This is a genomic window from Vagococcus sp. 211, from assembly GCF_056322705.1.
On the sequence record NZ_CM150475.1, the window covers coordinates 1670402 to 1785744 of the forward strand.

At 37.5% G+C, this 115343-nt stretch carries 98 protein-coding genes, 1 tRNA gene, 3 pseudogenes and 2 riboswitches (2 of these 104 running past the window's edge); of the genes and pseudogenes, 23 read left to right on the top strand and 79 right to left on the bottom strand.

The annotated features are described in order from the left end of the window. Positions 1–12, top strand: partial view of a YxeA family protein gene (locus ACVWM0_RS08080; protein ID WP_476472131.1) — the final stretch only. It extends 360 nt beyond the left edge of the window; the window shows 12 of its 372 coding nt (coding positions 361–372); its start codon lies off the left edge, out of view; it ends in the stop codon at positions 10–12. A gap of 154 nt (positions 13–166) precedes the next feature. Here the strand turns inward: ACVWM0_RS08080 and ACVWM0_RS08085 are convergent, their stop codons facing one another. The 11 genes and pseudogenes from ACVWM0_RS08085 to rpoN all read right to left on the bottom strand — a co-directional run bounded on the left by ACVWM0_RS08085 (position 167) and on the right by rpoN (position 12191). Next, on the bottom strand, positions 167–1063 hold the full coding sequence (locus tag ACVWM0_RS08085; RefSeq protein WP_476472132.1) for a Gfo/Idh/MocA family protein: 897 nt from the start codon (positions 1061–1063) through the stop codon (positions 167–169). Positions 1064–1211: 148 nt separating this feature from the next. Further along, a pseudogene (locus ACVWM0_RS08090) lies at positions 1212–1310 on the bottom strand (hypothetical protein); the annotation flags it as partial. 69 nt (positions 1311–1379) lie between these two features. Next, positions 1380–1772, bottom strand: coding sequence for a hypothetical protein (locus ACVWM0_RS08095; RefSeq protein ID WP_476472133.1), 393 nt, complete (start codon positions 1770–1772; stop codon positions 1380–1382). A 171-nt stretch (positions 1773–1943) separates the two neighbouring features. Then, positions 1944–3206 (bottom strand): hypothetical protein, encoded by a 1263-nt coding sequence (locus ACVWM0_RS08100; RefSeq protein WP_476472134.1) that lies wholly within the window; start codon positions 3204–3206, stop codon positions 1944–1946. A gap of 411 nt (positions 3207–3617) precedes the next feature. Continuing rightward, positions 3618–4913, bottom strand: a complete 1296-nt coding sequence (gene eno / locus ACVWM0_RS08105) for a phosphopyruvate hydratase (protein ID WP_476472135.1) — start codon at positions 4911–4913, stop codon at positions 3618–3620. 106 nt (positions 4914–5019) lie between these two features. Next, entirely contained in the window at positions 5020–6546 is a 1527-nt protein-coding gene (gpmI, locus tag ACVWM0_RS08110) for a 2,3-bisphosphoglycerate-independent phosphoglycerate mutase (RefSeq protein WP_476472136.1), read from the bottom strand. A gap of 2 nt (positions 6547–6548) precedes the next feature. Beyond that, positions 6549–7304 carry a triose-phosphate isomerase gene (gene tpiA / locus ACVWM0_RS08115; RefSeq protein ID WP_476472137.1) on the bottom strand — a complete coding sequence of 252 codons (756 nt, stop codon included), beginning with the start codon at positions 7302–7304 and terminating at the stop codon, positions 6549–6551. Between the two features lie 27 nt (positions 7305–7331). Continuing rightward, positions 7332–8519 (bottom strand): phosphoglycerate kinase, encoded by a 1188-nt coding sequence (locus ACVWM0_RS08120; protein ID WP_476472138.1) that lies wholly within the window; start codon positions 8517–8519, stop codon positions 7332–7334. Between the two features lie 94 nt (positions 8520–8613). Beyond that, positions 8614–9618 (bottom strand): type I glyceraldehyde-3-phosphate dehydrogenase, encoded by a 1005-nt coding sequence (gene gap, locus ACVWM0_RS08125; RefSeq protein ID WP_476472139.1) that lies wholly within the window; start codon positions 9616–9618, stop codon positions 8614–8616. Positions 9619–9662: 44 nt separating this feature from the next. Continuing rightward, entirely contained in the window at positions 9663–10700 is a 1038-nt protein-coding gene (locus ACVWM0_RS08130; protein WP_476472140.1) for a sugar-binding transcriptional regulator, read from the bottom strand. A gap of 165 nt (positions 10701–10865) precedes the next feature. Next, on the bottom strand, positions 10866–12191 hold the full coding sequence (gene rpoN, locus ACVWM0_RS08135) for an RNA polymerase factor sigma-54 (protein ID WP_476472141.1): 1326 nt from the start codon (positions 12189–12191) through the stop codon (positions 10866–10868). A gap of 65 nt (positions 12192–12256) precedes the next feature. On the opposite strand from rpoN, the gene ACVWM0_RS08140 reads away from it, so the two are divergent. Next, positions 12257–12328 (top strand) — tRNA-Arg (locus ACVWM0_RS08140). 227 nt (positions 12329–12555) lie between these two features. Here the strand turns inward: ACVWM0_RS08140 and ACVWM0_RS08145 are convergent. From ACVWM0_RS08145 to ACVWM0_RS08200, 12 genes are all read right to left on the bottom strand, one after another. Further along, positions 12556–13557 carry an ABC transporter permease gene (locus ACVWM0_RS08145; protein ID WP_476472142.1) on the bottom strand — a complete coding sequence of 334 codons (1002 nt, stop codon included), beginning with the start codon at positions 13555–13557 and terminating at the stop codon, positions 12556–12558. Between the two features lie 23 nt (positions 13558–13580). Further along, positions 13581–15092 (bottom strand): sugar ABC transporter ATP-binding protein, encoded by a 1512-nt coding sequence (locus ACVWM0_RS08150; RefSeq protein ID WP_476472143.1) that lies wholly within the window; start codon positions 15090–15092, stop codon positions 13581–13583. 30 nt (positions 15093–15122) lie between these two features. After that, positions 15123–16082 (bottom strand): substrate-binding domain-containing protein, encoded by a 960-nt coding sequence (locus ACVWM0_RS08155; RefSeq protein WP_476472144.1) that lies wholly within the window; start codon positions 16080–16082, stop codon positions 15123–15125. 1078 nt (positions 16083–17160) lie between these two features. Then, positions 17161–18585, bottom strand: coding sequence for a GntP family permease (locus ACVWM0_RS08160; RefSeq protein WP_476472145.1), 1425 nt, complete (start codon positions 18583–18585; stop codon positions 17161–17163). A gap of 22 nt (positions 18586–18607) precedes the next feature. Then, positions 18608–20053: a CoA-acylating methylmalonate-semialdehyde dehydrogenase gene (locus ACVWM0_RS08165; RefSeq protein ID WP_476472146.1), complete on the bottom strand. Its 1446-nt coding sequence runs from the start codon at positions 20051–20053 to the stop codon at positions 18608–18610. A 52-nt stretch (positions 20054–20105) separates the two neighbouring features. Next, positions 20106–21290 carry an iron-containing alcohol dehydrogenase gene (locus ACVWM0_RS08170; protein ID WP_476472147.1) on the bottom strand — a complete coding sequence of 395 codons (1185 nt, stop codon included), beginning with the start codon at positions 21288–21290 and terminating at the stop codon, positions 20106–20108. Between the two features lie 154 nt (positions 21291–21444). Continuing rightward, positions 21445–23199, bottom strand: a complete 1755-nt coding sequence (locus ACVWM0_RS08175; protein WP_476472148.1) for a sigma 54-interacting transcriptional regulator — start codon at positions 23197–23199, stop codon at positions 21445–21447. 207 nt (positions 23200–23406) lie between these two features. Further along, entirely contained in the window at positions 23407–24180 is a 774-nt protein-coding gene (locus tag ACVWM0_RS08180) for an ABC transporter ATP-binding protein (RefSeq protein WP_476472149.1), read from the bottom strand. 15 nt (positions 24181–24195) lie between these two features. Further along, positions 24196–25248 (bottom strand): taurine ABC transporter substrate-binding protein, encoded by a 1053-nt coding sequence (locus ACVWM0_RS08185; RefSeq protein ID WP_476472150.1) that lies wholly within the window; start codon positions 25246–25248, stop codon positions 24196–24198. Further along, entirely contained in the window at positions 25245–26030 is a 786-nt protein-coding gene (locus ACVWM0_RS08190; protein ID WP_476472151.1) for an ABC transporter permease, read from the bottom strand. The genes ACVWM0_RS08185 and ACVWM0_RS08190 overlap by 4 nt, the downstream gene beginning before the upstream one ends. Positions 26031–26098: 68 nt before the next feature. Further along, the gene (locus tag ACVWM0_RS08195) at positions 26099–27802 is read right to left on the bottom strand and encodes an FAD-dependent oxidoreductase (RefSeq protein WP_476472152.1); all 1704 of its coding nucleotides are present in this window, start codon (positions 27800–27802) and stop codon (positions 26099–26101) included. A 25-nt stretch (positions 27803–27827) separates the two neighbouring features. After that, positions 27828–29141: a YeeE/YedE family protein gene (locus ACVWM0_RS08200; RefSeq protein ID WP_476472153.1), complete on the bottom strand. Its 1314-nt coding sequence runs from the start codon at positions 29139–29141 to the stop codon at positions 27828–27830. A 155-nt stretch (positions 29142–29296) separates the two neighbouring features. Between ACVWM0_RS08200 and ACVWM0_RS08205 the strand changes: the two genes are divergently transcribed. The 6 genes from ACVWM0_RS08205 to ACVWM0_RS08230 all read left to right on the top strand — a co-directional run bounded on the left by ACVWM0_RS08205 (position 29297) and on the right by ACVWM0_RS08230 (position 34434). Next, positions 29297–30160, top strand: a complete 864-nt coding sequence (locus tag ACVWM0_RS08205) for a LysR family transcriptional regulator (protein WP_476472154.1) — start codon at positions 29297–29299, stop codon at positions 30158–30160. 99 nt (positions 30161–30259) lie between these two features. Beyond that, positions 30260–31264, top strand: coding sequence for an aspartate--ammonia ligase (gene asnA / locus ACVWM0_RS08210; RefSeq protein ID WP_476473695.1), 1005 nt, complete (start codon positions 30260–30262; stop codon positions 31262–31264). Positions 31265–31418: 154 nt separating this feature from the next. After that, a complete protein-coding gene (locus ACVWM0_RS08215) occupies positions 31419–31787 on the top strand; it encodes a GntR family transcriptional regulator (RefSeq protein ID WP_476472155.1) in 369 nt (122 codons plus the stop codon). After that, the gene (locus ACVWM0_RS08220; protein ID WP_476472156.1) at positions 31784–32638 is read left to right on the top strand and encodes an ATP-binding cassette domain-containing protein; all 855 of its coding nucleotides are present in this window, start codon (positions 31784–31786) and stop codon (positions 32636–32638) included. Before ACVWM0_RS08215 ends, ACVWM0_RS08220 begins: the two co-directional genes overlap by 4 nt. Positions 32639–32641: 3 nt before the next feature. Next, positions 32642–33373 (top strand): hypothetical protein, encoded by a 732-nt coding sequence (locus ACVWM0_RS08225; protein ID WP_476472157.1) that lies wholly within the window; start codon positions 32642–32644, stop codon positions 33371–33373. A gap of 104 nt (positions 33374–33477) precedes the next feature. Further along, complete coding sequence (locus ACVWM0_RS08230; RefSeq protein ID WP_476472158.1) at positions 33478–34434, top strand: dipeptidase; 957 nt, start codon at positions 33478–33480, stop codon at positions 34432–34434. A 36-nt stretch (positions 34435–34470) separates the two neighbouring features. On the opposite strand, the gene ACVWM0_RS08235 is transcribed toward ACVWM0_RS08230, so the two are convergent. Beyond that, the gene (locus ACVWM0_RS08235) at positions 34471–35853 is read right to left on the bottom strand and encodes a phospholipase D-like domain-containing protein (protein WP_476472159.1); all 1383 of its coding nucleotides are present in this window, start codon (positions 35851–35853) and stop codon (positions 34471–34473) included. Between the two features lie 221 nt (positions 35854–36074). Between ACVWM0_RS08235 and ACVWM0_RS08240 the strand changes: the two genes are divergently transcribed. Next, the gene (locus tag ACVWM0_RS08240) at positions 36075–37406 is read left to right on the top strand and encodes a M20 family metallopeptidase (protein ID WP_476472160.1); all 1332 of its coding nucleotides are present in this window, start codon (positions 36075–36077) and stop codon (positions 37404–37406) included. Between the two features lie 42 nt (positions 37407–37448). Here ACVWM0_RS08240 and rbsU read toward each other — a convergent pair whose 3' ends face one another. From rbsU to ACVWM0_RS08270, 6 genes are all read right to left on the bottom strand, one after another. After that, entirely contained in the window at positions 37449–38330 is an 882-nt protein-coding gene (rbsU, locus tag ACVWM0_RS08245) for a ribose/proton symporter RbsU (RefSeq protein WP_476472161.1), read from the bottom strand. A gap of 38 nt (positions 38331–38368) precedes the next feature. After that, complete coding sequence (gene rbsK, locus ACVWM0_RS08250) at positions 38369–39274, bottom strand: ribokinase (RefSeq protein ID WP_476472162.1); 906 nt, start codon at positions 39272–39274, stop codon at positions 38369–38371. Between the two features lie 83 nt (positions 39275–39357). Continuing rightward, the gene (rbsR, locus tag ACVWM0_RS08255; RefSeq protein WP_476472163.1) at positions 39358–40338 is read right to left on the bottom strand and encodes a ribose utilization transcriptional repressor RbsR; all 981 of its coding nucleotides are present in this window, start codon (positions 40336–40338) and stop codon (positions 39358–39360) included. 71 nt (positions 40339–40409) lie between these two features. Continuing rightward, on the bottom strand, positions 40410–41126 hold the full coding sequence (locus ACVWM0_RS08260; RefSeq protein ID WP_476472164.1) for a DNA alkylation repair protein: 717 nt from the start codon (positions 41124–41126) through the stop codon (positions 40410–40412). A gap of 192 nt (positions 41127–41318) precedes the next feature. Continuing rightward, the gene (locus ACVWM0_RS08265) at positions 41319–42827 is read right to left on the bottom strand and encodes a CAP domain-containing protein (protein ID WP_476472165.1); all 1509 of its coding nucleotides are present in this window, start codon (positions 42825–42827) and stop codon (positions 41319–41321) included. A gap of 504 nt (positions 42828–43331) precedes the next feature. Then, positions 43332–44024 (bottom strand): MgtC/SapB family protein, encoded by a 693-nt coding sequence (locus ACVWM0_RS08270; RefSeq protein ID WP_476472166.1) that lies wholly within the window; start codon positions 44022–44024, stop codon positions 43332–43334. 246 nt (positions 44025–44270) lie between these two features. Here ACVWM0_RS08270 and ACVWM0_RS08275 point away from each other — a divergent pair, with 246 nt between their 5' ends. Genes ACVWM0_RS08275 through ACVWM0_RS08295 form a run of 5 tightly spaced genes read left to right on the top strand, consistent with a single transcriptional unit; the run spans position 44271 to position 49041 of the window. Continuing rightward, positions 44271–45539 carry an ABC transporter substrate-binding protein gene (locus ACVWM0_RS08275; protein ID WP_476472167.1) on the top strand — a complete coding sequence of 423 codons (1269 nt, stop codon included), beginning with the start codon at positions 44271–44273 and terminating at the stop codon, positions 45537–45539. Continuing rightward, positions 45478–46413 carry a carbohydrate ABC transporter permease gene (locus tag ACVWM0_RS08280; RefSeq protein WP_476472168.1) on the top strand — a complete coding sequence of 312 codons (936 nt, stop codon included), beginning with the start codon at positions 45478–45480 and terminating at the stop codon, positions 46411–46413. The genes ACVWM0_RS08275 and ACVWM0_RS08280 overlap by 62 nt, the downstream gene beginning before the upstream one ends. Continuing rightward, the gene (locus ACVWM0_RS08285; protein ID WP_476472169.1) at positions 46413–47237 is read left to right on the top strand and encodes a carbohydrate ABC transporter permease; all 825 of its coding nucleotides are present in this window, start codon (positions 46413–46415) and stop codon (positions 47235–47237) included. Before ACVWM0_RS08280 ends, ACVWM0_RS08285 begins: the two co-directional genes overlap by 1 nt. After that, a complete protein-coding gene (locus tag ACVWM0_RS08290) occupies positions 47237–48178 on the top strand; it encodes a prenyltransferase (RefSeq protein WP_476472170.1) in 942 nt (313 codons plus the stop codon). Before ACVWM0_RS08285 ends, ACVWM0_RS08290 begins: the two co-directional genes overlap by 1 nt. 29 nt (positions 48179–48207) lie before the next feature. Then, positions 48208–49041 (top strand): ABC transporter substrate-binding protein, encoded by an 834-nt coding sequence (locus ACVWM0_RS08295; RefSeq protein WP_476472171.1) that lies wholly within the window; start codon positions 48208–48210, stop codon positions 49039–49041. 44 nt (positions 49042–49085) lie between these two features. On the opposite strand, the gene ACVWM0_RS08300 is transcribed toward ACVWM0_RS08295, so the two are convergent. Next, a complete protein-coding gene (locus ACVWM0_RS08300) occupies positions 49086–49820 on the bottom strand; it encodes an SDR family NAD(P)-dependent oxidoreductase (protein WP_476472172.1) in 735 nt (244 codons plus the stop codon). A gap of 332 nt (positions 49821–50152) precedes the next feature. Between ACVWM0_RS08300 and ACVWM0_RS08305 the strand changes: the two genes are divergently transcribed. Then, positions 50153–50620, top strand: a complete 468-nt coding sequence (locus ACVWM0_RS08305) for an MGMT family protein (RefSeq protein ID WP_476472173.1) — start codon at positions 50153–50155, stop codon at positions 50618–50620. 256 nt (positions 50621–50876) lie between these two features. Beyond that, positions 50877–51713 carry a bifunctional 5,10-methylenetetrahydrofolate dehydrogenase/5,10-methenyltetrahydrofolate cyclohydrolase gene (locus ACVWM0_RS08310; RefSeq protein WP_476472174.1) on the top strand — a complete coding sequence of 279 codons (837 nt, stop codon included), beginning with the start codon at positions 50877–50879 and terminating at the stop codon, positions 51711–51713. A gap of 55 nt (positions 51714–51768) precedes the next feature. Here the strand turns inward: ACVWM0_RS08310 and ACVWM0_RS08315 are convergent, their stop codons facing one another. After that, the gene (locus ACVWM0_RS08315; RefSeq protein WP_476472175.1) at positions 51769–56058 is read right to left on the bottom strand and encodes a 5'-nucleotidase C-terminal domain-containing protein; all 4290 of its coding nucleotides are present in this window, start codon (positions 56056–56058) and stop codon (positions 51769–51771) included. A 228-nt stretch (positions 56059–56286) separates the two neighbouring features. Between ACVWM0_RS08315 and ACVWM0_RS08320 the strand changes: the two genes are divergently transcribed. Continuing rightward, positions 56287–56925 carry a sugar O-acetyltransferase gene (locus ACVWM0_RS08320; protein WP_476472176.1) on the top strand — a complete coding sequence of 213 codons (639 nt, stop codon included), beginning with the start codon at positions 56287–56289 and terminating at the stop codon, positions 56923–56925. A 40-nt stretch (positions 56926–56965) separates the two neighbouring features. Here the strand turns inward: ACVWM0_RS08320 and ACVWM0_RS08325 are convergent, their stop codons facing one another. The 3 genes from ACVWM0_RS08325 to ACVWM0_RS08335 form a co-directional block, all read right to left on the bottom strand. Beyond that, positions 56966–57421 (bottom strand): nucleoside deaminase, encoded by a 456-nt coding sequence (locus ACVWM0_RS08325; protein ID WP_476472177.1) that lies wholly within the window; start codon positions 57419–57421, stop codon positions 56966–56968. Beyond that, a complete protein-coding gene (locus tag ACVWM0_RS08330) occupies positions 57422–58450 on the bottom strand; it encodes an ankyrin repeat domain-containing protein (RefSeq protein WP_476472178.1) in 1029 nt (342 codons plus the stop codon). It abuts the gene before it with no gap. 152 nt (positions 58451–58602) lie between these two features. Next, positions 58603–59544 (bottom strand): 2-dehydropantoate 2-reductase, encoded by a 942-nt coding sequence (locus ACVWM0_RS08335; protein ID WP_476472179.1) that lies wholly within the window; start codon positions 59542–59544, stop codon positions 58603–58605. A gap of 231 nt (positions 59545–59775) precedes the next feature. Here ACVWM0_RS08335 and ACVWM0_RS08340 point away from each other — a divergent pair, with 231 nt between their 5' ends. Then, positions 59776–60666 (top strand): LysR family transcriptional regulator, encoded by an 891-nt coding sequence (locus tag ACVWM0_RS08340; RefSeq protein ID WP_476472180.1) that lies wholly within the window; start codon positions 59776–59778, stop codon positions 60664–60666. A 6-nt stretch (positions 60667–60672) separates the two neighbouring features. On the opposite strand, the gene ACVWM0_RS08345 is transcribed toward ACVWM0_RS08340, so the two are convergent. The 14 genes and pseudogenes from ACVWM0_RS08345 to ACVWM0_RS08410 form a co-directional block, all read right to left on the bottom strand. Next, positions 60673–61716, bottom strand: coding sequence for a PTS sugar transporter subunit IIC (locus ACVWM0_RS08345; RefSeq protein ID WP_476472181.1), 1044 nt, complete (start codon positions 61714–61716; stop codon positions 60673–60675). 166 nt (positions 61717–61882) lie between these two features. Beyond that, positions 61883–62824: pseudogene (locus tag ACVWM0_RS08350) on the bottom strand (dihydrolipoamide acetyltransferase family protein); the annotation flags it as partial. Between the two features lie 192 nt (positions 62825–63016). After that, positions 63017–63187 (bottom strand): annotated as a pseudogene (locus ACVWM0_RS08355) (biotin/lipoyl-containing protein); the annotation flags it as partial. A 26-nt stretch (positions 63188–63213) separates the two neighbouring features. Then, on the bottom strand, positions 63214–64200 hold the full coding sequence (locus ACVWM0_RS08360) for an alpha-ketoacid dehydrogenase subunit beta (protein WP_476472182.1): 987 nt from the start codon (positions 64198–64200) through the stop codon (positions 63214–63216). 34 nt (positions 64201–64234) lie between these two features. Further along, entirely contained in the window at positions 64235–65227 is a 993-nt protein-coding gene (locus ACVWM0_RS08365) for a thiamine pyrophosphate-dependent dehydrogenase E1 component subunit alpha (protein ID WP_476472183.1), read from the bottom strand. An 11-nt stretch (positions 65228–65238) separates the two neighbouring features. Beyond that, entirely contained in the window at positions 65239–66651 is a 1413-nt protein-coding gene (lpdA, locus tag ACVWM0_RS08370; protein WP_476472184.1) for a dihydrolipoyl dehydrogenase, read from the bottom strand. Positions 66652–66664: 13 nt separating this feature from the next. Then, a complete protein-coding gene (gene buk / locus ACVWM0_RS08375) occupies positions 66665–67747 on the bottom strand; it encodes a butyrate kinase (RefSeq protein WP_476472185.1) in 1083 nt (360 codons plus the stop codon). A 16-nt stretch (positions 67748–67763) separates the two neighbouring features. Beyond that, the gene (locus ACVWM0_RS08380) at positions 67764–68588 is read right to left on the bottom strand and encodes a phosphate acyltransferase (RefSeq protein ID WP_476472186.1); all 825 of its coding nucleotides are present in this window, start codon (positions 68586–68588) and stop codon (positions 67764–67766) included. A 705-nt stretch (positions 68589–69293) separates the two neighbouring features. After that, positions 69294–69494: a cold-shock protein gene (locus ACVWM0_RS08385; RefSeq protein WP_476472187.1), complete on the bottom strand. Its 201-nt coding sequence runs from the start codon at positions 69492–69494 to the stop codon at positions 69294–69296. A gap of 279 nt (positions 69495–69773) precedes the next feature. Continuing rightward, positions 69774–71252 carry a DEAD/DEAH box helicase gene (locus tag ACVWM0_RS08390; protein WP_476472188.1) on the bottom strand — a complete coding sequence of 493 codons (1479 nt, stop codon included), beginning with the start codon at positions 71250–71252 and terminating at the stop codon, positions 69774–69776. A 219-nt stretch (positions 71253–71471) separates the two neighbouring features. Further along, a complete protein-coding gene (locus tag ACVWM0_RS08395) occupies positions 71472–72902 on the bottom strand; it encodes a glycoside hydrolase family 32 protein (RefSeq protein WP_476472189.1) in 1431 nt (476 codons plus the stop codon). A 29-nt stretch (positions 72903–72931) separates the two neighbouring features. Continuing rightward, complete coding sequence (locus tag ACVWM0_RS08400) at positions 72932–74305, bottom strand: PTS transporter subunit EIIC (protein ID WP_476472190.1); 1374 nt, start codon at positions 74303–74305, stop codon at positions 72932–72934. 118 nt (positions 74306–74423) lie between these two features. Then, on the bottom strand, positions 74424–75410 hold the full coding sequence (locus ACVWM0_RS08405; RefSeq protein ID WP_476472191.1) for a LacI family DNA-binding transcriptional regulator: 987 nt from the start codon (positions 75408–75410) through the stop codon (positions 74424–74426). Positions 75411–75499: 89 nt separating this feature from the next. Further along, on the bottom strand, positions 75500–75970 hold the full coding sequence (locus ACVWM0_RS08410; protein ID WP_476472192.1) for a GNAT family N-acetyltransferase: 471 nt from the start codon (positions 75968–75970) through the stop codon (positions 75500–75502). Between the two features lie 278 nt (positions 75971–76248). Here ACVWM0_RS08410 and ACVWM0_RS08415 point away from each other — a divergent pair, with 278 nt between their 5' ends. Then, positions 76249–77583 (top strand): FAD-dependent oxidoreductase, encoded by a 1335-nt coding sequence (locus ACVWM0_RS08415; RefSeq protein ID WP_476472193.1) that lies wholly within the window; start codon positions 76249–76251, stop codon positions 77581–77583. Between the two features lie 136 nt (positions 77584–77719). Here the strand turns inward: ACVWM0_RS08415 and ACVWM0_RS08420 are convergent, their stop codons facing one another. From ACVWM0_RS08420 to ACVWM0_RS08475, 12 genes are all read right to left on the bottom strand, one after another. Beyond that, on the bottom strand, positions 77720–80944 hold the full coding sequence (locus ACVWM0_RS08420) for a MucBP domain-containing protein (protein WP_476472194.1): 3225 nt from the start codon (positions 80942–80944) through the stop codon (positions 77720–77722). A gap of 192 nt (positions 80945–81136) precedes the next feature. Further along, the gene (gene thiD / locus ACVWM0_RS08425; RefSeq protein ID WP_476472195.1) at positions 81137–81967 is read right to left on the bottom strand and encodes a bifunctional hydroxymethylpyrimidine kinase/phosphomethylpyrimidine kinase; all 831 of its coding nucleotides are present in this window, start codon (positions 81965–81967) and stop codon (positions 81137–81139) included. Then, positions 81957–82604: a thiamine phosphate synthase gene (thiE, locus tag ACVWM0_RS08430; RefSeq protein WP_476473696.1), complete on the bottom strand. Its 648-nt coding sequence runs from the start codon at positions 82602–82604 to the stop codon at positions 81957–81959. The genes thiD and thiE overlap by 11 nt, the downstream gene beginning before the upstream one ends. After that, positions 82604–83446, bottom strand: a complete 843-nt coding sequence (thiM, locus tag ACVWM0_RS08435; RefSeq protein ID WP_476472196.1) for a hydroxyethylthiazole kinase — start codon at positions 83444–83446, stop codon at positions 82604–82606. Before thiM ends, thiE begins: the two co-directional genes overlap by 1 nt. Further along, complete coding sequence (thiW, locus tag ACVWM0_RS08440; protein WP_476472197.1) at positions 83400–83966, bottom strand: energy coupling factor transporter S component ThiW; 567 nt, start codon at positions 83964–83966, stop codon at positions 83400–83402. The genes thiM and thiW overlap by 47 nt, the downstream gene beginning before the upstream one ends. Further along, positions 83947–84633, bottom strand: a complete 687-nt coding sequence (gene tenA / locus ACVWM0_RS08445) for a thiaminase II (protein ID WP_476472198.1) — start codon at positions 84631–84633, stop codon at positions 83947–83949. The genes thiW and tenA overlap by 20 nt, the downstream gene beginning before the upstream one ends. Before the next feature lie 11 nt (positions 84634–84644). Further along, complete coding sequence (locus tag ACVWM0_RS08450) at positions 84645–85301, bottom strand: CbiQ family ECF transporter T component (protein WP_476472199.1); 657 nt, start codon at positions 85299–85301, stop codon at positions 84645–84647. Further along, on the bottom strand, positions 85273–86670 hold the full coding sequence (locus ACVWM0_RS08455) for an ABC transporter ATP-binding protein (protein ID WP_476472200.1): 1398 nt from the start codon (positions 86668–86670) through the stop codon (positions 85273–85275). Before ACVWM0_RS08455 ends, ACVWM0_RS08450 begins: the two co-directional genes overlap by 29 nt. Next, positions 86670–87239, bottom strand: a complete 570-nt coding sequence (locus ACVWM0_RS08460) for an ECF transporter S component (RefSeq protein WP_476472201.1) — start codon at positions 87237–87239, stop codon at positions 86670–86672. Before ACVWM0_RS08460 ends, ACVWM0_RS08455 begins: the two co-directional genes overlap by 1 nt. Positions 87240–87408: 169 nt before the next feature. Continuing rightward, positions 87409–87498: riboswitch (TPP riboswitch) on the bottom strand. Positions 87499–87821: 323 nt separating this feature from the next. After that, on the bottom strand, positions 87822–88670 hold the full coding sequence (locus tag ACVWM0_RS08465) for a DUF4767 domain-containing protein (protein ID WP_476472202.1): 849 nt from the start codon (positions 88668–88670) through the stop codon (positions 87822–87824). Positions 88671–88761: 91 nt separating this feature from the next. Beyond that, on the bottom strand, positions 88762–90039 hold the full coding sequence (locus ACVWM0_RS08470; RefSeq protein WP_476472203.1) for an acetylornithine deacetylase: 1278 nt from the start codon (positions 90037–90039) through the stop codon (positions 88762–88764). A gap of 92 nt (positions 90040–90131) precedes the next feature. Beyond that, a riboswitch (TPP riboswitch) is annotated at positions 90132–90236 on the bottom strand. 60 nt (positions 90237–90296) lie between these two features. Next, on the bottom strand, positions 90297–91466 hold the full coding sequence (locus ACVWM0_RS08475; RefSeq protein ID WP_476472204.1) for an HNH endonuclease: 1170 nt from the start codon (positions 91464–91466) through the stop codon (positions 90297–90299). A gap of 310 nt (positions 91467–91776) precedes the next feature. Here ACVWM0_RS08475 and guaD point away from each other — a divergent pair, with 310 nt between their 5' ends. After that, complete coding sequence (gene guaD, locus ACVWM0_RS08480) at positions 91777–93105, top strand: guanine deaminase (RefSeq protein WP_476472205.1); 1329 nt, start codon at positions 91777–91779, stop codon at positions 93103–93105. 2 nt (positions 93106–93107) lie between these two features. Then, the gene (locus ACVWM0_RS08485; protein WP_476472206.1) at positions 93108–94424 is read left to right on the top strand and encodes a uracil-xanthine permease family protein; all 1317 of its coding nucleotides are present in this window, start codon (positions 93108–93110) and stop codon (positions 94422–94424) included. 41 nt (positions 94425–94465) lie between these two features. On the opposite strand, the gene ACVWM0_RS08490 is transcribed toward ACVWM0_RS08485, so the two are convergent. From ACVWM0_RS08490 to ACVWM0_RS08565, 16 genes are all read right to left on the bottom strand, one after another. Then, positions 94466–95164, bottom strand: coding sequence for a DUF5105 domain-containing protein (locus ACVWM0_RS08490; protein ID WP_476472207.1), 699 nt, complete (start codon positions 95162–95164; stop codon positions 94466–94468). Between the two features lie 103 nt (positions 95165–95267). Beyond that, positions 95268–96929, bottom strand: coding sequence for an ABC transporter permease (locus tag ACVWM0_RS08495; RefSeq protein WP_476472208.1), 1662 nt, complete (start codon positions 96927–96929; stop codon positions 95268–95270). Between the two features lie 3 nt (positions 96930–96932). Then, positions 96933–98012, bottom strand: coding sequence for an ABC transporter ATP-binding protein (locus ACVWM0_RS08500; RefSeq protein WP_476472209.1), 1080 nt, complete (start codon positions 98010–98012; stop codon positions 96933–96935). Between the two features lie 11 nt (positions 98013–98023). Continuing rightward, a complete protein-coding gene (locus tag ACVWM0_RS08505) occupies positions 98024–99070 on the bottom strand; it encodes an ABC transporter substrate-binding protein (RefSeq protein ID WP_476472210.1) in 1047 nt (348 codons plus the stop codon). Between the two features lie 95 nt (positions 99071–99165). Further along, on the bottom strand, positions 99166–99924 hold the full coding sequence (locus ACVWM0_RS08510; RefSeq protein ID WP_476472211.1) for a response regulator transcription factor: 759 nt from the start codon (positions 99922–99924) through the stop codon (positions 99166–99168). Continuing rightward, a complete protein-coding gene (locus tag ACVWM0_RS08515) occupies positions 99917–101542 on the bottom strand; it encodes a sensor histidine kinase (protein ID WP_476472212.1) in 1626 nt (541 codons plus the stop codon). Before ACVWM0_RS08515 ends, ACVWM0_RS08510 begins: the two co-directional genes overlap by 8 nt. Positions 101543–101664: 122 nt before the next feature. Then, positions 101665–102468 (bottom strand): ABC transporter ATP-binding protein, encoded by an 804-nt coding sequence (locus ACVWM0_RS08520; protein ID WP_476472213.1) that lies wholly within the window; start codon positions 102466–102468, stop codon positions 101665–101667. A 1-nt stretch (position 102469) separates the two neighbouring features. Continuing rightward, positions 102470–103369 (bottom strand): ABC transporter permease, encoded by a 900-nt coding sequence (locus ACVWM0_RS08525; protein WP_476472214.1) that lies wholly within the window; start codon positions 103367–103369, stop codon positions 102470–102472. A gap of 25 nt (positions 103370–103394) precedes the next feature. Beyond that, on the bottom strand, positions 103395–104369 hold the full coding sequence (locus ACVWM0_RS08530) for an ABC transporter substrate binding protein (RefSeq protein WP_476472215.1): 975 nt from the start codon (positions 104367–104369) through the stop codon (positions 103395–103397). Positions 104370–104913: 544 nt separating this feature from the next. After that, entirely contained in the window at positions 104914–105897 is a 984-nt protein-coding gene (locus tag ACVWM0_RS08535; protein ID WP_476472216.1) for an ornithine cyclodeaminase family protein, read from the bottom strand. A 12-nt stretch (positions 105898–105909) separates the two neighbouring features. Further along, positions 105910–106788, bottom strand: a complete 879-nt coding sequence (locus tag ACVWM0_RS08540) for a sulfite exporter TauE/SafE family protein (RefSeq protein ID WP_476472217.1) — start codon at positions 106786–106788, stop codon at positions 105910–105912. Then, positions 106788–107600: a TrmB family transcriptional regulator gene (locus ACVWM0_RS08545; protein WP_476472218.1), complete on the bottom strand. Its 813-nt coding sequence runs from the start codon at positions 107598–107600 to the stop codon at positions 106788–106790. The genes ACVWM0_RS08540 and ACVWM0_RS08545 overlap by 1 nt, the downstream gene beginning before the upstream one ends. Before the next feature lie 442 nt (positions 107601–108042). Next, a complete protein-coding gene (gene deoD / locus ACVWM0_RS08550) occupies positions 108043–108753 on the bottom strand; it encodes a purine-nucleoside phosphorylase (protein WP_476472219.1) in 711 nt (236 codons plus the stop codon). 15 nt (positions 108754–108768) lie between these two features. Then, on the bottom strand, positions 108769–109809 hold the full coding sequence (locus tag ACVWM0_RS08555) for a BMP family lipoprotein (protein ID WP_476472220.1): 1041 nt from the start codon (positions 109807–109809) through the stop codon (positions 108769–108771). A gap of 236 nt (positions 109810–110045) precedes the next feature. Next, on the bottom strand, positions 110046–110579 hold the full coding sequence (locus ACVWM0_RS08560) for a GNAT family N-acetyltransferase (protein WP_476472221.1): 534 nt from the start codon (positions 110577–110579) through the stop codon (positions 110046–110048). Between the two features lie 15 nt (positions 110580–110594). Next, entirely contained in the window at positions 110595–111617 is a 1023-nt protein-coding gene (locus tag ACVWM0_RS08565; RefSeq protein WP_476472222.1) for a choloylglycine hydrolase family protein, read from the bottom strand. 172 nt (positions 111618–111789) lie between these two features. Between ACVWM0_RS08565 and ACVWM0_RS08570 the strand changes: the two genes are divergently transcribed. Continuing rightward, positions 111790–112674 carry a MucBP domain-containing protein gene (locus ACVWM0_RS08570; RefSeq protein ID WP_476472223.1) on the top strand — a complete coding sequence of 295 codons (885 nt, stop codon included), beginning with the start codon at positions 111790–111792 and terminating at the stop codon, positions 112672–112674. Positions 112675–112753: 79 nt separating this feature from the next. Here ACVWM0_RS08570 and ACVWM0_RS08575 read toward each other — a convergent pair whose 3' ends face one another. Continuing rightward, a complete protein-coding gene (locus tag ACVWM0_RS08575; protein WP_476472224.1) occupies positions 112754–113461 on the bottom strand; it encodes a pseudouridine synthase in 708 nt (235 codons plus the stop codon). A gap of 266 nt (positions 113462–113727) precedes the next feature. Between ACVWM0_RS08575 and ACVWM0_RS08580 the strand changes: the two genes are divergently transcribed. After that, positions 113728–114819 (top strand): hypothetical protein, encoded by a 1092-nt coding sequence (locus ACVWM0_RS08580; protein WP_476472225.1) that lies wholly within the window; start codon positions 113728–113730, stop codon positions 114817–114819. A 39-nt stretch (positions 114820–114858) separates the two neighbouring features. On the opposite strand, the gene ACVWM0_RS08585 is transcribed toward ACVWM0_RS08580, so the two are convergent. After that, positions 114859–115343: the 3' portion of an RluA family pseudouridine synthase gene (locus tag ACVWM0_RS08585; RefSeq protein ID WP_476472226.1), read on the bottom strand. It continues 466 nt past the right edge of the window; the window shows 485 of its 951 coding nt (coding positions 467–951); the start codon falls outside the window, past its right edge; the stop codon is at positions 114859–114861.

Here is a 115343-nt window from a genome sequence, read left to right on the forward strand (position 1 = left end):
TCCCTTAATTAGAATAAAAACACCCCAGAAAGAAGCTCTATGCTTCGTTCTGGGGTGTTTTGTTAGTTCTTTCAAATCATTATGACATTCCTAAAAATGAGTAACTATCACCTATTGTCCTATAACCTATGATTTATCACACGTCTCTTTGTCATTTTCATTTATTTTAACTCATCAATACCTGTCGACACAATTCATGACTCAGTAACACATTCTCTTGACGAAGTGCCGTTTTATCTCCTGTTTCTAAGAAGCTTAAAAAGGCGGTTATCATTGGATCAAACCCTCGTGTCACTAGAGTCGGTGTCCAATCAGATGTGTTAATTGACATGACTCCTTCTGGTGTTTCTTCTGTGGTATCAGATAAGTTTGTCACCGTTATAATCCCGGACCTACTGGTACTGCGGAACATTTCCGTATGCGCCCCACTCTTCATGTCCATAGAAATAATAGCTGTCACACCTTCTGCTTCCAATTGTAACGTGGCATACTCTAATACCTCATCTCCTACACATTTAGAAGAAACCACTGAAACGGTGGGACTATCTAATAAATACACCGCTGTATCCACTAAATGTAAAAACATATCATTAATCGCAAACTTCGGTGTAAAATCCGCAAAAGCTCTGTTTTTCTCTAAGTAGATAATACGTTTGTCTTTCTGCTCTTTGATTCTCTCCACACTCGGAACAAATCGGCGATTAAAGCCTGTCATCAACACCAGATCCTGTTTCGCTGCTAGAGATAATAAGGCTTCTGTTTCCTCGTATTCTTCACTCAAAGGCTTATCCATGAACACATGAATCCCTGCATCTAAACATTGCTTCGCCAACTTAAAGTGAGCCTTAGTAGCAGAATGAATGAAGCACGCGTCAATCCCTAAATCTAACAACTCTTCCAACGTCTCACAAAAATGTTGAAACCCATACTCATCTCTTAGTAACGTCTTTGTTGCCTTGTTTGTACTGGCGAAATAGAAATCAACCTTCCCTCTATTTGCAGCATACACAGGTAAATAAGCTTTCTTAAAAATACCACCCAAACCGATTACGCCAACCTTCATATTATCTTCCTTTCCTAGTAACAACTTGATACCTTTATTTTATCATAGTTATTGGGAGAACTAAAAAAACACCCTCCAGCAAGTGCTAGAGGGTGTTACGTCCGAATAGTTTTAAAACAGTTATAATAAGCGTTAGTTAAACGTGTTATTATTTGTCGTTTAAGTTGTAGAATGAAGCAAGACCTTTGTATTCAGCCATTTCGCCTAATTGGTCTTCAATACGTAATAATTGGTTGTATTTAGCAATATTTTACTTATAGAAAATTAAAGATTATTTAATTATTTTCTTTTAAACAAACAATATACATAGTTAAACTTAATCTTCATTTATATAGAAATAGTCTCCTCTTTTTTCAAAGTCTATCTTTTGATTAGATAAATAATAAGTATCTATTTGTCGAGTTTCTTTATTCAACGTTTCTACACATGTACCCCAAACTCCTAATTTTACACGTCCTTCTCCAATTTTAGTGTAAATCGTTTCTCCCAATTCGTTACTTTTCAAATCATAAAAAAATATATAATCATGCTCATAAATTTTATTACCCTTAAAATCTATAAACCCGGTGTTTTGACTGAGCATATATGTTTGACCTTGAAATTGTCTAATTACATCGTATAGAGTTCCAGTAATTTCTGGTGTTTCATTACTTTCGATTACTTTACCATTAAATAAATCTATCACTCTAAAATCAGCATTTATAGTCATTGTGTTCCTCCTAAAATTAAAACATTTATATTTTTGTTATTTTTATTTGAAAACTATTTGTATATATATATATCAAAAATCGGAAAATCTCTTTCTATTTTTATAAATTTTATTTCATAAATATGAATTAGCAACACTCTCGACAAATATAATTAATGGTGTTATAAAATACTAATCTAACGCTATATAACTTTTATCATTTTCACTATTATAGATGATCCTAACTTTTTCAGGTTTCGTTATCTGCACCGGGTCCTCTAGAGATAACTTTAAGTGGTTAGTTATAATTTGAGAAAAATTAGTTTCTAAGTAATCATATTTTTTACTCTCATCTCGAATGGCTTGAACAGTGCTAACTGTTTTTCGTACACCTTTTTTAGGTCTGCGTTTATTTTCTAAATCAATTTCATAAACAACACCATTATCACTATGCCATGATTTAATAACTTCAAATAAAGATAGGACTTTCTTTTCTTCAATATTATATCGATTAAAAACTAGTTCTTTCGATCTCTCTCCTTTTGCTAAAACTAATTCAATATTTCCAAGTTCTTGAAGAGACAACATTAAACTAATCAAAAATTTTATTTGCTTATCTAAACCTTTACTTTTTTCTTCATATTCCATGATTTTTTTCTTATTCAACTCTACTAATTCTTGTTCAATTTGAAGTATAAGTTGTTCAATCAATTGAGCTATTTCACCTTTTAAGTTTTCAATTCGATTTAATTTATTTAACCTTAATTCATTACTTCTAACAATTTCATCACTAAATTTTGATAACTCCATAACATCAACTATTTTTGTAATAACATTACTTTCAAACTCATTTTTTTGAAAGCTACTTATACTTTTTATGTCATTTTCAATAGTTTGCAATCTCGAATTAATCTCTGACATATAATATTGTCCTACCATAATCGACGCTATGTTCATTACAGATGATACAGTCCCCATAACATTACCTAACTTAGAACCTAGTTCTACAGAAACTAAATTCGCATGTCCTGAAACGCCTGTAGCATCTCTAAAAAAACCTCTAGAAGCACCAACCATATCTTTTGAGTTTACTAGAGTTGCTCCATTCGGCATAATTACTTCATACAGCTTTCCTTTAGGCCTATTAAGTTGGTTTAACAAACTAGCAGACTCATTAACAATCACTGGTATCAATGAACTTACATATGAAAGTACAGATGGATCAATAACCTCAATCATTTTAGTTTCATCAAACTCACTTTTAGTAATTTCACCTAATAATATATCTATTTTTTCATTGAAAGGATTATCACAGGATTGTCCCTTGATTGTATTTGACACATTATCTAAGTTTATATCATTGATTGTATTTTCTTTTTTATCATGCTTCTTTTTGTAATACAACCATATACTAACAATTAATGCTATAACTATAATTCCGATTATATATTTCATAAATACCTCCTAGTAAATATTATTTATTAATATTATATCAATAATAGATCCATAAACCTATATACAATTAACTTATCCGCTTCGTTATATAAAAAGAATATATAAATAACATCCCCTTGTAACCCATTCGTTGACTCCTTTAAGTCGCAATCATAACTTGTCTCTTATGGCATGCTAAGCCTCAAATCGAATGCTCATCTCCCTAGAATTTAAATAACAAAACAAACTATACCAATTATTTTTGTACTGCTATCTAGGAACGCTTTTTCTACTCAAAACAACTAAAATTAAGCAAATAAGGAAATTAGTCTACCTCCACCCAAACAAAAAAACACCCTCCAGCAAGTGCTAGAGGGTGTTACGTCCGAATAGTTTTAATTCCCGTAGAATAAGCTTTATTTAAACGTGTTATTATTTGTCGTTTAAGTTGTAGAATGAAGCAAGACCTTTGTATTCAGCCATTTCGCCTAATTGGTCTTCAATACGTAATAATTGGTTATATTTAGCGATACGGTCAGTACGGCTAGCAGAACCTGTTTTGATTTGACCAGCGTTCGTTGCAACAGCGATGTCAGCAATTGTTGCATCTTCTGTTTCACCAGAACGGTGAGAGATAACAGCAGTGTAACCAGCTTGTTTCGCCATTTCTACAGCTTCAAATGTTTCTGTTAATGTACCAATTTGGTTCACTTTGATTAGGATTGAGTTAGCGATACCTTCTTCGATACCACGAGCTAATTTTTCAGTGTTTGTTACGAATAAATCGTCACCAACTAATTGAACTTTTTTACCTAATTTTTCTGTTAAGTGTTTGAATCCTTCCCAGTCGTTTTCATCTAAGCCGTCTTCGATTGAGATGATTGGGTATTTAGCACATAATTCTTCGTATAATGCTACCATTTCTTGAGATGTTAATGAGCGTCCTTCTGATGTTAAGTCGTACATACCAGTTTCTTTGTTGTAGAATTCTGATGATGCAACGTCCATTGCAAGACGGATGTCTTTGCCTGGAACATAACCAGCAGCTTCAATCGCTTCAATGATAACTTCTAATGCTTCTTCGTTTGATGCTAAGTCTGGTGCGAATCCACCTTCATCACCAACAGCAGTATTTAAGCCTTTTGCTTTTAATACTTTTTGTAAGTTATGGAATACTTCAGCACCCATACGGATAGCTTCTTTAAATGTTGGAGCACCTACAGGCATGATCATGAATTCTTGGAAGTCAACACTGTTGTCAGCATGAGAACCACCGTTAATGATGTTCATCATTGGTGTTGGTAATACTTTAGTGTTAAATCCGCCTAAGTAGTGGTATAAAGGAATTTCTAAGTAGTCTGCAGCAGCGCGAGCAGCAGCAATTGACACACCTAAAATAGCGTTAGCTCCTAATTTACCTTTGTTTGGTGTACCATCTAATTCGATCATACGTTTGTCAATAGCCATTTGATCTCTAACGTCATAGCCGATTAATTCTTCAGCAATAATGTTGTTCACATTGTCAACAGCTTTTAAAACACCTTTTCCTAAATAACGAGATTTATCACCATCACGTAATTCAACCGCTTCGTATTCACCAGTTGACGCGCCTGAAGGCACCATTCCGCGACCAAAAGCACCGCTTTCTGTATAAACTTCTACCTCGATTGTTGGGTTACCACGTGAGTCTAAGACTTCGCGAGCATAAATATCAGTAATAATTGACATTGTTTTTTTCTCTCCTTTAGGATAATTGTTTTATAGCTAAGGAAAAATAGCTTCCATAGTTTATTTTAACGATTTTTTGTCTAACATGCAATTAAAAGCACGTTTTCTATTTAATTAATGATGTTCCTGTCATTTCGTCAGGTTTTTCAACACCAAGTAAATCTAACATAGTTGGAGCGATATCTGCTAAACGACCACCGTCTCTTAATGTCACACCTGATTTAGTCACAATCACAGGTACAGGCACAGTTGTGTGTGCTGTATGTGGGTTACCTTCTGGTGTTGTCATTGTTTCTGAGTTACCATGATCTGCAAAGATAATCGCGTGTCCACCTTTAGCGTGAATCGCGTCAACGACACGGCCCAAACACTCATCAACGGCTTCAATCGCTTGGATTGCTGCTTCTAAAATACCTGAATGCCCCACCATATCTGGGTTAGCAAAGTTTAATAGAATCGCGTCATGTTTGTCTGCTTCAATATCTGCTACTAAAGCATCAGTGACTTCGTAAGCACTCATTTCTGGTTGTAAATCATAGGTTTCAACCTTAGGTGAGTTGATTAAAATACGGCTTTCTCCTTCAAATTCCTCATTACGGCCACCATTCATAAAGAAGGTAACGTGTGGGTATTTTTCAGTTTCAGCAATACGTAATTGTTTTAGACCTTTGTTTGATAAGACTTCACCAATCACGTTTTTCATTTCAATCGGTGGGAAAGCAATTTCCGCTACAATGCTTGGATTGTATAAGGTCATCGTCACAAGCTTAATGTTGTTTGGATGATTGTGACGGTCAAAATGTTCCCATTCAGTATCTGTGAACGCATTAGATAATTGAATCGCGCGGTCAGGACGGAAATTAAAGAAGATGATAGCATCATTGTCTTTAACAGCTCCAACCGGTTGACCCTCTTTGTCAATAACCGTTGGTACTACAAACTCATCGTTTACACTGTTAGCATAAGATGCTTTAACCGCTTCAATTGGGTCAGTGGCATGATTGCCTTCACCATTAACAATAATGTTGTAAGCTTTCTCTACTCTTTCCCAACGTTTGTCACGGTCCATCGCGTAAAAACGACCTGAGACTGTCGCAACTTCTCCGTAACCAAGTTCTTTGATGAAAGCCACTAGTTCTTCCATATACTGTAAACCTGATGTAGGCGCCACGTCACGTCCATCTAAGAAGGCGTGAATATAAGTGTTCTTAACCCCTTTTGCTTTTGCCATTTCTAACAAAGCATACAGGTGTTTTTGATGACTATGAACCCCACCATCTGATAATAAACCAAATAAGTGTAAGTTAGAGTCATTGTCTAACGCATGTTGGATACCATTGTTTAAGGCTTCGTTTGTTTGAAACTCTCCATCAAGGATTGCTTTGTCCACACGAGTTAAACTTTGATATACAATACGTCCAGCTCCAATATTAGTATGGCCGACTTCTGAGTTACCCATTTGCCCCTCAGGTAAACCAACGTCTAAACCAGATGCTTTTAATGTGTTGTGAGGGAAATGATTCCAATAACGATCAAAATTTGGTTTTTTTGCTTGAGCAACGGCATTTCCCATTACTTCGTCACGTTGACCAAAACCGTCTAAGATAATCATTGCGATAGGTGCTTTACTCATAATTATTTAACAGCCTCCAATAAAGCTAAGAATGATTCAGCTTCTAAACTAGCGCCTCCAACTAATGCGCCATCTACGTTTTCTTTTGCCATATATTCTTTGATGTTTTCAGGTTTTACTGAACCACCGTATTGAATACGTACTTTACCAGCTACGTCATCGTTGTAAAGTTTTGCAACCGTTTGACGTACCACGCCACAGATGTCATCCGCAATGTTAGCATCTGCTGATTTACCTGTTCCGATTGCCCAGATTGGTTCATAAGCAATCACTAAGTTAGACACTTGTTCGTCTGTTAAGTCAGCTAAGCCTGCTGTAATTTGTCCTTCAATCCACTCAGCTGTTTTATTCGCTTCGTATGTTTCTAAAGACTCACCACAACAAAGAATAGGTGTCATACCATTGGCAATAATTGCTTTGGCTTTTTTGTTGATCATTTCGTCTGTTTCACCGAAATATTCACGACGTTCAGAGTGTCCAATAATTACATAGTCCACACCCAAGTCTGCTAAAGCGTAAGGTGAGTTTTCACCTGTAAAAGCACCACTGTTTTCGTAGTAGCTATTTTGTGCAGATACTTTTAAATCAGTTCCTTTAGCTGCTTCTACTAAGCTTGCTAAGAATAAGGTTGGTGCTCCAACCACTGAATCCACTGTATCATTTGATGGTACTTTATTTTTAACAGCTTCTGCAAAAGCTGCTGCTTCTGAAGCTGTTTTATTCATTTTCCAGTTACCTGCAATAATTGGTTTACGCATGTTAACGTCTCCTTCAAATTGTTTGTTTTATTTATCAGAAATAGCTTCTACACCTGGTAATTTTTTGCCTTCTAGGTATTCTAGAGACGCGCCACCACCTGTTGAAATATGTGTAAATTGGTCTGCATAGCCTAATTGAATCGCTGCGGCTGCAGAGTCACCACCACCGATAATGGTTGTTGCGTCTTCTAATTCAGCAATTGCTTCACAGACACCGATTGTGCCTTTAGCAAATGTTGGTAATTCAAAAACACCCATTGGTCCGTTCCATACAACGGTTTTAGCACCTTGTAATTCATTAGTGAATAACTCGATTGTTTTTGGTCCAATGTCTAGACCTTCTAATCCATCAGGAATATTACCTTCAAGAATCTCTGTTTTAGCATCATTACTAAACTCTGCTGCACATACAGTGTCCACAGGTAAGATCAGTTTATCCCCAGCTTTTTCTAGTAATTCTTTCGCTAGTTCCACTTTATCTAACTCAACAATAGAATCGCCAATCGTCATTCCACGAGCCACGTTAAACGTATAAGTCATACCGCCACCGATTAGAATTTTATCTGCTTTATCGATTAAGTTTTCAATCACGCCGATTTTATCTGATACTTTTGCCCCTCCTAAGATCGCCACGAATGGACGTTTAGGCTCGTCAACAGCGCCACCAATGAATGTGATTTCTTTATCCATTAAGTAACCAGCTGCTGATGGTAAGTTAGAAGCTATTCCAACGTTTGATGCATGTGCTCTATGAGCCGTACCAAACGCATCATTGATAAACACATCACCTAATGATGCCCAGTATTTACCTAATTCTGGATCGTTTTTGCTTTCTTTCTTGCCATCAATATCTTCAAAACGAGTGTTTTCAACAACCACAATATCTCCAGCTGCCATGTTATCAATCGCTTTTTCTAACTCAGCTCCACGTGTTTCAGCAATAAACGTTACCGGTCTTTCTAATAACTCTGATAAGCGTTTTGCCACAGGTTTTAATGATTTTCCGGCTTTATCTTCTTCTGTTTTAACACGTCCTAAATGAGAGAAAAGAATGGCTTTTCCACCATTGTTTACGATGTAATTAATTGTTGGTAAAGCTGCTACAATACGATTGTCGTTAGTAATTTCTCCATCTTTTAAAGGAACGTTAAAGTCCACACGTACTAATACTTTTTTGTCAGTTAGATTTAAATCTTCTATGATTTTTTTTGCCAAAATGAGTCATCCTCTCCAGTGGTTTAAAAAAAAGCGGGGAAGCGCGATTGCTTCCCCGCTCCTATCCATACTTCAAATTTAGTTAATGATAAAATTAAGCTAAGTTTGCGAAGTATTCTAATGTACGAACTAATTGAGCTGTGTATGACATTTCGTTATCATACCAAGCAACTGTTTTAACTAATTGTTTGTCGCCTACAGTCATAACTTTCGTTAAAGTAGCATCAAATAATGAACCGTAAGTCATACCTACGATATCTGATGATACAATTTCGTCTGTTGTGTAACCGTAAGATTCGTTAGCAGCTTTTTCCATTACAGCGTTGATTTCTTCAACTGTTACTGTTTTTTCTAAAACTGTTACTAATTCTGTTAATGAACCAGTTGCAACAGGAACACGTTGAGCAGCTCCGTCTAATTTTCCATTTAAGTCAGGAATTACTAAGCCGATAGCTTTAGCAGCACCTGTTGTATTTGGAATAATGTTTTCAGCAGCAGCACGGGCACGGCGGAAATCTCCACCACGGTGTGGTCCGTCTAAAGTCATTTGGTCACCTGTGTAAGCGTGGATTGTTGTCATTAATCCTTCAACAACACCAAAGTTTTTGTTTAATTCGTCTGCCATAGGTGCTAGACAGTTAGTAGTACATGACGCGCCTGAGATAACAGTTTCTTTACCAGTTAAGATTTCATGGTTAGTGTTGTAAACGATAGTTGGTACATCATTACCACCTGGTGCAGAAATAACAACACGTTTTGCTCCACCTTGTAAATGTAATTCAGCTTTTTCTTTAGATGTAAAGAATCCAGTACATTCTAAAACGATATCTACGCCTAATTCTCCCCAAGGTAATTCTGCTGGGTTAGAGTTAGCTAATACTTTAACTTCTTTACCGTTAACATTGAAGAAGCCATCGTGAACTTCTACATCACCATTGAAACGTCCTTGTGTAGTATCATATTTTAATAAATGAGCTAACATGTTTGCATCTGTTAAGTCATTAATTGCAACAACTTCTAATCCTTCAACTTCCTGAATACGACGGAATGCTAAGCGTCCGATACGTCCAAAACCATTAATTCCTACTTTAACTGTCATGTAAGATTTCCTCCTTTAGAAAATCGAAAAAAATTTATTTATTTTTAAAGAGTTTCCTCTTTTAAAATCTGATTAGCTAGTCCCTCATCTGTGACTAAGCACGTTTGATAAGGAGCGTTTTTACAATATGCTTCGATGGCTTTGGCTTTACTTTTGCCTCCAGCAACAGCGATAACATAAGGTATTTTTTCAAGGTCTTTTAATTGAAGACCAATCCGTGGTATTTTATGGACCACTTTGCCATGTTTGTCGAAGAAGTAACCAAAGGATTCAGCCACAGCGCCTCTGTTTGTCAGAGTTGCTAATTGCTCTTGAGTCATTCCTCTTCGTTTAGCCATATGTAGCGCTCGTCCAATACTGTGGATCACACAGTTGGCATTAGAGATAAGTCCTAATACTTTTTGGACTGTCGGTTCTTGGAGTAAATTCTCATACGTTTCAGGGCTTACTTGCTCTGGTACATATAATACTTTGAAATCTCCACCTGTTTTTTCAGCCATCATACCACTAATCGAATTTGCTTGAATATTAATTGTTTCGCCAACGCCACCTCGAGCTGGTACAAAGATATTGTGCCTCTTAGGTGTGTCTAACTTATGCATGTTGTTTGCGACTGTTTCCATTGTCGTTCCACCCATAACGGCGATAACATTCTCTCCGTTTGGTAGTTGACTGTCTAACATGTCCGATACAATACTACCGAAGTTATTTAATACTTTTGGTTCTTGATCGCTATCTCCTGTCACAATGACGCATTGCTCAATGTTTAGAGCTTTTGCTAACTGACGCCCTTTTACTTGGGTTTCAGAATATTGTTCCATAAACTCTTCTAATCCTTGATGGACCTCAAGTCCTTCATCTGTTAGAGTCATGCCACTTTTAGAGACATTAATCAAGTTCAATTGTTTTAAATACTCTGTCTCAGTTCGTAAACTGCGCTCAGTAATATCCATCTTCATTGCCAACGTTCGTCGGCCAACTGGTTGCATCCAGTAAATGGTTCTTAATATTCTAAAGCGTTGTTCTACGGTTTGCATCACATCAGGAGCGATTCGTTCTATCACTGCAATATCATGATCCATCGCGCTTGCTCCTTTTTGATGGTCGTTTATCGTCCCTTGTAGACATATAACGCCCCATCTCGTTTAAAAAAAGTAGGTTGATCAAAATAAAGTAGCTTTAATCTGTTTCAACCTTACGAATTCATTCTAACAAGAAAGTTTGTGTATTTCAAGTAAGATACTCAATTATTTTTTATCATAACGCTTTCTTTTCGCCGAAGAAGGAATATTCAACGCTTCACGATACTTTGCTACAGTCCGGCGTGACAACTCAAATTTTTGCGCCTTTAAAGCCTCTAGAATCTTCTGATCTGATAGAGGTTTCTCTTTATTTTCCTGATCAACAATCCCTTGTATTGCTTGCTTTATCGTACTTGTTGATACATCTTCTTCTCCTGTGACTTCCATCCCTGTCGTAAAAAAAGAGCGCAGTTCAAACACACCAAAAGTCGTTTCAAGAAACTTACCATTAATGCTACGACTCACTGTGGATTCATGAATATTTAAAGAACTTGAAATTTCTTTTAATCGCATTGGTTTTAGAGGTCTTGCGTCGTCTAAAAAGAAAGCTTGCTGCTTATGGACAATTTCTGTGGCAACTCTTAGGATAGTATCTCCTCTTTGTTCTACCCCTTTTTTTATCCAATCAAATTCTTGTTTCTTTTCTTTAAGGTACGCTTCAACTTCCTTATCTCCCGTTTGATTCATTTTATCAAAATAATGCTGCTGAAAACTTATTTTAGGTTGTGTTCGTTTAGTACTTAGTACTTCTATTGTGTCTCCTACAACTTTTACAATAATTTCCGGGTGGATGTATTGTTCTTCGTTCGAGCCAAATCTAGCACCAGGACTAGGGCTAAGGGTTTTAAGGTAATCAAATATTTCTTGTACTTCATATAAAGGAATGTCGTATTTTTTTTCGATGATTGCCCATTTTCTTTCAGCAAGTTCCTCAAACATCTCTTCTAATAACAAATAAGCTAAATTCGGTGCCTGTTCGTCTCTTTCTGTTTGAAGCATTAAGCACTCCCTTAAATCTCTCGCACCAACTCCTGCAGGTTCTAACATTTGAAGCAACGTCAACGCATCTAACATATCGATAGCTGTTGCACCAGTTAAACGAGCCGCTTCAGTTAAATCCAAGGTTAGGTAACCATTAATATCAATGTATTCTGTTAAAAATAAGACCCATTGTCTTAATTGCGTGTCTCTGTAATTCAGATGAATTTGATCAATCAAATATTCAAACAATGACTCTTCTTCATCTGGTATTTGGCTCATCCAATCCGTTTCAGACACATCATAACGTTGACTTTTTGAAGCTTCATAAGGTGCCTCATATTCTCCTGGTTCAATAGCCAATAAAGGATTTTCTAAACTTTTATTTTCTAAAAATGAGAGTAGGTCTTCTGCATTATATTGAAGCATTTGAATCGATTGCGTTAATTGTTGTGTCATAGCAAGCTTTTGCGTTTGTTTTTGTTGTTGACTCATTCTATGTTCAAAGCGCATAAAATCACCTTTCAATTCATCTTGATATTTCCGTATTTTTTGGTACACTAGTAAAGGAATACTTTGCGCCCTTAGTGTAGTGGATATCACACAAGATTCCGGTTCTTGAGACAGGGGTTCGATTCCCTTAGGGCGCGTTAGATAAACAAATTATATCATATCTTTTCTAGGTTGTAACACCTCTACCCGTCTAGTATCGGCACCACAACCTACTTATTTTAACTAATTGTAAAAAAAGCAACGTCACTAATGACCTTGCTTTTTTTATTTGTCTGTCAGAAGTTGTGAATAATCTGGCTCATGCTTTATTTCTAAAACAAAAAAATCTTCGCAAGCTGTTAATAGCTTACAAAGATTTTTTATTTTAAGCGCGTTTGTTTTTTCTCATGTCTAGTACAACGGCACCAATGATAATTAACCCTTGGATAATTTGTTGCACATAAGCATCGATTCCTAATAAAGTGAAACCGTTCGCTAATGTTCCTAAGATAAGAGCCCCTACAACAACGCCCCATACTTTACCAATACCACCACCGTGACTTGTACCACCAATCGTCGCTGCAGCAATAGCTGTTGTTTCAAACATTGTTCCTGCTGCTGGCTGGATAGAACCACCCGTTCTACCAATATAAATTAATGACGATAGACCAGCAAAGATACCTGAAATCATGTAGACTAATACAATGTTACGTTTTACTTTGATTCCTGAAATTTCAGCCGCTTCGACGTTACCACCGATAGCGTAAATACTTTTACCAAATGACGTGTAATTCATCAGCACCACCATAAAGGCGATAACAACCATATAAATCAACACTGGTACAGGTAAGAAACCAAATAAGCGGTCCCCGAAAATGTTCATCTCTGGGTTAATGTTACTAACAGGTTTTCCTTTTGAGACAAGTAACGCTGCCCCACGAATGGCAATCTGTGTACCTAAAGTTGCGATAAACGGCGGAATCCCTGTATACGCAATCAGTGAACCATTAATAATACCGATGATCCCACCAATAATTAAAGCTAATAAAATAGAAACCAAAATTGGTGCTTTCCCTACAGACGGGAAGATTTTATCTACCGCATCTTTTGTCTGACTAATTGTTCCTACCATAATACCTGAGAAAGCTAAAGTTGAACCAACAGACAAGTCAATCCCTTTTGATACTAATACAATGAATAATCCCAATGCCAAAATACCATAAATAGATGTTTGCGTTAATAAGTTCAAAATATTATTAAACGTTAAGAAGTTACTATTCAAACCTGATAAAACAATGAACATACCAATTAAGATAAATACAATTAAATATTCTTGTATAAATTTCTTCTTATCCATACCTGCAATTCCTGTTTTTTTATTTTCCATAATCGTCTCGTCTCCAATTACCTTTATTTAAAATCATTTTTTGTGCCGCTTGCGTAAGCCATCACTTCTTCTTGTGTTAGACCTTTGTTTTCTAAAATACCTGTTATTTCCCCTTCGTGCATAACAACAATTCGATCACTCATACCTAACACCTCTGGCAATTCAGAAGAAACCATTATGATACTTTTCCCTGTATAAGCCATTGTCGATATGTTTCTATGAATTTCAGCTTTTGCACCGACATCAATCCCTCGGGTAGGTTCGTCCAGTATTAATACTTCCGGCTTAGTTAATAACCATTTAGCAATCAATACTTTCTGTTGATTCCCACCACTTAAATTCATAATAGGTGTTTTAGATGACGCTGTTTTGACTTTTAATGTTTCAATGTAATTTTTTGACTCATCGTGTAATTGCTTGTTACTCACAAAACCAAATTTATTTTCAAATTGGTCCATTGAGCTAGATACGATGTTATATTCAACAGATAACATCGGGAAGATCCCTGTCTTACGACGATCTTCTGTTAAGAAGGCTAGTTTATTATTAACGGCATCATACGCATGTCTGTTGTGGATAAGTTCTCCGTTTAAGAAAACTTCTCCAGCGGTTTTATGACGAATACCAAAAATAGTTTCCATTAATTCAGATCGTCCAGCCCCAACAAGTCCAGCAAAGCCTAAGATTTCTCCTTCACGAACATCAAAAGAAATATCTTTAAAGTACTTACCATCAGATAACCCTTTTACTTGCAACTTAATGTCGCCAATATCCGTTTCGATTTTCGGGAACAATTGATCTAAGTCACGACCTACCATTAGGTTAATCATGTCTTCTTCTGTACAATCAGAAACTGATTTCTCTGTGACGTATTGCCCATCTCTGAAGACCGTTAACGTATCACACACAGCTTTAATCTCATCTAGTTTATGAGAGATATAGACAATACTTCTGTTTTCTGATTTTAATTGTTCGATAATTTTGTATAATTGTTTGATTTCTTTTTCTGTTAATGATGACGTTGGCTCATCCATGATGATAATTTTAGCATCATATGAAATAGCTTTAGCAATCTCAATCATTTGAATGGTAGCTACAGTTAAATCTTTCATTAACGTTTTAGGGTTCACATCTAAATTAATTCTTACTAATAAGTCTTTAGTCATTTGAGCCATTTTTTTATGATCAATCAAACCAAATTTATTTTTAGGCTCACGACCTAACCAAATATTTTCCATCACGCTTTTTTCCATAACAGGACTAAGCTCTTGGTGAATCATTGAAATCCCCATGTTTAGTGCTTGGATAACCGTGTAGTTTTCAATATACTTTCCATCAAACCAAACTTTACCAGATGTTGGTGTGTACATCCCGATGATACATTTCATCAAAGTAGATTTCCCCGCACCGTTTTCTCCAAGTAAGGCGTGGGCTTCCCCATACCTTACTTTTAGTTGAACGTTATCCAAAGCCTTCACACCAGGAAACTCTTTAGACATATCTTCAAGTCTTAATAAATACTCTTTATTATCCATAGGTACCCCTCTTCTACTTAGTTGTTATCCTTATTTTTTGAAATCAGCCACGTTTTCTTTCGTTACTAATTGGAATGGTACATACGTTACGTTTTCTTTTGGTTTTTCACCATCTAAGACTGTTTTAATAATTGATACAGCACCTTCACCTTGTCCAACACCATCTTGGAAAACTGTCGCTGATAATTCTTCTTTTTCTACAGCATCTAATGCATCAGGAATCGCATCTACACCAGTAACAATTAAGTCATTACGTTTGCTTTTCTTCGCTGCTTGTACGGCACCTAAAGCCATTTCGTCATTGTTTGCTACGATTGCTTTCAAATCATCACCATAAGTTGAAATCCAGTTTTCAGCGATAGTTAACGCTTTATCTCTTTGCCATTCAGCTGTTTCTTTGTTTAAAATTTCCATGTTAGGGTATTTTTCTTTCATGACTTGTTCCACACCAGCTGTTCTCTTCATTGCGCCTTCGTTTCCTAAGATACCCATTAATACAGCAATTTTACCTTCGCCGTCTAATTTCTCACCAATAAATTCCATTTGCATGATACCAGCTGTAATTTCTTCTGATCCAACGTAGTAAACATTTTCTGGCATTGTATCTTCTTTACCAGCGTATGGGTTTCTGTTCACGTAAACTAATGGAATGTTGGCATTTTGAGCCGCTTTAGTGATTGGCTCCATAGCACTTGTGTCCACAGGTACAACGATTAAGGCTTTCACGCCATTTTGAATTAATGTATTTACTTGATCTTGTTGAGAAATCAAATCTTCTTTAGCATTCTCAACTCTTACCTTAAATCCATTTTCTTTAGCAGCCTCTTGAGCACTCTCTAAAATGTATGTTTGGAATGTGTCATTTAAGTTGTTAATAGCGTAACCAATTTTTACATCTGAGCTATCTTTTTCTCCGCCACCACATGCAGCTAAACCAACTACTAATACAAGACCAAATGCCATCATAAGTGCTTTTTTAAATCGTTTCATGAAATTTTACCATCCTTTTTTATGTTTTTTTATCATTTCAAACTCTTTAATGCCTTGAACAACTGTGACGTCTTTTCATCTAAAACGGGCTTCCTTGCTTAATTAATAAGTCCTATCATTCTTTTTTGTTTTGTCTTCTATAGAATGAGTTACCTTAGACGTCTGGACGATACTTGACGCCTACTCATGGGTTTGTTTTTTTAATAACTAAGAATCATATAATAGCCACATGACTGTATTCATTCTTACTACTTTCATAAACCTGAGCTAAAATCGATGCCTTTAATGCTTTTGTTCTAAAAAGCATTAAATGAAATCGCTTTTATTTTTTTACTAACAAATACGTTTGCTACATCATCAGATCCACATGGTCGCTTTTCTCTATAATAGAAGATACGCCAACATGCTAAATCTGTTACTCTTAATATTTCCATCCTCCTCATCTCTTTTAACCAGTTTTAACCAAGATGTAGCTACTTTTTTGGTTAAGTTACTTACTTTTGTACTATAACATTACTTTATATACTCATTTTTGTCAACTTATAATTAGATTGTGATAAACTTATCTAACTTTTATTCACAAGTAATAGCTATGTAACATTTGTTCTTTTTACGAACGAACAAGTTATTATCTTTTTTCACAAAACAAACTGTAACCGTTGATATAATAACATATAGATTTTTAAAAATAGATACCCCTCTTCTATTTTCCATGAGGTAAAAAAACAAACCACAGTGTCCTGTTTGTTCATACTGCTCTTTTTCTCTAAAAAAATAAACCTATTATTTCTTTCTTTTTTTATCAATATGCTAAAAAAAGAGGGAGTTTAAGTCTTAAAAACCTTATTATTAACAACTAATCTATCCAAGTCATCCCTTTTTTTCACAACCAACAGCTAAACTTACTCAACAATACACCTAACTTACCCATTTTTAGGTAACTTACTCATTTTAAATCGTTTTAACTAAGAGAAGTTCCCATTCTCTCTATAAACCCAACAGTAGTTTTAAGCACATTTACTCTTTTTGTTCACTTATATAAACAAAAAAAGAAGAGCTTTCGCTCTCCTTACTGTATCTATACCCATCCTGTTAGATAATACACACCAATCACAACAATCACTCCTGTTGTTTTCAGTAATGTAATACCAAAGATGTCTTTGTATGCTTGTTTATGTGTTAATCCTGTCACTGATAACAAAGTAATAATAGCTCCGTTGTGTGGTAATGTATCCATTCCACCTGAAGCCATAGAAACAACTCTATGCACTACCGGTAACGGAATATTCGCTTCATTGGCCATTAAGATAAACTTATCACCCATCGCACTCAACGCAATACTCATACCACCTGAGGCAGATCCTGTGATACCTGCTAATACGTTAGTACTAACAGCTGCATTGGCAAGAGGGTTGGAAAAAGTATTTCCTAATCCGGTTTGAATAATCGCAAACCCTGGTAATGCTGCAATCACTCCGCCAAATCCATACTCTGATCCTGTATTCATTGAAGCAAGCAGAGCTCCTCCAACACTTGAATTAACGCCATCTTTGATTTCTGATAAAATGCTCGGGTTATAAAGAATTGTTGCAATAATACCTAATAATAACGCTAAAATAACCGACCAAACACCTAAAACCGTTTGGATTTCAATCACACCAAATTGGGCTAAACCAATATCTCCAAAATCAAAACCTGTTGGGTACCACTTAGGAATAAACGTTGTAAACAATTTATTCGATACACCTACTAACACAAGAGGAGCAAAGGCCATTACCTTTCTCATCGTGCTTTCTTCTTCTAATAATTCTTCTTGCTTCAATTGTTCAAAGGCAGCACGCTCAGCTTCTGATTTTTCACTATCAAAATACCCTTCACCTTGGGCTTTGTATTTTCTCGCCCGATTTTCTAAATAAAGCATTCCCACAACCAAGACATAAACAGAACCAATCAAACCTAAAATTGGGGCTGCATATAACGTTGTCCCAAAATAAGTAGTTGGAATAACGTTCTGGATTTGTGGTGTCCCTGGTAAGGCATCCATTGTAAAAGAAATCGCACCTAATGTGATCGTTGCTGGAATCAATCGTTTCGGAATGTCTGCAACCATGAATAATTTTTTAGCAAAAGGATAGACCGCAAAAGAAACCACAAACAAACTAACCCCGCTATAAGTTAAGATGGCACATAACAATACGATAGACAACATGGTTCTTTTTTCACCAATCAATTTAATGATTGTATTAGCAATAGACTCCGCCACGCCTGACATTTCTACTAATTTACCAAAAATTGCTCCCAGTAAAAATACTGGGAAGTAATTTTTGACAAATTCAACCATCTTCACCATAAAGATGTTGGAGTAAAAGGGTAAGATTTGACTCGGTGCAATAAACGCGACTGCTAAAAGGGCACAAAGTGGAGCAAATATAATCACAGAATGCCCCTTATAAGCGGTGTACATCAGTAAACCTAAAGCAATAAATATAATTAAGATATCCATAACTCCTTCACTCCTCTATGAATTAATACATTGCTGTAACCATTTTCTTTCTAGTATAGAAGTTAACCCCATCTTTACCATTCGCATGTAGATCTCCATAGAATGATTTTTTGTATCCTGAGAATGGGAAGAAGGCCATTGGAGCTGGAACACCTAAGTTAATACCTAACATACCTGAATCCATTGTGGTTCTAAAGATTCTCACTGCTTTAGCGCTGTCTGTATATAGACATGCCCCATTAGCAAAGTCTGATTGATTAGCTACAGCAATCCCTTCTTCAAGAGTCTCCACTCGAACAATCGATAAAACTGGGGCGAAAATTTCTTCTGCCCAAATCTTCATTCCTGGTTTAACATTGTCAAAGATCGTTGCTCCTAAGAAGTAGCCCTCTGAATCTGCCGCTTTGTCTTCTCGTCCGTCACGAATCAGTGTTGCCCCTTCAGAGATACCTGATTCAATGTACGATACTGTTTTGTCTTTATGTGTGTCTCTAATAACAGGTCCAAGGAACACATTGTCTTCTAAACCATTACCAATTACAATGTCATCTGCCGCAACTTTCAAACGTTCTACTAGCTCGTCTGCCACATCACCAACAACCACTACAACAGCTGCTGCCATACATCTTTCTCCAGCTGAACCAAATGCAGCTGCTGTAATGTTTTTGACGGTTAAATCTAAATCTGCATCCGGCATAACAATGGAATGGTTTTTTGCCCCTGCTAAAGCTTGTACCCGTTTGTCATGAGCCGCTGCTGTTCGGTACACATACTCCGCCACAGGTTGAGACCCTACAAAAGAGACCGCTTTTACTTTTTCATGGGTTAAAATACCATTTACCACATCATGCGCCCCGTGCACAATATTGAAGACACCATCTGGAAAACCAGCTTCTTTGGTTAACTCAGCTAAGCGATTCGCTAAAAGAGGGGTTCTTTCTGAAGGTTTCAAGATAAACGTATTCCCTGTTGCTAATGCCATTGGGAACATCCAACATGGTACCATCATCGGGAAGTTAAACGGCGTAATACCACCCACTACACCGATTGGGTAACGGTACATTCCTGATTCTACTCCTGTTGCGATATCTGGTAAATGTTCACCCATCATTAACGTTGGGGCACCTGCGGCAAATTCAACGTTCTCAATGCCTCGCTGCACTTCCCCTCTTGCTTCTGCTAAACTTTTTCCATTTTCAATGGTAATAATTTCAGCTAACTCTTCCCAGTGATCCACTAATAATTGTTGATACTTAAACATAATACGGGCACGACGAGGAACCGCTGTATTGCTCCAATCAACAAAAGCTTTGTCTGCTACTTCTACAGCTTTTTCAAAATCTGCTGAGTTAGAAATCGGCACTTGCGCTAATATCTCACCTGTCGCAGGATTTGGTACGTCCAAATACTCTGTTGATGTCGCTTCTACCCATTCACCGTTAATATAATTTTTTAATTTTTCTACCATGTTTAGTCAATCTCCTTTTAGTGTTTTTTTATGTTGTGTCACGCTATTTTTATTATTTTGTGGAAAAATCATAGTCATAACAAACTTTGTATAAGTCCATAATTTCTGCATGAGTTGGGACTTTCGGGTTATTTCCTGGGCTACCACTTGCTAAAGCATCCGTTGCCATTTTATCTACCATATTATTAAATTCTTCTTCGTTAATGCCCCAACCTTTCATGTTAGGAATGTCAAGGTTTAAGCATAAGGCTTTAATGGTTTCGATTAACTCATCTGTTAATTCTTCATCGGATTTACCTGCTGTGTTAACCACAATCAAGCGAGCCAATTCAGCAAGTTCAGTCGTTGCTTCTTCTCTCGTAAATTCCAATACAGCTGGAAGTAACATAGCATTGGATACACCATGTGGTACATGGAACAACGCGCCTATCGGACGACTCATCCCGTGAACCAATGTCACTGAAGCGTTTGAAAAGGCAATCCCTGCTTCCATCGCTGCAATTGATAGTTTTTCACGGGCAACCATGTCATCCCCATTTGTGTAAACTTGTTCGATATTTTGAATAATGCCTTGTACGGCACTTTTAGAAAAAATACGGGTCATTGGTTGTGCTTTTTTAGAAATATAAGCTTCCATCGCATGACATAAAGCATCAATCCCTGTTGCTGCTGTGACATGTTTTGGTGCTGATACAGTTAGTAAAGGATCAACAATCGCTACTTTAGGTAAGAATGCGTGTTGTTTAATCATCATCTTAATGTCTTCTTTAGTATTCGTAATCACCGTTACGTCTGTTGCTTCTGATCCTGTTCCTGCCGTTGTTGGAATAGCAATTAGCGGGATTGGCGTTTCTTTTACTAAGGTTTTACCACCCATGTAATCACCAACGTACCCACCATTTGTGGCTACTACTGATACTGCCTTAGCCGTATCAATACAACTACCTCCACCAATCGTGACAATCACATCTGCTTCAAATGAACGACAGATAGCTAACGCTTCATCCACAAACAGGTCTGTGGGTTCTGTATTACAATCTAGGTAATAATCCACTGAAAGACCAGCATCTTTCAATAGTTTTGTACAAGTATCAACATTTCCAATCTTCTCCATAATGCGGTCACTTATAATTAAAGCTTTGCTACCTTCTTTACTCGCGATATCACCAAGTTGTTGCAGGGCATCTGCTCCGTAAACAATATGGTTTGGCATTTCGAATTTGTAAACATTAGTCATTCTTGTTTCCTCCTTAGTTTGTTTTACACTTCTCTATAAAGCAATTACCGTGCCAAAAAGAAAAACGCTTGGTATGTAAGCGTTTTAGTTTTCGTTATTAAAAAATGTGTTCAGTTTGTGTACAACTGACTACACAACTTTGTGTAATTTGTGATCACTCTGCTAATTGATATTTTTTGATTTTATCGTATAAGGTATTACGAGTCACATTAAGTTCTCTGGCGACTGCACTTTTATTGTAATGATATTTCACTAACAATTCTTCAATCAACACCATTTCTTGCTCTTCTACCAAGGTGAGTTGTTGTTCTCTGTTAGCTAATTTTCGTTCTCTATCACTGCACCGAATCTCCTCAGGCAAATGGTGGTATGTGATGACAGGTTCATCAACTAACGCAACAAGAGCTTCACAAACATTCAATAATTGTCTGATATTACCTGGCCAGTGGTACTCAGACATGGCTGTCATTGCTTTGGCGTCTACCATTTTAATTGGCGTATTGAAATTTTCACAAAAACGCTCCACGAAGGTCTTGATAAACAAAGGTAAATCCTCTTCTCGGTCTTTCAAATCAGGTAAATGGAGCGGAATAACGTTGATTCTGTAATACAAATCCTCTCTAAAATTGCCGTCTTTAATCATTTGTTTCAAGTTCCTGTGAGTGGCACTAATGATTCGAACATTGATTTTCTTCTGTTCAGTGGACCCTACTTTTTCGATCGTCCGCTCTTGTAGCACCCGCAATAGTTTTGCTTGCAAATGAAGAGGCATATCCCCAATCTCATCCAAAAAGACGGTTCCTCCTTCAGCCACTTCAAATTTACCAATTTTTCCACCCATGCGAGCATCCGTAAAGGCCCCTTCTTCGTACCCGAATAATTCAGACTCCAGTAGGTTTTCTGGTATAGCTGAGCAATTCACACAAACAAATTTCCCCTGGTCATAAGAACTCATGTTATGAATCGCTTGGGCAAATACTTCTTTCCCAGTACCACTGCTGCCTGATATAAACACATTGGACGGACAAGCTGCCGCTTTTCGCGCTCGTTCTTTGGCCTGATTGATAAGGGGGGAACGCCCTAATATACTATCTAAAATCCGATTTTCTTTGTAATTTTTTCCATTGTCTTTGTCATTGTTATTCAGATTCACTCGAGAATAAATTTCTTGCATCTCTGATATGTTCTTAAAGACCAACATCCCAATAGCACCGACAGCCTTATTATTCTTCATAATAGGAATCCGGTGAACAATTAAATCCATCCCAGATATCCGCTGAACATGTCCTCTTTCTTCCACCCCTGTTCTGGCAATTTCATCTAATTTGGTGTTTTCAATCACATCCACGACTTTAAGCCCCATCACATCGTCTCGTTTACGATTAATAATCTGGCAATAAGCTTCGTTAATCTCTTGAATATATCCTTCACCATCTACCACAACAATGCCTTCATAAGCTGTATCTAAAACTTGCTTCAACGTTTCTGCAGAATCAATTTTCCTTTCTGCTTTTTCTAATAAAGAAGCATTGGCTCTGATAATATCTGTTCGTGTCATAATGCCAACAAGATACCCCTCATTATCTACAACAGGTAGACAGCCACCTTTTAATTTGGCTGCATCACTCACTGTTTCTAGCGGATGAATCGTTTCGCAGTCACGCATCATGATGTCTTGTACTGCCATATTAAACACTGAAGGATTGGAGATATAATTCATGATTACCGTTTTAGAAATCAACCCTAAAAAATGGTGGCAGTCGTCCACAACTGGAATACCAAAAATAGTATTGTTATCTAATATTTCAATCGCTTCTCTGACAGAAGCAGTATTCCTAACAAAAATAACTTGTTGTGTCATCCAATTAGACACGGGATCCTTATTAATTTTTGGCATCATTTCTAGCATATTAATAACCTCCACATTCACTTACCTATTTTTGTACCGTCATTCTCATCTTACTGCCTTCAATTATATTTATAAAGCGCTTACTAATCAACGGTTATTTTTAATAAGATGTTTATTTAGTACAACATAGGCTCAAGGCATTTTTGGATAAAAAAAGAAACCTATCTTTTACTGGACATTCTCTCGGTAAAAAATAGGCTTCTAAAATTAGACAATATAGTTTAATAAGGTTAATTTATCTTCTTGGAATTGTGGGTCTTCTTCTGGGAAATACGTCGGGTCTTGATACATCTTGTCACTATAGCTCGTTTGATGTTCATAAATAATCTTGCCGGGATTTTTTGACATAACCAAGACACGTGTCCCTAGTTTCAATGCTTCTTCAATGTCGTGAGTGATTAAGAAAATGGTTCGTTTACCGTCTTTCCAAATCCTGCGTAACATTGTTTGCATGCTGGTTCTTGTAATCGCATCTAAAGCACTAAAGGGTTCATCCATTAAAATCACTTCTGGCTGATTAATTAAAACTCGGGCAATTGATACACGTTGCTTCATTCCTCCAGATAACTCGAAAGGATACGAATTTTCAAATTCTAGAAGTCCGACTTCTTTTAAATACTGTTTGGTTAGTTTTTCTATCTCAGGTTTTGGTATCTTCTGGACAGTTGGGCCGTAAGCGATATTTTTCTTCACTGTTAACCAAGGATATAAAAGAGAGGATTGGAACACAACCCCTCGACTCTTATCTGGTCCTTTAATGGGTTCTCCATCCATTAAACATTCTCCATAAGTTGGGGATAAATAACCCGCAATCATTTTTAGCAGGGTACTTTTTCCACAACCAGAAGGCCCTACAATACAGACAAATTCATTATGATTAATGGTTAAGTTAACATCTTCAATCACCTGAAGTGATTCATTAGGTGTTTTGAAAACTTGAGAAATTTGATTCATTGTGATGATTGGTTGCGTTGTTGTCATTGTCAGGCACTCCTTTTACTCATTCTTTTTAATGGCACCCTCAATAAATTTAGGTTGAATGAACGACTGAATCTCTTCTTTACTTGGTACATGTTGAATAGCGCCTTGCTCATTCAAGAAGACACCGGTATCATAGAACACTTGATTAAAATGACCAGGTGCACTCTCCGTTCCTAAATAATCTTTAGAGATTTCCTCTTCCAAACTTAACCAGGTTGTCCCTTGCATTTGTCTCAGTGCTTCTTCTTTTGTAATACCTAATTCTTTCGCCGCAGCTTCTGCAGCTTTGTCAGGTTCTGTGTGGTACATGGTAACGCCTTTATTTAGCGCCAACAAATAATCTTCCACAAGCTCCGGATATTTCTCTGCAAACTCTTCGTGAACCAAATCAATGTTCACTGTCATGTAACCTTTTTCTGCAAGTTCTTTACTATTTATTAAAACATCCCCTGTTTCTTGTAAAGTAGACAATGTCGGTTCCCAAGTATAGGCCGCGTCAATATCTCCTCGCTCCCAGGCTGCGACAATTTCACTGGTTTGCATGTCTAACAAGGTCACATCTTTATCAATTCCCGCTTCTTTTAGTACTTGCAATAAACTAAAATGTGACGTGGAACTAAATGGCGTTGCAATTTTTTTTCCTTTTAACTCTTTGACTTCTTTAATGTTTAATGATTTTTGGGCCACGAGCGCTTCATTATCCCCTAATACTTCATGGATCCAAATCAACTTAACAGGAAGTTCTGTGGCTAAAGCCACTACCCCGTTAGTATAACCCATCTCTGCAAAATCAATCCCTCCTGAAGACAAGGCTTGATTCGCCGACACTCCTGAATCAAAGAACATAAATTTTGTTTTGATGCCTTTATCCGCAAAATACGTATCAAAATAGTTTTCTGCAATGGCTACTTGTTTATCATTAGGTACTCGTATAATACCAATTCGCACCTCTTTCGGTAAATCTGTGTCACTGGTTTTTTTGTCCCCACAACTGACTAACAAAAGACATACTCCCAGTAACATCAACCATCCCATTAGACTAGTCTTACTTGTTTTTCTCTTTATCATAGCATCTCTTTCCCCTTCCAAAAGACCACTTTTTCTTCGAGTTTTCTTAGGCCAAAATCAATAAGTAAGCCTGTTATTCCCATAATAATAATACCCACAAACATCACATCACTCTTCAAGTAACGAGAGGCATCAATTACCATCCAACCGATACCACTTGTGGCAGCAATCATTTCAGCTGAAACAAGAGTGGTATAAGCCACACCTACCGCTGTTCTTAAACCGACAAATAAATCAGGCAAACAACTTGGTAACACCACTGTAAAAAAGATATCTTTCTTAGTAGCACCCAAAGATTGGGCATTATGAATATAATCCGGATTAATTTTTCCAACCGCAGACACACAAGATAAGTATATGGGTGCAAAAGCTGCTAGAAATAATAAAGTTATTTTTGACGACTCATCAATTCCTAGCCATAAAATAAGCAAGGTATAGTAAGCAAGGGGTGGTAACGGTCGATAAAATTGGACAATTGAATCTATAATAGCTCTAAAACGATCGAAATACCCACTCAACAAACCTAATGGAATTGCTGTTAGTAATGCTAATAAGGAAGATATCGTTAATCGATACATACTAATACCGATGTGTTCCCAGAAACTAATGCCATTGTAACCATCTGTTAAAATTGATAGAAACGTTTTGACAACTTGTACTGGAGATGGAACAAGGCGAGATGAGACAATCCCTGTTTCAGTCGTAATAAACCATACGGCTATGATGGTAATCCATGTACCGTACGTATAGATTGATAGTCGTTTATTTTTTTCTTTATCCATGGTTTTCCAACTCCATTTTATTTTTAGAAAAAGGGCACAAGCGTTATGCCGATGCCCTTTTCATTTTTTTATAGTAAATCGAAACGGTATTTTGTCACTAATGGTTCACGTTTTAAGTTTTGGTCGTTGTAATATTCGTACATACATAGACCTAAGAACGATCCCATTAAGTTTGATACGTTGTTAAAGCCACGCATTTGTAACGCTTTAACCATGTTGTAACTACGTTGACTTGATAAACAGTGAACGTAAACTGGTTTATCTGTTGGTATCTCATCCAAACGCTCTCTGAATTCACTGAATGGAATGCTTACAGCGTTTCTGATATGTCCTTCTGCAAACTCGTGTGGTTCTCGTGCATCAATAATGAAAGCATCGTTTTCTACTAAGTCACGAATTTCTGTGACTGGCACTTGTTTGTATTCACCATTTAATACGTTAAGTCCAACTAAAGCTGCCATGTTCACCACATCTTTGGCTGTACCAAACATTGGTGAGTATGATAATTCTAACTCTTTCAAATCTTCTAAATTAGCATGGTTCATAATCATTGTAGCGATAACGTCAATGCGTTTGTCCACATTTCCTTCACCCATTGCTTGTGCTCCTAAAATTTGCCCAGAAGGATCAGCAAAAATCAGTTTGAAGAATAATGGGCGTGCATTTGGCATTAAACCTACTTTGTCTTTTGGAATCACATAAGCTGTTTGATAAGCAATGCCTTCTCTTTGACAATCTTTTTCGTTTAAACCAGTTGAAGCAGCGTTCATTTCGAAACATTGAATAACTGATGAGCCAATAACCCCTGTGTTACGGTATGTTTTACCATACATATGATCTGCTGCAGCACGTGCTTGACGTTGTGCTGGTCCAGCTAAGGTTAAACGAGTTGGTTTTTGTGTGATGAAATGTGTCACTTCAATCGCATCTCCGACTGCATACACGTGAGGTGCTGATGTTTGGTAATGATGATTCACTTTAATACCACCTGTTACACCAATTTCAAGTCCAGCTGATTTAGCCAATGAAATTTCTGGTGTCACACCAATGGCCATAATAACTGCTTTAGCCGGTACTTCACGACCTGATGCTAAAACAACGCGGTCTGAAAAGATTTCTTGAACCCCATCTTCTAACACTAAATTCACATTATTATCAATGATTTCTTTGTGTAAAATTTGAGCCATATCGTAGTCAAATGGTGCCATTACTTGGTCAGCCGCTTCAACAATCGTAACGTTTTTGCCAGCCATTTGTAAGTTTTCTGCTACTTCGATACCAATAAATCCAGCACCTACAACAACAACGTCATTAATGTTGTTTGTATCAATGTATTTTTTGATGCTATCAATATCTGGTACATTACGTACAGTAAAGACATGATCTGATCCAATGCCCTTAATGCTCTTAGGTAGGATTGGGTTAGCTCCTGGTGATAACATTAACTCATCATAAGCTTCCACTTTTTCTTCACCTGTTAAAACGTTCTTAACCGTGATTGTTTTATCTTCTGGGTGAATTTCTGTGACTTCATGGTTCACACGAGCGTCAATATTATATTGTTTGTGGAATACTTGTGGTGTCATTAGAACTAAATCGTCCGCTTCTTTCACCGCACCGCTTAAATGGAAAGGTAATGCACAGTTTGAGAATGACACGAAAGGCCCTCTTTCAAACATGATAATTTCTGCAAACTCATCAATTCTTCTTACTCTTGCCGCCGTTGACGCTCCACCAGCTACGCCACCAACAATTAATATACGTTTACTCATTTACATCATTCCTCCTAAGATTTTTTTATTTTTTTCTAGCTGCAGGAATTAAAGACATTTTTCCAGCAAATAGTTTCAAACTAATTAAACCACCAATTACCATCGCTGCCGCGAAAATCCAGCCTGAGATTGAGAAGGTTGAAATCGCTGAGTACATTGCTCCAGCGTTACATCCTTTGGCAAAACGAGCACCAAATCCCATTAACAAACCACCTGCTACAAAGTAAGGAATATCTCCTTTGTTTAACTTCATCGCAAACTTAAAGCGTCCTGCAAATAGGAAGGCTAAAGCTGCTCCGGCAACAATACCTAAGTTACGAATCGTTCCACCATTATTCAGTAGACCGCCATTCACGTCTTCTACAATTTTAGTAAAAGCAGGTGAACTAAATTTAACACCTAGTGGTTGTAATAACGCCACATTCAGTGTAGAGAAAGCACTGGTAACACCCCATGCTTTATGTGTGGTAATTAAGATGAACGTACAAACAACAGAGACTAGGATAGCTCCCATATTGAAAGTGAATCGTTCAATAAACAATTTGTGGTAGGTACTAAAACTGAATAAAGAGAATTCTTTTGCTTCTGTTGTTTCAAGAGGTTTTTCAAAATCCTCCCAATCTCCTTTTGGATCCATGTAGGTTCCTTCAGCCTTACGTTTTGATTCGTACTTCAATGTCATCCAGTAGATGACTGCCATAATGGCAATAGATACCACTAACGCTCCGAAGTAACCGACACTATCTGGTAAATAAGATTGAATCCCTACTTTACCTAGTGCTCCGTTATCAAACGTGTATCTCGCTAACTCACCTGGTGCTGATCCTAGAATAAAGAAGATAAAGACAAACATCGCACGCCCTTCCCCTTCACCCATATCCGTTAGCGTTCCTGATGCACACCCTCCAGCAAAAATCATCCCAATCCCGAATAAAATACCTCCGACAATGGTCGCTAGATTGGCAAATTGGACATTTTGTGTTCCTGGAATAATAACATCTCCTTCTAAGGCTCTAAAAGCTGGTACTGCACCATTAGCAGCTGCCATCCATTGAATACCAAAGAATAAGAACATCGTCACTAACAACATAACCAACAATGCTTTGGTTAAGCTTCCTTCGCCTCGGACATAAATTCGTTTAATCCCTCCGGCAAAGCCAAATCTTGTTCTTGTTAACACATACCCTAACAAAACACCTGAAAGCAATTGAATAGACAAAACGGCTTTTTGTGAACCTAGATAAGAGCTAAAGAATATTAATAATATCACAAGTACAAGTGCAATGAGCGGTTGCTTCTTATCAAAAGTCCCTACTTTACTAAAACTAGTCTGTTCCAAAATGATTTCCTCCTTTGTTATACTTTACACAACTTATTCTAGTGCAAAATATCACAAACGTAAAATCACAAAATATTATACATTTATAACATTTAGTAATAACAACTATAATTTTATGATATATTAGGTATACTAAGGTCGGGAGGCGTTATAAAATGTTGGATTATCGTTATGAAACTTTTTTATCCTTGGTTGAAACAAAGAGTTACACCAAAACAGCAAAACAGATTAACTTTACTCAACCAGCTGTCACAAAACATATTCAGTACATCGAAAAAGAACTCGGAACAACATTAGTCATCTTTAAAGATCGTCAATTAATTATTACCAATGAAGGCCAATATCTCTACGAAAAAATCAAATTTTTACAACAAGAAATTGTTGGGATCAAACAAGAAATGCTCAATCAAATCTCTTTAAAAATCGGAGCAAGTAAAACCATTGGAGAATATTACCTTCCAAAACGCTTGGAAAGTTTTAATCAAACCTTTGAAAAAGCTGAGGTCTCTCTAATGGTAGATAACACTTCTACTCTATTGAAACAACTGGATCGTCGGAAAATAGACTTAGCATTGGTCTCCGGTCCTGTCCAACAACCAGGGTTTGTTAAGGATGTATTTTACACAGATGACATTGTTTTATTTTGTTCAAACAATCACCATCTAGCAGGTAAAACCATCAAATTAGCTGACCTATTTTCTGAAACCATGGTCGCTCGGGAAAGCGAGTCTGGCTTATCGGAATCTCTTAATAAACAACTGCATCAACTTAATTACCGGTTATCTGATTTTCAACATGTTCAACGCGTCGGGAACATTAACCTTATTAAGCATTTGGTCAAACAAAATGAAGGTCTTTCCTTCTCTTATCGAACCTCTATTCAACAAGATTTAACCGAGGGGCGTTTTTCAACCGTCACCATGACAGACTTTTCTCCACAACAAGATTTTTATGTGGTCAGACAAAACGAGCAAGAGCTCAACCAAGCCACTCGCTATTTTATAGACCGTTTAAAATAATTATTGCTTTAAAATCAGTTATTTAGTCATTCCACCTTTAAAAAATAACAATCTATGTTAAAATAGATTAAAAATTAATTAGAAAGCAGTGGATGACTTATTACTAAAACAATTATTCCGACAGATTACGAATCCGTATTATCTGTTTACGACACACAAACAGCCATCGGTTTTATTAAACGATGTTTCGAAGAAGCTCTAACAGGAAGCTTAAAATTAAAACGTGTTTCAGCACCACTTTTTGTGGATGATGCTTCAGGCTTAAACGACAACCTTAGCGGAAGTGAGCGTCCGGTGACTTTCGATGTTCCTGCTCTTAATACTAATGGTGAGGTCGTTCATTCTTTAGCTAAATGGAAACGCGTGGCTTTAAAACAATACGATTTCCATGATGGGAATGGTTTATATGCAGATATGAACGCCATCCGAAGAGATGAGACCCTAGACAATCTTCATTCTATTTATGTGGATCAATGGGACTGGGAACGTGTGATTACAAGAGAACAACGCAGCATAGAGTACTTAAAACAGACCGTTCAAGGCTTGGTCAATGCCATGGTTGAAACCGCAAGTCGCCTTAAAACAAAATACCCAAGTCTTGATGTGCACATTGATCCTAACGTTTCCTTTATTACAAGTCAGGAATTATTAGATTTATACCCTGATTTATCTTCAAAAGACAGAGAACATGCCTATGTTAAAGAGCATCCGACGACCTTTATTATTCAAATCGGGAACACGTTAAGCCACGGGGAACCTCATGATCACCGAGCACCCGATTATGACGATTGGTTGCTGAACGGAGACCTGCTTTTCTGGCATGCTCCTTTAGCCTGTGCCATGGAACTTTCAAGCATGGGGATCCGAGTAGATAGCGATTCCCTACAACGTCAATTAATCGAAGCCAAAGCAACAGACCGTTTAGCCTTCACATACCACCAACACGTTGTGAACGATGAACTACCTTTAACCATTGGTGGCGGAATTGGGCAAAGTCGCATGTGTATGCTGTTACTACAAAAAGCACACATCGGGGAAGTACAAGTTTCTTTGTGGGATGAAGAAACCGTTACATCTTGTCAAAATAAAATCATCCTACTATAAAATGACCACACAAATACCCCTTAAGAACACGATGTTCTTAAGGGGTATTTTTTTGTTTCTTTCTTTAACAACAACTAAATAACTGTTGACATTTAATCTCGACGGATATATAGTTAGTTACACAACCAACTAACCAGTTAACTGAGGTGATAATATGAATTTTAACGATGCTAGCGACAAACCGCTCTTTCAACAAGTGGCTGAACAAATCAGGGAAGGCATTCTTAACGGTACCTTTAAAGAAGAGGAACAAATCCCTTCTACCACAGAGATTTCAAAGGCTTACCACATTAACCCTGCCACTGTATTAAAGGGGATGAACTTACTTGTTGAACAAGAATTAATAGAGAAAAAAAGAGGGATTGGCATGTTTGTACGACAAGGAGCCCAAAAGAAAATCATGGCTCACAAAAAGGAAGAATTTTTAACTAAAGACGTTTTATTACTTATTCAAGAAGCAAAAAAATTAGGCATTACATCTCAAGAATTACTAGACTTAATAGAAAGAGGGTATCATTCATGACACTAAGCATTCAGCATTTAACTAAAACGTACCGTGATAAAGCGGCTCTAAATGACGTTACTCTGACTATAAAACCCCATACTATTTATGGCCTATTAGGACGTAACGGAGCTGGAAAAAGTACTTTACTTAACATGATTAATAACCGTAGTTTACCCACTAAAGGTAAAATTGAATTGAACCAACAAAATGTGATAGACAACGAAAAAGCCCTTCGTCACCTTTATCTCATGAGTGAGGATAACTTATATCCTTCTACCATGAAGATCAAAGACATGTTCAAGATAAGCGAGGCTTTTTATGGCTCTTTTGATTGGGAGCTTGCAGAAAAAATGAGAACCGACTTTGATTTACCTATCAAAAAACAAGTCAGAAAATTATCAACAGGCTATCGCAGCATTGCTAAATTAATTGTAGCTTTATGTGTTCCTTGTGATTATATTTTTCTAGATGAACCCGTTTTAGGACTCGATGCCAATCACCGAGAGCTGTTCTATTCATTCTTATTAGAGTCTTACGAAGTACGACCTCGCACCTTTGTCATTTCCACTCACCTCATCGAAGAAATTAGTCATTTACTAGAAGAGGTTATTATTGTGGATAGAGGACGGATCAAACAACAAGCAAGCATCGATGCTATTCTGACCTCTGCTAAGATCATCTCTGGTCCTAAGGAAGACTTATTACCATTTATCGGCACGCTTCCTGTCATAGGTAAAGAAGAATTAGGCAACTTACTCACACTTTATACACAAGGAACGTTGGCTGATAATCTACCCGATACTATCACCGTAAAACCTTTACCACTGCAACAATACTTTATTCAATTAACTCAGAAAGGAAGACGATAAACCATGACTTTCATAACCGCTGTTAAATACCGATTAACTTATCAATTAAAATCACTTCTGTACTTTTTTGGGTACCTTGCCTTCTTTAGCGTTCTATTTCCTGTCATAGGTATTCTTGCTTCTGGGTCTGCAGAGTCCATTCATTCAGATATTCTATTTGCATCTGTCATTTATTTTTGGGTGATAGCCTTTGTTGGAGCCGCTTCAGACTTCAAATTATTTATCCAAAACAGTGTCTCACGCTTTACTATTTTTTGGTCCAATATCATCAGTTCTTTCATTATCTCTGCTATCACTTCCATTATCTTAATTCTGATTGTTAAGCTCCTTGACGGATTGGTACTAAAAAATCTCTCCGTTAGCTTAAAACTCGTGGATATTTACGCTAACGGACATATGGGGATTGGCTTGTCTTTCCTACTTGTCCTTCTCATGTTCGCTAGCACATTAGGTACTTTAGCCGGAACATTTAATGACCGATTTTCTAAGACGACTAAACTATTGGTGATATTAGGGATCATTATGATTCCTTCTATTCTTGGTATTTCCTTAAATTTACTAGGTGCAGAAGTCAGAGCACATCTCTTAGATGTCTTAAGTCTTCTTGTTGGCTATTCAAAAGATGGCATGAAAGTCATTCCTATTATATTAACTCTGTTAGTGATGACAGGTATAAGCGCACTCCTCACCTTCCTCTTCAATCGCAACAGAGAAATCAAGCGTATCAACGCGTAAAAAGAGCCTTCACGGGCTCTTTTTTAATCTTATTTTAATTTTATCATTGGATTTTAACCTTTTATCTGATAGCATAGAACCAATACAACTTTGGAGGTTATCTAATGAAAATAATTGATATGCATTGTGATACTATTACACGGCTCGACAAGGAAACACGGTTAAGAAGCAATGAGCTACAATTAGATTTACTTAGAATGTCAGAGCACAACGTGGCGTTACAAAATTTTGCTATTTTTTTAGACAAAGAAAATGAAACAACGCCTTATGAAACATGCCATCATTTCATTGATATCTATCAGCAAGAATTAACAGATAACAGTGATTTAATCGCTCCTGTCCTGACGTTCCAAGATTACTTAGAGAATCAAAAAGCAGGGAAAATGAGCGGTTTATTAACAATGGAGGAAGGCGCGCCTATTGGAGACACTCTCCACACTCTCCACGAATTCTACGAACAAGGGGTCAGAATGCTGACTCTTACTTGGAACTATGAAAACGCCATTGGTTTTCCTAACATGATGTTTGCTGATAATAAAAAAGAACGCATCACATCTCGTCAAAAAGGCCTCACCTCTTTTGGTACGGATGTAGTTAAAGCCATGAATGAAATGGGAATGATTATTGATGTGTCTCACGGCTCCGATCAATTGGTAAAAGATGTGTTAACCCACACCTCAGCCCCCTTTGTGGCGAGTCACTCCAACGTACGAGAGGAGTGTTTCCATTCACGTAATTTACCCAATGATTTAATCAAAGAGATTGCCAATCGTGGAGGTGTCATGGGGATTAATTTTTCAAGAGACTTCTTAACAAAACAGCCTCAAGAATCATTGATTGATGCCATTGTCAGACATATTACTGCGTTTAAAAAGATTGGTGGTATTGAGTGTGTGGGCCTAGGCTCCGACTTTGATGGTATCCCAATTGATCCTGAATTAGCAGATATCTCTAAAGTCGAGTTGATCCACACAGCCCTCACTAAAGCTGGTTTCTCACAAAACGAATGCGAAAAAATCTTTTTTGGTAACGTGGAACGCTTGTATCAGGAGATTCTATAAAAGCAAAAGAAAAAACCTCCTAAACAGGGGGTTTTTTTATAAGAACAGGCGTATCACAGGACTAATAAGACTAAATAGAAGCAACAACATTTGTTTAAAGAAACTAACTTTGCTCTCTTCTACCTTATCTGATTCAGCATAAGAGAACAAGCCAGTAGCTTTTAGACTTTGATTTTCGTAATCTTTCATAATACTTTGTAACTGATCTGCTCCCCCTTTACTCTTCACGATAACCATGTTTTCATGACTTAGAAAAGCAGAGCGTGAATCCGTATTAAGCGAACCAATACCAAAGACAGTATCATCAACGGCAAAAGCTTTTTGATGAATGGAATCTTTGGATTGAAATTCCCAAATGTTTCCCATTTTCTGTAATGTTTTTTTCTGTGTAAGATACCCTCCAAAAGCAAAAATATTAGGCGATGTCCCTCCTGAATTCGTATAGACAGTGAATTCTCTCTCTTTTGGTATATGGACAAAAGACCACATCGGGTTTGTCATAACAACATAAGGACTCATTAATTCCACGTGTTTTTCTGACTGATTCATCAAGTGCGTCATTTGTTGCCAGACCACTGGTACTTTGACAAGTTGATCCGTGGGATTATGTACGAGATACCCTTTATCTACCTCGAATAAAGCCATGTTATCCAACACCTTGTGCTGAAGCAACACCTTATTTCGCTCCCGTGATTGCTCTATTCCCGCTTGGTATTCTCTTTCTTTTTTTCTTTTTTTAGAGGAATCTGGATAATCTTTCACCACTTTCCCAGACTGACTCATCCATAGCTCATTAAAATAGGTCTTTCCTTGAAACAAGACGCCCTCTTTTGATCTATCACCATCCGATTGGATGACCACATCCATATCTCTTGTTACCCCTTTGGTTTCTGAGGGAATCATAAAGCGATCTGAGATATTACGTCCGGAAGATAATAAGTAGCTATCATCCACAATCAACAACTTATCATGCACCACATTGTTCATTTCCCAAGGCTTTAATAAATTAATACCACCAATTTGTTTTATTTCCACATTATCATACCCAGTCAATAGTTGAAGTGAAGAACTCTCTCTTGTGTTATTAGACAACCCGTTAACAATCAGTTGAATCTTAACACCACGTTTGGCTGCTGATGCTAAGTGATCAATGACGAGTAGACCTGCATCATCAGGACTAATCGTGTATTGTGCGAGCAACAGTTGCTCTTGCGCCTTATCAATCAATTCTAACCTTAAAGGCAACGCATCTTCTATAAGATGTGTCATTCCTACATATTCTTTCGCTGTGCTTTGTTCTTGAAAAGACGCTAAATCATAAGGAGAAATGTTGGACGCTTCTTTTGTTGCTTGATTAATCCTAACGTACGTGAATCCTATGACACTTAAAACAGCATATAACACGTATACTATCAGCACCCAACCCACTCCTTTCTTTATTCTTTTTACTGACAACATCAGACACCTTCTTTATTTCATCTCTGTTTCTAATAAAACATAACAAGCTTCCTCTTCTTTTTCAAGCCATTCGATTATCCTACTAATTTTTTAATAAAAATAAAAGAGTTAGTCTCATAGTAATAACATGCTATACTAATCACTATATCATTTAAACCACCTAACGAAAGGACGTGTGTCTTATGACCTCATTTATTCAACCGCACCATCAAACAAGCGCGATTCATACCTTACAACGCTTAATTCGTATTCCTTCGTATTTACAAGATAGTGAACCAGGTGCTCCCTTTGGCCAAGATGTGCTTCATTGTCTGAAAGAATGCCTTACTATTTTTGAAGAAGAAGGGTTCAAAACCTTTATTGACCCAGAAGGCTATTATGGCTATGCCGATATCGGAACAGGAGAAGAAATTTTTGGTATTCTTTGTCATTTAGACGTCGTCCCTGCCGGAGATGAACAATTATGGCACTCTCCCCCTTTTGAAGGAACCATTATAGAGGATAGTATTGTCGGACGTGGCACACAAGATGATAAAGGGCCCACAGTTGCGGCTCTTTATGCTGTTAAAGGGATTTTAGATAGCGGTGCTACATTCAATAAAACCATTCGTTTCATTTTTGGAACCGATGAAGAGAACTTGTGGCGCTGTATGGCACAATACCACAAAAAAGAGCAACCCATCACATTAGGTATTGCTCCTGATGCTGGTTTCCCTTTAACCTATGCTGAAAAAGGACTACTCCAGGCCTATTTAGTGGGGGAAGGGAGTACAGCGTTTCATGTTTCAAGTGGCAACGCCCTGAACGTTGTCCCTGAACAGGCTTGCTACAAAGGTCCTCATTCTAAGGAAATAGCTGAAGAATTGACTCGTTTAGGCTATGACTATGAGACAACAAATGAGGCGATCCTTGTTAAAGGGCACTCCATTCATTCAAAAGATGCCCCTCTTGGTGTCAACGCTGGGATACGCTTAGCAGAAGGAATGATACCCCATCATCAACACGAGGCCCTTAGCTTCTTAGCCAATTGTGTCCAACATGACGGTCACGGATACACTGTTATTGGTGACATAAAGGACGAGGCGTCAGGTAGCTTAACGTTCAACGCAGCCACACTTTCTATTGATGAAAAAGAAACACGTATCGGACTAGACATTCGTATCCCTGTGACTGTAGACAAAGACACCGTCGTTGCGGCTCTTAAAGAAACAGCTTCTAAGTACCAGTTAACTTACGAAGAATATGACTTTTTGGACTCCTTGTATGTCCCACTCGAGTCTGAACTGGTGACAACCCTACTTAGCGCTTACCGCGATGTCACTGGGGACATGAGTGAACCAAAAGTATCTGGCGGTGCCACATTTGCCAGAACCATGCCCAATTGCGTGGCATTTGGTGCTACCTTTAAACACACAATAGACACCATGCACCAACCAAACGAAACATGGCAACTAGCCGAAATGAACCAAACCATGGCCATCTATGCAGAAGCCATCTACCGCTTATGCTGTTAACAAAAAAGACGTTACCGACTTCCTGTCGATAACGTCTTTTGTTTATATTAATACAGTCATAGTAGCGGCAATTAAAATCAGTGCCAAACCTACCAATGTCACTCGCATTTCTTTTTTGCTCTTCTTCTGACCTAGGAACCAAATACCTGTCAATGTAGCCAAGACAACAGATGTTTGAGATAGAATAAAGCCTGTTGCTAACCCGTTCATATCTGGTTGAGCAGAAATAAGATACGTCAACGCGGCAAAAGCAAAGAAAAAACCTGAGATAATGTGTTGATAAGATACCGCTTCTTTAAACGCCCAGGTTTCTTTAGGCGACTTAACAAAACTGTATCCTGTGGCAATAATCATCATCCCAATCGCTTGAGGTAAAAAGGCATCCATGCCTGTTAAACGACTGGCTTGTGGTGCTGCAGAATAGGTAAGATAACCAATTTCTCCCACAGCTAAAAGAAGCACCGCTTTTTTCAACTTCGACGCATTTCCAACGTCTTTTTTTTCCGACCAAACCGTCATGGTTGCCCCCACAATAATCAAGACTAAGGCCAACGTACCAATCAATTTAGCTGTCACTCCTGGCCAATTGCCAAGCACTAACACGCCCCATAAAGAAGCTGCCACTAACTGAAACGCCGTTGTTATCGGCATTGCCCGTGATGACCCCACTAATCCAAAAGATTTGAAGGTAAAAATCTGGGCACTCGCCCAACCTGCACCCGATAATATGCCTAACAATAAATCTGTTCCCATTGGTAAACTTAATCCTTTTACTTGAACCAAAATTAATGCGAATATCAATGTCCCAAGACAAGATCCTAACAATTGATTCACAGGTTTTCCGCCAATTTTAGTCGCAATAGTTGGGTACAGCCCCCACCCAATAAGTGGTCCTAACCCAATTAATAATGCCGTCATGTTCATGCTGCCACTCAGCCTTTCTTATGGTGTTCTATAGTATATTACTTCACTAAATCCTTCGTATAAGGTATAGAGGGTTGTGCGCCGTGACCTTGCACTGTCACAGAAGAGGCTAGATTCCCAAACATAACCGCCTCCTCTATGTTACTCAAGTCGTTTGACAACACACTAGTCAACGCGCCAATAAACGTGTCCCCAGCCGCTGTCGTATCCACAGGTGTCACCTTTAAAGCGGGCACTTTTTTTTGTTGACCACGTGCTGAATAAAAGGCTCCCTTACTTCCAAGAGTGATGATTACCCCACCTATTCCCAGTTCATGGAAATACCTCGCTGCCTCTTGTAAGTCTGCGTCATTTTTTATCTCAATCCCAGTTAAAATATGCGTTTCTGTTTCATTTGGTATAATCACATCTGTTAAAGCTAGTAACTCTAACGGTACTTCCTTACGTCCTGGAGCCGGATTTAAAACCGTCATCACTTGAGCTTCACGACCTAACCCAAAGGCTTCCACTGTGCTATCTATACTACTTTCAAATTGAGCAATGACGGTGTCACTCTCTTGAATTAATGCTCTATGCTCAAAAACATCTGCAGGGGTGATACTCCCATTAGCTCCCGAATGAATCACAATACTATTCTCACCCTGATCATCTACAGTAATAAATGCTTGACCTGTGCTACCTTCTAACACAGCAATTCCTGCTGTATTTAAGCCCTCTTCACGGAGTAAGTCCATCATTTGATTGCCTGCCGCGTCTTTTCCAACCGCACCAATAAAAGCCACTTCTGCCCCTAATCGTTTAGCGGCGACCCCTTGATTGGCACCCTTGCCTCCCCCAGCTAAAGCCAACCCTGTACTATGGCATGTTTCTCCTGGTTTAGCTAAGGTATTGACTCTTAACGTTGTGTCTAAGTTAATGCTTCCCACAATGGTAATTTTTTTCATTTTATTGCCTCCTAATGATATAACAGACTTTATTAAAACGTTTTAATTATTCAGATAAAATATAGCATACGCCCCTTCATATTTCAAGCGTATGCTGTAGAATCTCGTATCACAAGATGTACGGGCAATGTTTCAATAACTTTGGCTCGGTCTGGTTCCTCAATACGTTGGAGTAACACTTCTGCTGTCCTTTGCCCTAATTCAAAAGTAGGTTGAGCAATTGTTGTGAGTTGCGGCGTCACTACTTCACACATATCAATGTTATCGTACCCTATCACGCTATAATCCTCAGGGATTCTTTTATTCCCTTGCATCATTCCCAAGTAAACCCCAAAAGCAATTTCATCATTGATAGCAAAAATACCTGTCACCTCTGATGCTACAATCAAAGGAACCGCCTGTTTTCCCCCTTCTTTTGTCAAGTCTGAAGACAGACGAACAATGTGCGACATGCCAAACTCATTAATAAATCCGTCATAACGTTGTTGAATGTTTGTCGGTGGATTATCTGGCAGTAGTACCGCCACTTTTTTATGGTTTAATTCCTTCAGATGTTTCGCAGCTAAGGAACCGCCTTCATAATCATCCGTCATAATGGCATCACTGTTGCCTTCATGCTTCTTTTGATCCAATACAATAAAAGGTGTGGTCATCGTGTCCACAATTACATCCGTTGCAATATCTGGGCTAGCGATGATATAACCATCGACCCCTCGTCTACTGAGCTCAATTAGAGGATCCACCTCGTTGGAGTAACTATGTGCTGTATGACACAACATGGTCATAAAATTCTGTTTATATAACACATCCTCAATCCCTTTAACTAAAAAGGCAAAAAAAGGATCACTGATATCAGGAACTAAGACACCAATAGTCTTACTCTTTTTCATGATCATGCGCTGGGCAAAATAATCTGGCTGATAATTCAGTTGTTGCTTCACCTCTAGTACTTTTTTTACTGTTTTAGGACTAAAACTTGCCTCTTTACCATTCAGAATTTGTGACACCGTAGAAATGGACACACCTGATTCCTTAGCCACATCTTTAATCGTCACTTTTTTCATTCTGCTGGCCCCCTTTATCTCGTTCTATTCCTTGTCATTGTACCCCATCCTGTGAGGGTTTACTATCCTATTTATTCCTTAATACTATCTAAAAAATGCTTCATATTATCCATATCAACCTTTTGACTGCTGGTTAGATGTTTCGATTCCTTAATTTTTTGGACTGTTTTTTTCTTCGTCCAAGTATTAAGCGTGGCATATTTAAGTAATAATATGACTTTGTCTGGACGAATAAAATAAATCACAGAAAGGTACCAAGCAACGGACATTTTAGCGTAATAATCCTCTAAGGGTAATTCCTGAATAAAACCAATCCCCGTATCAAGGTACTCTGGTGAGGCAAAATGTTCTAACAACATCACCGCCACAAATCGTTGCGTAAACTCATCCCGTGATTGCGTGCATTCTTTTAATAAGGGAAGATACGTGGCGTCCACATCTTTAATATATTTACAAAACGTATCACAATGGCTCCAATTATTAATCTCTGGTAAAAAATCTCTAATCAGCTCATATTTTTCATCCATGGGCCAATTTCCTTGACCAATTAGTAACCCCTTAACCATAGTCTCTTCAAAGGATTCCCCCTTAAATTGACGTAACCAATCGATAGATAGAGGGTCTTTTAATAAGTGTTTGACTAAACGGTGCAATTTTGGCAATCTTACTCCTTCAATATCTGCAACACCCGGTAATAATCGCATGGAAAATAACCGGTAAGACGCTTCCTTCTCTTGCTCAATGTACTCTCTAATTAAAGAGGTTGGATTCATCATATGATCATCCATCCCTATCAACTCCCTGTCCTTAGTCACCCTCATCATACGCTAGTTTTTTCATCCTCTCAACCGTTCTTTATAAATAAAAAAACACACCCTTGCGTTAGATGTTGTCGTGCACCCTTAAATCTTAGCTTTTAAAGGTACTCTGTTTCTTTCTAACGTATTAGGTGTGTCTTTGCTCTTTTTTACTCTAGGCTATTAGCCTTCTTTTGAAAAAATTTGAGCCCCAAATATTTCTCCATTGGCTTCATAAAAACCATAGCCTACAGTGTTAAATCCACTTGTTAACATATTGTCTCTATGTCCAGGTGACTTCATCCATTGATTGAATAGACGATTGGCAATATCTTTACCATCTGTATAGCTATAGGTGTTACTTGCGATATTTTCCCCAACACTCCATAGATCAAAGTTAGGTTTCACTTCATTAATGACGCGATACCATTTATAACCATCTGGACGAGTGTGTGAGAAATAAACTTCTGTCTCATAAGCTCTAATACTTGCAGATTCAGTTAAGTAATCTCTTTGAACTAAAGGTTGAAGTCCATGTTTTCTTCGTTCTTGGTTCACTAAACGATGCATTTCTTCTTGTGCTAATTGTTCATCACGAGAACTTAAAATATGTGTCGCTTTAGGTTGTCTTCCAGCGCTTGTGGCACTAGCATTCAGATACCCACGCCAAATACCATGTTGATCATATAGTGAATAATAGGTTGCCCCGTTACTATGTTCATAGCGACCTCTTGCTTCGTACGTTTGACCATGCATATTAGTTGTATTCCCTTTGGTTTTCCAATTAAAATTTTGGTAAAGAGAATAATTTTTCTTTGAGATGGTGACATAACGGCCATCTGCTATATAATTTCCTTGAGGTTTATTTGATACAACCACGTTTGATACAGCTTTCGAATTCACATATCCTTGCCATTGGTCCTTTGCATCATATATAGAATAGTAAGAACTACCGTTAAAATGGTCGTATCGTCCCTTTGCAGTGAACGTTTGACCATATAAATTACGACTCATATTTTTAACTTTCCAATTGAAATTACTAAAAATTTTAAAATTATTACTTGTCATTTTAATTTTTCGACCATCTGAAATATATGGTCCTTGTATATTGGTTATTTTAGTTGCCTTTGCATTTAGGTATCCCACCCATTGAGAGTTATTATTATACAAAGAATAGTAAACGTTCCCATTGTTATGGTGGTACCTACCTTTAGCTAATAATATTTGACCATAATATGAATCAGTTGTATTTTTTCTTTTCCAACTAAAGTTTTGCCAAATAGCATTTCCTTTTTTAGTGATCTGAACATAGCTCCCATCTGAAATATAAGGACCTTGTGGAACGGATGCTGACGCAGCTTTCGCTTTAGGTACAACAGCTCTCACCTTAGGCGTTGCTACTGTTTGTTTTGACGCGGCCTTCGTACGCGGTTGTGCTGCTGGTTTTACTGGCACATCTCTTACTGTTTGTGACTCTTTCGTTTTAGAGAGACTACTTTCTTCAGAAACCGCTGTCGTCTCTTCCTCTTCAGCAGATTGATTAGAAAAAGGTACTTCTTCGCTGGAATTCTGTACACTCTCAACAATAATCACATCTTGACTCACTTCTGTTTCTTCCATAGCGTCAACGTTGGTTACCGAACAACCCAAAGACACCAATAAACTTAAGTATAAAAATGTTCTCTTTTTCATGTTACCTCTCCTTTAATCAATGTATTTGTATATACATATAGTATAACCTTTTTCAGCGAGATTGTGAAAGTTTTTATTACTTTTATTAAACTTTCACTCTCTAAAAAATTAATTAACTACAACTATAAAGATGTTATACCATCTTTATACACTTAAATGTCAATAAAATATACAACTCATTCTATTTCACAAGTCTAATTACTCTTGATTTTTATATTTTTAAAGAGAAATAAAACAAAAAACACCTTATTACATTTAATATAACAACACTTATTTAATTTTATAGTTAATTAAATAGTTATAAAAGACATTAACAATCATCTTCGCCTCTAAAAATAATGATCATTGCTTGTATTTTAATATCAACAAACTCTTATTATTATCTATATAAAGATAATTTATTACACAACTACTATGTTTTATGAACAAAATAGGGACATTTTTGTTTTTTTAGACAAAAAAACAGCGAACTCGGCTATGAGTGCGCTGTAGCAGTTATCTTTGCTAAATACTTAACAATCTAACCCTCATCATGTTTTGATGCATAGACAAGTCTTCCACAATTCTAGCAAAAGACAAGCCTCTAGGTGTCTCAATCGTATAAACATTGGTATAAATACGTCGATCATCTTTGATTTCCACATCAAAGTTAACATCTCTGATTAAAATACGTTGTTCTGAAAAATAATCTGCAATAAATTCTTTGCTTTCTTGCTTATGCACGTAACTTACTTCAATTTTTTTCAACGTAGGAATATTAATCCATTTATTCAAAAAAGTTAACACGATCATGATTAAAAAGGTCCCTATCAATGATATTTTATAAAAACCCATGCCTGTACTAATTCCTAAACAGGCCACAGCCCATAAAGACGCTGCTGTCGTTAGACCTTTAATTGAATGATTGGTGACAATAATCGTTCCTGCTCCCAAAAAACCAATCCCACTGATAACCTGAGCGACTAACCGAGCTTCATCTGTTTTAACTACATGAGACAATGCTGGGTTATTCGTTGCGAACATAATGGCTTCGTGAGATATTTCTTTTTGAACCATAGCAACCAGTGTCGCTCCTAAACAAACAAGGATATGTGTTCTTAAACCCGCTGGTCTGTTCTTATACTCCCTATCAAACCCCACCAGACCTGAAATTAAAACGGATACAATAAGACGAATCCATATTTCTGCTGTTGTCATATGACATCCCCCTACCTCTTCTCCAATTGCCCTCTTCCCTATATCAAGAATATCACAAAGAAGCCTCTTCTGGTAGGCTACAGCCTTAACTTTGTTATCCTATCCCTCTTTTTATAGAAATAATTCTGTTATTTTTCTACTTATTATTACTCTCAATAAAATTATTTGAAAAGTCATATCTTTTTTGAAACTTTTCGTTATAATAGAAGTTAGTGATTTAACACACAGAAAGAAGGATTTGTTAATATGAAACTGAAAAAAATGATGGTCACAACATTGTTCATGAGTGGATTGCTTGTTGGTTGTGGCACAAAAGACACGCCACAAGAAGACGCAAGTATTTCAGGTGAAATTACAGTCATTACAAATAGAACGGATAATGACAAACAATTCAAAGAGATGGAAACAAACTTCATCAAAGAATACCCTGAGGTAACAAAAGTAACCTTTGAAAACATTGCAGATTACGACGCTACCATGATGACTCGTATGAACAGTGGGGATTACGGAGATGTGTTGTTCATTCCCTTTTCTATGGCAGGTAATCGTTCTGACTACCCTAATTATTTTGAAGCACTAGGAACCACGGCTGATATGGAAGCTAACTACCTTGATGTGTATGAAGCGGATTATGATGGTCAGGTGTACGGTCTTCCTGCTGCTCTTAACTCTCTAGGTTTCATCTATAATGAAAGAGTATTAAAAGAAGCCGGTATCACAGAAGCCCCTACAACACTGGATGCCTTTATTAAAGACCTAGAAAGCATCAAAGAAAAAACAGATGCAACGCCTTTCGCTACGAACTACCATGCGGTTGCTATGTGGGCTGGCGCCTTAACTTCCTTTGGCGGTGAACAATTCAAATCAGCAACACTTGAAAAAGGCGATGCTTTTGCAGAAGGCCAACCGATCAGAGAAGTCATGGATTTATTTTATACCCTTTCTTCTAAAGGTCTGATTGAAACAGATCCTATGACAACAGACCCTCAAACAGCCTTTAAAGAGCTAGCTGATGGGAATGTGGCTATGTTGATGCACGGCTCTCAGGAAGTAAGTACGGTTCAAAGCATGACTGAAGATCCTATTGCCATCATGAATTTCCCGGTTCAAACAGAAGGTAAAACTAACTTAGCGATTGGCGCACCTGATGTGATTGGTATTAACAAACACTCTAAAAACATTGAAACAAGTAAAGCCTTTGTGACTTTCTTTTTATCTGACAAAAGTGGTTATGTGAAAGAATTAAACGGAATGCCTAACTTAAAATCAGACCTATCTGACGACCAAAAGAAAACAATTGATACAAGTAACGTTATCCTAACCGTTGCAAAAGAGACGCCTGAAGTTAATGCGACTTACTCTGCTATCGCGGATGAGGTCGGTGTGGCACGTCTCACAGATGTCTTACAACAAGTCATCAATATCGGCTTGTACCCTGATAAAAACACTTCTTATGAAGACTACGTTAAACAATTATCTGAACAATGGCAAACAGCTGCCAAGAACCATGAATAGAGTGGTCTTACCAAAGAAAGAGAAACAGCGCCTATTGTTTCTCTTTCTTTGTATCCCTATTTCTTTATTGCTTGTTTTTGGCTTATTTCCTATTTTTCAATTAATACTGCTTAGTTTTACTGATTGGAATGGCATTGGTTGGAACTACCATTGGATTGGATGGGACAATTACAAAAAAATCATGACTGATCCCGTTTACCTCCAGACTCTAAAAACGAATCTTTACTACTTACTAACCGGGCTAATTCAAATGGTGTTGGCTTATTATTTTGCGGTTATCTTATCAGAGAAAACCTTTGGAAAAAACTTTTTCAAAAGTCTCTTTATCTTTCCCTCACTAATAAGCAGTGTTGCCGTAGCTATGATGTTCAAACTGTTCTTGAGTCCTGATGGGGCTTTTGACCAACTAATGGCCTTCTTACATTTAGGGCATGTCAAACATTTTTGGCTAGGCGATCCTGATCAAGTTAACTGGACACTGGCAAGTATTTCTCTTTGGCGACATCTTGGGATTAGCTTTTTACTCTATTACGGGGCCATTCAAAGCATCCCTCGTCATTATTACGATGTATGCCAACTAGAAGGGGCAACTTTGTGGCAGCAAACAAAAAACGTTACCATTCCTTTAACTCGAAAAATCATTCAATTGAATGCCTTGTTATTAACCATCGGGGTCGTTTCGGTTTTTGATATTCCTTTCATTGTGACCAATGGCTCTAACGGCTCTAGCACTATTGTGGTTAAAGCCATGAAATTAGCCTTTGAACAAAAAAAATATGGTTTAGCTTCTAGTCTTTCAGTCGTTATTACGTTACTCATTGTTTTAATCAGTGGCATCCAACGTCACATTCAACATAAAGGAGAACATGCTTAATGGTTACTATCAAAAAAATATTCAAATACCTTAGTCTCCTTTTATGGGCACTGATTATTCTTTTCCCCATTACGATTCTCTTTTTTGGTTCTTTTATGACAAGGGATGAATTCTATACAAAAAAAGGCATCGGTCTACCAGATAGTTTTAGCTATTTAGCTAACTACAGTACAGCGATTAAAGAGGGGCATCTCTTAAGAGGCTTCGTTGTGACCTTTACGATTATGCTGATTAGTATTTTTTTCAGCGTTATTTTAGGCTCTATGGTGGCTTACGTCATTCACCGATTTACTTTTAAAGGTCGAACGTTACTCTTATTTCTTTATTTTTTAATTTCTTCTGTTCCTATGGTTATTACACAAGTAGGGACCTTTAAGCTGATGACCTCTTTACACTTATATAATACGATGTGGGCTCCTATTATTCTTTATATAGGGGCTGATGTCACCATGATTTATTTGTATTTACAAAACATGGAACAAATACCTGACGCTCTTGATCAAGCGGCTATTATGGATGGGGCTAGTTTTTTTCAAATCTATCGCTATATTATTCTACCACTGCTCACCCCAGCTACTATGACGGTCATTACCATTAAGTCTTTAAGCATCTATAATGATTTTTATATTCCTTATCTCTATATGCCGCGACAAGATCTCCCCACAATATCTACTGCTATTTTTAGATTTGTCGGGCCTTTTCAAACCCAATGGGAAATCATCTCAGCTTGTATTATTCTGAGTATGCTTCCTTTGGTTGTCCTTTATTTATGGTTACAACGCTACATTGATCAAGAAACACTTCAAGGAGGAATGAAAGGATAATGATTAAGACTCTCTGGCACTGGGGAATTGGTTTTCCACGACGAGCCTATACCGTAATGGAGCTTAGAACAGGATTTGCGACAGGATTGCCTATCTTAAGTACGAGCCTCTTCGCTTCCTACCTTGTGGGACACATCAATTGGTTACCCTTGATTCTCTTTTTTATCTGCGGGTTTTCCTTTAATATTGTGGCCAATGTGGCTAACGAAATCAGGGCTTACCTAAAAAATGAAGAAGACGATACTACCTTTACAGGACACCTGGGCAGTGAAGGCCTTGTCCGAGGAGATGCTACGTTTCTAGATGCTATTCTTGTCCTACTCGCTTGGTTAGGTTTAGCTGGGTTAACAGGACTTCTTCTTGTCTATGTGACAAAAAGTCTCGGCTTATTTTTACTGGGATGCCTAGGTCTAGTTGGAGCAATTGGCTATTCACTAGGACCAAAACCCTATATCACTTACCCAGTGAGCGAGATTGCCTCAGGCTTACTCGTTGGCTTGACAAGTTCCTTGGTTGCTTTTTGGCTACAAACAGGCACGGTCACACTCCCTGCTTTTTTATATGCATTTATTTGCATGGTTCTAACTATTTTTCTTATGTCTACGAATAATACGGGTGATTACAATAAAGATTTAGTGGTTAGGAAAACACTGCCTCACGTCATTGGTTTTCGGGCGTCTATTCTTATTATTATCCCAGAGTTTATCGCCGTCCTCCTAGCTTGGGTTTCTTTATGGCTTCTAGGTATGCCTTCCCTTGTTTTCAGCGTTGGGCTCTTTTGCTTTTTCTACGATGGCTATCTAAAATGGTTAAAGGAATACCTTACTATTCAAGACGTCTACCCAGAGATGGGACGGGACTTTGGACCACGGCCCTTACGCCTTATCCGGTCGTTTCATCTCAGCATGTCTTGTCTCTTTTTATACGCTACTTTGCTATAACCTCTTACTAAAGAAAGGAAATAAATAGTATGACGACGATTCACCTTCATCAAAATCGAATGAACCCTCTTGTGTTACCTCTTATTTTGGCACAAGAATTAGAGCTTTTCACTGCACACGGAGTGACAGTGGCTTTACGTTTATCTGATACCTTTATCTTTAATGGAAAAGAAGAGTTTTTGACCAATGAAGTGACTGGAATGATGGGAGATACGACCTTTTTCTTCTATTATTTAAATGAGGGCAAACAAGCCAAAATAACCTCTACATTAACTCGAACGATCCAACTCGTTGGTAAAAAAGACTGGGCTTCTTATGAGAACTTAACCGTGGGTATCAACCGAACTGGACTGTTCCGCTTCTTTCAAGATACCTATCTAACGTCTCTTCTACCACCTACTAATTATTCTTTTATTAATAACACCTACGAACGCATGACAGCTCTTAAAAACAACGACATTCAAGCTCTCGTTGCTATTGAACCTTTTGTCAGCCATATCTTAGGTGAACAAGAAGACACTGAAGTGATTTGGCATTCCAACCACATTGAAGCGTGCTACGTCATGTGGTGTTTTGATGCTGATTTTGTCAAAGCTCATCCCGAAAGTATTAGAGGATTTCATCTCGCATTGTCAGAAGCAGAGCGTTATTTCAATAGCCAGTCACCAGAAGAAAAAAGACGCCTAATCACCACCCATTGCCAGCTAACAGAAAAACAAGCCCTCACTTTTTCTGACTTCCAATTTGAACCTTCTAGGAATTACTCCCCAGAAGATTATACCTTGTGCCAAAACTGGATGTTAGCTAATAATGAAATTACACACACAACCCCTGTTTCTAAAGGTTTATTTGAAACCTATTAAAAAAATCCCTTCCATTAAGAAGGGATTTTTTATTTGATCCTCTATTATTTAGCAGTTAATCCACCATCAATAATAATTTCAGAACCTGTTGAGTAACTCGCATCATCTGATGCTAAAAATAACACAGCTTTAGATACTTCTTCTACTTGAGCAATACGTCTCATTGGAATTTGTTTAGAAAAAGCCTTCACTGCTTCTGCGTTGTCTCCTTGGCTAATCATAGGCGTTTCAATAACACCTGGATGGACTGAATTCACACGGATGTTGTTAGGTGATAATTCTAACGCGGCTGCTTTTGTCATCCCTCTAACAGCAAATTTAGTATCTGTGTAACCAATCGCACCACCAACAATGCCGTTAATAGAAGAAATATTAACGATACTTCCGCTTTGTTGTTCTTTCATCACTCTAGCCACAGCCTTCATTCCTAAGAAAACTGAACGTTGGTTAATGCGGTAAATTAAATCATAACGTTCCACACTTAAATCAAACATTGAGCCTGCAATACTAATCCCAGCGTTGTTAACTAAAATATCAATTTTACCAAAAGTTTCTAATGTTTTAGCTACTACGTCATCCCACATTTGTTCATCACTCACATCATGTTTGATGAATAACATTTGTCCTTCGAACTCTTTTTCGAGTGCTAATCCTTTTTCTTCGTTTAAATCTGTAATGACTACTTTAGCACCTTCAGCAACAAATAACCTAGCATGAGCTTCCCCCATACCTTGTGCTGCTCCTGTAATAATCGCTACCTTGTTGTCTAATTTTGTCATTGTTACATCCCCCTAATTTTAAGAAACTTGTTGTAGTGTACCACTTAATAATAGGAATAGGGGGTAGATATGCTTGTGAAAAGCAAAAAAAGATAAAAATAAAAACACGCGGTAATTTCCCACGTGTTGAATGGCTATACCTTTATTCATTGTCACAAGCATATTCATTTTATATATCAGGTTTCACTGTCCCTACCCCTTTTCGTCATACATCTTGCTTTATATACTACCTCAATATTATACTAACTGTATTAGACTCACTGACACCAACGCAAGAACATTTAGGTACAGTTAATCGCAAATAATCATCCCTAATTAATAGGAGGTCAAACATGGCTAAAAAAACATTTAACCAAAAACTAAGAGAAACAAAAGATTTACCTAAAATTGTGGATTTAACAGAACAGCCTGAAGCCATGAAGAGATACAAATCAGATAACATGCTGGTTGCCTCTCCCATGCAATACCATTCTGTGATGGCAACTGTGCCCTTCGGCAAATTAATCACCGTGGACCGTATCCGTCAACACCTAGCCCAAGAAGCAAACGTTGGCGTCACGTGTCCCTTAACAGCAGGTATTTTTACCAACGTTGTGGCTCATGCGAGTGTTGAAAGAGCGGACGAATCAATCCCTTGGTGGCGTACATTAAAAACAAAAGGAGAGCTCAATCCAAAATACCCAGGTGGCATTGAAGAACAGCAACGTTTACTAGAAGCAGAAGGTCATATTATCCAGCAAAAAGGGAAACGTTATGTCGTGGTATCTTTTGAAGATGCACTCATCTCATTGCCGTCATAAAGGAGGAAGCATCATGCTAACACTCATGCCTAAAAAAGCAAATGAGACCGTCGTCGCGGATTTTTTATCTCGTGTCACAACAGAAGCAGAAACTAAATAGCATTAAAATGAGGCTAGGGAGTCAATCTCTTGCCTCTTTTTATTAGAATCTTCCTACTCTTTTCTCATAGTACAAGCCTTTTTTACTAATATTTGACCCCTCTTGTTATAATAAATAAGAATAAGACAAAATAACGGTAAGAAAGAAGGAAAATACGTGCACTCAAAAAAGATAAAAGGAATCGATGTTGTCTCTTCTTTAAAACAAACCTTAACCCATAAACAATTTACCAATCAACAGCCAACCTTGGCTATTTTAATGGTAGGTCAACACGCTAGTGAAGTCTCTTACGCTACTTCTATCCAGCGTAAATTCGGACCACTTAATCTAAACTGTGATATTACGACTCTAGATGAGAGCATCAGTCAAGAAACCTTTGATGCGCAATTTGATGCGTTGAATCATACATCAGGGATTGACGGTATTTTGGTCCTTCAACCTGTTCCAAAGCACTTATCATTGGATCATGTCATTCATACCATTGACCCTAAAAAAGATGTGGATTGTATTGGGGTAGCCAACATGGTTAAAATCTATCAAGATGGTCCTAAAGGATTTCTTCCTTGTACAGCTGAGGCTGTCTTAAAGATTATCGAATATAAAGACGTGGCATTAAAAGGCCAACATGTTGTTCTTGTTGGTTTCGGTCTTGTTATTGGTCGACCACTTAGTTTACTTCTTGTCGAAAAAGGAGCCACTGTCACAATTTGTCATAAATACACGCAAGATCTAGCTAAAGAATGCCAGCGAGGAGATATTTTAGTGGTAGCAACAGGTGTGCCTCACCTCATTGGGCCAAACCACGTAAAACCCGGTGCCTTCGTCATTGATGTGGGGATTAACGTAGATGCTGCTGGAATGGTCTGTGGGGACGTTCATTACAAAGAAGTAGAAGATAAGGTGTCTTATATTACTCCTGTTCCTGGTGGTGTAGGTGCTGTCACGACTTATGTTCTAGCAGAACATGTCGTGCGAGCCTTTGAAAACCAATAAAAAAGTATCATAACTGTTATACAGTTATGATACTTTTTTGCTTTATTTTATGCGTTTAAGCAGCACGTCGTCTAATATAAACGGCACCAAAGGATACCCCAATTACTACAAAACCTAACAGGCTTGATAACTCTTCTTTTTCTCCTGTTTTTGGTAGATTGCCTTTACCTGGCTTAATGTTTCCTGGTTTTTGGCTTGGTTTTTGCTTGATTGGTTGGACCGGTTTAATTGGTTTACCCGCTTCTTTTTCTATTAATGCTAATGTTTCCATTGCTTCTGACAGAACTTCTGTGACTTGTGATACCTTGTCTTTAGTAATAACTTTCGTCACATCTTTTGCATCTTCTAACACGGCTTCAGCTTCTGACATTGCCTTCACTAAAATAGCCCAGCTTTCTTTCGTGTACTCTGCTTCTTTTAGTTTTTTAGCTTCTTCTAACGTCTGACGTAACGTGTCGATTGATACTAACTCATTTTCTTCAATCTCTCGTAGTCTGTCTAAAGCAATGCTTGCCGCTTCTTCATCACCTGATACCACGATATTATTCGCTTCTTCTAAGTAATCTTCTAAAACAGCCCAGCTATTCGCTGTAAAATCATTTTTGTCTAAAACTTGAATGCCTTCTAATCTTTCAATCAACTCATCCATGTTCGTTGATGTTGCTTCTTGCCCCGAAATAATACGAGAATAAGGCAATTCTTCTCTATAAGATTCTAGACCTTTGGCTGCTAGTTTTGTTAAATAGGTCATGAAGACATCATCCATTGATACCCCTTCACCCGGTTTTTTACCTTGTAGCATTGTATAACCGTCTCCACCAGCTGCTAAGAAATCATTGGTAACCATGTTATAGGTTGTTTTATCATTTTTCTTAACTTCTTTAAATACACCTTTTTTATCTTTAATTTCTATTTTTGTGACACGTTGGCCTTTGATATTATTCTCTGGCTCTGCCCCTTGTTGATTGGAATCATATTTTACTCTGATTGAGTGAGAGACTTGTAAGAAACCACCATTGGCACCTAATTTTGGTACGCCATTGTCATCTAATATAACTTGCCCATCTTCTCCAGTCACGTGAATGGATCTTAACGAATGTTCGAACATATCGTAAATTTCATTCCCCGTCACTTTTACTTGAGAAATGGTGTTACCAAATGGCATAACACTGATAACATCTGCCTTCGTCACATCTCCTGGTTTAATGCTTTGGCGAATGCCGCCACCGTTCATAATGGCAAAGTCTGAGACTTCTTCGAACCCTGTTTGACCATAATCAAGCAAGGCATCACCAATTAAATTACCTAAGTTAGTTTCTCTAGCACGGACAAATTCTCGCTCGCCGTTAAACGTAATCTCGTTGTCTTTTAACACCACATCAGACATCTCTTTGTCAAAGTTCGCTTTGGCTGCTTCAACGATTGCTTCAACCTCTGGGTCTGGTGTTAAGTCCTTCAATTCTGAGAAGGGATGTAAAACAGCCTTGGTTTTGGCTTCTTTTCCTTCATAGTTACCAGACATCATTCCCACATTATTCAAATGATTCCCAGTTTGACCAATCAACACATTGCCTTCATGAATACCTTCTTTTAAAGGTGTATGCGAGTGACCGTCTGCGATAAAGATTTTCTTATCCGGGTATGCTTTAGCCAATTGTTTCGCTAAATACGTACTCGTTTCATCTTCTACTGTTGTTTCGTCCAACCCTAAGTGAGTCATGAAAACAAAGTAATCCGCTTTTTTGCCAATGTCTTTAATGGTCTTAATCGCCACGGGAGCTGGTTTTTCAAAGGTTACTTTTTCCACATTATTAGGATGTGTTTTGACCGTTGTTTCTGGTGTGGTTAAACCAATTAAGGCAAATTTTTCTTTTTTACCATTTACTTCTTTTTCCACAATTGTGTAAGGATCAAAGGGTCTTGTACCATCTTTGTATAAAACGTTGGCTGAAACAATTGGGAAATTCAATTTTTCTTTGTATAAAAGAGCCGTATCCAACCCAAAATCAAATTCATGATTTCCTAAAGTCATGGCGTCATAGCCCACAGCATTCATCGCTTTGACCATGTCCATTCCTTTCGTATGATTGGATATAGGTAGACCTTGCATCGCATCTCCTGCGTCCACTAACAAGGTTGGCTTTTGATTGTCCTTAAATGTTTTGACGCGTCCCATACCAATAGATGGGCTGTATTTGTCTTCTAGGTATTCTAAGCGTCCATGCATGTCGTTTGTATGCATAATTTTAACCGTATGACTATCTTCTAGATACTCATCAGGAATTAAGCCTTTGGCAATTAAGTCGTTAATGTTTAATTTCTTCACATTTGGGGTACGACCATCAGCAGAAGGAACAATCTCAAAGCCTGGCGTTCCTGCTTTGACTTGACTTATCACGTAGTCTCTCGCCGGATGCTCTAAATCTGCCCCAATAATCTCAAAATTATTTTCAATTTCTTCTTCTGGATTGATAATTTCTTTTTCTTGAATATACGCTACAATTTCTCCACGTAATGTGGCTGGGTCTGACTCAAAATACGGGGTTGCGTCGACTAGGCCTTCTTTGGCTAATCCTTCAAAACGGTAATTGTTCATCGCTATTTTGAAACTATCCCCGTCTTGAACAACTTTGCCTTTATATGTTAGTCCTTCAATGCGCTTACCTTCTGGTTTTGAAATATCCATTTTGTAATCAACACCAGATACAATGTCGTAGTTATACACACGAATCTTTTCATTAAAACCAATCGTTAAATCGCCTTCTTCGTATGTTTGATAGTAAGCGGCTTGTTTCTCTAGAAAGCTTCTCAGTTGTTTCCCAGACATTGTTGTTCCTACTAAGGTATTCGGGTATTTGTAAATATTGAACACATCAGAATACTGAATAGGTCCTGCATTCAATTGACTGTCTGCTCTAAATAAGGCTGCTGCTGCTAAATCTGCGTTAGCGGCTTTCATTTGAACGTTATTAATTAATGAAATCATGGCTGTTGGTTGAAGTTGCGCTTCTGGGATACCAGGCACTCTTTCTTCTGGTAAAAAGTTAGCTGTTGCCGTCCCTATCACACCATTCACATAGTTTTGTGTTGCTTCGTGGGCTTCTTTTGTCGCAGCTTTTACTGATTCATCTCCTGCTACCCCTTTAGCACTAATAATGCTTGGTGTTGATTCAGTGACATTCCAGTCCTCTTTTCCTTCTTCTTTTTCCAGTTCCAAATCAATTCTTACCACACCTGAACCAGTATCTTTTACTGCAGCAACCGGTTTTAGATTACCTTTGTTATCTGCTAATTTTTCAGCAAATTCACGGTGATCATGTCCTAAGACAAAGGCATCAATTTCTGGTACTTCAGTGATAACATTTCTAGCTGCTGCCCCTGGATCACTGTTATCTAGTCCTGCATGAATTGACGCAATAATCACGTCTGCTTCTTCCTGCTCTTCAATAATCTTCACTTGTTTTTTTGCTTCTTGGTTTAAGGCTGTGAATTCTAAAGATGCCACTTTGTCTCCGTCCCATTGTGGAACGTGAGGAATAGTCATCCCGATAATCGCCACATTTAAGCCGTCCACTTCTTTCATTTCATACGCATTAACAAAATGATTGCCTGTGGCTTTCACGTAAGTATTGGCTGATAATAGTGGGAAAGTTGCTTCCCCTTCGATTTTCTTGATTAAATCTAAACCAAAGTTGAACTCATGGTTCCCTAAAGCCATGGCATCATAACCAATCGTGTTCATCGCTGCGGTTACTGGATGGGGTTTAGATAGGTATTCTGGATTGCTACTATACAAATCATCTGTTAGTAATGTTCCTTGTAAGTTGTCCCCAGCATCTACTAATATTACATTCTCTGTTTCAGCTCGGACGTTCTTAACAATCGTACCAATTTTTGCAAACCCTAAATCGGCTGGTTTGTCATCTTCATAAGACCAATCCCACACATTACCATGAACATCTGATGTTCCTAGAATGGTCAATGATTTTTTATCGCTTACCTTAGCACTGGCTTTTTTAGCCTTATGTTTTTTAGGCTCAACGTCTTTAATTACTTCATCTTCTACGGCTCCTATCTCTGCTTCAGTGACTAACTCGCCTGAGTTATCCTCTATCACAGGAACCTCTATATCAGCTTCAGAACCAAGTGACACTTCTTCTGGTAACTCGCTGTTGTCTGTCCCTTCTAGATTTCCTACACCTTCTGCCGCTGGTTCCACTGATTCTATTAATGGAACTGACTCCAGCGTCTCTGCTATCACACTAGCAGAAGGACTAATTGTCCCTAATACTAATAAACTAAGCATGATGATATGCCATGCTTTACCACTTTTTTTATTAAACAAGCTGTTTCCTCCTTTTTTAATGAACAATACCAATTAAACCAGTAAACGATTACATGATAATTTTATCATATTTTCTGTTTTTTTCTACTATTCCTGTATCATTTAATCATTTGTCTTCATATTGTAATAAACTTTGCCTTATTTATCCGTATTATGATATAGCTATACCAATTTAGTGTTATAATGAAGCGTAAGAACTATATACAAACAAAAGGAGCTCTCACTTTCATGACAAAAGACTTTGATTACGAACAAATGTTAGATGGCGATTTATACGTAGCCCGTAATATTTTACCTGAGAATCAATCCATCCACGGACAACGCTTAGCTCAAACCATTAACCAATTACCTATTGACGAAACCGACAAAATTATCAAACTAGAGAAGGAATTATTCGGCTCAACTGGCGAGCACATCTTTGTCGCGCCCCCTCTTCGCGTTGATTATGGTCGTCACGTACACCTCGGAGAGAATGTCTATTGCAACATGGATTGCCTCTTTTTGGATGTTAACACCATAACGATTGGCAATAACGTCATGCTTGGGCCTCGTGTCAGCTTGCTGACGGCAGGACACCCCATTGATGCAGATATTCGCATCAGTGATCTAGAATTTGGCTTACCTATCACGATAGAAGATAATGTGTGGATTGGTGGTAGTGCAACCATTCTTCCTGGTATCACTGTTGGTAAAAATAGTATTGTTGCTGCTGGTGCCATTGTGACAAGAGATGTCCCTGAAAACGTCATCGTTGGTGGTAACCCTGCTAAAATAATCCGTAACGTAACAGAAGAAGACACGCAAAAATGGCAACAAAAATCTAAAGCTTATTATCAAAAAAAAACGAATCACAGTCAATCACTGTAACTCGTTCTACCCTCTCTTAGTTTTGTTACTAAGAGAGTTTTTATTTGGTCTTTGTTAGCGCATAGTTTGTCCATAGCGCCTCACATTCTTCTCGCTGAGGTACTTGTTCTAGTTGGATGGCAGTCCTTTTTGAGCCAGATAGATAGTCCCTGATAGCCTGATCAGAAAACCCGTTCTTAGCCGCATCTTCTTTGGTACTACCATAATATACTTTCTTAATACCAGCTAGCATCATCGCTCCTACACACATAGGGCAAGGCTCACAGGTGGCATACACCACACACTCTGATAAAACAAGGGTACCAAGTTTCTGACAGGCTTCTCTTACAGCAACGAGTTCAGCGTGTCCCGTAGGATCTGTTTTGCCCATGACATTGTTGCCTACTGACACAATGACCTCATTATTTTTAACAATCGTTGCTCCAAATGGCCCACCTTTTTGCTCATCGATGCCTTTCATTGCTGCTTTTACAGCGAGTAACATATAATCCTCCATCTAGTCTTTCTTCCTTTCTTCTATCATTTGTTCTATTTGAATGACTTGTCGTTTGAATAATGTGTTTTGTGGCATCAACTTATCTGCTTGTACCATGCTTTCTTTCGCTTCTTCTAAACAGTTTAACGTTATTAAGCTATTGCTTTGGTGAAATAAGTAGTCCACTCGTGTGGGATGTTTTTCCAGTAATTCTTTCATTATTACCAAAGCCTCCACATGATTTCCTGTGTCTCTTAATAAATTCGATAAATGATACGCAAAAAAGTCTGTCTCAGTCTGAGCCATGCCTTTTTGAAGAGCCAACTTCGCATTATCAATGTCGCCTAATTGTTTATACACTTGGCTGATATAATAATAAAATTGTGGGTCCTCTTTCGCTCCTTTTTCATAATAGGCTAAACTTTTAGCCTTATCCCCTTGGCCATCACACTCATAGCCTAAATAAAAATAATCTCTCAGGGTTATATTATCTAGATCTAAGGATTCATGATAATAGTCTCCTTCGCCTCTTCGACTAAAATGACTATCTAAGACCGTCTCCTTTGACGTTAATAAAGTATAAATAGCCGTATTCTTTGTTTCTATGGCATAGTCTAATGCTGATTTATTTTCAAAATCTTGCAATTGACTATCTGCGCCTTTCCTTAACAAACTATGAACGATTTCCTGGTATAGAAACCCACCATCTCCTAGAATGACTGCTTCCATTAAAGCCGACCATCCTAAATCATTTTGATGATTCACATCACTACCTGTGTCTAATAATGCATTAACTATTCTCAAATAGCCTTTTTCACTGGCAGGAAGTAAAGCCGTACCTCCAAAGCGATTGGTCTTATTTAATGCTGGTGAGAATTGTAACAACAAAGCAACCATAGGAAAATCACCCTGTGCTGCCGCTGCAATTAAAGGGGTTAATTGAAGGTCGTTTTGTTCATCTATGTTAGACCCTGTAATCAGTAAATATTCAACATCATTGTATTCTCTCGCTAATACTTTTTTTATCAGTAGGGTTTGTTTAGTCATCATCTATCTCATCCTCTTCCTCTTCTTCCTTTACTATACAAGAATTCCTACCTATTTTGAATCATATAGTACTATCCATGTGAGTCAAACGAAAGACAAGACAACAAAAAAAGCTATAAATCAAGATTCCCTTGATTTATAGCTTTATTAATTAATTATTTAGCACCTAAAATTTGTTCTTTAGCGTGCACTAATTGTGTTAAGAATGAACAGTAAGGTGTTGCAACACCAAACTCTTTTCCTTTACGTACAATGGCACCATTGATGTAATCAATCTCAGTTAAGCGATTGTTAATCATTAAGTCTTGGTACATTGATGGGTGATGTAATCCGATTGTTTCACGGTTATAACATGTTTTGATTTGAGCTAAAACAGCATCAATGTCTAAAGGAATGTTTTGAGCCGTTGCTACTGCACCAAATTCGTTAACGATAGCTTCTACGATGTCATCTGCTGGAGATGTTTCACCAAAGTCAGCCATGTTTGAATCTAAAATAGTACATAGACCATTCATTGTTCCGTTAACACATGCTTTTTTATAAATTGAAGAAAGAATATCAGTAGAGAAGCGAGCATTTAAATCAGCAGCTGATAATACTTCTACTACTTCTTTAGCAACTTCTTCTTGGCCTTCGCCTAAGTTTTGTAAGTCTAATGATCCGTTACCGAATAATTTAGCTTTACCAGGACCTTCCATACCAGCAGTCCACATTGTGTTACCTAATAAGATATTGTTTAATGGTACGTATTTTTTGATTACGTCTTCATGTCCAATACCGTTTAGTAAACAAAGAACTTTTGTGTTATCACTTAACATGCCTTTGATATCTTGTAGCATTTTATCTAATTGCATTGCTTTCGTAAATAAAATCACAAGATCAGCTGAAAAGTCAACATCAGATGCGTTATCTTGATGGTATGCTGGAATCTTAGCTACTATGTCTTCTCCGTTAAAGTTTGCTTGTAAACCAAATTCATTAATTTTGTCGATATGTTCTTGCCATCCATCAATTAAGACTACGTCGTTACCTGCATTATGTAGCATTAAACCAAAACGACTACCCATTGCTCCTGCACCTGCGATAATAATATTCATATTCATTTCCTCCTAATTTATGGTTGTTATTTATAAACCTTAGTCATCTAACCTAAGAAATATCTTCTTCATTATAAGCAAGAATTCTTTCTTTAACTATGTTAAGATAATAGGTGTTATATTACTATTCTAAATCATTTTGCAACATTATTAAACCTATTTTTTCAAAGAGATTTACATTTTTTAGAAACCGCTTTATAATTTACTTAATACTAGTGAAAAGGTGATACTATGAACATACAACAGTTAAAATATTTTATCGAAATAGCCAATACAGAAAATTTGTCCGCTGCCGCTCGTAATTTATTTGTGACCCAACCCACTTTGTCTCTTTCCCTTAAAAAAATTGAAAGTGAACTTGGTACAACCCTCTTTACCCATTCTGATAAACCCTTTCAGCTAACTGATACTGGTGCTTATCTCTATGAACACGGATTAGATGTTGTCACTAAGTTTGATCAACTGATTGAAGATATTTACGACATGAATAAAAAGTCGAATAAGAAACGCATTAAGTTAGGTGTCACAACCTTGTTCTCAGTACAATTTATGAAAGAGATTTCTCGTTTTTTAGCTACCCATCCACATATTGACTTAGTCATTAAACAAGATGGTTCACCGCAACTACAAAAAATGTTGAATAACAAAGAGATAGATATCGGGCTAATTTCTTTCCCAAATCATTTTCCTGAGTCACTCAACTTTGAACCTTTAGAAACAACGACAAAAGGTTACCATGTCTATGTTGTCGTACCAGAAAATAATCCTTTGGCACAATATGATGAGTTAACCTTCAAAGAATTAAAAGGCCAACGTTTTTCTTCTCTATCTGATAACTTCATGATTGGTCGTCTATTAGAAGATCGTCCAAGATCCTTTGGTTATGAGCCAAATGTGGTGCTCTATAATGATGATCTACAAGTGTTACTTCATAGTCTCCACAAGAACAATTCCATTTGCTTACTGCCAATAGAGTATGCAGCTGTTGGTAAGAGTGAAAACCTAAAATGGATTCCATTGAGAGATAAATATGATTATTTCCCAATTGGAATCGCATTAAGGAAAGACTTCAATGTCTCAAAAGACATTAATGACTTTATAGAAATTATCAAAGAAAATTAATAATGATTAACCTTGATATTTGAAGACCACGCTGCTGTCGTATAATTTCAATACTTTTTCAAATAAGAATTTTGAAAGTAAGCCGGCAGCGATTGGTACTGCAAACCATGCTACTAATACTAATACAATGTTAAGTCCTGCGTCTAATGATGCTAAAGGTCCTACTAAACCAACTAAACCAAATCCAGCTGATTGAGGTGTACCAGAAACACCTAGAAGTGATACTGAAATTGAAGAAATAATTGCTGTAAACATACATGGGATTAAGATAACTGGGTATTTGAATAGGTTAGGCATCATCATTTTCATTCCACCTAAAGCAATTGCTAATGTTACACCAGACTCGTTAAGTTTCCATGAGTTAATAACTAATACGATTGTTGTTGCTGCGATACCCATTGCTGCGGCACCAGCAGACACGCCATCTAAACCAATCGCTAAACCAATACCAACAGTTGTAATTGGAGAGATGATTAATGCACCGAATGAACAAGCGATTAACACACTCATTACAAGTGGTGAGAATTCTGTAAAGTTGTTGATGATGTTACCAATACCAACTGTGATCATTGTCACAGGTTTGTAAGTTAACATACCGATAAGACCAGCACCTGCACCAACTACGATAGGTAAAGCAATAATTTCTACTGAACCAAACTTCTTGTCAATCCATAATAATAAACCAACAGCGATAGATGCTGTAATCATGATATTGATAATATCACCAGTACCTGCCCCTACAAACACACCGTCAACACGTTTGATAACCCCAGCACCAGCGAATGCGGCACCCCCTGTGATCATCATTTTTGGTGGTGTTAAACCAAATTGGTTAGCAATTAAAGCACCAATAATTAATGGTGTTGCCAATTGGAAAATTAACGCTGCATCAATTAACATTTGAATAATTTCAAATTGGTTAAAGTATTTTAAGATCGCTCCAAGTACTGCGTTAGGAATTAACGCTACGATTGTACCTGCTGCCGTACCTGCTAATACTTTGTTTAAAAATATCTTTGGTGTTAACTGCATTTTTCCTGTTTCTGTCATTTTAACAATCCCCTATTGTTCGATTTTTTTTTTAACAAAATTTATAATATCATTGTTTGAGAATAATTGCACTTGTTATTTTATTAAAATAATCAGAGAGGCAGAGCCCACATGGGACTCTGTCACTCCAATTATCACTAAAAATCTATTTAATTACCGTTAAATCTTAGTATACGTCTGACTCAGATGAGAAACGAGCTAAGTTTTCTTTAACGTCTCTTAAGAATTGACCAGCTTGTTGACCATCTAAGATACGGTGGTCAATTGATAGACATAGGTTAACCATGTCAGCTGTTTTGAATCCGCCATCTTTAGTTGGAACAATGCGTTTGTTGATTGATTCAACTTGTAAAATAGCTGCTTGTGGGTGGTTGATGATTCCCATTGATTGAACTGATCCTAATGTACCAGTGTTGTTCAATGTGAATGTTCCACCTTGCATGTCAGCACTTGATAATGTACCGTTACGTACGTCAGTTGCTAGACGGTTAATTTCTTTAGTTAAACCAGCTAATGATAAGTTATCAGCGTTTTTAATAACTGGAACGAATAAGTTTTCGTCAGTTGTTACAGCGATTGATAAGTTCATATCTTTATGGTAAACGATGTTTCCGTTATCCCATGATGTGTTGATTTTTGGATTTTTCTTCATTGCTTGAACAACTGCTTTAGCAAAGAATGGGAAGAAGCTTAGAGAAATACCTTCTTGTTTCTTGAAGTCATTTTTAACGCTGTTACGTAAGTTAACAATGTTAGTTACGTCAGCTTCAACCATGATCCAAGCATGAGGAATTTCGTTAACGCTTTGTACCATTTTCTTAGCAATAGCTTTACGTACGCCGTCAGCTGGAACTACTTCAGTACGATCTGATGATTGAACTGTTGGAGCTGCTGCTGGAGCTGCTTTAGGAGCTGCAACTGGTGCTGCTACTTCTTCAACTTTAACCATTTCTGGTTCTGCTGCTGCAACTGGTGCAACTGCTTGAGATGGGTCGAAGTTTAGGATGTCTTTACGAGTAATACGTCCTTCTTTACCAGTACCAACAACTTGAGCTAAGTCAACGCCGTTTTCTTGTGCTAATTTAAGTACAGCTGGTGAGAAACGTCCTGCTGCTTTTCCAGCTGGTTTAGCTGGTTTTGGAGCTGGTGCTGCTGCTTTTGGTGCTTCAGCAACTGGTGCTTCTTCTTTTACTTCTTCTACTGCTGGTGCTGCTGGTGTTTCTTCAGCGCCTTCAACTTCTAATGTCATTAAAACAGTACCGATTGGGTAATCTGTATCTAATTCAACTAAAATCTCTTTAACCACACCTGCGAAATCTGAAGGTACTTCAGTTGTTACTTTATCAGAAACAACTTCCATAAGTGGTTGATATCTAGTAACAGTATCGCCTGGTTGTACTAACCAACCTACTACTGATGCTTCTGTTACACTTTCCCCTAAGTGAGGTAGTAATACTTCTTTAATTGCCATGTTTAATCGTCCTCCTACAAACGTTTTTAAAACTCTGCTAATTCTCTCATTGCTTCTAAAACTTCTGCTTCATCAACTAAGAATTCTCTTTCTAATGGTAAAGCATATCCCATACTTGGAACGTCTGGTCCAGCAACGCGTTTAATTGGAGCATCTAAGTCAAATAATGCTTCTTCTGCGATCATTGCAGCAATTTCAGAGATAACTGTACTTTCTTTGTTGTCTTCTGTTACTAATAAAACTTTACCAGTTTTCTTAGCAGCATTAACTAATGTTTCTTTATCTAATGGGTATAGAGAACGAACGTCTACAACTTCAGCGTCGATTCCTTCACCAGCTAATTTTTCAGCTGCATTTAATGCATGTTGTAATACCATTCCGTAACCAATAACAGTGATGTCACTACCTTCGCGAACAACGTTAGCTTTAGTAATGTCTACAACGTAATCTGTTTCTGGAACTTCTGCTTTCAATAGACGGTATAAACGTTTGTGTTCGTAGAATATAACTGGATCGTCAGATCTAATTGCTGCTTTAATCATACCTTTAGCATCATATGGATTTGATGGTGTTACAACGCGTAAACCAGGTTGTCCGATGAATAATTTTTCAGTTGATTGAGAGTGATATAGTCCACCACGAACTCCACCACCGTAAGGCGTACGGTAAACGATTGGAGCAATCCAGTCACCTTTAGTACGGTAACGCATAGTACGAGCTTCTGATAAAATTTGGTTTGTTGCTGGTAAAATGTAATCTGCGAATTGGAACTCACCAATTGCACGGTAACCTCTTAAACCAAGACCAATTGCTAAACCACCAATTTGTCCTTCAGTTAAAGGTGTGTTGAAACATCTGTCGTCGCCGTATTTAGCTGCTAAGCCTTTAGTAACGCCGAACACGCCACCTTTATCTCCACCAACGTCTTCACCAAAGATAACTACTTTTTCATCGCGGGCCATTTCTTCAGAAATACCTAAGTTAATTGCCTCTAAATATGTCATTTCTGCCATTATTATTCAATCCTCTCTATTGTCAGTTCTTAAATTATTTAGCGTAAACTTCTTCGTATAATGATTCAGGTGTTGGATCTGGCATAGCCTCTGCCTCGTCTGTATCTTTATCGATTTGAGCACGAATTTCAGCATCAATTGCGTCCATTTCTTCTCTAGTTAAGTAACCTTCTTCGATTAATTGTTTTTCCATTGCATCAATTGGGTCTTTTTCTTTCATTGATTCAATTTCTTCTTTAGAACGGTAGATAGTTTGATCGTCATCAGCTGAATGTGATGTTAAACGAGATACCATTAATTCAACTAATTTAGGTCCTTTTCCAGCACGTGCATCTTTAACAGCTTTAACAAATGTTAAGTAAACTTCTGTAAAGTCGTTACCGTCTACTCTAATTCCTTCAAATCCGTAACCATGAGCACGGTCTGACATTTTTTCGTTAGCATATTGCTCATCAATTGGAGTAGAGATAGCGTATGCGTTGTTTTCGATTACAAAGATAACTGGTAATTTTTTAACTCCAGCAAAGTTCATTGCTTCTTGTACTTCACCTTGGTTGGCAGATCCTTCACCTGTACAAGTTAAAGTAACAAAGTCAGATTTTTCTAATTGTGCAGAGTAAGCAACACCTGTAGCTAATGGTAATTGAGTACTTACTGTTGAAGAGAATGCTACGATGTTATGAGCTTTAGAACCGTAGTGGTTAGGCATCATACGACCATGAGAAGCAGGGTCTGCATCTTTACCAAATGATCCCATTAAAATATCTTTATTTGACATACCCCATACAAGACTCGCTGTCATGTCACGGTAGTATGGTAAGAAATAATCTTTTTTGTGGTCAAAAGCCATTGCCATAGCTACTTGAGCAACTTCAGCACCTTGACCTGAAATGTTGAATGATGTTTTACCAATACGTGTTAATTGCCATAGACGTTCGTCTAAACGACGACCTCTTAAAACCTCACGGTATGCTTGGATAATCTCTTCTTTACTTAGACCTGATTTTTTTAACGTTTTCATTTTCATCAACCCTTCTATTATTTATGAATGGCTTTGCCATATGTATCCAATGCTGCTTCTTGAATCACTTCCGATAAAGTCGGATGTGGATGAATTGCTTCACCGATTTCAATTGGTGATGCATCTAAATAAATTGCTGTGCTTGCTTCAGAAATCAAATCTGTTGCATGTGGTCCAATGATTGAAAGACCTAATAAATCGTCAGTCTCTAAATCGCGAATCACTTCAACAAATCCTTCATTTGCTCCATAAACTAAAGATTTACCATTGCCCGCAAAGTTGAATTGGCCAATTTTTACTTTTTTGCCTTCTGGAACGTTTTCTTTCACATACCCAACACTTGCTACCTCAGGATTAGTGTAAACACCACGTGGTACGTTAACGTAGTTGATAGGTTCAATTTCTTCACCTAATAGATGGCTTACTGCAAGCTCGCCTTCTTTCATTGCTACGTGTGCTAATTGTAATGTATCAATACAGTCACCAATTGCGTAGATGTGATCTTCTGTTGTTTGGAAGAATTCATTTACTTGGATTCCTTTTTGATCGTATTTAACTGATGTGTTTTGTAAACCAAAACCATCAACGTTAGGAGTACGGCCGATAGCTACCATTACTTTTTCTACTGATAAGCTGTCTTGACCTTCGATATCAACTGTTACGTTTTTACCTTTGATTGTTGCTGCTTCAACTTTACTTTTCAGTAATACTTTGATGCCGCGTTTTTCTAGGCTTTTCTTAAGTTCGCGTGAAATAGTTGAGCTTTCGTTGATTAGTAAGCGATCTAAGAATTCAACAATTGTTACTTCAACACCTAAACTGTTTAATAATGACGCCCACTCAACACCAATAACGCCTCCACCAATAATTGCAATTGATTTTGGTAGTTCTTGTAATTCAAGCATACCGTCTGAAGAAAGAATAAATTCTTCATCTAATGGTAAGTTTGGTAATGAACGTGGCGTAGAACCTGTTGCGATAATCACGTTTTTAGGAATGATGATTTCTTCTTCTTTTGATTTATCAGTGAACGTTACCGCTACTGCACCAGATACTGGAGAGAAGATTGATGGGCCTAAGATAGCTCCTTCACCTTCTAAAACTTTGATTTTGTTTTTCTTACATAGGCCAGACACACCACCATGTAATTGGTCAATGATTGATTGTTTACGTTCTTGGATTTTAGCGAAGTTAACCACTGTATCTTTAACGTTTTCAATCCCAAATTCTGATGCTTCTTTTACTGTGTCATATACTTCAGCACTTCTTAATAATGCTTTAGTTGGGATACAACCACGGTGTAAACAAGTACCACCAAGTTTATGTTTTTCAACGATTGTTACGTTTAAGCCTTTTTGAGCTGCACGAATCGCTGCAACATAACCGCCTGTTCCCCCACCTAAGATAAGTAAATCTGTTTGTTCTGCCATTCTTTTTTCACTCCTATTTTGTTAAGTCAACTGAGCCGTAGCTTAATCCTTCTTCTTCTCCATTTAACACACGTAGAGCGCCTTCATATAACGCTTCCATTTCCATCTCACCTGGATGAGCTTTAACTGGTGCAATCCATTGAACGTAGTCACAGATTGTGCCGAAAATGTACTCTGAATAGATAGCTCCACCTGTTAGAACGATTTGATCCACTTGACCTTTAAGAACTGCTGCCATTTCAGCAACACCTTTAGCCACTTGGTAACACATACCGTCTAGATAGAATTTCGCTTCTTCATCGCCTGCTGCGATACGTTTTTCAACTTCACGCAAGTCAGTTTCACCTAAGTAAGACTTAAGTCCGCTGTTACCAGCAATGATTTTTTTAACATCTGCTAATTGTAATTCTTCAGAAAGGATCATATCTGCAAAGTCAATTAATGGTAATGTACCACTACGCTCTGGAGAGTAAGGACCTTCACCGTCTAAACCGTTGATAACATCAACAATTTTTCCGTTTTTGTGAGCACCAATACTGATACCCCCACCTAAGTGCCCAACAATAACTGAAGTTTCCTCGTATTTTTTACCAAGATCTTTAACAGCTTTTCTCGCTACCGCTTTTTGGTTTAAGACGTGAGACACGCTTCGTCTGTCGATTCCTTTAAGTCCTGAAATCTTAGCTAACGGCTCCATTTCGTCTACTACTACTGGGTCTACGATAAAAGCAGGAATGTTACGTGCTTCAGCAAATTTGTTTGCTAAAACGCCTCCTAAGTTAGATGCATGAGTGTTATATCTCTCAGTTAATAAATCATCTAACATTGCTTCATCTACTCGGTAAGTACCTCCTGGTATTGGTTTCAATAACCCACCACGTCCAACAACGGCTACTAACTTATCTGACATGTTATGAGCGTCCATGAAGGCTTGAATCAAGTTTGCTCTAAAGTCTGTTTGGCTGATAACTGTGTCGAATTGGCCGATTTCTTCTACGCTATGGCGTAATGTTTCCTCAGCAACTAATTCGTGGTTATCAAAGATAGCTAGTTTTGTTGATGTTGAACCAGGATTAATAACTAAAATTGCTCCCATATGCTAAACTCCCCTCTTATACTTGTTTCATTGCAAACTCTAATGAATGAAGTTTGCTTTCCGTTGAATCACTACGAGACGTTAATACTACTGGAACTTTCGTGCCGACGATAGTACCGCCAACTTTTGCTCCTCCAAATAGTGTTAAAGATTTATATAAACTGTTGCCGGCATCAATAGCTGGTACAACAATTACGTCCGCATCTCCTGTAATAGGACCTTCATATCTCTTATGCTCAACTGCTTCTTTAGATAGAGCTAAGTCAAAAGATATCGGACCATGTACAATCGCGTTATCAATGTTACTGTAATACTCTGCCATTTCTGTTGCTAAAACAGATGATGGCATTTTTGGATTTAGATTTTCCGCTGCACTTAGTAAGGCAATTTTCGGTTTGTCTAATCCAATTTTCGCAGCTACATCGCGAACGTTATCAATGATACCTTTCATTGAATCCGTTGTTGGTGCAATATTCATTGCGCAATCTGTTAGTAAAAATGATTTGTTATGTGCTGGTATATCTACCATTGCCACATGTGATAATACTGGCTGTGTTTTTAAGCCATATTCTTTTTTCAAAAGCTCTTTTAATATAGTATGAGTTTGAATAATACCTTTTAAAAGGATTTGAGCTTTCTCTTCTGCAACAAACGTTACCGCTTTTCTTGCAATGTCTTGTTCATCTTCACACGCTACATATTCCCAAACTGAATCGTCTGCAATGTTTTCATTCGTATCGAAGACTACAAATTCCAGATCTTTTGGAAAACGTTCCTTAGCTTGTTCAACAAGCTTCAGAATTTCTGGTTGGGATCCTCCCGCTACAGAAACCGTTATCATTCCGTTCACCTCATTTATTAATGTCTGACTACACCCATAATGTACTCCTAAATGTAAACGTAAACAAATTGTTATAATTAATTCTAGTATTGATATATTTTATACCTTGTGAAAACCTTGATAAATCAAGGTTTAAAAGTAAGATTTACTTTTTTTAACCATTCTCTCATTGTTTTTTGTACCTAGCTCCTACCTTTAATGAAAGAGCGATTCGTCATTTTTTCGTCAAAATAAACAAAAATGTTTTTACATGTTTTTTCACAATATCATGATTTTTTCTGAAAATCACTTTCTTGTTTTTTGTATAAAAACGCTTACAAACATTGATATAAAAGGATTCTTATACCGTCTAATGCTTACATCTTATTTAATTCATTTTTGCATAAAATAGCGTCATTTCATCTCTTTATCATTATTCTTTTTCTATCACAAGAAATAAGCTCATAGCTTTTTTATTTTTTCTCAATTAGGCGGAACCCTTACCACATAAAGGTTGCTAGCAAGCGGTTTCTAATTGAGAATAAAAAAGTTTCACAAAATATTACTCCCTCGGAAACAAAGAGTTTGACAATTTTTTAACAAAATAACAACCTTTGCTTCGTGGTATTGATATTTGACTGGATCGATGCCTGGATAGAAAGTCTGGACAACAAAAAAACACCCAAGAGAAAATCTCTTGAGTGTTTTGTATCATTAATGTTTAAATTAAGCTTTAACGATGTTAGTTGCTTGAAGTCCACGTTGTCCTTCTTCGATGTCAAAAGTAACTTCTTGACCTTCTTCTAAAGTTTTGAATCCGTCACCTTGGATTGCTGAGAAATGTGCGAATAAATCTTCGCCACCTTCTTGAGTGATAAATCCGAATCCTTTTTCTGCGTTAAACCATTTAACTGTTCCTTGTGCCATGTTTGTTTCCTCCTTATTAATACGCACTCTGGTGCGTTTGTATTGCAATAGATGTGACGATTAATAGGAGAATTGATATTTACTCTTATTTTCCTAAACCATAACAAAATTACTACTCCCTTAATATACCATACTTTTTTTAAAAAGACAACATTTTCTCTTCTTATTATGTAAATAACTGGAAATAATAGGTAAGAATCCTATTCTATCATCTCTTTTTTGAATAAAATGTTTTATTTTTAAATAAAAAAGAGAAAGCATTTACGCTTTCTCTCACTCTTAATAACTATTCTTTATATCTCTCTCATAATTACTTTCATTGGAACGACTAACACGACGCATTCTTCCTTTAATCGGCGTGTTTTGAAGTGTTTTTAATACTTTTTCACCTTTGCCATTTAATATCTCAACAAAGGTTGAAATATCTCTTAAATCAATAACACCAATATCTTCAGCACTTAATCCTTCAATATTACAAATTGTTCCTACCACATCACCAGGTCTCATTTTTGTCTTTTTCCCAGCATTGATATGAATTTTCATAATATCTTCTTTAAAGTCTAACCCTTGTTCTTTACGAATTTTTGGTTTTTGACCTTGCTTATTGTTAAAATCTAACCGGTACTTTTCTACCATAGACTTAGTGGGTGGGGTAATTTCTTCTATTAAACGGTCTTGATCTTCTAGAATCGCTGTAAATCGTTGCTTGTCATATTCATTGACTAAAGATAGAGCTTTCCCAGTGTTTTCAAAACGAGCGGTACGACCAATACGATGAACGTATGTTTCTGGGCTCTCAGGTAAGTCATAGTTAACAACTAAAGCAATGTCTGCTACGTCAATCCCTCTCGCTGCCACATCCGTTGCAACTAAGAATCTGTGGTACCCACGTTTGAAATCTTGAATGACCTTTGTACGGTCTCTTTGTTCCATACCACCATGTAACGTACACGGTCTAATCCCGATACGTTGTAACTTCTCAGCCAAATTTTCAACCATAATTTTAGTATTACAAAAAATAATGCTACTGTCTGGATTTTCCATTACTAATAAATCTTTAATAGCGTTGACTTTTTTATCATTATCTACACGAACATATTGTTGTACAATACGATCTTGAATTTTATTTGGCGCTTCAATTTCCACATATTCTGGGTGATAGAGATATGACTCTGACAAACGCTTAATTTCTGTTGGCATTGTTGCTGAGAAAAGAGCCGTTGTGCGTTTTCTTGGTAATTCTCTTAAGATATCTTCAATTTGTTCAATGAACCCCATTGCGAACATCTCATCTGATTCATCAATAATCACTGTTTTAATTTTACTTAAATCAATGGTACCTCTTGAAATATGATCAAACAAACGGCCTGGTGTTGCCACAACAATATGCGTTCTTTGTTTTAAATTTTTAACTTGTGATTGGTATGAACTTTTACCAAACAAAGCTTCGACTTTTAATCGTTTATAGCGACCAATATTAAATAGCTCATCTTTAATTTGTGTAGCCAGCTCACGTGTTGGTGTTAAGACTAAGGCTTGAGGGGCACGCTCTTCCCATTCTACCAGTTGACAAAGAGGGATACCAAAAGCTGCCGTCTTACCACTACCTGTTTGCGATTTAACGATAACGTCTTGTCGTTTTAATAGTAAAGGTAATACTTCCTTTTGTACTTGTGTTGGTGCCGTATACTTTAAGACAGATAACGCCTTGATGATTGACTCATCTAACTGATACTCTGCAAATTTATTTTGACTCATGTTTTACATCCTTTATGCAAGTAACAGCCGCGTTGTTTAACTTGCTCATTTATTTTTTTTAGCTTCAATAGTTTAACATGCTTTAGCCTCGATTACACGTAAATCCTACTTGATTGCGTTTTCATATTGTTTTTTTAGATTTAATTACTACAAAACAGAAAAAGAAAGAGAGAAGGCGTCTCCTTTTTCTCTCTTTCTTCTATATTAATTATAGTCACCTTAAGAAAGTTCCCACTTAGTCAGTCTTACCTCTTTATCTGCGATTAACGTTATCTTCTTTTCTCCTGGTTTAGGATACATTCTACTGGTCATAACATAACTGCCGTTATTAACAAACAGTTCTACTGACGAACTATCTACAAACAAGTGAAGGTCTCTTAATTCTCCAATAACAAGGTTTCTTTCTTTTCTACCACAGCCCGAAACACCATGTTTTAACGTTAATAGACCTTGGCTATAGGTAATCTTTGTATCTTCCTTTAGCATTAGTTCTAAGTCGCCTATTTCTTGTTCTGCCATTAAGAGTAACTCATAATGATCGCCATACAGCGTCTGAAGCTGATTGGCTTCACATAAAACCTCACTCTCGTCTCTTCTAAGCGACTGATAAGCCTCTAAGGGGTATTGTTTCAAGCATCCCTCTTCAATCATTAGCTCTCGTGGTAACGTTGCTGCATGTTGCCATCCGCGAGAAGGCGTAGGGTTTGTGTATTCTGGTAGTGACCCTACCATTCCCATCCACCCAAACATTATCCGACGTCCTCGCTCATCTTCGAAAGTCTGAGGAGCATAAAAATCAAAGCCTCTATCTAACTCAACGAAATCAGACTCTTCTTTAAAGGTTAATGTCTCCCAATCAACTTTCCCTATAATGTAACCTGACTGAAACGCATTATTATATTCGTATCCTTTAGAAGCTATCCCTTGAGGTGAAAATACTAAGACTTCTTTACCACCTAATTCAAAGTAATCTGGACATTCCCACATGTAACCAAGGGAGTACTCCTCCCCAAAAAACACACCACCATAAGTCCAACAGTCTAAATCATCGGACGTATAAATCAAAATATTCCCTTCATTGTTCACATTCCGTGCCCCTAGAAGCATATAATAGGTTGTTCCTCGCTTGAATACTTTAGGATCTCTTACGTGCGTGCTCATATTTTCTGGATACTCTTCACTAGAGATAACGACCTCTTGTTTCTCAATTGTATACCCATCTTTACTCACAACGTGTACCGTATGTTGTTCTCGCCCACTAAAAATATAATCATGCGTACCTGGAAGTTTTACATTCCCTGTATAAAAATAATGGATGTAATCTCCCTCAACAAAAGCACTCCCTGAATACACGCCATCTTTATCATAGTCATTAACAGGTGATAAAAACAGGGGCTCTTCTTTAAAATGAACCAAATCCGTCGAGGTTTTATGCCCCCAATGCATCGCTTCTCCATTGTGAGGATTTGTTGGAACATACTGATGATAAAAATGATAAGTTCCTTTGAATTGACATACCCCATTCGGGTCATTCATCCAACCGGTTTCAGGCATCAAATGGAACCTTAACCGCCAATGATCCTTCGCCACTTTTTCTTTTAACTCTGCTTGCTTTTTTTCTAAGTACTTCCAGTATTCGTCTGTTACCATCACCAGATAATCCTTTCTAGCATCGCTATTTATCTATTGATATCCGCACTAATAAATTTACGCTGTGATTGAACACAGATAAAGCCTACACCGAACGAAATCAGAATAACTAAAACGTATTGGACCATCTTTTTAAAGTCTCCCGTATATAACAGAAGTCCAGGTAGGAACGTAATCCCCATTCCTGTTGCTGATAATTGGAATAAGTACGTAACAAATCCACCAACAGCCCCACCAATCGCACCAGAAATAAAAATACGTAGAGATCTTAAGTTAACACCGAATAATAAAGGTTCTGTGATACCAAATAACGTTGGAACCGCGGCACTAATAGCATTGGATTTTTTGACTTTGTTTTTGAATAAGAAGGCAGTAGCTATAGCTGCCCCAAACTGGCCTGCCATACTTGCCGTTCCTAATACTTGTAACACGTTCTCACCCGTTGTATTCAATAAACCAATTTCAATGATACTAATTGAATGATGCAACCCTGTAATAACAATCAATTGTTGTAACCCAGCATAGATAATATAACCAATGCCAAACGGTGCTTCTACTAGGTAAATAATGCTATTAATCACACCATTTTCAGCTAATTTTAATATTGGTCCTAAAATAAATAATACTAACGCTAAAGTCACTGTAATCGTTAAAAAGGGCGTAACGATTAAGTCCATCATTTGAGGAACAAATTTTCTAAACCATTTTTCTAATTTTGATACTAAGTACCCAACTAAAATAGCTGGAAAAATAGAGCCTTGGTAACCTGATACTGGTAATCCAAACAACATCAATGGCTCAGCATTTCCCCCAGCAACAGCCCATGCGTTTGGCAATTGTGGTGCCACAAGCATTAAACCTACAACAATTCCTATAATTGGATTACCGCCAAATTTTTTGGTCGCACTATACGCAATTAATACTGGTAAAAAGGCAAACGCTGTATCTGTTAGGATTTCAAACATCGCGAACCAATCTGCACTGAAGGTGACGCCTAATTCTAGTAACAACCCTCTAATTCCCATTAACAAGCCTGTCGTCACTAATGCTGGAATTAAAGGAACTAAGATATCCGCTAACACTCGCACAACTTTTTGGACAGGTGACAAGTTTCCGTATACATCTGCTTTAAAATCTGTCTCTTCTGATTCTTTAGAACCCATAACTTGACTCAATTCATCGTATACCTCATTGACTTTCCCTGTACCAAAAATAAATTGGTGTTGACCTGTATTAAAGAAATACCCCTTAGACTCTACTAAGGATTCCGCCTTTTCTTTGTCCACTTTGTCGTTGTCATTTAAAATCAATCTTAGTCTCGTTGCGCAATGCTCATAACTTTTTATGTTCTCTTTTCCACCAACTGCATCAAATAACCCATCTAACGTTTGTTTATATTTCATCTTTACCCCTCCGTTAATTTATTCTTTATTTTGATTAATAATGAAACCGCTTATACTGACGAGTATAACAGGAACCGGTTCCGGTTTCAACTAATAAAAATAAGATTCTGAATCAATCTTATTTTTTATTATAAATTGTAGTTGAACCTCGTGCCTCTAATACATTAGGTAACTCCGTCACATAAGGAACCTCTTCGTTTTTTATCAAGCGATGGATTAGATTAATAGCTTGGTTACCTAGTTCCAAATACGGATAAACAATGGTTGTAATAGAAGGCGTCACATAATTAGTCGCATCATACCCACCAAATCCGCTTAAAGAAAAATCCCTAGGAACGGATTGATTTAATTCGTAAGCTGCTTTTAAAACGGCAATGGCTATATTATCTGTGGCACAACAGACATAACTCGCCGTATTACTAGGTAGGTAACTTATTGCCTTGCGATACGTTTCTCTTTTAGAAAAACTTGTCTCAACACAAGTGACTTGTTTTCCTTGCTTATAAATCTCATCCATAAACCCTTGTTTTCTTAACACCCCTACGGCTCGGTCTATCTGATTCACCCCAACAAAGAGAAATGTCTCATGACCTAAAGACAAGCCGTGCTGAGCCATTTTTTTCCCTGCCTCATAGTCAGCATGGACGATTCCATGAACCCCGGGTATTTCTTGCCCTAATGTCAAAATCGGCACTGGACTCTGTTGTATCTTTTCTTGTAATTCCTCGGTGATAAATTGAGCTAATATAATAATACCAGACACTTTTTGTTTGATTAAGATATCAATGTTTTCTAATTCTCGTTCCTCACTTTGATTGGAATTTGTAATCACCAACTGATAACCTAATTGTCGTGCTGTTTCATCAATACCAGCTAGAACGTCATTCGTAGAAGGCGAGTTTAGTCGAGGTATAATCACTCCTACCATGTTTGTCTTTTGTGCCTTTAAACTTCTAGCAAAGGCATTTGGTTTATATCCCGTTTCCTCAATGATTTTGCTTATTTTTTTCTGAGTAGCAGGACTCACTTGGCCATTATTTAAGTATCTGGACACCGTACTTTTCGCGACGCCAGATAACTCAGCAATGTCTTTGATTGTTACCACGTTACTCCCTACTTTCTTTTAATCACTACTTATAGTCTTTATCATACTATATTACCATTCACAAAAAAACAGCAATCAGCTTTACTCATCTATAACTCTTTCATATACCATCTATCCATCGCTCCATGAACGGTGCCTTCTAGAGGTCTTTCCAACAAAGTAAACCCAAAAGATTCGTACAAATGATAGGCCGCCGTTAGATCGGTGTGTGTTTCTAAATAACACGAATGGTAATGATTACTAGCAAAGGTCAAGGCTTCCTGTATTAATTTCTTAGACAAGCCCTTTCCTTGGTATGTATTAGCGACATACATCTTTTGTAACTCACATACTCCTTCTTCATTATAGGGAGCAATCCCTACCCCACCAATAATTTCTCCTTGTTCTTCAATCACCCAGTAATTAGCTGGTTGATTGGCTTGATAGTAATCGTACAAATGCCCCAACTCAGGATCAACATAAGCCGTCCCAGGTTTATCAAAACCAATCCCTTCCAATGTTACTTGAACTAACCGCTTCACCTTAGGATTATCCGCCTGTACCATTTCCCTTAATCTCATCTTTTTCCTCCTTTTTTATAAAAAACACCCTTTATTCACAATAAATCACATGATAAACATCTCACATATATTGGTAAATTATCTCATTTAAACCCTGTCATTCTCAACAAAACGTAAGACGTCTGATAAAACTTTTTTATTATTATACCCTAAAATTACACAAAATGGTGCTTTTACGACTCACTTTCACAAGCAAATAACTCGTGTTAGATTTCACTATCTGTTATATTTCCAATGTTACTTAATGTGACAAATTACACATAGAAGGAGGCAACACGATGAAAGTTGTTGTTGTAGGATGTACCCACGCTGGGACATCAGCAGTTAAAAGTATTTTGAAAAATCACCCTGAAGCAGAGGTGGTTGTTTACGAAAGGAATAACAATGTGTCCTTTTTATCTTGTGGTATTGCGCTTTATGTTGGAGGCGTTGTAAAAAATGCCCAAGATTTGTTTTACTCAAATCCTGAGGAGTTAGCTTCTCTAGGTGCTACTGTAAACATGGAGCATAATGTGACATCCATAGATACAGACTCTAAGCAAGTGGTTGTTGAAGACTTAAATACTAAGAAAGTCATAACAACAAGCTATGATAAATTAGTGATGACTACAGGTTCTTGGCCAATCGTTCCACCCATTCCTGGTATCAAGCATGATAATATCCTCTTATGTAAGAACTACGAGCAAGCCAATACAATTATTAAACATAGTGAATCCGCACAAAAAATAGTGGTTGTAGGAGCTGGATATATCGGGATTGAATTAGTAGAGGCTTTTGTAGATTCTGGAAAAGAAGTGGTATTGATTGATGGTGTGGATCGTATTTTAAATAAATACCTAGAAGCTTCTTTCACTTCTGTTTTAGAAAATGAATTGGTATCAAAAGGTGTCACCTTAGCACTTGGAGATAACGTGACTTCATTTGAAACAGGAGAAAAAGAAGGACAAGTGGTTGTTAATACACCAACAAGCCAATTCGAAGCTGATATGGTTATTATGTGTGTTGGATTTAGACCAACAACGGATTTATTAAAAGGACAAGTGGACATGCTAGGTAACGGGGCGATTATTGTGGATTCATTTATGAGAACAAGTAATCAGGATATTTTTGCCGCAGGTGATAGTTCAGTTGTTCACTATAATCCAACAAACTCACATCGTTATATCCCTCTTGCAACAAACGCTGTTAGACAAGGCTTATTAGTTGGTATGAATTTAATGGAAGACCGTTATGCTTATCGTGGGACTCAAGGAACATCTGGTTTGTATCTATTTGGATGGAAAATCGGTTCAACAGGATTAACATTAGAGGCTGCTTTACAAGAAGGCTTTGATGCTCAAGCGGTATATTTAGAAGATAATTATCGACCTGAATTTATGCCCACAACCGAAAAAGTCATGATGCAATTGGTTTTTGACAAAGGGGCAAGACGTATACTAGGAGCGCAACTGATGTCCAAATATGACATTACACAATCCGCGAATACTTTGTCTCTAGCTATTCAAAACAACATGACTGTCGAAGATCTGGCTGTCTCTGATTTCTTTTTCCAACCTCACTTCGACCGTCCGTGGAACTACTTGAATCTTCTAGCTCAAGAGGCCTTGATATAAATAGACTCATCCACAGGAATAAGTTGCCGCTTATTCCTGTTTTTTTAGTTCACGTCTCATTATAACGCAAAACCCTATGAGATGGCGTACAAAAAAAACAACCCTTGGCTTAAATACCAAAGATTGTCTTTTTGATTTATTTATGACGTCTTACTTTTTTCATCCCAACAACTGCCACAACCACAAGTAAACCTAATCCTACAATGTAATACATTGCATTAGCTTCTTCACCTGTTTTAGGTAATTGTTGTGTTGAATTACCTTTTATTGATGACGGTGTTGTTGATACTTTCTTTACTTCTCTTTCATATACATAGGTTACTGTTTGATTTTCTTCTGTGTAAGTCCCATCCTCATTACCTTTTGTTTCTTTTAGTACATAACCAGGTATTTCTTTCGGTGTAACATGGTATTCTGTTCCAATATCACCTTTTGTGACAACGCTTGGTTCAATCAAACGACCTGAACCATCTTCATAAACAACTGTCACGGTTCCTTGTGTTTCTTTATCTGGTAATATCGTCTCTTCATTTTTAGTGTAAACATACGTTACTTCTTGTTGTTCTTTAGTAAAGACACCTGTTGTAGCTCCTGTTACATTAACAAACGTGTAACCTGATATCTCTTTTAACCTTGTTTCATAAGAAGAGGTTACATTCCCTGATAGTGTTTCCATTTCTGACAAGACATTTCCTTTTGTATCCACATAATGGGTTACCACTGTTCCTGTTTCAATCATTGGATCTGGTGTCTCGATCACATTTTTACTATAAATATAGACAACCGTTTGTTCTTCTTCTGTAAATACTCCTTGTGCATTAGTTGGTACTTCTTTTAATGTGTAGCCATCAATCTCTTTCAATTCTGTTGTGTAGTCTGTTTCAATTTTATCCGTCAAGGTTGTTATCTCAGCTAAAGAATTCCCTTCTTCATCTTGATACTTAACAATGACTGTTCCCTCTTTTAATTCCGGTAGTGTTGTCTCTTCATCTTTAGAATAAACATACGTCACGTCTTGTGTATTTTCCGTAAATACGCCTGTTTTATTATCAGGTGTCGTTACTAAGCGATAACCCGGAATGTCTTTCGATTCTGTGGTGTAATCAGCTTCGACTTTACCTGTTAACTCAACGTTTTCGGCTAACACATTGCCTTCTGTATCCACGTGATGAACGATGACTTTGCCTTCTTTTGGTGTTGGCACATCTTTCGCATACACATACGTTACTTCTTGCATTTCTTCTTTAAATGTTCCTGTCGCGTTACTTGGAACGTCTGTTAACGTGTAACCTTCGATTGTTGCTTTTTCTGTGGTGTAGTCAGCTTCGACTTTACCTGTTAACTCAACGTTCTCGGCTAACACATTGCCTTCTGTATCCACGTGATGAACGATGACTTTGCCTTCTTTTGGTGTTGGTACCTCTTTCGCATACACATATGTTACTTCTTGAATCTCTTCTTTAAATGTTCCTGTCGCGTTACTTGGAACGTCTGTTAACGTGTAACCTTCGATTGTTGCTTTTTCTGTGGTGTAATCAGCTTCGACTTTACCTGTTAACTCAACGTTTTCGGCTAACACATTGCCTTCTGTATCCACGTGATGAACGATGACTTTGCCTTCTTTTGGTGTTGGCACCTCTTTTGTATACACATACGTTACTTCTTGAATCTCTTCTTTAAATGTTCCTGTCGCATTACTTGGAACGTCTGTTAACGTGTAACCTTCGATTGTTGCTTTTTCTGTGGTGTAATCAGCTTCGACTTTACCTGTTAACTCAACGTTCTCAGCTAACACATTGCCTTCTGTATCCACGTGGTGAACGATGACTTTGCCTTCTTTTGGCGTTGGTACCTCTTTTGTATACACATACGTTACTTCTTGCATTTCTTCTTTAAATGTTCCTGTCGCATTACTTGGAACGTCTGTTAACGTGTAACCTTCGATTGTTGCTTTTTCTGTGGTATAGTCAGCTTCGACTTTACCTGTTAACTCAACGTTCTCGGCTAACACATTGCCTTCTGTATCCACGTGGTGAACGATGACTTTGCCTTTTACTTTGACAATACGATAAGAAACTGTGATTTCTTTTTCAGGTGTTCCTGTTGTTACCCAAGATAAAGCATCTTTATCTACCTTTACTTCTGTTTCTTCATTTGAAAATTCAAAACTATCAGGAACTAAAGTAAACCCTTCTTCCACTGTGTCACATAATTCAAAATTATAACGTTTAACATTATCAGATACTTCCGTGAATTTATTTTCTAATTTCTCAATATCAGATACAGACAAGTAATGTTGATTGTCCTGAGAAATAGCAGCAAACAATGATTCAACATCACCATTTTTATTCATCTTAGAACCATCTGGGTCACCATGCATATTATCCAAAAATATAGTGAATATTTCGATGTCATTCTCTTTAATTTCATGAGCTTTCTTTTTAATCAATAATGATAAGTCAAAAAATTCTTGTAAATGATTTGTATATAATCTACCCTCATAGGCTGTATTAAAGTTTATAAGATGCTTCGATCTAAAATTAATCGGATTAGAATAATTAATTTTAACCCCCAGAGGATAAGCCTTTTCTTGATCTAAATAATCCCTCATTTGACTTTCTATATCGAAATATTCAGAACTCATCTCATCATACTTTAATATATCTTTTTCCAATTGTTTATAAGCAACATAATTTTCTTTCATGGGGTATGTAGCAGCTTCGTTAAAGTAAACGTCTTTATCATTATCAACATAGTCTGGATTTGAAATAAAATAATCTCGTTTTGGTCCTATATTAGGCGTTCCATCTGTAAATATAATTAAAACTTTCCTAGCACCATCATGATTTGTATTTTTTATCTTATCCAACGAATGAGTCATTCCATCAAGTAGCGGCGTGTGCCCACCAAGTGTCATCTCATTAATTGCATCTAAAGCTAACGAATAATCATTTGTATAATCAGCAATAGTCTTAACCGACACATCATAAAGTACTTTCCCGTCTTGGTAACCCGGCCCTCTAAAAGCAGATACTCCTACACGTTCCCTCGTACTATCTAACGTCCCTAAAAAATTGGTTATCGCTTCTTTTGTCTTATCCATACTATCTGTATCACGCATCGATCCCGACGCATCTATTAATAACTCGTAATCAACTTTTTCTTTCACCAACTCACCTTGTTTGGCTTTTAAAGTGATTTTCTTTTCTTCTCTTACATCTGTTTTCTCTATTGTTTTTTCACTTTTACTCACGTCATTGTCGGAACAAAACGCCTTATCATTAGCTAAAGCCGTCACAGGCATTAACAAATAACTAAGCAACATAATAAAACTAACCAAACCAACACTTTTCTTTTTCATTATTATCTCCCTTTTCTTACACTTTCGCTGTTAATTGTCAGAATCTTTACACAGCTAGTTAATAATAATTTATTAGTATTATATTTGTCAATTTTAAATACCATACCTTATCATTTGTTCTATTTAACAATCTTTTAAATAAAAAATAGATAGACTAGATTTTCATCTATCCTACCTATTACTTTTAAAATATTAATATTCCTTTTCTATTGTGATCGTGTTTGACAGTTCTGCCCAATGATTCGTTGGACCATGCCCATTTCCGACAAACAATTCATCTTCAATCGCTCCTTGAATGAACTGCTTACCAATCAAGATAGCTTCTTTCACTGAGGTTCCTTTTGCTAGTTCCGCTGCAATACAGGATGAAAAGGTATCCCCTGTTCCATGAGTCTTAATCGTGTCTATTCTAGGAGAGTTCAACCAATAAGACTCTCCAGATTCCAGTAAGACAAAATCTTTTGCCATCTGACTTTCTAAATGTCCACCTTTAATAATCACATGGTTAACCCCTAATTTTTGTAAATCATATGCTGCTTTTTGCATATCCTCTGTTGTTTCAACAGGGTATCCTACTAAGACTTCTGCCTCTGGTAAATTAGGTGTCACAATGTAGGCTAGTGGTAATAACTTAGTTTGAATGCTTTCGATGGCATCTTCTTGAAGCAACGCATGCCCACCCTTAGCAATCATGACAGGATCAACTACTACGGGACCAAAGTCCACTTTCTTAAGATTATCCACCACACATAAAACATGCTCATTATCGGCTAGCATGCCTGTTTTCGCCGCTTTAATCTTAAAATCCGCTGCGAGTGAAGCAAATTGATCATCAATAAACTCACAGGGAACAGGAAAACTATTTTGAACCCCTAAGGTATTTTGAGCCGTCAGTGCCACAACGATGTTCATACCAAATGCTTTACGTGCCTGAAAAGTCTTTAAATCCGCTTGTATGCCTGCCCCGCCACCAGAATCAATCCCAGCAATGGTCACAACTTGAGGAGTACTATTAATTGTCATCTCTGTTTCCTCCCTTTAGTTCGAGCATGTTTCTTTTCAGTGCTCTTACTTTACTTGGAATATCATCTGCTTTCATAATCTCACTAACCACGGAAATCCCTTCAATACCAGTGCCTTTTAAGGTCATCATGTTATCCTCTGTGATACCACCAATCCCCACTGTTGGCAGTTGGGTGGTTTCAATAATTTGTGACAGTGCATCAAGAGACGTGATTTGAGTGGTCACTTTGGTAGTTGTCGGATAAATCGCTCCCACACCTAGATAATCAGCCCCTTGTTCTTTTGCTTCCAAGCCGCGTGCCACCGTTTTAGCAGACACTCCTAACCATTTATCAGGTCCTAGTAACTGACGAGTCACGTCCACTGGCAACTCATCATCTCCAATGTGAACACCTGCTGCATCAACGGCTAAACAAATATCCACTCGGTCATTAATAATCAGAGGTACCTGATACTCATCCGTCACCTTTTTCACTTCTTGAGCCAGAGTATAAAAGTCTCGTGTGTTTAATTCTTTTTCTCTCAGCTGTACTAAAGTAACACCACTCTCACACGCTTGTGTCACGCGACGTAAAAACTCATCATGTGTTATTCCATCACTGTTTGTTACTAAATAAATACTTAATGCATCCTTCATCATCGAACCTCTCCTCTCACATCATCCCACCAAGGAATAGTATCGTACACATACGATAGCTCATTGAATAGATGGTATCTAAATGCTTCCATACCAACAGGTGTCGAGCAGTTAGCCAGAGCTCTTTCCCCACAAATATTGAAGTAACTCACCGCTCCAATCACCGCATCACTATCCGTATTAGTTTGACTCAGTAAAGAAGCAATCAAAGCTCCCACGATATCTCCTGTCCCTGTAATCTGGTCTAAATAAGGCACCCCATTATCTAAGTACCAAACAGAACCTCGACTTGCGACCACATCTATTTTTCCAGTGGCTAAGAAGGAAGTCTCAGGGTAATCATATGACAATAATTTTAATTGTTCTCCTAATTCAGATAACGCTTCTTTTGTCTGATCAGACACATGCCCATCTACGCCACGACCTCGACTCACTAACCCGCATAGACTACGCATCTCTGACGCATTGCCTTTCATCACAGTCGGGTGATTATCCAATAACTTTAAAGCGAGTTCTTTTCTTAAGGTTGTTGCAGATACACCCACAGCGTCCACCACAACAGGTTTATTCGTTACGACGGCATATTGACTGGCAGTCAATAACTGGGTTTCTCTTTCAATTGATAAATGTCCTAAATTCAACACCAAGCCTCCAGTTTGACGAAATAATTCGTCAAATTCACGTGGGTCATCTGCCATTATCGGTTTACTGTTCACATACAATAAGGCATTAGCCATGCTTTCACAGGTTATTTCATTGGTGATACACTGAATCAAAGGGGACGCTTTAAAATAGTTATTTGGAACTTCCGTTAGAAAGGGATGTATTCTCAACTCTTGCATAATGATTTCCTCCTAGGAACCAAGCCTGAACTTGTTTAAATATGGTAATATTTTGTAACTTCAATAGCGCGAGATAACCAATGACTGAACCAGAAATGGCTCCGCCAAAAAAGCGAGGCGTATAAATAAACCAGTACATGCCCTGGGCACTACCTGTGAACCAAACCATAATCGGATAAGATAATAACGATCCGACTAACCCTGTTCCAAGAATTTCCCCAGCCATAGCCCACGGGACACTCTTACCGAATTTGTACCCAACACCTGCTAAAAAGGCTCCAAATACAGCCCCCGTCAAAGCAAGAGGAGGAATACCTAGCAATACCATTCTAAGCACACCACAAATCAATGCCATCAAAGTACCATATAGAGGCCCCATTAAAACAACGCCAATCACATTCATTACACTAGACATCGGTGCCATCCCCTCTATCCTAAATAAAGGAGACAAAACCACGTCTAGAGCAATCATTAAAGCTAGCATAATTAACTTTCTTAGTTTAGTTGTTTGGTTTGACATGCGTATCACCTTCTGGCCATGTTTGTAATGTATAAGCCATGTCCCAGAACAAGTATTCCATGCGAGCACTAATCACAAATGCCTGAACCATTTGTTCTCTTTCTTCTTCACTGGAAGCATCATACAAACGGTTCAACACATCACATTGGTGTTGTACTTCTTTAGCTGACTCTTCCCCTGAATACGTTTCAATCCACGCTTGATATAAAGGCTTTGGTGAACCAGATTCAATCAATCCTGTCCCAATTTCTTGATACAGCCAAGCACAAGGTAGTAATCCTGCTACGGCGCTGTTTACTGTACCATCAAGTAATTGTCGGTACATATGCGAGACATAATTATAGGCTGTCGGAGCAATTTCAGTGTTCGCTATTTCTTCATCCGTAATAGCCAATTCTTTGAAAAATCCTTCTCTAATAGAAATTTCACCTTCAGCTAAATGTTGCGCTCCTAAAAGTAACATCTCTTTCACTTCAGCATCTTCTGTTTGTTCTGCAATTAAAACGTGCAGTTTGCTAAAATGTTCTAAGTAATATCTATCTTGAATTAAATAATATCTAAATTCATCTGCCCCCAACGTCCCATCGGTCAAACCTGTAATGAACGGGTGCGTAAAACTTCCTTCCCAATGTGGTACTGTTTGTTGCCTTGCTTTTTCTGTAAACATGTCCATTCCTCCTAATATGATATGAATAATAAGCTATTACCTATAATAAAAATAACTAGAGAAGCCCCAATGTAACTGAGAGGTGTTGTGAATATTTTTGATGGCTGTCTTACGGCGCCATCATCGAATCCTCTTGAAAACATGGCCTCTGTGTATTGATCTCGCCAATTAAAAGCGACAAAAATCGTTTTTAAATACAATAAAGGTGAAAAAGCAGTCAACCTTTTCCCCCGTAAAAGACTGGCATCCTTCAAGTCCACGACTTCCCGTTTAATATCCGGTAGCGCATGAAGTACGACTAAGATGCCATAAACAAAACTCGTTGGAACCCCGCGCTGCTCTAACACAAGAAGTAACTCTTCTAAATCAATACCAAACGCAAACATCATACCCAGGGCCGCAAAGGCAAAAGTCCGGCTAAATAACAGCCACGCATCATCACTCCCTGAACCATGCACCATTACCGACCAGTACGTAGATAACGCAGGGATTAAAGGCAATAAAAACAAACCTGCTAAGCCGATCCAGCGTTTATGAAAGATTAGGTACAACACACTAAGTACGACGATAAAAAGATTCAACCTAAGTGATTTGGTAAAAGAGATTTCTAAGGTAAGCACCATGAGTAACACGGTTAAACTAAGCGTATTGGTTCGCACAACGTTCATTCGCAAGAGCCTCCTTTACCTGATTGTATCCCTCTAACACAAGTTGCTTGTTTTTTAATTCAACATGATGATCACTTCGGCCGGATAAAGGGGCTAACCGGTGAGAGACAATAATAAAGTCTTGTTCCTTTGACTTCTCCTCTATCCAGTCCATAAATAAAGCACTCGCTCTTTCATCTAGTCCTGTAAAAGGCTCATCTAACAGCAATACTTGACAGTCTAGACTCATCATCGTCGTTAATTGCATCATTTTTTTCTGACCTTCACTCAGATGAAACAAGCTACCTTCTAGCTTATCCAATAAACCAAGCTTGCCTAATACATCGTGTTGTTTTTTTTGTTGTTCCTCTGTTAAAAGACAATTATAGTTCAACTCTTCTTTAGGAGTTAATGTCACAAATTGTTTTGAGGCATCTTGCACTGCTAAAGTTAAATCTCGGTACAATTTTTTTCCTTTTTTCATACGCTGACCATTAAGAAACATTTTGCCTTGATACTTTTGTTGCTGAACCACGGTTTTTAGCAAAGTCGACTTACCTGTTCCATTATCACCTGTGAGGGTCGTGATTCCTTTATTAAAAGACCAATCTATTGGATCTAACAATACCCTTTTCCCTCGTTTATACCCCACTTGACTAAAGTCAATAAATGATTGCTTTGAAGCTTGCGTTTTCCATAAAACGGGTGTCGACTCTTGACGTAATAGACTCATCTCTTCAGGCACTAGTGCAGTAGGAGTAAGAGTCACTACTTGGTCCACTATCCCATCATAATGAGTGAGATCATGGTCACACACAATAATTGTTTTCCCCATATTCCGTAAATCACCTAACAAGTCAATCAATTCATGTCGAGACCTGGGATCGATACTTGCAAAGGGTTCGTCTAGTAAAAAGACAGGCGCATCCATTGCTAGTAAAACCGTTAAAGACGCACGTTGTTTTTCCCCACCTGATAAGGTCACTAAATCTCTGTCTAATAAATGATTCGATTGAAGGACATCCACGGCTCTTATTAACCGCTCTTGTACCGCTTCATAACCTAACCCAATATTTTCTAAAGCAAAAGTAATCTCTCTACGCAACGTCCGCATGGTGAATTGCTGATTAGGATTCTGAAACACCATCCCAATTAACCCTGCCTTCTCTGCAATACTACGAGTCCCTTGGGCTTTACCCTTAATCAAAACATCTCCCTCATACTCTAAAGGAGCAAAGCCTGCCATAATGCGTAATAAGGTTGATTTACCGCTGCCACTATCGCCTCTAAGTAAACTCAAGCTACCTTCTTCAAAACCGTAATCAATGTGTGTAAAAATGGACCGTTCTCCTCGTTTAAAGGAAACATTATCTAACACTAATAGTGACATTAGCTTGCCACCGCAAGTCGTTGTACTCGGTTATATCCTTTCATGATAAGAGAAACCATCGCAACGCCAAAGAACATCACAGACAAGAGTCTCACTACAAATAGTGACAGAATCATCCCAAATCCAAAGGTTCCGTAACCGAATTTGAAAAACTCATAACCAAAACTCAAGACAGTTGTACCAATCGCACCATAAACAAGAGGAACGATATCAAAACGTTTGTATTTTGTCACCATAAAACCAAGCTCTGTACCTAATCCTTGAAAGAAACCTGATATTAATACGCCAGGTCCAAAATACGAACCGTATAACATTTCAGCCAATGCTGCTAACAATTCCCCTAAAAGAGAGCTACCTTTTTTCGGAATAAGGATCCCGGCCATTGGTGCCGCCATCGTCCACATACCGAATAAAATTTCATTCGCAAAAGGAGCCAGTCCTAAGGGTGTTAATGCAGCGCTCAATATGGCATATAAAAATCCTGCTCCCATAAAGACACCACCGAATAAAAATGCGATAAATGCTAATAAAACAACATCCTGAACTGACCACTTGTTACTATTGTTCATACAAAAAAGCCTCCTTTTTATTCCTAAATTAGAAACAAAAGAAGGCTCAGCTCAACAAAATTTATCTAGACTCGTCCAATTTCTCCATAAAAAAAACCCTTCCATAAATAATATGGTTGGGCGTTAAGTTTACAGAATCAAATGAACAAGATAAACTCTTATTCTTTAATAATCATTGAATACATTTCTCTTCGCCAGTACTAACTGGAGCAGATTCAATGGGTATTATCTCAGCTTTTACGCACCCCAAATGTTACTAATATTAAGTTGTGACCAAAGTATAGCATGCTTTCTTTTTTTTAACTAGGGTAAAAATAATTTCAATTAAATAACGGATTATTAAAAAAACAAAGGAAGTAAAGAGAATCAACCAACAATCTATGTAAGCGTTATTATAAAATGTTATAATAAAGGTGCGATTTAAATTTATTATTCATCGTTCAATACTCTTATCGATTTAGCTATTACCATGACATTTACCTAAAATAAATAGGCACTTTTAAAACCTTATAGAGCAAACCATAGCTACCTATTGAGTGTTATGCCATACCTCTTATTTCTAGCTAAAATTAACTTTTATCTTCAGCTATCAGCAATGACAATTTGAGCAAACCCTTCTTTTAATTGTCCGTTTTGAGTTTCTTGAAAAGATAACTCTCCGTCTTCTGCCCCATCTACTAGCCATACAAGCGGCTTACCTTGATGAAGGACAAACAAATAAACATGTTGTTCTGAACTAATAACATCTCCGTAAACAGACACCAATTGATAGTCGCCTACGCCATTTTCAGACCATTCTAACGTTATCACATCACCCTCTGTTACCATTTCTAAAGAACCATCAAGCAATTCTTTTGGTAACCTAGTTCCACCCAACATCACAGATTGAGTCTCTGTGTATTCCTGGTAGGATTGGCCCATGCTTTCACCCCAATCATTCATAAAACTATGTAATGCTTGCTTCTTATTCCCATCCCATTTTCCTTCACTCGCCTTCCCTAATGTTTCTTCTACATCAGGAAACTCTGATGCCTTCTTCTCATCTTCTTCATGTTTGAGTGCAAGCACCGCTTTTTTGTGAGTCAAAGCTGATTTAGATAGATAGTTAGAACCAAATTCATACCCCATAACCTCTTCATACAACGCCAATGCCTCCACGTAATTGCCAGAGTCTTCTTCCGTTTTCGCCAGCATAAATGCTTCCATTTGTTGTTGATAGTCTTTTCCTAAATTACGTTTCGTTTTATACTCTGAAGCTCTCTCAAAATGCTCTCTTGCTCGATTATAATCTTTTTCAATGAGTGCTATTTCTCCAGCATTCATTGCCGATTCATAGGCTTTTGACGCATTACTACACCCTGTTAACATACTCACAAACAACCAAATAACTACGACTTTTTTTAAGTTGATAGTCTCTCTCTCCTTCTTCACTTTTGTCCATAAAAGGTGACTATAGTATAACATCAAAATAACCAAATTTCTCAATCGAGTCAGGAGACTGATTAAAAAATTTGGTTATCCTTTATTCTTTTGTCGTATTGCTCCATTCATAGACAAACAATAACATCGTCTTAGTGAACGAGACTAATTGTTTAATTGATACTTGCTCATTAACAGCATGGGCATGAAAAAAATCACCTGGTCCATAGATGGCTGCGGGAATACCAGCGTGTCCAAACCACCCACCATCCGTCACAGAGGGAGACACATCTACACTGGCTTTTTGATTGTGAATAGTTTCATGTTGCGTTTCTAACAACCGGATGCCTGGATGTTCTTTATCAATTTCTAAAGAAGGAAAAATCTCACCACGATCTTCAATCATTGATTGTCCACCCCATTCAAAAGTAGGTGGGTGGCTTCTTAACCAAGGATCAGCCTGAGCCACTCTTAATAAATGTTCCTCTATTTCTTTAGCTACTTCTTCATGCGTTTCATTGGGATAAAAATGAACCGTGATCCATAATCGGCATTCATCTGCAATAAAAGCAGCATGCCTGCCTCCTTCAATAACAGCAGGATTAATCGTGTTTGTTCCCGCAGGATAGCCAGGATAACTTTTTGTCACAGCCCACAAGTCTTCCAACTCTCTTAAGCCTCGCATAAGGACAGTCATTTTATCAATGGCACTGGCTTCATTCAATCCACCTCCAGCATGAATCATGTTACGACGTGTTGCATCATGAAACGTTCGCGGGTTCTTCACCCTTATCCACCCAGTAATAACCCCACCCTGCCCTTGAATATGCAGATCACTCGTGTCTACGACTAATGCAAAATCTGCGGCATACCCTCGCTCACAACACTGCAATGTTCCTGCCTCTCCAACCTCTTCTCCAATGACAGATTGAAAGGTAATATCACCTTTCAACTCCAGCCCAGCGTCGTTCAATAATTTCAAGGCAAGCAAAGCACCTGCTAGACCGCCTTTCATGTCTGCTGTCCCTCTTCCAATGACCACATCCTCTTTAACAATCGGAATAAAAGGGTTGGTTTCCCACTGCTCGTCCTCCCTGATTTCAGCAACATCCATGTGACCATTAATAATCAAACTTCGGTAGTCATCTGATTGTGTCCCTTTTTTAACGCCTACGACATTAGGATCTCCAGGATAGATATCCCATTTATCCACAGCATACCCCAACTCTTCTAAATAATGACCCACAAATTCTTGGGCATCGCCTGTATTCCTAGCAGGTGGAGCAGGGGTTTCAAATCGTACTAATGTACTCAATAGATCTAATAACTCTGATTGTCTTCCTTCAACTTCGTCTAGTAATCGTTCAATTCCTTTTTCCATTTTCCACAACCCTCTCTCTTTTACATAAATAAAAAACCACTTCTAGCTTGAGAAGTGGTTGGAATGTGTGCGGAAAGATAGAAATAAAAAACAGCACGTCTTCACCTCTTCCTTACGCTAGTATTAACTAGATCAAGTTAAAGGGTTAAGACCTGTGTCTCTCTCAGTTTTTTTACAAAACACCCCTAGTGGTGACTATTTAGTTATACGTATTATGTCATAAGCACTATAAACATTCAAGAAAATAATACAAGGTATTACGCATCAACGATGTCATAGAGTTCATACATCTCTTCAATCGTTTGAGGGATACCAGAATTTTTCAAGTAATTTTTTCGACGATTGTATAATTTGTCAATTAATTCCTTTTTATCTTTACTTTTACCATAATGTAGCGTTCTATGGCATGTCGGGCACAAAATAACTAAATTACCTGGAACATCTAAACTGTATTCAAAAGATTCCTGATGATACATCGGTATTAAGTGATGCGTTTCCACGTAATTTTTATTTGTTTTAACCGCAACAAAAGACTTATGTTTTCGATCAATTTCACAGTTAAAAGCAGACATTTCCAACGCAATTTCAGCTATCTCTGGATCTCTGACAAAATGGGTTTTCCCAGCTATTTCTGTTTCTTCAATAATAATGCTTGGTTGCGGTGTGAAACTTAACACTCTTTCCCTACCATCTGTTAGGAATTTTTCCATAACAATATTCAAGCTACGTTGATCTAAGGCATCCTCTGCCTCCAGATAACCAGGTAATGTATTAACATTTTCCTGTTTATATTTCGAATCATCAAATAACGCCATTTCTAAAAACATTCTATACGCCAAGGGGCTAAACTTAGAGAAGACTGGATGGTCTTCTTTTATCCGACCCATATATAATTGTTTAGATAAGATAGAATCAAATGCAGTTGGGTCTTGACCAAACCATTCTAAATAATCATCCAGGTGTTCTTCTGAAAAAATGTATTGATAATCTTTTGGGTAATACACAGCCAATAATTTACTTCTAAATAAAGGATGTAAAGCTGACTGTTCAATCCCTTCATAATTTTCATTTTTACCATCCTCTAATAGTGTTAGGATGTCCTGACGTAATAATTCAAAGTTACCACCTTCGTATCGCTCAGTTGAACGCATGTCATCTTCTGCTTTACTAAAAAAGATACCATACTTTCTCGTGGGACTGCCAAGCATGATTCCCAAGTCCTTTAAATCGATTTCAAATCGATAACAAAAATTCGCTTTTTTACCTTGTCCTATAGCGTATTCTTCAAGCGTCATTTCTTTTATTTTTTCTACAGAAAAATCAGTCACAAAGGACTGTCTTTTTCTTTCTAGTGATTCAAAATATTTTTTTGTATATCGTTTATTGAACGATTCTACTAAACCTGTTAAGTCATCTAATGTTGACATAATGCCATCTCCTCTTTATCGCTTCATCTATTCACTCTTATTGCACTGTCTTCACGTTCCAAAAGACAGTCATTCTCTTTTTAGAGGGAAGAAAAATTCCTGACTATCCTGTTAAGTCTACTACAACTATCTCATACTTATCACAATATACCAAATACTATCCGTTTCCTTCTCTCAGATTCCATGACAAACATTAAATAAAACACGAACATTATCATTAAAATATGATGTCATTTCAATAAAAACAAGATGTTTTTTTATTTTTCTGCTATAATCACTTATATTAACAACAAGAAAGAAGGTAATGTTCGTGTTTAACAAAGTTGTTCAAGGAACCGCTTTTTCTAGTATTACTCCCACTGATGTGGCTATTTTAACGAATTCTTTGTTCTGTTTGAACAAAGAAGGTGCCATCGAAAAGGTGCTTTCTCCTGGAGATGCTCAATACACTAGCATCCTAGAGCAAGCAACCTATTCTGGTACCTTATACGTCGTACCAGATAATCATTACCTTTTACCAGGCTTTATTGATTTACATATCCATGCCCCTCAGTGGCCTCAGGCTGGTCTTGCTCTGGATAAACCCTTATACCAGTGGCTAAACGACTACACTTTCCCACTAGAGGCGAAATACGATGACTTAACCTTCGCCACACGGGTTTACGAGGACTTAGTAGAGACTTTGCTTTCTTTAGGAACTACCACTGGCCTTTATTTCGCCACCACCCATAAAGAGAGTAGCTATCAATTAGCACACATTTGTGCTCAAAAAGGCCAACGTGGACTTGTAGGTAAAGTTGTGATGGATGATACTGATGCCAATCCTGACTTTTACCGTGACACCTCTACCCATGCCGCTCTACAAGACACTGAAGACTTTATTAAACGAGTACAGGCATTAAATATGGAGACCAAACAAGGGGTGTATCCCGTTGTGACGCCTCGCTTCATTCCCAGTTGTACAGATGATGCTTTGTACGGATTAGGTCAATTAGCAACTAAATACGATGTCCACGTACAGTCTCATTGTAGTGAAAGCACGTGGGAACATGACTATGTGCTAGATAGATTTGGTAAAACAGACACAGAAATGTTACAAGAATTCGGATTATTGGGAGACAAATCTGTCATGGCTCATTGCGGTCATTTAACAGATGCTGACGCAAAAATCTTTGCGGAAACAGGAACAGCCGTCGCCCATTGTCCTATTTCTAATGTTTATTTTGGGAACCAAATCACACGAGTGAAACAACTCATCAACGAGTTTAAAGTAGATGTCGGACTAGGCTCTGATATATCTGGCGGCTTTTCACCTAGTTTGTATGACAACATCAAGCAAACAGTGATGGTCTCTCGTATCCTATCAGATCAAAAAGAAGCCCCACACTCTCTTACCTTAAATGAAGCATTTTATCTGGCGACAGCAGGTGGGGGAGAAGCATTAGATCTTCCTATTGGACGTTTAGCTGAAGGCTATGCTTTTGATGCTCAAGTAATAAGCACAGGACACTCTTTTATCCAAGAAGAAACACCCTTAGAAGCTATTTTTCAAAAATTACTGTATTTAGTACAACCTGAACATATTAAAGAAGTCTGGGTTCAAGGAAACCTAGTTCATAGTAAAAAAGGAGACAATTAGTCATGACTCAGTCACAAGAATCACATTTAACCATTGGGGTGGATGAGCCTATCTCTACCCCACAATCGCTTTTCCTAGGAATTCAACACGTCCTTGCCATGGATGTCTATGTCGTTCCTTTCATTATTGCTTCAGCATTAAGTTTAAGCCCAGCAAGTAGCTCTAGTTTGATTCAAGCAACCTTTTTAGCCGCTGGTATCGGGACGCTCATTCAAACCTTCTTGTTTATGAAAATCCCCATCGCCCAAGGGCCTTCCTTCATACCAATTGGCGCAATCGTCGGGGTTTATTTTGCCAATCAAACAGGAGATATGGGTTGGGGAACGGTACTTGGTGCTAGTCTGGTGGGAGCGGTGCTTGTGACACTTTTAGGGCTCACAGGTATGTTCCACAAACTCGTTGATTCCTTCATTCCACCAATTGTTGGGGGAACGATTATCTATGTTGTAGGTCTGTCTTTAATTCCCGTTGCTTTAACGGATAATATTTTTAACGCCCCTGGGGACATTAATCAAAACTTACTGATTGCGATTATCACGTCAGCGACGTTAATTACCTTAACTATGTTGGGAACCAAACTAGGCGATAAAGGACGTATTTTCCGTGTGTCTTCCGTTATTATTGCGTTAATTGTCGGGTCTGTGGTCTCTCAATTATTAGGTGTGCTAGACTTAAGCGCTGTGAGTGATGCGCCTTTATTTTCATTGCCACAACTCGCTTTGTTCCATACACCCCTTCACTTTGATTTGTCTGCTATCTTAACGATGATTATTATTTACGTTGTCTTACTCGCAGAAACCACGGGAACTTGGTTTGCTATTAGTAAAGTCACAGATTCTGAATTAACACCTGAAACGATTAATCGTGGGGTGATTGGTGAAGGGATTAGCTGTATGCTATCAGCTTTACTTGGTTCTACCCCTGTTACAGGTTATTCAACAAATGCAGGCATCATCTCGATTACTGGCGTGGCTAGTAAAAAAGTCTTCGGTGCTGCAGGTATTTGGTTCATTGTTTTTGGTTTTTCCGGCAAATTAGCGATGCTGATTTCTTCCATTCCTTCAGCTGTCATCGGCGGAGTCTTTGTGGTTGTTTGTGGGATCATTGCAACCAGTGGAATGCAAGTAATTAAAGAGGTGCCCATTCATGAGAAACAAATGTACATTATCTCTATCCCTATGATTGTTGCTTTAGGATTAATTTTGATTCCAAAGGATTTCATTCAAACCTTACCCGATTTTGTACAATACTTATTTAGTTCGCCAATTGCGACAGCTTCCATCGTTGCCATTGTTCTAAATAAAGTCTTGCCTGATTAAAAAAAGTCGTAACCAATCAATGATTGGTTACGACTCTTTTTTTAATAAACCGAAAGATAAACAGAAACAAGTTGTAAAATCGTCGCTTCCCTATCCTTTATTTCCCAACCATGTTTGATATCTTTATGTTTCACTAAAGTAACATCTACGTTTTTACTTTCTTTTGAAGGCTCAATATTAGTCATTAATTGAGGTAATACCGTATCTAACATTTGGGTCATAATCTCTGGGTCTTGCATCACTTCAATAGCTTCTGTTGCTTGTTCTTCTTCTAATTCAGCTAAATCCTCCAAGGTATCAATAGCAAAACCTTTGTCTTTTAGGATGGATACAAGAGCTTCTGTACTTGCCTCTGTTGCTTTTGTCGTTACCCCTTCTAGGTCCAATCCCTTAATAGCAATAGTTGTAACTGTCTCTTCCCCTACTTCTTTCGTCTCCGTCACTTCAAAACTCGTTTTGTCTTTAATCGCTGTCATCATGTCTTTAGCAACGCTTGTCAAAACGTCGTCACTAATGCCTATCCCACCAAGACTAAATTCTAATCCTGCTTTGATGTCTTCTTCCATATTGTCTATAGCCACACCAAAGTGTTCCTTGTATGTTTCTGTTTCTTTCCCATAAAATTCTGCATCCATAAAGACTGTGGCAGCCTCTTTCCCACTTAGACCTTTCCCTCCACACCCAACCATCAGGGTAACAAGAGCAAGACATGTGATAACAACACTTAATGTTTTCTTCATAACCATCCTCCATTTATTTTTATACTTCATTGTACACTAAATCATCCCAATAAAAAGAAAAAGACAAAACAAGGGGAATTGTTTTGTCTTTCTTCTTAATTATCTATAACGTAATATCATCACTACCTGATACCTTCATAAAAATCAATAGTGACACGACTGTGATAGCCGTTAAAATCGTTGATAATGCTGCTGCGACACCGTAATTTCCACGAATAACTTCTGTATAGATAGCCACCGGCATGGTTCTGGTCTTAACATTATATAACAAGATGGACGTAGATAATTCTGAAATCATCGTAATCCAAGATAAAATAGCTCCTGAAATAATCCCTGACATCATCATTGGTACTGTAATCTTGAAAAAGGTGTTCAACCGACCACTTCCTAAACTTTCTGCCGCTTCCTCAATGCTTGGGGACACTTGTTGCAAACTCGCAACAGAGGAGCGTATGGTGTAAGGTAATCGTCTAACAGAAAGAGAAATGACCATAATCCAAGCCGTTCCTGTAATCGCTAGAAAACCCGTACCGCCAATTCCTGTATTAAATGACGTAATAAACCCAATCCCTAATACCGTCCCTGGCACGATATATGGAATCATACTTAAACTATCAATTAATGAAGTAAACACATTTTTCTTTCGAACCGTTAAGTAAGAAATAAAAATAGCAAAGATTAATACAATCACTAAGGCCATTAAAGGAATGCGAATGGTGTTAATAATCGCTGATCCCATTCGGTCAAAAGCCTGTCTGTAACTGTTCAGTGAATACCCTGGAACAAAGACCATTCCTGATGTCTTCAAGAATGAAGTATAAATCAAATACACTTGAGGTGAAATTGCCAAACCAACAATGCCGTAAACAATAGCGTAGATTCCCGCTGTTTTACCTTTTGTCATTTCTTTTGATTCAATCGGATGCAGTGAATTCATACTAAAACTAAAATGATTCGATAAGGCCTTTTGAATTAAGAAAATAGTCAACGCAATCATAATAGCAATGATGGCTAGAGACGAGGCAAAAGCTGCGTTGCCACCTACCTCACTAATAAATTGAGTATAAATCAATACAGGGAAAGTTCTATATCCTTCACCAATTAGCATAGGTGTACCAAAATCAGAAAAAGCTCTCATAAAAACAAGGAGCGCTGCTGCTAAAAGCGTTGGTGTTAGTAACGGTAAAATCACTTTAAAGAAACGATTAAACCCGCGACTTCCCATACTTTCTGCTGCTTCTAATACTGAATTATCAATGCTTTTAAATGCCCCATTTACGTATAAAAAAACTAATGGGAACAATTGTAAACTGAACACTAACACAATGCCTGAGAAGCCATAAATATCTAGTTGTGGAAAATGCAGCACATTGGTTAAAAATTTGGTGACGACACCATTACGTCCAAGTAACAGTATCCATGAATATGCCCCCACAAAAGGAGCAGACATTGACGCAATAATAATCAATATTTGCAAGACTTTCTTCCCTTTAAATTGGTACATGGTAAATAGGTAAGCTAACAATGTACCTAGAACTAAAGCAAAAAAAGTAGCCGTAATTGATACTTTAAAACTGTTAAATAAGGTTGAAAAATAATAGCTCTTTGAAAAGAACGTTTGAAATTGTTCAAAGGATATTTTGCCATCTTTAATTAAAGACTGACCTAATATCGTCATAATTGGATAGACTAAAAATAACAAATACGTGATAAAAATTAGTAAAGAAGAGCCTGTCCAAATATTAAAGGTCTTTTTTTCCTTCACGGGCTACTTCACCTCCAACAGATTCACTGTACCATCTTCGTTGAACACATTAATCTTATCACGGTTAATGCTTAATCGAATCTCATCACCATGACCCAAATCTTCCATAAAGGTTGATTCTTCACTCATTTGTAAACGATCAGCAAAGGGTAAGTTCACGATGTATTCTGTGGTTTGACCAAGGTATAAACTGTCTACAATCTCAGCTTTAATCTCGCCATCTTCACTTCTAACGAATTCTTCCGGACGAATACTCACACGAACCTTCTGCTCTTCGTGATCATTCAGTACAGGATAAGATAACTCATACCCATTCTCAAACACAAGAACCCCTTGACCATCTTTGTTGACTAGGTTTGCTTCTAACACGTTAGTCCGGCCAATAAAGGTTGCGACAAATTCATTGCTTGGACGGTGGTACAATTCTTTCGGTTTACCAATTTGTTGGATTTCACCTTTATTCATTACCGCAATTTGATCAGATATGGCCATGGCTTCTTCTTGGTCATGGGTAACATATACGGTGGTAATCCCGACTTCATGCTGAATTTCTCGAATGACTTGACGCATATCCACACGTAATTTTGCATCTAAGTTACTCAGTGGTTCATCCATTAATAAAACTTCTGGTGTAATCGCTAAGGCTCTCGCTAAGGCCACACGCTGTTGTTGTCCCCCACTTAAATTAGATGGCTTACGGTCTTGATATTCATCAATTTGCATTAATTTTAAATACTTTTGTGTTTCGGTTTTCATGTGACTGGCAGATACTTTTTTCTGTTTCAAACCAAAAGCCACATTATCTTTTACCGTTAAATGAGGAAAAATGGCATAGTTCTGGAACACCATGCCAATGTTTCTCTTACTTGGTTCCACATTGTTAATTCGTTGGTCACCAAAGTAAAAATCCCCACCTTCAATTGAGTTAAAGCCTGCTATCATTCTTAATAATGTCGTTTTCCCACAACCAGAGGGACCCAAAAGAGTAAAAAGGATCCCGTCCGGTATAGTCACATTCAAATCATCGATAACTGTTGTATCGCCATACATTTTTTTCGCATGTTCTATTCGAATTTCACTCATCGTATTACCCCTTATTTAGATTGTGTTTCCACAAAAATTTCGTTATATTTGTCAACAATTTCTTCTTTATGTTCAATCACATAGCTGTAATCTTCTGTTACTGTCTTGATTTGATCTAATGGTTTCATGTTATCACTTGTTTCAGCACCAATACGTACAGGTCTGTTCGTTGTTTCACGGCCTAATGTATCTTGTACTTCTTTAGAAATAATGAAATCCATGAATTTTTTAGCGTTGTCCATGTTTTTAGCATTTTTGATAATCGCTGCACTGGCTGGTAAGAAAACCGTACCTTCTTTTGGATACACAATTTCAACGTTTGCTCCGTCGTTTAATAATTGAACCGTTGGGTCTTCATAAGATAATCCAACAGCCATTTCCCCATCTGCTACTGTTTTGTATACATTTGATGAGCTTGAGCTGATTTTTCCATCCACTAATGTGAACACATCTTTCACGTATTCCCATCCTTCATCTTCAAAACCCCCCATAACAGCTAACATATTTGTTAATTGTGAAAACGCACTTGATGAGTTAGCTGGGTCTGCTGTTGAAATTTTTCCTTTTAATTCATCATTTAATAAATCAGCATAGCCTTCAATTTTAACCCCTTTTGTCAAATCAGGATTCACAACTAAGACACTACCATCTAATGTGTAAGGTGTTGAATAACCTGTTGTGTTACGGTATTCTTCAACTACTTCGTCGTTTTCTGACGCTACGTATTCTTCAAATAAGTCACCATTTTGTTCATACTGTGTGTATGATCCTCCAAAAATCACATCTGCCACAGGAGACTCTTTTTCACTCTCCATTTTTTTGAATAACTCGCCTGTTCCTGCTTGAATTAGTTCGACTTTTACATCGTATTTTTCTTCAAATGCTGGAATCGTTGCGTTGATTAATCCTTCTGAGTTAGGTGAGTAGATAACTAATGTATCGCTTCCTTTATCTTTCCCATCCTCTGTTGCCTTGTCATCTTTTGTTCCACAAGCTGTTAATGCTGTGATTCCTAATAATGCCACTGCTGCCAAACTCACTTTTTTAAACGTGTTCATTTTAGTACCCCCTATATTTTATACTTGCTATTATACCTAGACAAAAACGCTTTCATAAGGTGGTTTTCTATACAAAAAGGAGAAAATTCTACACTCTATAGAATTTTCTCCTTGAATTCAGAAACAGTCATGCCCATGTATTTCTTAAATACCTTGTTAAAATACTTATAATCAGAAAACCCAACCTTGTTAGCAACCTCATAAATAAGGTAATCAGGGGATTCCATCAACAAGTTCACTGCCATCTTGATTCGGTAGCGATTCAAATAATCACTAAGAGGCATCTCCAAATGGCGTTTTATTTTAGAATAGATATAACTTTCACTATAATTCAATTCTTTTGCTAGCTCGGCTGTCGTGAATTTTGTCGCGTAATTGTCACTAATAAAAGCCAAAACTTGGCTTACCACCACATCTCTTGAATACCTCACATCTTGTAAAACATCAAAATGCTCCAATGCGACAAATTCTTGCTCATTTTTTTCAGATTGAATATCATAGCTCACCTCAACTAAGCATGTCCTAAGTTCCACTAAATCAATGGGTTTAACTAAAAAATCTTTCACCCCATAACGCATGGCAAGTTTGGCATTTTCAAATTCATCGTACCCGGATAATATAATTTTTTTGTAAGAGATGTCTTGCGTCGCCTCAAATAAATCAAAGGCCGTCATCTTTGGCATATTGATATCTGTCAAGACAATGTCTGGTTGATGCGTCTTGATCAAATGATGGGCTTCTTCTCCATTCTTGGCAAAGCCAACGACTTCTATGTTTAGTTCTTGGTAATCCAAGGCTTGAGACAACCATTTTCTAATCAAATGCTCGTCCTCAGCGATTAATAACTTAAGCATACTCTCCCTCTCCTTTTGGTATCTTAAAGCGTACCAAAGCCCCTTCTTCTTGATTTGTCACGGTCATTTTTGCTCCAGGATAAGATATTTTCAACCGCTTATAACTATTGATTAACCCGTGATGAGTGCTCTCATAACTGTCATCATCAATAGACCATAAACTCTCAATAGAAAAACCAGGACCATTGTCCTTCACATCAAAATAAAGCCACTGCTCATCGCAATAACACTGAATGCTTAAAGTTAGATCATCTCTGTCTTGCATACCATATTTCAAGGCATTTTCTACAATGGGCAATAAAAACAATTTGGGAATAGACAAATCTTCAATCCCTGGCTCTAAAGTTATCTCGTAATGAAACTGATCAAAACGGATTAAATTCACCTGTAAAAAGTCTTCAATGATACTCAAATCTTTCTCTAACGTGGTGTCTGTTGAGGTAAAACCAGCTGAATAACGGAGAACTCGGTTTAAGGATAAAATTAACTTATCTGCCACACCTGGGTCAAAGTGACTCGTTACCCGAATCGCCTCTAAGGTATTATAGATAAAATGAGGATTGAACTGAGATTCTAATACTTTTTTTTCATAAAAATGATTTTGACGCTCTAAAGTCATTTGTTGATTCATCAAGCGTTCTTTTTCCTGAACTAACTCATTAATATTATCAATCAAAAACTGAAACTCTCGGTTTGTGCTCATCAAAATTTGCTTGGTATCTCCCGCTTTTATTCGTGCCATTTGATCTACGAGAGCTTCGATTTGTTCTGTGTTTTTCTTAGCAATTCGTCCAGCCAGCTGGTTACTTTGGATAGAAAAAAGTAACAGCAAAACAATCGTTGTTAATAACATAAATAGCAAAAACGAAGGCAGTGGGAACGTCATCAAAAAGGTGTATAAATAAATAGTGTCGTCCATTTGCTTTTTCGTCGTTAAATACAACTCTTTGTTAGCAATCATATAGGGATAATTGAAATCCGTTGCATCTATCTTATGGGCTGTTTTCTCATCAAATAGCGTCGTATTTTTAACAAATACATTATTATACTTATCAGAAATAATAAACTTCGTGCCATAAGTCAGCCCTTCTCCTGTAAACAAGCTGTCTTCAAAAATTAGAATACTATATACCGACCTATCTGGTACTTTTGAAAAAAACAACATATACCTTTCCCCATTCAATCCTCTCTGCACTTTTACCACATCATTCCCTTTATTGACATCCGTTACTATCTTTAAATAATGCGTGGACAATTGGGCTGGAGTATCATTGGTAGCTAGCAGTATATTACCACTTTCTTCCATAACCATTAAGGAGGCATCCTTAGGTAGTTGTGTGTTTTTTTCGTAGTAACTCGTATAGAACTGACGCTCATTCATCTGACCATCCATATAATGAGGGACGACTTCTTGATTCATATGGTGCAACAATTCAAAAGTGTCTGCTTTCAACGTGGTATAAAAACCTAACGCTTCTTTCGTATCGCTTTCAATTTGATATTTTTCTAAAAACAAAAAAAACACGGTTAAAGCTAAGATTAACAGTAAGGATGTAAATACTGCTAACTTAATTAAACGCTTTCGTATTTCTATGTAAAGCTCCTTGTAGTAAGTCATCTTATTTCCTCTCAATTAAAATATTACACACATTATATCATTAGTTTAAGGTTTTCTGTCTTTTTTATCCTACTTATTGTCATAAAGTACGCCATAAAAAAAGACCCTTTCAGGTCGTTTTCTTATCCTAGAACTAAAGCATCATCCGTCATAACTTGCCCACTGTTTTTTTGGAACAAGGCCAATAAGTCAGGAACTGTTAAGCCTGCCTTTTCCTCCCCATTCACATCCACAACAATTTGCCCAGCATGTAACATAATTAAGCGATTACCATAACGAATCGCATCTTCCATATTATGAGTAATCATTAGCGTCGTCAGTTGTTTTTCTTCTACGATTTTTTCCGTAATGGTTAATACGGACTCGCTCGTCTTAGGATCAAGCGCTGCGGTATGCTCATCTAAAAGTAATAACTTAGGCGTTACTAGTGTCGCCATCAACAAGGTAAGTGCTTGACGTTGTCCTCCAGATAATAATCCCACTTCTTTTTTTAACCGGTTCTCTAAACCTAAATCAAGCACGGTTAATTGCTCTTTAAACTGGTGTCGCTGTTTCTCTTTTACCCCTCTTGATAGACCTCGACTCTTCCCTCTATTGAAGGCAATCGCTAAATTTTCCTCAATAGATAGACGTGTTGCGGTTCCCATTCTAGGATCTTGGAACACTCGTCCAATATGTTTGGCCCTCTTAGCTGTTCGTTGGTTAGTGACATCGACACCATCTAAATAAATACTTCCTTCGTCCACACCAAAACTTCCAGCAATACTATTCAGTAACGTAGACTTACCAGCCCCGTTTCCACCAATAATCGTCACAAACTCTCCTTCTTCAAGAACAAGATTAACGCCTTTTAACACATGGTGTTCATTCACTGTTCCTACTTCAAAACTCTTATGAACCTCTTTTAATTCTAAAATAGCACTCATGTTAACGCCCTCCTTCTTCTTTTAATTCGCGTTTTTTAGTACGTTTCAATTTACCTCTCAGTAAAGGTGAGGCCAAACAAATCGTTAAAATAATGGCTGAGAATAATTTCAAGTCTGTTGGTGCAACGCCCATTTCTAAAACCACAGCTATAATCAATCGGTAAATAATCGAACCTACCACAATCATCATAAGGCGCTTCACAAAACTTAAATTACTAAACATCACTTCACTAATGATAATAGACGCTAGACCAATGACGATTGTTCCAATCCCCATACTAATATCAGCGTACCCATTATTTTGGGCCATCAATGCGCCAGATAAGGCAATTAACCCATTGGCAATCATGTAGCCAATAATCTTCATCGCATCAGTATTAATACCATTGGCTTCACTCATGTCATTATTATCCCCTGTGGCATGAATGGCTAAGCCAATTTCTGTTCGGAAGAATAAATACAGAAACACAATAACTAGAACAACAGACACACTTCCTATCACAAGCACAGCTAATTGACTGCTTAATCCCAATGTGACTAACTGAGTCAGCATGGTTTTTTTGCCTAGAAGCGACACATTCGATTGTCCCATAATTCTTAAATTGATGGAGTATAGTCCTGTCATCGTTAGTATCCCGGTGAGTAAGGCTGGTATTTTTAATTTCGTATGAAGCAAGCCTGAAATAAGACCTGCTAACATACCGCCTACAACACCTAAGAGCGTCCCCACTAAGGGAGAGGCCCCGTTGACTATTTGACTGGCACAAATTGCTGCCCCTAAAGGGAAACTTGCCTCTGCCGTCAAGTCAGCAATATCTAAAATCCGGTAAGTTAAGTACACGCCAATCGCCATTGTTGACCATAATAACCCTTGGGAAATACTTGATAACAAAATATCCATTTTTCTTCATCTCTTTTCTTTTCGTCTATTTATCTAAGGTAATACTTGCTGGATCAATGCCAAGCGCTTTGGCCATGTCTTCATTAACCACTAATTTAAGTTCTGTTGATGTTTCTACAGCTAAATCTTTAGGCTCAGCTTCTCCTTTTAAAATCTTCACAGCAAGTTTCCCTGTTTGATGCCCTAATTCCTTGTAATCAATCCCGTAAGTTGCTAATCCGCCTACTTCCACTTGTTCTGTTGATCCAGCTACAATAGGTAATTTCTTCTCTTTAGCAATTTCTCCAACGGTTTCCATCGTGTTAGCTAAGGTGTTGTCTGTTGGAACGTAAACCCCATCCACGTCTTTAGCAAGGGACGTCATGACTTGTTGTACATCATTCGTTGAGGTCACCGTAGCAATTTTCACTTCTACCCCCGCTGATTCAAAGGCCTTTTTAGCTAAATCTCCTTGAATCACTGAGTTTTCTTCACTGGAATTGTAGATGATGCCAATTTTTTTAGCTTCTGGCACAATTGATAGCAACAGGTTGGCTTGCTCTTCGATTGGTACCATATCACTTGTTCCTGTTATGTTTCCACCAGGAGCGTCATTACTAGCAACAATCCCCGCAGATACAGCATCTGTTACTGCCGTAAATAAAATCGGAATATCCTGGGTTTCATTCGCCAACGAAACAGTGGCAGGTGTAGCAATACTTAATATGACCTCGTTTTTTTCTTTGACTAACTTCTCACTCATACTTTTTAGATTCGCTTGATCCCCTTGAGAATTTAAGACGGTTAAACTCATTGAACTTCCTTCTTCAAAGCCTGCTGCTTCTAATTCTTCAACAAATCCTTCTCTGGCAGCATCTAAAGATTTATGTTCCATGTATTGTAGTATTCCAACCTTCACGACTCCGTCTTCTTCTTTATCTTGCTTTGACCCACAGCTTGCTAACATACTTACTGCAACTAAGGCAGTCATCCCTACGATTAATTTCTTTCTTAATGTCATGTTAATTCCTCCATTTTTTTTAGTTTATTTATTAGCTCTTACCTTCTGTAATCTATCCTGTGTTTTTCTAATACTCCCTTCATTTGGCAACAAAAAAGCATCGACTTAAGATTCATAAATAATCTAAGTCGATGCTTAAAACTGAGTCTCTTGCGTTGTCTCAGTTAACATATAAAAAGCCACTTAGATTATTGTAACAATCTATGTGGCGTACTCTTTCGCACGTAAAATTCCTCTAGCCCCATAGATACAAACATTACGGTTTGCATCCATGATGTATCATGCACACAAACACTATCTAAAGTAGCTAAAGAAGAAACTATTCAGTTGTGTTGGTCTTTGTAAATTGCTTGTTGTCATAGCAATCCCTCACAATCTAAATTTATTAATTCTTAGTTTAGTCAATTTCAAACCATATGTCAACTTATTTTTTAATCATTTTTTCATTTTATTTCTTATATTTTAATCTTACAGTCTTACTATCCTTTGTAACTAAAGGCTAAAGACACATAAAAAAAGCTAGCTCGCACTAGCTTTTAAGTGTTTAAATCGTTGTACCTAATCCTTTTTCTTCTGCTTGTTCCACAATTTTTTGGGCAACAAATACATCAAGAACAGCTGAACCAACTGTTTTGAATAGTGTAATGTCTGACTCTGTTTGACGGCCTTCTACTTGACCTAAAACTAATTGACCTAATTCTCCAAGGTAAGCTTCTCGTTCAACATACCCATCGGCTAAAGGTTGGATGAAATCTCCTGCTTCTTGAAGAACTCCGTCCATTGTATCAAAAATGACTGCGTCTGACGCTTTAATGATTTCACGTGGAATTTCACACATTTCTGGTGTATAAGCTCCAACACCGTTTATATGAGCCCCTTCTTTTACCCAATCAGCTGAGAAAGTTGGGCGTTTAGATGTTGTCACACTTGTAATGACATCTGCACCAGATACACATTCTTCTGCTGTTTTAGCTGGGATAACTGAGATGCCAAATTTTTCTGACATGTCTTTAGCAAAGCTTTCTGCACGGTCAAAATCAATATCAAAGATGCGAACTTCTTTTAGAGGACGAGCTGTAATCATTGCCCATAATTGACCTTCTGCTTGTCCACCTGTACCGATCAACGCCCCAATTTCTGCTTTGTCTGATGATAATAATTCAGTCGCTGCACCTTGTACTGCACCTGTTCTTAATTGCGTTAAGTAAGTACCATCCATCATCGCTTTAACAATACCAGTTTCAGCATCTAATACCACCATTGTCGCTGGAACACTTGGTAAGTTTTTATCAATATTATTTGGATACACCGAAACAATTTTCACACCCAATGCGTCTTTGCCTTCTTTACCTGCAACATAACCTGGCATGTATAAACTTTGTCCGCCTTGAGCTGGAACATCAATATTAGTTCTTAAAGGAATACTTGCTTTACCGTCAGAATAAAGTGCCAATGCTTCTTTACAAGCATCAATGGCCTCTCTCATTGAAAAACATTGTTGAATATCTTCTTTTGTTAAAAATAACATATCAATCTCTCCTTATGCCGCTTTGGCTTCTTTTTTTAATTGAGCTTGTAACATTGTAAATGCGCTATATAATAACACGATGATTACTAACCATTTTAACATGTACGTATTTAAAGATTTAACTAAGAACACTGCAACTAACGTACCCATCACACCGAATATTGAGGTAAACAATGTAATGCGGCGGCTGTATTCACCGAATTTAATGAATTGCATGCTTCCGATTGGCACTGAGAAAGTACACGCACCCATCATGATAGGGAAGGCTGCGATAGGATCCATTCCTAACAAGTAAACGGTTACCATTGTTAAAGCGTATGAACCAATACCAATATTATTTAAGGCACCGTATGTAAATAATAAGATACCCGCTAAGACTAATTTACCACCATATAATTCTGTTGCTGTTCCGTTAGATTTGATCCAGTTTACTTGACCAGCAAAGATTAAGAATGCTGCCACAATCAAGCCAACCCCAACGAATTTTTTAATCGTATCTTCTGGTAATTTAACAACAAATTTAGGACCAATGTAAGCACCAATTACTTGAGCCACAATACATACTGCCAATGTTTTAACCCCTACGTTGACTGATGAAATATAAGATAATGCCATTGCTGCTACTGGGATAACACATTGTGTGTTTAATGTTCCTGGTAATTTTTTCATGGTTACCCAATCTAATTTAGGGTATAACACGGTTCCTATGGCGAAGTCTGAGATACCAAACGTTGATAAGAAAAACATAATAAATGATGTAAACGGTAAAGCTTTCATGTTGGCTTTCTCTTCTTTAAACTCTTCTTTGTTGGTAATTAAATCTTTCACAAATGTAATTGCAAAAATCCCGTTAATAATAACAATTAAACTTAATAATATCGTGCGTACCATTACAATTCCTCCTTATAAATAGCTCTAACTTTTTCAAAATGGTGACCATATCGGCTGCTTAATTCTTCTGGTAGTTCTTCAATAATTTTTAATGTGTAAGCATCGTGTTTCACATATTCCTTGGCTAAACTAACCATGGCGTTGTTCTTGGTCCATGTAACATCAGTGATTTTATTGTCTTCAGACAACGTTCCAAACACCACTTCTCCTTCGTCTGCTACAATGTTGACCCATCTCGAACCGAAATCTGTCAGTTTTTCATGTTCGAACCCATGAATATAGTAATTATCTAACGCTAACTCATAGTCATGGTTTTCGCTAAACAGAATTAAAACGAAGTTATCCATGCGTTTTTCTGCCGCTTGCAATGTGCTTAATAACGTGTCTGAGATATCTTGACGCCAGATTTGAATCAGTAGACTCTTCTCTGAGTGCTTCACCAAGTGTTCCACTTTATCCATCACATTTGTGTAGCCATCTAACTTCCAAAGCAATTCTTCTTCTTCTTGTTCTTTAATTTGACCAAGATGTGTATCCAAAAAGACTAAATCACTTTTGACGTTTTTTTCTAGTCTCTCAATGAACTCATCTGACGAAATCGCTCGGTATAACTTAGGCTCAGACTTGTTAACAATAACCAAATTCTTTTTTAATAATTTTTCTAAAATGTTATAGACTTTGGATCGTGGTACGCCAGATTGTTTGCTAATTTCATAACCCGTTAGCATGTCTTGCTCTAATAGCGTCGTGTAAACCAATGTTTCCATCTCAGAAAAGTCATATTTTTTCATCACTTGTATTATCGTTTCCATATACTTTACCTCGTTTTTATTTAGTAGCTACCTTAGTAACTACTATATCACGTTTTTCTGCTTTTTCAATAATATTGTGCAATTTTTAACAATATAAATACCTTTTATAAATAACGGATAACCAACTAAACACACAACTTCACAAAGTATAAAAAGGCTTAAATCTATGTATCATAAAGGTTTAATAGAACCTTTTATTAATATTTGTTCACTATTATGTTTCATTTTGTTTTTTAACTAAATACAACTGAGAAGAAAAAATAAGTGTTACCGTCCAACGAATCCGCATTTTATGTTTGTTTTATCACAATTGATATCAAATGAGAATCCTTCTTTTTTTCGAATAGATACCTTCCTCTCTTTAATCTGTTATAGCTACCTCTAAAAAAGATAAAAAAAATAAGCAAAAGATTAGCTAACCTAATCCTTTTGCTTATCCGTATTATTTAAGTAGTGTATCTAGACCTACCTGGAGCATTTCATTAAATGATTCTTGTCGTTCTTCAGATGTGGTGTGTTCATCAGTCATTAAATGATCACTGACTGTCAAAATAGCGAGGGCGTCCACATTGTATTTACTTGCTAAATAGTAAAGAGCAATGATCTCCATTTCAACAGCTAGTACACCATGCTTAGCTAATCTGATATAGTCCTCTATGTTGTCCCTATAAAATAAATCATCAGATAACACATTACCAAAATGTGTTTTTTCTGTAAGTCCTTGTTCTTTAATAACCTCATTCACTTCTGTTAACATCTTGAAATTAGCAATTTGCGGGAAATCAAATGTGGGGAACGCTTGCTTGACCATGGACGACGTCGTGACAGCAGCTTGAGACACTATAATGTCTCTGATTTTTACCTCTGTGTTCAATGCCCCACAGGTTCCTACACGTATCAGTTTTTTTACCCCGTAATCATTGATTAATTCATTAATATATATCGCAGCAGAAGGCGCCCCCATCCCTGTTCCTTGAACAGAAAGACGTTCGCCTTTATATGTTCCAGTATAGCCGTACATCCCTCGAACCTCGTTGTAACAAACTGGATTGTCTAAGTACGTTTCTGCGATATACTTGGCACGTAATGGATCACCTGGTAATAGTATTTTGTCCGCGATGTCTCCTTGTTTAGCACTAATATGAATACTCATTCTGTCACTCCTTGATTAACGTTTTGGTTTTGTTGGTACTTCAATTTTACCATCAATAATATCTCGCTCTGCTTCTTTAATTAATCCTAATGTGTCATCATCTAATTGACCGTCCGCTAAGTATACACCCTTATCTTTCAAACCATAAGTTAACACTTCATTCCCTGGAAAGTCCCCTTTTTCAGCGTTTTTAGCAATTTCTTCCACAACAACTCCCACAGCCTTAATGGTTGATGTCAATGTCACATTGCCCTCTTTATACTCGCCCTCAGCTTCTTGGTCTCTATCCACACCAATCACCCATACCGGATTTTCTTGACTGTGATTCATGATGTCTCTTGCTTCTGAGAAGATACCATTTCCTGTATCACCTGCGGCATGATAAATAACATCTGCCCCACCACGATACATGGCGCTAGCAATGGTTTTTCCTTTAGCCGCATCACCAAATGAGCCAGCGTACTGCGTATCAATCTTAATATCTGGATCGATAGAGTGAACGCCCGCTACAAAACCAGCATGAAAACGACCAATAACTTCGCCTTCCATCCCACCAACAAAACCGACATGGTTTGTTTGTGTTTTTTTAGCTGCAGCAATACCTGCCAAATAAGCTGCCTCATTATCATTAAAGACCACAGACACCACGTTGTCCTTATCCTGAATATCTGAATCAATTAACACAAAATCAGTATCTTTATGTGCGTCAGCTGCAGATTCAATCGGCTCTTGCAACGTAAATCCGACACCAATGACTAAGTCAAAACCATCATTAATAGCATTGTTAATACTTGGTAAATACTCACCATCTGTTGCGGCTTCGTAATAATTAAACCCACCTTTTCCTTTTTCTTTGTTACTATCTTTACCCCATTCCTGTAACCCTTCCCAAGCCGACTGGTTGAAAGAACGGTCATCTACACCACTCAAATCAGTCACTAAAGCCACACTGTAAGAGTCTTCCTCTTCTTCTTTTGCCTTATCGGAATTACCGCATGCTGCAACTAATAATACTCCTGATAAAATTAAACCTAGCCCCACTAATTTCTTTTTCATGATATCCTCCTCGAATTGTAAGCGTTACCTAAAAATATAGCATTCTGACCCTCTTTTGTCAAAATATTAACGTTATTTTAAATAACATATTGTGGTAATAATCCTTGATGTATTTAAGGTATAGAACACTTTAATTCCTAATACAGATGTTATTTGAACAATTCTTTAGTTTCATTAAACATGACTAATGAAAAGCATCTTCTCTTATGATTAAAAAGACACTTTTCAACAGACCTTTAACATTCTAAATAAAAATAAATATCTTTTTTATTGTCTTGAGAAGTCCCTTTATAAACGCAAGTATCCAGACCTCCTATGGTAAAACCTGTCTTTATATAAAACAAACAGGCTGAAAGATTATTATCTTGTCCTTGAGTATATATCCCTAAATACCCTTCTCTAACGGCTAATTGTTGACAAGCTTGGATCAGTCCCTCTCCAATACCTTTCCCTCGGTAAGCACTCTTCACTTTTAAATCATACAAATACATGTGCTTAAAAAAAGCCTGTTGCATGATCGCTAAACCGACACACTTCCCATTATCATAGGCACCAATAAAATAACTTGTCTCTGACATATCATCATAAACGTACTCTTCATCTGGAAAGATCATATCTGAGATTGTTTCTGCTTTCTCTACTACAAACGACCATTCTTCATTGGTATATTTCGGAATCATCTTTCCGATTAATGAAAATGGCTCATTAGGCAAATTGATGTCTTTTTCACGTGTCTTCTCAATCAATTCATAGGTTATCTTTTGTGGCATAGGCTCTGTCTCCTTTCATTCATCCACTGTGACTTCTAGTATGTCTTCTTCTTGAATAAACTGATACGTTCTTATTTTAGTCCCTTTTGCTATTTCAGAACAAAAGTTAATTTTTTGCAACCGATGATTATGATAAAGTTTTAAATACAGACTTAAATGCTTTAAATCATACACTATTTGATATTGCGAATAAAGCAGAGACTCTTCTGCGGGCTCATCTTCCAACTTGATAGCACCTTTTGCAATATTCACACTTGATAATAGATGGAAAGCTTGACTGATGGTTTCTTTATCTGATAAAGGTTCACTAAAATAGTTCAAATAGGCAATTCTAACAAACCGAGACATTGAGGTGTAATCTCCTGGCATACCTAAAAAGCCTAATCCCTTTCCTGTGGACTCTAGAGTAAATCCCTTCATATTTTTCGGAGTTGGATCCACATTAGACAAACCGGTAAAATTGGATAAAAAAGAAAGATGTGAACTAAAATCTGGGCTATTAGTCATCACCCCTATCCTATTTTCATAAACTTTAAACCCCATTTTTTCACTAGGCTCAACAACAATGCTTCGACCTGTTTTGTCTGTGAATAGAAAATGCCTAGGCTCTCCTTCTCCTTCTCCAAACGTCGCTTTATCCACAATCGCTACTTCCTTAATTTTTTCTTCTACCTCATAAGTATCCTTACACTGAGACAATACCCACAGCAAAAAATGACCGCTTTTTAAAGGTGTTTTTTTGTTTGCCACAATCTCATCTTCAGTAGAGTAGTTATGGTATTCAGAAAACCTTTGTGTCGAACCACCTAGACCAAATTCATTTACTCCATCTGGAATAGATAATAAAGGCTCTCCTTCTACCAGAGCACTCAGCCCTATCACCGAATAACGAGCTGAAAAATGGTAACTACTTGCCTCTATCAAATAATTCCTCGGAATTTGAATCCCTATATAATCATCCAGTAGTATATTAAAATCTTGCGTTCTAGCAAAATACGACGTCTTTTCTTTAGATTGTAGCGCTATACTTGTACACATACTTAACACTCCTAACATTTAATGAATTACCTCATACTTATTATAACCTTTTAAATATAGATGAAACATTACATATACCAATTCGTTATAAATAAAACAAAATAAGTTAAAATGATTTATTTTAACCTATTTTTAACATATAATTAACATATAAATGAAAGGAGTGAACATCATGACACACTTTAGACGACTTTTAATAATCATCCCTTTGCCTATAACGTTTCTCCTAACCATGACTCTTGTTCCTTTTTACCAGCCCGCCACATCACACGCCCAGGTATTAACCACTAAAGTAACCTCTTACACGATAGATACTACTGATGATAAAGAAAATAGTCCCACAGTCAATGCACCTACTCCTTTAAACGAAGTAACCAACTCAGCCCCAGTTACTGTCAAATATATAGACACCCATGGACAAAAAATTCAACCTGATACTGTTTTTTACGGTACTATCGGCGATTACTTTATGGTTTCTACTCCTCTTATTCAAGGTTATTTGTATGAGACAACCTATGACGGCACTATGGGAATCCACTCCGATACAAAACAGACAATCACACTCATCTATAAAAAGATAAAAGAAACACCTCCTCAAGGAAATTACATTCCCTATAACCAATATATTACTGTCACTAGTTCTAATTACAATACTTGGCGAAATTTCTCTTGGCGAATGAAATTCCCTGCCAAATCTATTCGTCAACAGACATTCTTAGCTAAAGGGAAATACAATCATCGAAACGGTTCTACTTATCTTTCGTTATATGACAAAAAAGGGCAATGGTATGGGTATATTAATCAACGGGCCACTAAAGTTGGTAATGGGCCTCAAGGAGCCTTTATTAAAGATGGTCGAACAGTAACTATCAAAAGACGAAATTACACCCTATGGCAAAACTTTAAATGGTCTCCTCGTAGTAATACGACTAAAGTCATGAAAAAGAACTACACTGCACGCGGTAAATACCAGCATTATAATGGGTCTACTTACTATTCTTTATATGATGCCAAAGGAAGATGGCAGGGGTACCTCAACTCTAAAGCAACACAATAACGAAAGTAACTCTATATAAGATAAAAACAACTAGAATCGCAAATTGATTCCAGTTGTTTTATTTTATTTGGTAATCCCTTTACCATTCTCTTGGTTCGTAATTTAAATCTCTAAATAGCTGACTTTTTTCTTTTTTAGATAAATAACGCCATTGCCCAACAGGTAAATTACCTAGCTCAATGTTCATCACTCTAATACGTTGTAAACGAACCACATTATAACCTAGCTCTTCACACATACGGCGAATTTGGCGATTTAAACCTTGAGTTAAAATAATACGAAATTCGTATTTAGATAATTCTTCTATCTCACAAGGCAAAGTCTTTTTACCTAGTATTTTAACACCTTTAGACATGTTGGTTAAAAAATCTGGCGTGATCGCGCGGTCTACAGATACTAGGTATTCTTTTTCATGTCGATTTTCTGACCGAAGAATTTCGTTCACAATATCCCCATCATTAGTCATTAACAATAACCCATCAGAATCCTTATCCAATCGTCCGATATTAAACACTCGAGGCGTGTGATTAACTAAATCTGCAACATTCCCTTTGACCCCTTTTTCAGTGGTACTTGTGATACCAATGGGCTTGTTCAAAGCAATATAAACATTGTCTCTAGCAACATATAACTGATTGCCATCAACCCTAACGTCATCTCCTGGCTCAACCTGACTTCCTATTTGAGCTTTTTTCCCATTAATGGTTACTCGCCCTTCTGTTACTAACTTATCTGCCCCACGTCTCGAGGCTTTTCCTGCTTCACTAATGTATTTATTGATACGCATATGGCACTTCCTTTACACTCAAAGTTATTTCACCCTTAACTATACTGTATATTCTTTCCAAAGCAAACCCAACACATACAAATTTTCCATTTTAGCGTTATTTTTACTAACCTTTATCATTCATCCCACTCACTACTAATACCTATTTAAATAAACCATTGTCTTTTTTACACCTATCAAATTATACTTGTTATATATATTGTTTTCATTTGTTACGTTTATCTATCAAATAATAAAAAATAAGACAACTAAAAGGAGAGTTTCTCATGAAGCATCAAACCAAATTATTAACCGGATTCATTATTATATTACTAGTCACCCTATTTACCTCTGTTCCATCGTTTGCAAGCACACAAGATGAGTTAACCGATGGATCAGCTTACATTCAATACGGTGTATTGAACCAAGACATGAAAACATCAGATAACTTTATTTACAAAGCTGGCACAAAAGTTGCCCGAGGAAGTAGGAATTCTCGCTCTATTTCAGGTCCTTTCTACTTATTTTTTGCAGCTTCTACATCACATTTTCAATCAACAGCAGAAATTCACAGTGACTATGTCACCATAACAGACGAACACATCCGTCCTTATGATCAAAAAAACATCCTGATTATCGATAACCCCATTATGCCAAGTGCAATGTTTGATGATTTAGAACCTGTTGTACCAAACCTAAATATCAAGGTAACAAAAACACGATTAAAACGGACAATCGCCACAGCACAAACATCACGGGATGCTGGACGCTACACAGCAGCATCAAAACAAGCATTAGAAATAATCTTACAACAAGCAATAAAAATGGATAATAATGCGTCTGCTACTCAAAAACAGGTAGATGGCATTATCACTCAATTAATCTATCAAACGAACAACCTAGTCTCTCTTCCAGATCAAGGTGACTATATATCTTACGGAAAATATGTGACAGTAACGAGTAAAAACTACAACACCTGGTCTAATTTTAACTGGAAAACAAAACATTCTGCTAAACAAGTAACAGGTAAAACCTATCTCGCTAAAGGAAAATACGAGCACCTTAACGGAGCCACTTACTTATCTCTGTATGACACTAATAACAAGTGGCAAGGTTATATCAATGCAAAAGCAACCAAAGAAGGAAATGGCAAGCAAGGGGCTTACCTATCTGATGGTCGCCATGTTACCATTTCAAAAAAAGGTTACAATACTTGGTCTAATTTTAATTGGAAGAAAAAACAAACAACGAATCAATTATACGGAAAACGCTTCGTGGCTAGAGGTCGTTACCAACATATTAATGGCAGTACTTACTATTCTCTTTTTGACAGCAAAGGAAAATGGTATGGTTACTTAAATCAATCTGCTGTTAAATGACAAAAACCCTCTAAACGACGTCGTTTAGAGGGTTTTTGTTTAGCTTTGTTTGGACTTACTTAACGTTTTAGTAAATTTCTTTGGAACACTGGCATGAAATTCCAATTGTTCGCCTGTTCTAGGATGAATAAAAATCAAGGTTGTCGCATGTAGACCCAGACGTTTCAAGGGATTGGTTCTAGCGCTGTACTTTTTATCCCCAACAACAGGGTGACCGATTTCCTCCATGTGAACCCTAATTTGATTTTTTCGACCGGTTTCTAATTGGACTTCTAACAAGCTAAAGTCGCCATTAGAACGGATTTTTTTATAATGGGTGACTGCGTGTTTCCCACCGTTATCAAAGGGGGCAGAGTGAACTTTAAATGACTTACTTTCTTTCAACCATGAACTGATTGTGTCACTGTCTCTTCTAACGTCTCCTTCAACAAGGGCCGTATATTTTCTTTCTAAGACTGCTTCTTTCCAGTTTTCTTGGAGTTTTTCTTTCATCTCTTCGTTTTTAGCAAAAACCATCACACCTG

What these genes read in the sequence shown, in the direction of transcription:
- ACVWM0_RS08085 (WP_476472132.1), bottom strand. Translation starts at nt 1,063, where the DNA reads ATGAAGGTTGGCGTAATCGGTTTGGGTGGTATTTTTAAGAAAGCTTAT.
- ACVWM0_RS08095 (WP_476472133.1), bottom strand. Translation starts at nt 1,772, where the DNA reads ATGACTATAAATGCTGATTTTAGAGTGATAGATTTATTTAATGGTAAA.
- ACVWM0_RS08100 (WP_476472134.1), bottom strand. Translation starts at nt 3,206, where the DNA reads ATGAAATATATAATCGGAATTATAGTTATAGCATTAATTGTTAGTATA.
- eno (WP_476472135.1), bottom strand. Translation starts at nt 4,913, where the DNA reads ATGTCAATTATTACTGATATTTATGCTCGCGAAGTCTTAGACTCACGT.
- gpmI (WP_476472136.1), bottom strand. Translation starts at nt 6,546, where the DNA reads ATGAGTAAAGCACCTATCGCAATGATTATCTTAGACGGTTTTGGTCAA.
- tpiA (WP_476472137.1), bottom strand. Translation starts at nt 7,304, where the DNA reads ATGCGTAAACCAATTATTGCAGGTAACTGGAAAATGAATAAAACAGCT.
- gap (WP_476472139.1), bottom strand. Translation starts at nt 9,618, where the DNA reads ATGACAGTTAAAGTAGGAATTAATGGTTTTGGACGTATCGGACGCTTA.
- ACVWM0_RS08130 (WP_476472140.1), bottom strand. Translation starts at nt 10,700, where the DNA reads ATGGATCATGATATTGCAGTGATAGAACGAATCGCTCCTGATGTGATG.
- rpoN (WP_476472141.1), bottom strand. Translation starts at nt 12,191, where the DNA reads ATGCGCTTTGAACATAGAATGAGTCAACAACAAAAACAAACGCAAAAG.
- ACVWM0_RS08145 (WP_476472142.1), bottom strand. Translation starts at nt 13,557, where the DNA reads ATGGAAAATAAAAAAACAGGAATTGCAGGTATGGATAAGAAGAAATTT.
- ACVWM0_RS08150 (WP_476472143.1), bottom strand. Translation starts at nt 15,092, where the DNA reads ATGGATAATAAAGAGTATTTATTAAGACTTGAAGATATGTCTAAAGAG.
- ACVWM0_RS08155 (WP_476472144.1), bottom strand. Translation starts at nt 16,082, where the DNA reads ATGAAACGATTTAAAAAAGCACTTATGATGGCATTTGGTCTTGTATTA.
- ACVWM0_RS08160 (WP_476472145.1), bottom strand. Translation starts at nt 18,585, where the DNA reads ATGGATATCTTAATTATATTTATTGCTTTAGGTTTACTGATGTACACC.
- ACVWM0_RS08165 (WP_476472146.1), bottom strand. Translation starts at nt 20,053, where the DNA reads ATGGTAGAAAAATTAAAAAATTATATTAACGGTGAATGGGTAGAAGCG.
- ACVWM0_RS08170 (WP_476472147.1), bottom strand. Translation starts at nt 21,290, where the DNA reads ATGACTAATGTTTACAAATTCGAAATGCCAAACCATATTGTTTACGGA.
- ACVWM0_RS08175 (WP_476472148.1), bottom strand. Translation starts at nt 23,199, where the DNA reads ATGCTAGAAATGATGCCAAAAATTAATAAGGATCCCGTGTCTAATTGG.
- ACVWM0_RS08180 (WP_476472149.1), bottom strand. Translation starts at nt 24,180, where the DNA reads ATGACAACAACGCAACCAATCATCACAATGAATCAAATTTCTCAAGTT.
- ACVWM0_RS08185 (WP_476472150.1), bottom strand. Translation starts at nt 25,248, where the DNA reads ATGATAAAGAGAAAAACAAGTAAGACTAGTCTAATGGGATGGTTGATG.
- ACVWM0_RS08190 (WP_476472151.1), bottom strand. Translation starts at nt 26,030, where the DNA reads ATGGATAAAGAAAAAAATAAACGACTATCAATCTATACGTACGGTACA.
- ACVWM0_RS08195 (WP_476472152.1), bottom strand. Translation starts at nt 27,802, where the DNA reads ATGAGTAAACGTATATTAATTGTTGGTGGCGTAGCTGGTGGAGCGTCA.
- ACVWM0_RS08205 (WP_476472154.1), top strand. Translation starts at nt 29,297, where the DNA reads ATGTTGGATTATCGTTATGAAACTTTTTTATCCTTGGTTGAAACAAAG.
- ACVWM0_RS08215 (WP_476472155.1), top strand. Translation starts at nt 31,419, where the DNA reads ATGAATTTTAACGATGCTAGCGACAAACCGCTCTTTCAACAAGTGGCT.
- ACVWM0_RS08220 (WP_476472156.1), top strand. Translation starts at nt 31,784, where the DNA reads ATGACACTAAGCATTCAGCATTTAACTAAAACGTACCGTGATAAAGCG.
- ACVWM0_RS08225 (WP_476472157.1), top strand. Translation starts at nt 32,642, where the DNA reads ATGACTTTCATAACCGCTGTTAAATACCGATTAACTTATCAATTAAAA.
- ACVWM0_RS08230 (WP_476472158.1), top strand. Translation starts at nt 33,478, where the DNA reads ATGAAAATAATTGATATGCATTGTGATACTATTACACGGCTCGACAAG.
- ACVWM0_RS08240 (WP_476472160.1), top strand. Translation starts at nt 36,075, where the DNA reads ATGACCTCATTTATTCAACCGCACCATCAAACAAGCGCGATTCATACC.
- rbsU (WP_476472161.1), bottom strand. Translation starts at nt 38,330, where the DNA reads ATGAACATGACGGCATTATTAATTGGGTTAGGACCACTTATTGGGTGG.
- rbsK (WP_476472162.1), bottom strand. Translation starts at nt 39,274, where the DNA reads ATGAAAAAAATTACCATTGTGGGAAGCATTAACTTAGACACAACGTTA.
- rbsR (WP_476472163.1), bottom strand. Translation starts at nt 40,338, where the DNA reads ATGAAAAAAGTGACGATTAAAGATGTGGCTAAGGAATCAGGTGTGTCC.
- ACVWM0_RS08260 (WP_476472164.1), bottom strand. Translation starts at nt 41,126, where the DNA reads ATGGATGATCATATGATGAATCCAACCTCTTTAATTAGAGAGTACATT.
- ACVWM0_RS08265 (WP_476472165.1), bottom strand. Translation starts at nt 42,827, where the DNA reads ATGAAAAAGAGAACATTTTTATACTTAAGTTTATTGGTGTCTTTGGGT.
- ACVWM0_RS08270 (WP_476472166.1), bottom strand. Translation starts at nt 44,024, where the DNA reads ATGACAACAGCAGAAATATGGATTCGTCTTATTGTATCCGTTTTAATT.
- ACVWM0_RS08275 (WP_476472167.1), top strand. Translation starts at nt 44,271, where the DNA reads ATGAAACTGAAAAAAATGATGGTCACAACATTGTTCATGAGTGGATTG.
- ACVWM0_RS08280 (WP_476472168.1), top strand. Translation starts at nt 45,478, where the DNA reads ATGAAGACTACGTTAAACAATTATCTGAACAATGGCAAACAGCTGCCA.
- ACVWM0_RS08285 (WP_476472169.1), top strand. Translation starts at nt 46,413, where the DNA reads ATGGTTACTATCAAAAAAATATTCAAATACCTTAGTCTCCTTTTATGG.
- ACVWM0_RS08290 (WP_476472170.1), top strand. Translation starts at nt 47,237, where the DNA reads ATGATTAAGACTCTCTGGCACTGGGGAATTGGTTTTCCACGACGAGCC.
- ACVWM0_RS08295 (WP_476472171.1), top strand. Translation starts at nt 48,208, where the DNA reads ATGACGACGATTCACCTTCATCAAAATCGAATGAACCCTCTTGTGTTA.
- ACVWM0_RS08300 (WP_476472172.1), bottom strand. Translation starts at nt 49,820, where the DNA reads ATGACAAAATTAGACAACAAGGTAGCGATTATTACAGGAGCAGCACAA.
- ACVWM0_RS08305 (WP_476472173.1), top strand. Translation starts at nt 50,153, where the DNA reads ATGGCTAAAAAAACATTTAACCAAAAACTAAGAGAAACAAAAGATTTA.
- ACVWM0_RS08320 (WP_476472176.1), top strand. Translation starts at nt 56,287, where the DNA reads ATGACAAAAGACTTTGATTACGAACAAATGTTAGATGGCGATTTATAC.
- ACVWM0_RS08325 (WP_476472177.1), bottom strand. Translation starts at nt 57,421, where the DNA reads ATGGAGGATTATATGTTACTCGCTGTAAAAGCAGCAATGAAAGGCATC.
- ACVWM0_RS08330 (WP_476472178.1), bottom strand. Translation starts at nt 58,450, where the DNA reads ATGATGACTAAACAAACCCTACTGATAAAAAAAGTATTAGCGAGAGAA.
- ACVWM0_RS08335 (WP_476472179.1), bottom strand. Translation starts at nt 59,544, where the DNA reads ATGAATATTATTATCGCAGGTGCAGGAGCAATGGGTAGTCGTTTTGGT.
- ACVWM0_RS08340 (WP_476472180.1), top strand. Translation starts at nt 59,776, where the DNA reads ATGAACATACAACAGTTAAAATATTTTATCGAAATAGCCAATACAGAA.
- ACVWM0_RS08345 (WP_476472181.1), bottom strand. Translation starts at nt 61,716, where the DNA reads ATGACAGAAACAGGAAAAATGCAGTTAACACCAAAGATATTTTTAAAC.
- ACVWM0_RS08360 (WP_476472182.1), bottom strand. Translation starts at nt 64,200, where the DNA reads ATGGCAGAAATGACATATTTAGAGGCAATTAACTTAGGTATTTCTGAA.
- ACVWM0_RS08365 (WP_476472183.1), bottom strand. Translation starts at nt 65,227, where the DNA reads ATGAAAATGAAAACGTTAAAAAAATCAGGTCTAAGTAAAGAAGAGATT.
- lpdA (WP_476472184.1), bottom strand. Translation starts at nt 66,651, where the DNA reads ATGGCAGAACAAACAGATTTACTTATCTTAGGTGGGGGAACAGGCGGT.
- buk (WP_476472185.1), bottom strand. Translation starts at nt 67,747, where the DNA reads ATGGGAGCAATTTTAGTTATTAATCCTGGTTCAACATCAACAAAACTA.
- ACVWM0_RS08380 (WP_476472186.1), bottom strand. Translation starts at nt 68,588, where the DNA reads ATGATAACGGTTTCTGTAGCGGGAGGATCCCAACCAGAAATTCTGAAG.
- ACVWM0_RS08385 (WP_476472187.1), bottom strand. Translation starts at nt 69,494, where the DNA reads ATGGCACAAGGAACAGTTAAATGGTTTAACGCAGAAAAAGGATTCGGA.
- ACVWM0_RS08390 (WP_476472188.1), bottom strand. Translation starts at nt 71,252, where the DNA reads ATGAGTCAAAATAAATTTGCAGAGTATCAGTTAGATGAGTCAATCATC.
- ACVWM0_RS08395 (WP_476472189.1), bottom strand. Translation starts at nt 72,902, where the DNA reads ATGGTAACAGACGAATACTGGAAGTACTTAGAAAAAAAGCAAGCAGAG.
- ACVWM0_RS08400 (WP_476472190.1), bottom strand. Translation starts at nt 74,305, where the DNA reads ATGAAATATAAACAAACGTTAGATGGGTTATTTGATGCAGTTGGTGGA.
- ACVWM0_RS08410 (WP_476472192.1), bottom strand. Translation starts at nt 75,970, where the DNA reads ATGAGATTAAGGGAAATGGTACAGGCGGATAATCCTAAGGTGAAGCGG.
- ACVWM0_RS08415 (WP_476472193.1), top strand. Translation starts at nt 76,249, where the DNA reads ATGAAAGTTGTTGTTGTAGGATGTACCCACGCTGGGACATCAGCAGTT.
- ACVWM0_RS08420 (WP_476472194.1), bottom strand. Translation starts at nt 80,944, where the DNA reads ATGAAAAAGAAAAGTGTTGGTTTGGTTAGTTTTATTATGTTGCTTAGT.
- thiD (WP_476472195.1), bottom strand. Translation starts at nt 81,967, where the DNA reads ATGACAATTAATAGTACTCCTCAAGTTGTGACCATTGCTGGGATTGAT.
- thiE (WP_476473696.1), bottom strand. Translation starts at nt 82,604, where the DNA reads ATGAAGGATGCATTAAGTATTTATTTAGTAACAAACAGTGATGGAATA.
- thiM (WP_476472196.1), bottom strand. Translation starts at nt 83,446, where the DNA reads ATGCAAGAGTTGAGAATACATCCCTTTCTAACGGAAGTTCCAAATAAC.
- thiW (WP_476472197.1), bottom strand. Translation starts at nt 83,966, where the DNA reads ATGTCAAACCAAACAACTAAACTAAGAAAGTTAATTATGCTAGCTTTA.
- tenA (WP_476472198.1), bottom strand. Translation starts at nt 84,633, where the DNA reads ATGTTTACAGAAAAAGCAAGGCAACAAACAGTACCACATTGGGAAGGA.
- ACVWM0_RS08450 (WP_476472199.1), bottom strand. Translation starts at nt 85,301, where the DNA reads ATGAACGTTGTGCGAACCAATACGCTTAGTTTAACCGTGTTACTCATG.
- ACVWM0_RS08455 (WP_476472200.1), bottom strand. Translation starts at nt 86,670, where the DNA reads ATGTCACTATTAGTGTTAGATAATGTTTCCTTTAAACGAGGAGAACGG.
- ACVWM0_RS08460 (WP_476472201.1), bottom strand. Translation starts at nt 87,239, where the DNA reads ATGAACAATAGTAACAAGTGGTCAGTTCAGGATGTTGTTTTATTAGCA.
- ACVWM0_RS08470 (WP_476472203.1), bottom strand. Translation starts at nt 90,039, where the DNA reads ATGGAAAAAGGAATTGAACGATTACTAGACGAAGTTGAAGGAAGACAA.
- ACVWM0_RS08475 (WP_476472204.1), bottom strand. Translation starts at nt 91,466, where the DNA reads ATGTCAACATTAGATGACTTAACAGGTTTAGTAGAATCGTTCAATAAA.
- ACVWM0_RS08485 (WP_476472206.1), top strand. Translation starts at nt 93,108, where the DNA reads ATGACTCAGTCACAAGAATCACATTTAACCATTGGGGTGGATGAGCCT.
- ACVWM0_RS08490 (WP_476472207.1), bottom strand. Translation starts at nt 95,164, where the DNA reads ATGAAGAAAACATTAAGTGTTGTTATCACATGTCTTGCTCTTGTTACC.
- ACVWM0_RS08500 (WP_476472209.1), bottom strand. Translation starts at nt 98,012, where the DNA reads ATGAGTGAAATTCGAATAGAACATGCGAAAAAAATGTATGGCGATACA.
- ACVWM0_RS08505 (WP_476472210.1), bottom strand. Translation starts at nt 99,070, where the DNA reads ATGAACACGTTTAAAAAAGTGAGTTTGGCAGCAGTGGCATTATTAGGA.
- ACVWM0_RS08510 (WP_476472211.1), bottom strand. Translation starts at nt 99,924, where the DNA reads ATGCTTAAGTTATTAATCGCTGAGGACGAGCATTTGATTAGAAAATGG.
- ACVWM0_RS08515 (WP_476472212.1), bottom strand. Translation starts at nt 101,542, where the DNA reads ATGACTTACTACAAGGAGCTTTACATAGAAATACGAAAGCGTTTAATT.
- ACVWM0_RS08520 (WP_476472213.1), bottom strand. Translation starts at nt 102,468, where the DNA reads ATGAGTGCTATTTTAGAATTAAAAGAGGTTCATAAGAGTTTTGAAGTA.
- ACVWM0_RS08525 (WP_476472214.1), bottom strand. Translation starts at nt 103,369, where the DNA reads ATGGATATTTTGTTATCAAGTATTTCCCAAGGGTTATTATGGTCAACA.
- ACVWM0_RS08530 (WP_476472215.1), bottom strand. Translation starts at nt 104,369, where the DNA reads ATGACATTAAGAAAGAAATTAATCGTAGGGATGACTGCCTTAGTTGCA.
- ACVWM0_RS08535 (WP_476472216.1), bottom strand. Translation starts at nt 105,897, where the DNA reads ATGTTATTTTTAACAAAAGAAGATATTCAACAATGTTTTTCAATGAGA.
- ACVWM0_RS08540 (WP_476472217.1), bottom strand. Translation starts at nt 106,788, where the DNA reads ATGGTACGCACGATATTATTAAGTTTAATTGTTATTATTAACGGGATT.
- ACVWM0_RS08545 (WP_476472218.1), bottom strand. Translation starts at nt 107,600, where the DNA reads ATGGAAACGATAATACAAGTGATGAAAAAATATGACTTTTCTGAGATG.
- deoD (WP_476472219.1), bottom strand. Translation starts at nt 108,753, where the DNA reads ATGAGTATTCATATTAGTGCTAAACAAGGAGACATCGCGGACAAAATA.
- ACVWM0_RS08555 (WP_476472220.1), bottom strand. Translation starts at nt 109,809, where the DNA reads ATGAAAAAGAAATTAGTGGGGCTAGGTTTAATTTTATCAGGAGTATTA.
- ACVWM0_RS08560 (WP_476472221.1), bottom strand. Translation starts at nt 110,579, where the DNA reads ATGCCACAAAAGATAACCTATGAATTGATTGAGAAGACACGTGAAAAA.
- ACVWM0_RS08565 (WP_476472222.1), bottom strand. Translation starts at nt 111,617, where the DNA reads ATGTGTACAAGTATAGCGCTACAATCTAAAGAAAAGACGTCGTATTTT.
- ACVWM0_RS08570 (WP_476472223.1), top strand. Translation starts at nt 111,790, where the DNA reads ATGACACACTTTAGACGACTTTTAATAATCATCCCTTTGCCTATAACG.
- ACVWM0_RS08575 (WP_476472224.1), bottom strand. Translation starts at nt 113,461, where the DNA reads ATGCGTATCAATAAATACATTAGTGAAGCAGGAAAAGCCTCGAGACGT.
- ACVWM0_RS08580 (WP_476472225.1), top strand. Translation starts at nt 113,728, where the DNA reads ATGAAGCATCAAACCAAATTATTAACCGGATTCATTATTATATTACTA.